Here is a 114098-nt window from a genome sequence, read left to right on the forward strand (position 1 = left end):
GCGGGCAGGGCTCACGTTCGGCGCTTTCAGCCTGACGGCGTTCGGCAAGAACCTCACGGACGAGCGGGGTATTACCGCGGCCAACAACTACGCCCAGCTGAGCGGCGACGTCCTGTCGCTGAAGTTCATCACGCCGCCGCGCGTGGTGGGTCTGGAACTCGGCTACAGCTTCGCGAACTGAATGGCGTGCGGGTCTGGGGGGACGACTGGCACCCCAAGCCGAGTAGCGTGTTGAGGTGGGTCGAGCCGTTTGGGTGCGAACCCTTACCGAAGTCGCGGACGGCTGAGTTCGATATTCAAGCCAACGATAAGAAGAGAAAAGCCCTTTCGCCTGGGCAAGTGAACGGCGCACGAAAGTCTGATTCGAATGCCGCGGGGTCACTATTCAAGTGGCCCCCTACGTTATGCATGGGTCTCTGGAAGGATTAGCGCCGGCACAATCGCTCCTATCGACCTTCTTCCGTTGGAGTTTCGTATGCCCAGTCGCGTCATCGTTGCCGGTGTTGGCATGATCCCCTTTACCAAACCCGGTGCGTGCGAACCCTACGATGTGATGGGTGCGACCGCGGCTGTCAAGGCGCTCGATGACGCCGGCCTGCATCATTCTGATATCCAGCAGGCGATCGTCGGATATGTTTACGGCGACTCGACCTGCGGTCAGGCCGCCGTCTATCGGGTCGGCATGAGCGGCATTCCGATCATCAACGTCAACAACAATTGCTCGACCGGTTCGTCGGCGCTCTTCATGGCACGTCAACTCGTCGAATCGGGTGCGGCGGAATGCGTCCTGGCGCTCGGCTTCGAGCAGATGCGCCCTGGCGCACTCGAGATTTTCTGGAACGATCGGCCATCACCGTTCAGTCGTTTTGACAGCATCGTGGCCGACCTGCTCGGGCAGGACGCACCGCTGGCCCTGAAGTATTTCGGCGGCGCCGGCAAGGAATACATGGACCGGTACGGTGCCAAGCCGGAGCTGTTCGCCAAGGTTCGCGCCAAGGCCAGCCGCCACGCCGCCAATAACCCGCTGGCGCTGTTCCGCAAGGTCGTCACCGATGACGAGGTGATGGCCTCGCCGATGGTCTTCCCGCACGTTGGCATGACCCGGCTGATGGCATGCCCGCCGACCTGCGGCGCAGCCGCTGCGATCCTCGTTTCCGAGGAATTCGCACGCAAGCGCGGGCTCGATCATCGCGTCGCCATTGTCGCCCAGGCGATGACCACCGATCGTGCCGAGGTGGTGGAGCAGCCCAGCCTCATCGGGCTCGTCGGCGCCGGCATGACCCGTGACGCGGCCCGGCAGGTCTATCAGCGTGCCGGCGTCGGCCCGGAAGACATCGATGTCATCGAACTGCACGACTGCTTTGCACAGAACGAAGTCCTCACCTACGAAGCACTCGGTCTGTGCCCGGAAGGCGGCGCCGAGAAGTTTGTTGCCGATGGCGACAACACCTACGGCGGCCGCTACGTCACCAATCCTTCCGGCGGCTTGCTGTCCAAGGGCCATCCGCTCGGCGCCACCGGCCTTGCGCAATGCACCGAGCTGGTCCAGCAGCTGCGCGGGCGAGCGGAGGCGCGCCAAGTCGAAGGCGCGAAGCTTGCGCTTCAGCACAACCTCGGCCTAGGCGGGGCCTGTGTCGTCACGCTCTATCAGCGCGCAGCCTGAGACCTGAGTCCCTTCATGATCGACACGAAATGGATCGGCCACCGCTTTGCGACGCTGCGATGGGAAGTGGAGAAGGGCCGGCTGCGCTTCTTCGCCAAGGCGATCGGCGAGACGCGCCCCGAATACACGGATGAGGAGGCCGCGCGGGCCGCCGGCCATCCGTCGCTGCTGGCGCCGCCGACCATCCTGTTCAGCGGCCCGCTCGACCACGACGACGTGCCGAAGCTGCTCGAGCTGCTGGGCATCAACATGAACAACATCCTGCACGGCGAGCAGGGCTTCGAGTACCACGCGCCGATCCACGCCGGTGACGTGCTCGAGTTCGACGGCCGGATCACCGACATCACGGCGAAGAAGGGCGGGGCGCTGGAGCTGATCACGCGCGAGACCCGGGTGACGAACCAGCGCGGCGAACTCGTCGGCGTGGTTCGCAACGTCATCGCCGTCGTCAATCGCTGATACGCCGGGAATCACGACATGACCAAAGACTTCAAGAACGTACAGGTCGGCGAGCCACTGCCGGAGCTGCGCCTGCCGCCGGTCGATCGCACGATGCTGGCGCTGTTCGCCGGCGCATCGGGCGATCACGTGCCCCTGCACATCGATACCGACTTCGCACGACGCGCCGGCATGCCCGACGTCTTCGCGCACGGCATGCTCGGCATGGCCTGGGTCGGCCGCCTCGTCACCCAGTGGGCGCCGCAGCGTGCGCTGCGCAGTTTCACCGTGCGTTTCGTCGCCATCACGCACCTCGGCAATGCGCCCGTCCTCTCCGGCAAGGTCGTCGAGATCCTCGAACGCAATGGCGAGCGCTGCGCGCGACTGGACGTGCAGATGGCCAACCAGTTCGGACAACTCAAGATCCAGGGCGACGCCATCGTCGCCCTCGATTGAAACCCGCTTCAGTCAACCAAAATGGACACGCACACCATGGGCAAGCTGCAAGGCAAGGTCGCACTCATCACCGGCTCGGGACGCGGCATCGGCCGTGAAGTCGCACTCAAGCTCGCGTCGGAAGGCGCGGCCGTTGTCGTCAACGACCTCGATCCGGCGCCGGCGCAGGAAACCGTCGCGGCCATCGAGACGGCGGGCGGCAAGGCCGTGGCCTGTGTCGGCAGCGTCACGGCGGTCGACTTCGCCGAGCGCTTCGTCAAGACCGCGATCGACCAGTTCCGTGGCCTCGACATCATCGTCAACAACGCCGGCTACACCTGGGACAGCGTCGTCCAGAAGATGACCGACGAGCAGTGGTACGCGATGATCGACGTCCATCTCACGGCGCCGTTCCGCATCCTGCGCGCAGCGGCCGGCTTCATCCGCGAAGCCTCCAAGAAGGAAGCCGAAGCCGGCATCGAGAACTTCCGCAAGGTCGTCAACATCTCGTCGATCGCCGGAACGGGCGGCAATGCCGGGCAGATCAACTACTCGGCCGGCAAGGCCGGCATCCTCGGCATGACCAAGACCATGGCCAAGGAGTGGGGACGCTTCAAGGTCAACGTCAACGCGGTCGCTTTCGGCCTGATCAAGACGCGCCTGACCGAGGCGCAGGCCGGGACCGGCGCTGCGGTCGACATCGAGGGCCGCAAGATCAAGGTCGGCATCGGCGCCGATCTGATGAGGGCACTCGAGACGCAGATCCCGCTCGGCCGCGGCGGTACGCCGACCGAGGCCGCCGGCGCGGTGGCGCTGTTCTGCTACCCGGAATCGAACTACATCAGCGGCGAAACCGTCGTCTGCGGCGGCGGCTTCCGCTAGCAGGGGGAGGTAGACGCCGACGAGCGTGCCCTGCAACGCCCGTCTCGCACTCTGACGCGAGCGTGCCGAGCAAGCCGCAGGCACAGGGTCAATTGGAGGCGACGTTCCAAAGCCCCTGATAGCGCTGACGCAGGAGCTTCTTGTCGATCTTGCCGGTCGCCGTCAGCGGGATCGGTGCGAAGACCACATCGTCCGGCGTCCACCACTTGGCGATGCGGGGGGCGAGGTACGCCAGCACCTCGGCCCTGGTCGGCGTCCGGTCCGGCATCGCCTCGATGACGAGCAGCGGGCGTTCGTCCCACTTCGGGTGCGGCAGGCCGATGACGCCGGCAATCCTGACGCCGGGGCAGCCGGCGGCGATGTTTTCGAGGTCGATGGAGCTGATCCATTCGCCGCCGGACTTGATGACGTCCTTCTTGCGGTCGGTAAGACGCAGAAAGCCGTGCTCGTCGAGCGTCGCGACATCGCCGGTATCGAACCAGCCGTCGCCATCGGTCGCCGACTCGGCGCGCCGATAGTACTGCTGCACGACCCACGGGCCGCGTACCTGCAGCGAGCCGGACGAGACGCCGTCGCGCGGCACCTCGTTGCCGGCATCATCCACGCAGCGTGCTTCGACGCCGAACTGCAGGCGCCCCTGGCGCGTCCACAGCGTGTCCCACATCGGCTCGTCGCCGAGCGCCGCGAGCGCCGGTGTCGGCGTCGCGACGACGCCGAGCGGACAGGTTTCCGTCATTCCCCAGATCTGCAGCACCTGCACGCCGTAGCGTCGGTGGAAGGTTTCGGCCATGACGCGGGGCACGGCCGAGCCGCCGATCATGATGCGCTTCAGGCTGCCCGGCGTGGCGTCGTTCTCCGCCAGCCAGTTCAGATAGCCGGTCCAGACCGTCGGCACGCCGCCGGTGAAGGTCACGCCTTCGTTGCGGATCAGTTCGTGCAGGGTCGCACCATCCATGCGGTCCGCGGACAGCACGAACTTGGCGCCGCAGATCGCCGCGGCAAACGGCAGGCCCCAGGCGGTGGCGTGATACATCGAGGAGCACGGCATGATGACGTCGAACGCCGTGATGCCGAATGCGGACGCCAGGCTCTCGGCCATGGCGTGCAGGACGATGGCGCGATGGCTGTAGAGAACGCCCTTGGGATCGCCGGTAGTACCCGAGGTGTAGCAGAGAACGGCACCTGCGTTTTCATCGAGGCTCGGCCAGCGGTGCTCGCCGGTTTCGGCCGCGATCAGCGTCTCGTAGCACAGCGCGCCGACGCGACCGCTCTCGTGACGCTCGGCGTCGCTGAGCATGACGTAGCGCTTGATGTGGCGCAGCTGCGGGGCAATACGCTCGACCAACGACAACAGATTGCGATCGAACAGCAGGATGCTGCTCTCGGCGTGGTCGAGCGTGTAGATGATCTGTTCGTCGTGCAGCCGCGGATTCGCGGTATGCAGGACCGCGCCGGTGCCCGGCACGGCGTAGAACAGCTCCAGATGCCGATGCGTATTCCAGGCCAGTGTGCTGACCGCACCGCCGGCATTGACGCCCAGACCTTGCAGCGCCTGCGCGGCCTGGCGCGCGCGCTGGGCGAGCCCGGCATAGTCGTAACGCCACAGCGGCTCGTCGATGAGTCGCGAGACGATCTCACGACGCCCATGCGCGCGTGCGGCAAAGTTCAGGATGGACGATATCAGCAGCGGTGCAGGCTGCATCAGGCCGGCTTTCATCGAGGTTCCTCCGCTTTGGTCAGTGCGATTCGCGGCTGACTTGACGCTTTGCGAGCGCCAGGAGTTCCCCGCCGATCCCGGCGATGCCGTCGCCTGCCATCGCGCAGACGCGATACGGGAATTTTGTGAGTGTTGTCAGAATTGCATCGATAAATGCGCCGCAATTCATCGGCACGATGGTTCGGTGACTTCAACCACTCGAGGCGCGTCTCTCCGAGAGACTCTTGAAAGTGACATCACGGTCAACCCGAATGTCCGCCGGCATGCCCAGCACACGCTCGGAAATGATGTTCTTCAGGATCTCGTCGGTTCCGCCGGCAATTCGCATCGCCGCGCCCCAGAAGAAGTTCCACTGGAAACGGCCTGGCAAGGAGTGCGAGCCCATCTCGTTCACCATTCCGTACTGGTCGAGGATGTCGAGGGCTTCGTAGGCAACGACTTGCATCTGCCGCGCGGCGACGACTTTGCCGATCGAATTCTCAGGACCCGGCGTCTGGCCGCGACTCAAGGCCGTAAGGGCACGCAAGCGGGTCAGCCGCAGTCCTTCGGACATGACATAGCCTTCCGCGAGTCTCGCGCGAAATGCGCCGTCGCCGGCAGCGGTGCCCGTCCCGCCAAGTCCTGGCAATCCTTGCGCAAGCTTGAGCAGGTCACGCCAGCCCGCACCCATGGCGCCGCCAACCGTCACACGCTCGTTCATGAGTGTGAACAGCGCCACTTTCCAGCCGCCGTCGATTTCGCCAAGACGTTGACTGTCCGGGATGCGCACGCCGTTGAAGTAGACCTCGTTGAAATCCCGCTGGTCAGATGCCTGACGGATCGGGACCACGGAGATACCTTGGGCCTTCATGTCGACCCAGAACATCGTCAAGCCCTTATGTTTCGGAACGTCCGGGTTGGTTCGCACCAGAACAATTCCGAAGTCGGAATAGTGGGCGCCGGAGGTCCATACCTTCTGGCCATCGACGATCCAATCCCCCGAACCATCGTCGGCCAGCACGGCGCGAGTTCGGACGCCCGCCACATCCGATCCCGCGGAAGGTTCGGAAAACAACTGACACCAGATTTGTTCACCTCGGAGCGCAGGCGCCACCAGGCGTGCCTTGGTTGCCTTGTCGGCGAACGCCATGACGGTCGGGACACACATTCCCAGGCCGATGGTGAACACGCCGGTGTCCAGGCCCAACTTTTCTTCTTCTTCGTCGAAAATCGCTTGCTCGATCAGGCGGCCGCCTCGTCCGCCCCAGGCTTCGGGCCAGGTGATGCAGGCGTATCGCGCATCCGCCTTTTTTGCCTGCCATGCCTTGGAGTACTCCAGCAACGCCGACTCGTTCGTTCTCAAGTCTTCATCGTCACGCCGACGAAGTGCGTTGGCCGCGAGCCACTCGCGGACCTGCTGACGGAACGCCGCATCCTGATCACTATCCTTGAAATCCATCGTTTACGCTCCGCTCTCGATCAGGTCGGCTTGTTCCAGACAGGAAATCAGCTGCTCACGCCAGAGGGGTAATGCACCCAGGCACAGGGCGAGCTGTCGTGATCGCCGAAGATGCAGATGACAGTCCATCTCCCAGGTGAAGCCCATACCGCCATGGGTCTGCAGACTTTCCTGCGCCGCGAATTCATAAGCCATCGTGCCGGCAATGCGGGCCGCGGCGGCGGCACGCGGGAGATCCTCTGCGTTCGTGGACAGAGCCCATGCGCCGAAATACGCGTTCGAGCGCGCGATCTCCTTCTTGATATAGAGGTCAGCGAGCTTGTGCTTGATCGCCTGGTAGCTGTTGATCGTTCTGCCGAATGCGTAACGTTCGGACGAAAACGTCAAGGCTGCTTCCAGGCAGCGCTCGGCGCCACCGACCTGTTCGAAGGCGACCACCACAGCGGCCCGGTTGAGAAGGACTGCCAATCGATCGCCTGCGTTCCGACCTCCGTCGAGCGGCTGACAGGGTGCATCCTCAAAGGCGATCTTCGCCAAGTTGCGCGTCGGATCCAGAGCGTCGAGCGTCGTCCGGCTGACGCCTTCGCCCTCGAGATTCACGACGAACAATCCGGGACCACTTTCGCTGCGTGCAGCAACGATCGCGTGAGTCGCCGTGCCGCCGTCGGTAACCGGAAATTTCGTGCCGGTCATCCTTCCTTTGACGACGCGAGTCTCCGCCTTGCCGGGGGAGAAGTATCCGGGCCCCTCGGCTGTCGCGAGACAGCCGATCAGCTCCCCATGCGCGATCCTGGGCAGCAACTCGCGCTTCTGTGCTTCGCTGCCGAACTGCAGAATCGCCTCAGCAAAAAGATAGACCGTCGATACAAAGGGAATAGGGGCCACCACACGTCCCAGTTCCTCGGCGATCGCACAGAGATCGGTGTGGCCCATACCTGTACCACCGAACTCCTCGGGAATGGCGATGCCCGTCCAACCCAACTCGACGACGTGCTTCCAGAGGCTTTTATCGAATCCGAGATGAGGGGCCTCCAGCACCTTTCGCGTCACGCTACTCGGGCACTCCGCTTCCAGAAGGCGCCGAGCGTGCTCCTTCAGGAGCACCTGTTCCTCAGAGAAATCGAAATTCAAGGTCCAACACTCCCTTGCTGCATATCCTGGAAAAGCCAGGCTTCTAGGACGCCAGTCCCAGCCGCTGGATCGCGGAGTCCCGCACCGCGCTGCGACGGACCTTTCCTGCGTCATCGCGCAGTGCGTAGTCGACGAATTCAACCGAGCGCGGGACTTTGTAGCGCGCCAGCTTTTCGCCCAGATACTTCAGGAGATCCTCGGATTGAAGTCCCGGGTCGGCATGGACAACGGCATGCACACGTTTCCCGAGATCGGCATCCGGCAGGCCGACGACCGCGCACGACCTGACGAGGGGATGCGAATCAATGGCCGCCTCTACCTCTGCCGGGTAAATGTTGGCGCCGCCAACCACGATCATGTCAGTGCGACGATCGCTGATATACAGGAACCCATCCTCGTCCATCCAGCCCAGATCACCGAGGGATTCCCAACCGTCTTTTTCTTTCTTCTCGGCCCCGACGTAGCGATAGCTGGGCGGCGCTCCCTCCGGGCCTCTCATGTAGATTTCGCCCACTTCGCCCGGCTTGGCCACTTCGCCAGCATCGGTGAGGACTTTCATCTGCCCACCTGCGATGGGCTTGCCAACCGAACCACGGTGATCGAGCCACTCGCTGCCGTTGATGGCCGTGACCGAGATGGTTTCGGTTCCGCCATACATCTCCCACACTTTTTCCGGTCCGATGAGATCGATCCAGGCCTGCTTGAGCCATTCAGGGCAGGGCGCCGCCATGTGCCAAAGCACGCGGATCGACGACAGGTCGTATTTTTCGGGCTGCTCCTGGATCACCTTCAGCATGCGGGACAGCATGGTCGGCACGAAATTCACGAAGGTGATCCGGTACCGCTGGATCATTTCCAGTGCCTTGAGCGCGTCGAAGGCCGGCATTACGACAATGTGCTGCCCCTCGAGAAGCCCGTTGACGGAAAGCACGAATGGCGTGTTGTGATAGAGCGGCCCGGGTATGAGCTGGCAGTCGTCCGGCTGCATGCCCATGTTCAGAGGTCCGCTTCCGGCCCCGACCATGTTGACGGCCGGGATGCCGGCAAGGATCAGCTTGGGGCGCCCGGTACTGCCACCCGATGTAGCGGCCTTGAGTATGGGAGAAATACGTTCTTCGAGCGGCTCATCGCTCAGGGATGGATCCGGCAGAAAGCCCAGGGGGAAGCAGCGACGCCCCGGATGAGCCGCCGGATCGACACCGACGATCAGCGCCGGATTGGCCAATTCGACGATGGCCTCTCGCTCGACGTTGGGCAGACGATGAGAGACCGTCTGCGGCACCGCTCCGATCTTCCAGCACGCGAAGAGCGCCACGTAAAAATCGATGGAATTGGGAAGTGCGAGCGTGACGAAGTCACCCAATTTGACCCCAGCTGATTCGAAGGCGCGTGCCATCCGGTTGCTGGCCCGATCCAGTTCATGCCGTGTGACCGTAACGCCCTCGCATGTGATGGCCTTCGCGTCCGGGGCAGCCGCCACGAGATCGCGAATGGTTCGGACAATCGGCTGGAATTTCATTGTGGACACAGGGCTCAAACCTCAGACCTTCGACGAGCGCTTTGCGTCGGCCCGGATCACCTCGAGGCCGGCAGGATCGACGGGGTAGTTGAACTGAACGCGCGCATGCGCGTGTCCGACGTGATGCATGGCCAGCGCCGCATTGATCGCGTGATGTTGCCCCTGCAGGTCCATGCTGTGGTTGATCGCCTGCTTGGCCAGCTTGAGACCGATCGCCGGACGTGTCGCAATGCGACGGGCCAGATCCAGCGTGAACTCTGCGAGCTGATCACGCGGAACGACGTGATTGACCATGCCCAGCTGCTGGCAGTCCTGCGCACTGAGGGTCTCGCCTGTGAAAAGCATCTCCTTTGCTCGACGGGGTCCCAGATCCCAGGCATGCAGGAAATATTCGTGGCCGTTGACGCCAAAGGCGACGACCGGGTCTGAAAACTGCGCATCGTCGGAAGCGATGATGATGTCCATGGGCATGGCGAGCATCATGCCGCCCGCGATCGCCTTGCCTTGAACCTGCGCGATCGTCGGCTTGCCCACGTTGCGCCACTTCCAGTGCAGGCCGACAAAGTATTCCTCTTCGCCAGCGTAGTGCCCTGCCACGCCGGGTTCGTCGAGCCCTGCGGCCTGCACCACAGGCGAAAAGTCCGTCGTGGGCGCCGTCGCCTTCAGATCGTGACCGGACGAGAAATGGGGTCCGTCGGCGGCGAGAATGATCACTTTGACCGCGGGATCCCGGGCCGCAACATCGAAGGCGGCGTTGATCTCGTACAGCATCTGCATGTCTTGAGCGTTACGCGTGTCCGGCCGCGCCAGAACGATTCGCGCAATATTGGGCTCCGGCATCTCGTACCGGATCTGGAGATATTCAGGGTTCGCTTTTTTGTCAGTCATTTGATGCCCTCAGGGGCGTCGCCTAGTCGTGGGGCCAGAATAGCCAAGCCCGTTGACTTGCCCCCCCCTCACATTCGAAGGGGGAAGTCTGTGCTGGTCCGCATCACGATGGAGACATGTCTACAAATCAGATCGATGTACCGATCCAGGCGGCCGCCATCGATTCGGCGATGGCTGCGAACGAGATCAACACGTCCGGCGCGCCTTTGCCGCTGAGGCAAAAGATCGGCTATGCCTTTGGCCAGCTGATCGAAATCACGATCAGCAGCATGCTGACCCTCTTCGCGCTCTACTACACAACGGCAGTGTGCGGGCTTCCCGGCGCGCTCGCCGGTGTCGCCTTGGGTGCGGGTCTGGTCATTGATGCGGTTGCCGACCCCTTGATCGGTTCGCTGTCGGACGCCTGGAAATCCAGATTCGGTCGCAGGGTTCCCTTCATGTTCGTCGGCGTGATTCCCCTGCTTGTGAGCTTCAATCTCCTGTTCGCCCTGCCATCCTCGCTCGGAAACACGGCGCTGTTCCTGTGGGTGATGCTGCTCTCCGTCACCATCCGCGTCTCGACGTCCTTGTTTGCTCTGCCTTATCAGGCGCTCGGCGTCGACTTGAGTGACGATTACGCCGAGCGTTCCTCGATGGCCTCGTGGCGCTGGGGCATCGGCATCATGGGAACTTTCGCGGTAATCGGCCTGGGCTACGGTGTGTTCCTCAAGGGACCCGGTGGCGTCTCTCACCGCGATGGGTACTTGTCCCTGACGCTGGCGCTATCCGTGCTGGTCATCGTGGCCGCCGCCATTTCGATCGCAACAGGCCTGAGCGCCCGGCGCCCGCATCAAGAAGATCCGCAAATCGAGCAGCAGCTTTATCGCCGCCTCGTCGCCGAGCTCCGCGAAGTGTTTCGCAATGCCACCTTTCGAATGCTGTTCGCGGCCATCGTGCTCCTTCAGCTTTCCCAAGGCATCAATCAGGCCTTGGCGATGCACATGAGCCTGTATTTCTGGAAGTTCGATACGACGCAGCTGCAGATGGTTTCATTTGCCGCGGTCCTGGGATTGGTCGTCGCCGCTCCGATCGCGGGTCCGCTGCTAAAACGTTCGGAGAAGCGCACGGTTCTTATCCTGGGCCTGCTCGGAATGGCGGTTTTCACGTCGGTGCCGGTCTTTCTTTCCTTGGCTGGTCTGCTGCCGGACGGCACGAACGTCGCTGCAGGTCTCATTACCGCGAGCGTCTTCGTCAGCGCGGTGGCTTTCGCGCTCTCGACCATCGCATTCATTGCGATCGTGCCCGACGCTGTCGACGAGCATGAGCATTTGTTCAGCACGCGCCGCGAAGGGCTCTTTTTTGCGGGATGGTCATTTGCATCGAAGGCGGCCATGGGCATGGGCCTTCTGGTCGGCGGCGTGGTTTTGCAGGTGATTCATTTTCCGTCTGTATCGGCGGGGCAGACCATTGACGTTGCTTCCATCTCGGAGACAACTCGCATGTGGCTGGGTCTGGCGGCAGGCCCGGGCTCTGCGCTGCTCGCACTGCTCGCGGTCGCATTGACGACGCGCTACAGGATCGACAAGGCAGCCCATGCCCGCATCATGCACGATCTGAATTCCCGCAGACGCGGGTGACGGAGGATGCTTCTGAACGGAGTGAAAGCCGATCGAGCCGGGCAGGCTAGCTGATGATCCGGTGGTGTCTTGCCTTGCTCAGGGCCTCTTCCCGGAAGTTAGCGCCGAGCTTTGCGTAGGCATTCTTTAGATGCCACTTGACCGTCGTCGGTGAGATATCGAGTACTCGACCGATGCTTTTCGCGGAATAGCCCTTTCCAAGTTGTTCCAGAACATCGCGCTCGCGATCGGTGAGGGTTTCGAGCGGTTCTTGAGCGCCGCCGAGCTTCGAAGGAGCGCTCGCGCCGTGCGGGCCGTCGACGGGTACTACGTCCAGGACTGCACGAGCGGCGTCGCTGCGCTCCCGGCTCCCGAGCAGTACGGCGAGGGGGTGAGCGATTTCGCCGAGGTCCGCAAGAACGCGGAGTGCCCCCATTTCTTCGGCGCGGCACAGGAGATCCGACGCCGCATTCAGGGATTGCGCCTGCTTTCCATCGTTGAGCAAAACGATGCATCGCATGTATCCCAGCTGGATCTGCATCGCGCCTCGACCGAGATTGCGGCAATGGTTCTCGGCAATGTCGATTCGTTCGAGGCAGTCGCGGGGAGACGCTTTTTCGTAAAGCAGCTTCTCGGCAGTTGCCAGCGCACAAAGCATGGGAATCTCCGCAATGGCGCAGTGGCTGAAGTCTGCATATTTTTCTGCAAGCTGCACGAGGCGATGATAGATCTCGTCGCGAGAGGTCAGATGATGCGTGCGCAGGGCGAGGCCGAACTGATCGTAGAGGCTCCAGGCGATCAGGCGATCCAACCTGCGCTGAAGTCCGATTTCCTCCAGTCTTTGCAGGGTCTGGAAGGCTGACTGAACTCGCCCTGCGACCGACTCCAGACGAGCACGAATTCGATACCCTGTCAGGATTCCACCGGGCAGTTCCGCGGCATCGACCATTTCGCCGTAGGTTTCGCTCAGCTCTGTCGCTTCATCCAGCAGGTTGAATTGGTAGAGCGCCTCGCAAAGCGACCCGATCAGATTGCCAAGAACGTCGGGCCCGACCTTTCCGCGCAAGACGATGTTGTCCTTGAACGGAATCAGGTGCGCCAGCGCATCCCGGATACGTCCTTCGGCCAGATACGACGATCCAATCATCGCGTCGGCCACATAGTTCCGGTGCTGTGGCTGCTCCTGGGGAAGGTGCTTATGGAAGATCCGGATCGCCTCCCTTCCCAGTGCGAACCGTCCGGAGAACGTGTATCCCGTCAATGCAAGCGAGCTGATCTGCGAGAGCAGAAACGGATCGGCGGGAAGTGCCGCCTGCAGCATGGGCTCGACAATCCCGACAATGCCTGCCGAGTCGTCCAGCGAAGCGCAACCGTAGGCGCGCAATAACTGAATCTCGAACTCGACAAGTGGCGTCTCATGTTCGGGGAGTACGAGAATTCCCTCGATATTTTCCCGAAAGTCATCGAAATGGCCGCAGGAGATCTGCGCCCAGGCCAGGTTCAGGCGGATATTCAAGCGTTCGCGGTAGAGTGCCGCTGGCAACTGCGCGCACCACCTGATCAGCTGGCGAAACTGGCCAGCGGCGGACATGCGCCTGGCTGAGCGATCAATCAGCTCCACCATCAATTCTTCGTCACCTGCTTCACCGGCATAACGCAGCGCTTCGACGATCAAGCGCTGCCCGGCAAACCAGCGGGCCGCGCTCCGACGAAGCGTTCGGATGGCGTCTTCACCTCTGCGTTGCAGCCGGCTGTGCAGGAAGGTCTCGAACAGGCGATGGAATCGGTACCAGGTGTCGACGTCGGGCGTGTCGATGGGCAGCAGGAACAGCTGCTCACCCTCGATCTTCCGGAGAATTTCATGGGCGCTCGGATTGCCGGTCAAGACCTCACACAACTCGGCATTGAACCTTCTGCAGACTGAAATCGAGCAGAGAAAGTCCAGCGCCTCCGCATCCAGGCTGTCTGCCACGTTGGAGTCAAGATAGCTGGCCAGCGCAGCTTCCTGCGACAAGGCCGGCTTGCTTTCGTGTCGCTCGAAAAACCGTTCGACCTGACCTTCCTTTCGCAGCGAAAACAAGAGCAGCTGAAGGCCTGCTGCCCAACCTTCGCTCATTTCGTGCAGGCGACGAATATGGTCCGGCGTCAAGTCGGGCAGGCCTTGCGTCCGTACGAACGTTTGCGTCTCGTCGAGATCGAACCGCAGGTCGCTGAAATCGAGCTCGGCCAGCTGATCTTGCATCTGAAGCTTGCCGAGATTCAGAAGAGGTCGAAGCCGGGTACCGCATACCAGATGCACCTTGGCCGGAAGGACATCGAGCAGGGCATCGAGCAACTGCAGGATGCCGAAAGCGGTGCTGTGATGAAGATCATCGATGATCAGATAGATCTCATCGTCACAGTCGGTCAGGTCGTCAATCAGGGAGGCGAGAAAGCTGTTTCTGGATTTGCCACCTGACCGGTTGAAGAGCACCAGCTCCTCGGTACGGATGTCGAGATCGGCAGAGCGCAGGCTTTCGACGAGATATGCGGCAACCAGCGTCACATCGTCGTCGGATCCGAGGTTGAACCAGGCGACCCTTGCTCCCGCTTCTGCGAGCCGCTTGCGCCACTGCGCAAGCAACATGGTCTTTCCGCTGCCGGCGGGGCCGAGAATCAGCGTCAGCTTTCGATCACGGTGCGCATCAAGGCGCTGCAGCAGCTTGTCCCGATTCACCGGGGCATTGCCTACGCGCGGCGGTGCAAGCCGAGTCCGGATCACCGCCCCTTCCAGAGCTCTTGTTTTGCTCATGGCGCCCATCATAGTCAGTGATGGGGCTCCCGGCAGGAATCCCCTCCGAATATGAGGGGGAGGGTGCATCACCTGCCCGGTACGATGAGGTTCACACTTCCAAGCGTGGGACCAGAATGACCGACGTCGCAGGACGGACTGCGTTCATCACAGGAGGCGCGAACGGAATCGGCCTGGGCATCGCCAGGCGCTTGGCCCGTGCCGGCGCCAGGCTGGCACTCGTCGATATGGACGTGGCGGCTCTGGATCGCGCAAGGCAGGAGCTGAAAGATCTGACGGAAGTCGAGGTCTATCGGCTCGACGTCCGGGATCGGGCCGCGTATGCATCGGTCGCGACCGAGGTAGAGAGTGCGCTCGGACCGGTCTCGCTGCTGTTCAATAATGCCGGTGTCGTCACCACGACGCCCGTCACAAAGCTGAGTTACGCACTTTGGGACTGGTCGACCGGCGTCAATCTCTACGGCGTCATCAACGGCATTCAGATCTTCCTGCGTGGCATGGTCGAGCGCGGCGCCGGCGGACATATCGTCAATACGGCCTCTGGCGCTGGCCTGGCAGCGGTGGGTTCCGGCGTCCTCTACAGCACGGCGAAGTTCGGGGTGGTGGGTATGTCGGAGTCCCTCCACGGGGAGTTGAAGTGCACGGGCATTGGCGTCAGCGTGCTGTGTCCGGGAAGCGTTGCGACGGGAATAATCGAGCGCTCTGCGAACGACGCGCCCCCGCCAGACGCACCCCTGTCGGCCGAGCAGGAGCAGCGGGTGGCGAAGCGCCGCAGGTTGATCGACGAAGTGCTTCAGCAGGGAACGAGCGCAGACAAGGTCGGGGAGCTTGTCTTGCGGGCGGTTCTGGACAACGAGCTGTACATCCATACGGATCGCATGATGGAAGAGCCGATCAAGGCCAGAGCGGCAGCGATTCTCGATGCCATGCCACTCTGTCAGCTGCCATGACCGACATCGCAAATCGCACCGCCTTCATCACGGGCGGAGCCAACGGCATCGGACTGGGAATTGCGCGTGCATTTGCTCGTGCCGGCGCCCGAGTCGCCTTGGCAGATATCGATGGCGCCGCTTTGGAAAAGGCAGGTGCCGAGCTTCGCGACATGACGACGGTTCACTCGGCAGTTCTGGATATTCGCGACCGGAATGCATATGCCAGAGTCGCGGACGAGATCGAGGCCGAACTGGGCCCCGTGTCGATTCTGGTCAACAACGCTGGAGTGGCCGGGGGTGCGCCATCGGATCGAATGACATTCGAGCTCTGGGACTGGGGCATGGGCATCAATCTGGAAGGGGTCATCAATGGCATCCAGACGTTCCTCCCGAGAATGCTCGAACGCCGCGCCGGCGGACACATCATCAATACCGCATCCGGAGCAGGACTCGTTGCCGGGGCGGGGAACACGCTCTACTGCACGGCAAAATTTGCAGTCGTCGGCATGAGCGAATCCCTGAACCTCGAACTCAAACCCCATGACATCGGCGTTTCCCTGCTGTGCCCGGGCCCCGTGGCGACGGGCATTATCGAGCGGACACGCGCTGCTCAACCCAAGGTCACAAGATCGATGTCCGAGCAGCAGCGCAGTGAGGTCTTCGAGGCGTTCGAAAAATCAAAGAAATATCTGTCCAACGGAACCCATCCCGATGATGTCGGCGACATGGTGGTATCTGCTGTACGCGAAAATCGGCTCTACGTGCATACCGATCGATCCATGATCGAAGGCCTCGAGCGGCGCACGAAGGCGCTGCTTGCAGCATTGCCGGATTAGGGAGAACAGATGAACGTTCCGATCTTGCTGGACTGCCACGGCCCGGTTGCCTATCTGACCCTCAACCGGCCAGAAGCCGGCAATGCTGTCGATGCTCCTTTCGCAAGGTGTCTGCTGGAAAGGGTGAAGGCTGTCGCCGAAGACCCAGCGATCGGCTGCGTGGTCATTCGCGGCAATGGCCGCATGTTCTGTGCCGGCGGCGACGTGAAGGCACTGCATGCCGCCGGGGAAGTGCTGCCTGACCTGTTACGCGAGATTCTCGAAGCTCTGCACCCTGCCATCGAATTGCTTTGCGGTATGGACAAACCGCTCATCGCTGCCATTCACGGACCGGCTGCCGGTGTGGGACTTGGGTTGACCGCAGCAGCGGACATCGCACTTGCAGAGCCCAAGGCGCACTTCACGATGGCCTACTCACGTATCGGGCTGACGCCGGACGGCGGCACTTCCTGGCTGATACCGCGCCTCATCGGCCTGCGACGCGCCCAGGAACTTTCCCTTACCAACCGTCGCGTAACGGCCCACGAAGCCGCAGAGATGGGGCTTATCACACGTGTCGTGGCCGAAGGGACGCTACCGCAGGAGACCGAAGCGCTGGCGCAGATGTTGGCCACAAAAGTCCCTGGCGCCCTGGGGCGCACAAAAGAACTGCTTCACTCCAGCAGCACGTTCACATTGGGTCAGCAACTGGAATCCGAAATCCAGGCCATCGAGAAACAGGCGCAATGTGCTGAGGCCAGGGCGGCGATCGCTGATCTGGTCTTGCGCCGATAACGGCAATAACGGCCTCGATCCGGAGCGGGCTCGGCCCCTTCGAATCTGAGGGGGATCACCTGCACATCCGGGACTACGATCGAAGCGTCGGTCGGAAATCGGCAACTTCAGCTGTTGTATCCATGAAATCGGGAGCATTCGCATGACAGATGTACAAGGGCGAACGGCCTTCATCACCGGAGGCGGCAACGGTATCGGCCTTGGCATCGCGCGCGTCTTCGCGCGCGCCGGCGTCAAACTGGCGCTGGCCGATCTGGATGAGGCCGCGCTGGCGCGGGCAAAGGCGGAGCTGCAGGATATTACGGCGGTCGAGACCTATCGGCTCGACGTACGTGATCGAGAAGCCTACGCGGAGACTGCCGAAGCGGTGGAGGGCGCCCTTGGGCCTGTCAGCCTGCTCTTCAACAACGCCGGTGTTGCCGGCAGTGTCCCACTCAGCAAGCTGTCCTATGAGCTCTGGGACTTCAATCTGGGGATCAATCTTCAGGGTGTGATCAACGGAATTCAGACGTTCCTTCCCAGAATGTTGAAGCAAGGTCTCGGTGGTCACGTCGTGAATACGTCATCGGGCGCTGGGCTGGCGGTTACGGCATCGGGGCTTCTGTACACGACTGCCAAGTTTGCGGTCGTCGGACTGTCGGAATCGCTGCGTCAGGAGCTTGTGAAGACTGACATTGGATGCAGTGTTCTGTGCCCCGGAATGGTTGCAACAAACATCGTCCAGCGTTCTGCCGATGCCTCTCCAAAGCCTGCCGGCGCGATGACGAAGGAAGCCGAACAGGCCGTTGCTGACCGGGTCAAGATGGTTGGCCAGGCACTGCTTCAGCAGGGTGTCGGCATCGACACGGTCGGTGAGCTCGTGTTGAAGGGTGTCCAGGAAAACCGCATGTACATCCACACCGACGCCATGATGCGGAGCCTCGTCAAGGCCCGGAGCCAGGCGCTGCTCGAATCATTTCCAAGCTGACACCGGACGACGCGAGGCTGGCATATGTGCGTTGGCATTGCTGGTCTCTTGAAAGAGCCTTCGCTGCCCTGCGTAATCGACGCACTGACACCTGTGTTCCCCCTCTGAATGGAAGGGGGACGCATCGTGACTGAAAGCCTAAGGTCGATAACGGACGCTGCATCTCGGTAGATATCGAAGTGCGGTGTGTTCCCCGAGGCAACGCATCCAAATCAAGTCTGTTCGCACGAGCCTCGAGTGCAACAGAAAAAGGTCTGTCACTACTCGACTATGAAATTCAGTTCGACGATGTCCGTTTTCCTGTTCACCCTCGCAATGTCCGGCATTGCGCTGGGCAATCAGACCGATGGAGAAAACGGCGCTCAACAAGGTTTGGCTGATGACACGACGAAAGTTCAGCCCGATGTGGGTGCGGAATCGCAAGCTTCGGACGGTCAGCCTGCCGCAGCGCCGGATTCGCAAACTTCGGATGCTCAGCCAGCTGTAAGTCCGGACACGCAAGCTTCGGATGATCAGCCCGTCGCGGGTGCGGATGCGCATGCTTCGGTGCCAGTTGCGCCTGGCGAGGCTGAGGTTTTGCCGACAATTGCAGTCAATTCGCCGGACGACGACAGCAAGTTGGACACGGCACCGAGCGAGGAAGGACCGCAGCAGCTCGAAGAGATCATCGTGACCGCAACGAAGACCGAGGCGTCCGCTCGGGATATTCCGGTGAGCATCAACGCGATGAAGGGCGATGACCTGGTCCAGCAAGGCGCCACGACGCTGGAGCAGATGCTGAAGAACCAACCGTCCGTGAACGTCTCGCAGGAGGCCGTGACCATTCGCGGCGTCGGCCTCACGGTCTTCCAGACCAACAGTCAGGGCAAGGAAGCCGGTTTTTTCCTGGGCGAGGCAAACATGATTCCGCCGTCGACGGGCGGCGGAAACATCGATTTCGATCCATATGACCTCAGCACTGTCGAAGTTCTGGAGGGCCCGCAGTCCACGCTGTTCGGCGGCACAGCGCTTTCCGGCGCTATTCGCTACATCCCGAACAAGCCGCGGATGGGCGAATTCGAGGGTGGCTTGCGAATGGGCTACGGAAGCTTGAGCCACGCAGACAAACCCCTGGAGGATGTCTCGGCGATGCTGAACGTCCCCGTCGGCGACCACTTTGCGATGCGCGCGGCCGGCACCTTTCGCCGCAAGCCCAGCGTTGGAACGGATACAAACGGCAAGTTCGACAATCTCGATAACGTAGATACAGGCCAGGCGCGCATTCTGGCCCGGTGGGAGATTACTGACCGCTTCTCTGCCGACCTTCTCTACAGCGACATGCGAAAGGACGGCTTCCTGAACCTGCTCGACAAGCCGGATAGTCGCAATACTTCGATTCACCGAGTCGACCAACCAGACAACGCGCGCGTCCACATCGGCTCACTCAATCTCACCTACGCATTTGACGCATTTTCAATCGTGGGCGTCGTCAACACTCTGAAGAACCATCGATACAGCATTCTGGACGCCGGCCCGATCATCGGTGTCCCAGGTGCACTCATCCAGATGCCCTCCCTCACGGAGGCGGATGCCGATGTGCCCAGCTACGAGCTGCGAATGGTGTCCGCCCATCCGACCGAAAGTGCCTGGTGGATCTTCGACCGCTGGGATTACATCGCGGGCCTGTACTACATGAAGGCGGACCAGGATACGGCCACAACCCTTTCGGTGAGAACGGCCGGAATCGAGACCGATGCCACTGACACCCAGGCGTCGGTGCAAGTCTCGGAAAAAGCCTTCTATCTCAACCTCAATCGACATCTCCTGGACGATCGTCTCGAAGCGAACATCGGTGCGCGACTGGCCGCGACGACCTTGGATGCCGACATTGCGGAACAGGCATCAGGCATCCCGATCATGCATCAGACGTTCAGTGACGACGGTCATCGAGTCAATCCGAAATATGCGCTTACGTGGCACTTTACGGATGACGTGAACGTGCGGGTCAGCATGTCGGAAGGGTTCCGATTCGGTGGCGCCAATTCATCGCCCACCGGAATTGCCGAGGGTATTCCACCCACATTCCATTCCGACTCGTTGAAAAACTATGAATTGGGACTGCGCAGCGACTGGTTCGATAGAACCGTTCGATTCGATCTGACGGGCTATCACATTGCGTGGAGCAATCTGCAGGTGACACAACTTTCGCCGCTTGCTTCCAGCTACACCGACAATATCGGCGCGGCGACCATTGACGGCCTGGAGGCGCAATTCACGTGGCGACTTCCCTACACATGGAAATTCGTCCCGAAAGGGTTGACGCTCAATACCAGCGTATCGCTGCTCAATTCGAAGACCAGCGAATCCTTCGATTCCGCTAACGGCAGCGTCGATAAGGGGACTCGACTGCCGCTCTCCCCAAAAGTGGCCGCAACCTTCGGACTTTCCTGGATCGGAGCGTGGGAAAACTGGGTCTTCAACGCCAACGCGCAAGCATCCTACGCCGGCGAGCGGACCAACGCGCTGATCGAAACAAGCCGGTTCGATCCGTACACGGTTATTGACGCGTCATTCCGGATTCAGAATTCCGTCTGGCTGGGAACGCCGTCGATCACGCTGAGCGGCACCAACCTGACCGACGAGTTCATCTTGAACTTCGCCAATCCTACGACGACGGATCCGCAGGTGAGTGTCTACTCAGCTCAGTCGCCTCGCGCGGTTAAGCTAAGCCTCGAATTTGCATTCTGAGCGGAACCAGGAGATTCAAACGATGCCAGTCGCGAAGACGCAAGATGGTTGCGAGATCCACTTTGAAGTTATGGGTCAATCAAATGCACCAGCAGTGATGGTTGGTTATCCCTGGTGCAATGGGTGGGCAAGAATCCAGAATGCGATGTTCAACGGAAATCAGGCTTCTCTGGACACGATGCTGGAGATGAATCGCCAGTTGGTCGGTACACTGGCCAGCAAGTACCGCGTGGTAAATATCGAGTATCCACGCGGCAGTGCTCCAACTACCGGGCCCTTCGAAGGTGACCTCAAGGCAGAGACCGTCGCCGGCGATTACCTTGCTGTGGCGGATGCAGCCGGCATTCAGAAGTTCGTCGCCATCGGTTATTCGTGGAGTGCGAGCTTCGGAATCCAGGTTGCGAGCCGAACTCCCCGTTGTGCGGGCCTGGCGGTCGGTGCATGGCCTGTTCTCGATGCGCCGCATGAGCAACTGAGGGGCCAGGTGGATGCCTTTGCCAGGATGTCGCCAGCGGGGTCTCCCGCGCAAATCATCATGCAGAGCAACGCGAACTATTACACCTCGATTCTGGAGGGCTGGGATCAGGAGAGTGCGCTGTCCAGTATGGCGGCGCAGGCGGGTCGCCTTTACCTATTCGTCGGCAGCAACGATCAGGGTGTGCCCGGAATGAGCGTGCCGATCGCGCAGGCAATCGTCAGCTCACGCACACGCCTGGAACAACACGGCTGGACCGTTGATGTCATCGACGGTCATGACCACGTATCGCTGGCCACCCAGCAGAACGTCTGGCTTGGTCGTGTCATGAACTTTTTCGAGAACAAAACCTGGTAGGCGGCCGTCATGCAAGATCTCAAAGACCGGGTTGTTCGGGCCGTCGACGAACTTGGTGCGGAACTACTGGACGTGGCACGCCAGATTCATGCGCGTCCGGAACTCGCATTCGAAGAACGATTTGCGTCAGATCTCCTCTGCAGAACGCTTGAGCGACATGGTCTGAGTCCAGAGCGCGCAGCCTACGGTCTCGAGACGAGCTTTCGCTGCGACATTGGAGACGAAGGCCCCGTCGTCGCCATTCTCTCCGAATACGATGCGCTGCCCGAGATGGGACACGCCTGCGGCCACAACCTGATTGCGGCGATGGGGCTCGGTGCGGCACTTGCACTCGCCAAGGTTGGCGGATTTCGCGGCCGGATCCGGTACTTGGGAACGCCTGCAGAGGAATATGGCGCCGGCAAAGCGGTTATGGCCGCCCGGGGTGCTTTTGATGGCCTGGATGCCGCTTTGATGGTGCATCCTGCAAACGTTGATCTCGAGTCCTATCCCACATTCTGTGTGACGGCCGTCAAGGCGACGTTTCGGGGCAAGCCGGCGCACGCATCCTTGTCCCCGGAGCAAGGGATCAACGCCCTTGATGCATGTGTGAGTGCCTACCAAAGCATCGCGCAGCTCCGACAGCACATCGATTCACTCGCACGCGTGCACGGCATCATCACGTACGGGGGCGCGGCGCCAAATATCGTCCCCGAACGTGCCGAAGCGGAATACTTCATTCGAGCGAAGAGCGAATCGGCGCTCGAGAACTTGAAGGCGAGAGTGAGAGCGTGCCTTGAAGCCGGCGCTGCAGGAGCGGGCGCCACGGTCGAACTCAAGTGGTGGGACCATCCGTATCTCGACCTTCGCAGCAATCAAAGCCTCGCGACGTCATACCGCAAGAACGCTGAAGCACTCGGTCGCACGTTCTTTCCCGTGGCGATGATTCCTGCACACATACGGGGCTCAACGGACATGGGCAACGTCAGTCATCTGGTTCCGTCCATTCATCCCACGATCACGGTCGCTCCGCCGGAAACGGGAATTCACACCGCCTGTTTTGCCCATTGCGCTGCGTCGGAGACGGGGGACAAGGGCACTCTGGATGGCGCCAAAGCCATGGCGATGACCGTCATTGATTTCTTCCTGAACGAGGATTTGCGCTCAGCTGTGGCGAAAGATTTCAAAAAGTCAGCCGCCGCCGCGTAGAGCCATCTATTGACTGGCTACTTTTCGAAGAGCGTCGACGACAACTTGCCCTTGTCTGAGTGGGGAATGGCAAAAAGTGCCGCAAACGAATCCAATCTGCCAGCGCCAGCTTTCGGGTAATGAATCTAACAAGCTAGGGAGGGCGACAACTCAGGAGCTTCCTCACATGCTGATGAATGGAATACTTAACATAATATACATTATGCCTACTAGGTCGACACCGAAGGACGAGCGTAAGCTTCCCCGTCAAGGCGACAGTTCAAAACCAGAGTTTCTGGCGAGTTTGACGTAGTCCCCGTTTTCGTAGCGATCAAAAGTGGAGGCCGGCCACTTCTGACGTAGTCCCCGTTTTCGTAGCGATCAAAAGTGGAGGCCGGCCACTTCGGGAACTGGTGACTGACCTCGTTCGGCGAACTCACTCGGGGTCAGATGACCGAGTGCACCATGGGGACGGAATCGATTGTAATCCTGTCGCCAGGCTTCGAGCAGCAGCTGCGCGTGAGCGATTGAAGCGAACTCGTAGACGTTCAGGCACTCGTCTCGCAGGCGACCGTTAAAACTTTCGATAAACGCGTTCTCAACGGGCTTTCCGGGCCGGATGAAGTCGAGCTGGACACCACGCTGATAGGCCCACTCGTCGAGCGCCTTGGACGTAAATTCCGTGCCGTGATCCACCGTGATGGCCTTGGGTAAAGCACGATGCTTTGAGACGGCTTCAAGGGCATCCACGACGCTCTGTCCCGTCAACGAAACATTGGCCTCCAGCAAGACACTCTCGCGACTCCACTGATCGATGACGGTCAGCACGCGAAACGACCGGCTGTTGACGAGCTGATCGTGCACGAAGTCCATGCTCCAATACTGATTACGACCGGTCGCTGGCGGCACGGCACCGCGATGAAGTGACAGCCGCTTCTTGCGGCGATTGCGCATCCGCACCTGCAAGCCTTCAAGACGGTACAGGCGATGGATTCGCTTCTTGTTGTCCTTCCAGCCTTCTCGCCTCAGCATGATCCAGATTCGCAAATAGCCGAATCGAGGTCTTGCCTGTGCGATCTCGCGGATGCGCATCCGAAGCGCCGTAGCATCACGGGCTCTCGGTTTGTAATACCAAGTGTTCGGGCACACGTCGCTCAGCGCGCAGGCACGACGGCAGCTCACGCCGTACTGATCCTGGATCCACTGCGCCAGCTCGCGTCGGCGAGCTGGCTTCAGGCCTTTTTTCGGACCACCTCCGAGAGGATCTGCTTGTCCAGCGTCAGATCCGCCACCACGCGCTTGAGCCGCGCGTTCTCTTCACGGAGCTGCCGGATCTCCCGGACCTCGGCCACGCCCAGGCTGCCGTATCGCTTCTTCCAGTTGTAGAACGTCGCTTCCGCAATGCCCATCTGCCGGCAGACGTCGGAAATCGGCATGCCGCCGTCGGCCTGCCGCAGCGCGTATGCCACTTGCTCTTCGGTGTATCGGGACTTCTTCATCGCTTCTCTCCTGACCCCTACTGGGGTGCCCCGAAGCGACCTTACCTCCACTTATGACCTGTCGAGAAAAATTGGGACTACGTCAGATGCCAGAAAGCTCTGGTTACGAATTGTCGCTCAGGCGGGGAAGCTTACGGGAGCTCATGGACATACCTCTATATTATTCATCGCCTGCTTGCTGCGCTTTAACTTCGTACTCACAGATAGGGGTTGTTTTCCCGTCTCTCCTCAAGAATACCGCCAGCGTGTTAGCGAGGCCGGATGAGAAAGGCGCGTTTTTGTTGTTGCTCTGTCGCGCGCGATTTCCCTCTAGATCACCATGCACCTCTTCTTGGGCGTCATAAAATCCAGCAAAATAGAAAAGCTCTCTGTATTTGAAAATATCAGTTGTCAAAGTAATGGGAACAAAGTCCGTATCGACCTTGCCATTTTTATAATGATAGTTATAAGGCGGACGATAAAAGAGGGACCGTGTCCGTCCTTCATCAACATAGAGTCCATCTCCTCGCATCACAAATGCCTGCTGGCCCACCCTCCAGTAATCACCGATGCCGGTAGAAAGGCGTACGCCGCAAGTGTTTGTCATCGTGCGAGCTGCTTCTTGCCACACTACGATATCGTCGGAATGACCATCGTTATCGATATCCACGGGCGGGTCGTAGCGCCAAGCTGGAGTTGAGTAAAATCCGCCCGCACCTCGATACCTTGTATCAAAGAGGTCATCATCCCTTTTGTCTCCTGGCGTTCCCTGTGATTGAGCGCCTGTGCTAGAGAACCAGTGGATCTGTGAAAACAGCAGACGTGCTTCTTTGAAAGAAAGCATTCTCCTATTCAACTTGAGAAAGCCGGAAACTGAATCATCTTCTGGAATTCCGCAATATGGTGGATATTGAAAATAAGTCTTATTTAGTCTTTTCAGAAAGGCATCGCAAACCGGCGTGCCGCGCCCCCGAGTAAGAGCAAAGTAGTAATTGTTCTGGTCCCTTTGGAGGTCGGGAGATGAGTACAACCCCGAGGAACTTACCCAGCCTGTAGTGCTTTTTTTATCGCCTCTGTATTTTATGTAAGTCCATTTTCCGCAGGTCTTTCCAACAGCGACGGCATTGCCGGAGATAATGTAGGATTTGTGTTCGCATGCGACATCATCGGATGACGCGCACAGCGAAGAGGGCTTTTTGTAGATATAAAGCCGATCGCCTTGAGGTATTTGGACAATGGCGGTTTGGGGTGGCGGAGTCTGGACACCTTCAAAGCCTGTGTGTTGCGCACAAGCAGACAACGCATCTGCAAGCACGGTCGGAGCATGTAGAAGCGCGACCCACCATAGCGCAAAAGGAACGCCAGCTCGGATTTTGAAGAGCCTCACACAGTTGCTCCATATAGGGCGGACGCTTTATCTACCTTCGTTGCAGGCGCGTTGCCATCGTTGCCAATTCTGACAACCTCATCCACCTGCAAACTCTTTGGCAGCGCGTGAGTGATAAACAGCATTGTCACCTTTCCCTTGAATTAATCAGCCCGGCTTGAGAGAACCAGAATCGCGTATTCTCATCTATCGATGTCGGATTTTCTTTTATGATTCCATCGATGTACTTATAGGCTTCCCCAAAAATGTCGGATCGCGGGGCATTCGCGAACTTCGAGTCCGGCGCTGCCATATCGTAAATTTCACTATGATCGACATCCCAAACACCAGCTGACGTCAATAGCGCGACGATATGATCGATCTGTTCTTGAGTAAATGGCAGCTGCAGCGAACCAGACATATAGTGACCCCTCGAGCTTTATGCTGCTATTTATTTCCCGGACCAGAGCGCGATCATTTTATCAATAGCCCTGACCAAATCACCCGTATGCGAAACGGATTCTGAGGAAAAATAAACACGGTATTGCAATTGATATTGACTGTTGTAGACGAAGGCATCGCACTCTATAGACATACAACTCATAAAAAGTTCGTCTGGAAATCTTTTGTTTGCGAAATAAACATTCTTATCTGGATGACGAAGATCCTCTTCAGCTAAGTTTGGATTTTTCTCCGCCCAATCTCTGCTTAACAACGCGTCCAATCCATCGATGCCAGAATCGAAGCGCTCCATTTCGTCGACGCATTTCTTATCGGCAGAAGAGGAACAGCGCACGTAACGGTTTATCTCGACGCGAGCAGGTCGAGGCTCCGGAGCCGGACCATTCGGAGATCTTTCAGGCGAGAGATCGTCCCATTCAGGGTTTGCATAAAACATGGGGAAAACATGAACGCGGAATCGATCTTTTTCCGGAACATATTTTCCATCCTGCTGCTCAAAGAACTTTGTCATTGTTCCCTTCCAGTCGGATGGCGTCATGTCGGGATACCAGAACGAAAACTCCAACTGTTCTGCTTTTATCGCCTTCTGTGGGTCGTTCGGAATAACGGTCAGAGGGAATATGACCCTGGGCAACCGCATCGTCGGGCCGCCATTGCCGAATGTGAATAGCACCGAGTTCTCAGGTGTCGGATGCGCATCAAGCCGGACATGCGAGATATCTTGAATTTTAGCGGACGGGGCTGCCTGCCCATATGCTGCGCTTGCCGCAAACAGCAGAAGACCTCCCACATAACTGCCTTTCATTCCGAGCATGGGCAAATAGCAATTTGAATTGTTGGGATTCATGATGTCTCCTTGATGGCAATCCGTATTTCAGGTGACTGCTTCTCTTGCTGCTGCGCACCTATCCTCACGATTTCATCCACCTGCAAGCTCTTTGGCAGGCCGTGGGCGATGAATAGCATCGTTACCTTGCCCTTGAGTTGATTGATCGTGGCGCAGAAGTGCTCAGCAGTAGCCGGATCGAGGCTGCTAGTGGCTTCGTCGAAGATCAGAATCTTGGGTTGCTTGAGAATTGCGCGGGCGATTGCAATGCGTTGCTTCTGTCCGCCTGAAAGTCCCGCGCCGCGTTCGCCAATCTCGGTTTGGTAGCCGCGCGGCAGCTGTTCGATGACGTCGTGTATTTCCGCTACCTTGCAGGCGTGGACGATCTTTTCGAACGTCGCATGGGGGTTCGCCATCATTAGGTTGTCGTACAGGGTGCCGGAGAACAGGATGGTTTCCTGAGGTACTACGCCAAAAGCGTTGCGCAATTCGTTCGCGGAGAAGTGCCGGATATCGGTTCCGTCGAGATGGATGAGGCCGCCGGTGGGGAGGTAGAAGCCGAGCAGCAACTTGGCCAGGGTGCTCTTGCCGGAGCCAGACGGGCCCATGACGGCGACGATCCTGCCCGGCTCGACACGCAGATCGAAGCCCTGATATAGGTAGGGTAGATTGTCAGCGTAGCGGAAGCTCAGGTCCCGCACTTCGATGAGACCTTTGGCCTGACGCAGGCGGCTTGGCGTGAGTGCGTAATGACGTTGCGCCCCACCAATGCGCTCTGGACTTGAAACAAGGGAACGCTCGCTGCGCCGCCGCCGCCGGCGAGCGCTCCCCGGTACGCCAAGATCAATCCGTGGGCTTAACCTCCCTACCCGCCCGCTTGGTCGTGCGGGGGTGTCGTGCCGCCGGTGTTCGGGCTTGATCCGGACGAGAAGGTGAAGCTGAACATCAAGACGTGGCCAATCTCGTCGTGCTTGCGGTAGTAAGGGACCTCCACGCCGGACGGCAGCGGCTGACCCTCCTCCAGACCATCGCCCAGACGCTTGACCGACGTGCTCACCCAACCGTAGCCGACGTTGAATCCCAGGTTCGTGAACGGGCCAGTCTTGCCCGACCGGTTCATTGCGATCATAAAGCCGCCGGCCACGGAGTCGAAAAGGCCGCCGTTCTGGCCATCGAGCTGGACCGCGAGAAACGGGCCGAACCCGTACGTCTGGTGGCTCCACTGATATATCTGATAGTGCGTTTCCAGCCAGAGTGCGCGCTGGTTCTTCGTCTCGTCAGTGACCCGCACCACGCCGTTTTCGAGGGTGGCGTCGTTGACGTTGGCGTGCTTGAGGAAAGTGACCCCGATACCGGCGGCGAAGCCCAGGGCGCCGAAGTTGGTACCGTCCGCAGAGCTCTTTCCCCCGGGGGGCGGTGTCTGGGCCTGGGCGTCCCCTGTGGCGGCCGCGTCCGTGTGCGCAGGCTCGGCGGCTGGCGTGGCGGCAGCTTCTTGCGCGAATGCGGCAGGAGCGCAGCTTGCCGCGACGAACAACAGTGCGAATCGGTATTTGAACATGGGACATCCTTTCTGGGACGCGTCGTTGAGGGGCGCCGCTACTGGTCTGGTAGCAGCGGGTGCAGCGCGGAAAGCTGGTGGGCTCTGATGTATTTGGCCTTCAGCCCGGCAATGTCGAGCGGGCTGAGCTCGTCGCGGGTGCCGATTTGCGACACCGGCGGCGCCGTGACGCCCGCCTTCACCACCAGAGTCGGTCGGCCGTTGGCGATCGCGAACTCGCTCAAGCGGTAGTGCATGATGGAAAGAAAGTCGTACTGGCCGATGTTTTCGGTCGGCAGCGGGTGGGTTTGGGAGAAGTCCGCCCACTCGTCATGAGGGATGTTGTCCCACTGCACGGTGACCCATTGGTCGCGATCGCTGCGGGTGTGCTCGTGGAGCATGCCCGCAGCGTGCGACAACTCGTGCAGAATGTTGCGAGCGTCGCACGATGGATGCAGCCAGACCCACTGCTCCTTGCCCACAATTCGGCCGACCTGCGCCTGACACACTTCTGCCTGCGTCCATGGGGCAATGCGCACACGCGAACGACTGGAGAGATCGCCGCCAGGGCACACCAGGCGGTCCGCACCGGTTCCATCGGGCTGAAATTTCACGACGTCGCCGACCGCTGCGTTGAAGATCGCGATCTGCGCGAGAATCAGCTGCTGCTGGGTTTCGGAGAAGCCGTTCTGGAAGCAGAACGGAATCGATCCGTCGTACCACACCGAAGTGTCGATCCAGTAGAACTGCGCGAACGGCTGGTTGTACGATCGGCTGATTGTGAAATCTGAGTCCAGCTGGTGACTGGCGGCCTCGGTCACGTCGCCGAGGACCATGTCGCCTTCGAACACGGCGTATCCGTTGCGGTTCTGGTAGGTGACTTCGCGCAGTCCGACTGCCGCGGCGTTGAGGGTCGTGCGCCCGAAGCCACCTTCCGGCGGCGGTACCGGGAACGACTCGGACGGCGCCAACGCTGGTAGCCGCGTGAGCACGACATCCCGCGAGAGCGGTGCCAGGCCGGCGCTGCGATCGAACACGCCTTGGAGGCGATCGAGCCGGACCGATGCCAGGTCGGACTCGGCGGCGAAGGTCGATACTGCGGTGCAGGCAAGGCCCAGCAAGACGAGGACGCGACTCGCCCGATGCAGAACTTCTGCTGCCCCCTGTATCCCCCGACCTTGTGTCGCCCCCATTTGCCATCCCCCGATGGCGCGCCTCCCCAAGCGCTGGCGCTAGATTCGACCCGTCAGAACGCGCCGTCAAGACACGCAATTTCGTCGAGACAGGCGGCGCCGTGACTCAAATCACAACTTTCAGTGATTTGCTCTCTGGTCGAGGGTAGAAGTCGAGTCTATTACCGCAGGCGCCGACACGCCGAGCCGTGCGCCGGCCAGCTGTCGCAGGGCGTCGGACTTGAGCTTGCCGCTGCCGGTGATCGCGAGTTCCTGTTCGTCGAAGAACAGGATGCGGCGCGGCACCTTGAAGCTTGCCAGGCGCTCCTTGAGGAACGCGCGAATCTGTTCGACGTCGAGGCTCGCACCATCCTGCGGCACGACGCAGCCGACGACGATCTCGCCGAGCGTGTCATGCGGCACGCCGACGGTCTGCGTGCGGCGCACGCCGGGATACGTCGACAGCACGGCATCGATCTCCAGCGGCGAAACATTGGCGCCGCCGGTCTTGATGATCTCGGTCAGACGACCTTCCCAGTAGAGACGACCAACCTCGTCGACATAGCCGCCGTCGCCGGTGCAGTAGTAACCCTCGCCGTCGAACACCGCCTCCACGCCCTTGCCGATGTAGCCGAGCATCAGCGTTGGCCCTTTGACGCAGATTTCGCCGCGTGCGCCGCGCGGCACGACCGCACCCGTCTGCGGATCGACGATCTTCAGCGTGTTGCCCGGCAACGGTACGCCCGCGCTACCGGCGTATTGCTCCGGTGACGTGTCGGCCGAATACGAGGTGTTGATCGTCATCGTCTCGGTCGTACCGAACGACATCGGCAGGCGCCAATCGGTCTTCACTGTCGGGTGCGTCAGCATCAGCGCCGAATTGGTGATGTAGCGCAGGCTCGACAGATCGACGCGGCTCCAGTTCTCCGCTTCCTGGAGACGCGCCCACTGATGCGGGCGACCGGACAGGAAGGTGACGCGCTCGCGCTCCATCAGCGTCAGCGCCATTTCCGGCTCGAAAGTCGGCTGCAGCACGACCGCGCCGCCGGTCGACAGCGCAACGCCGACGATCATCGTGATGTTCGCCGACCAGAAAAATCCGTTGCCGGTCCAGCTGCGCACCGCGCCCTCGACGCTCATCACGCGCGGCCAACGCCACCACTGGATCGCAAACGCCTGCTGTGCGTGCAGGATGCCCTTGGGCAAGCTGGTCGTGCCGGACGAGAAGAACAGGCCGCCGGCATCCGACGGCGCGACGGCCGCCGCCCTCGCCTCCACGACCGCAGCGTCGACGTCCACGCCGTGTGCCAGGAACGTCTCCCAGGCTTCGAACGACACTGCGTCGGCGCGCACGGCGTCGCGCGCATCGGCGACGCTCGCCAGCCGCACGAGACGTTGCAGGTACGGAAATTTCGCCGAACGCAGGCAGCCGGGCGCGGCAGTGCGGATCTGCGGCTCGAGATCGGCCAGCATCGCGCCAAAGTCCTTCTTCAGCACCAGTCCGTCGAACAGCACGATCGAAACGCCGGAGACGCCAAGCAGGTACTCGAGCTCGGCAGGGGTCGAGAACGTGCTGAGCGCCACCGACACGCCACCGGCGAGCGCCGTGCCGAACACCGCCGAGAGATATTCGGGACGATTGGCCATCAGGATGCCGACACGGCTGTCCTTGCCGATCCCGCAGGCGACCAGTGCCCTGGCGACCTCGATCGACCTGTCCCACAGCATCCGGTACGACCAGCGCTCGACGCCGTGCTCGCTGTGCATGACCAGCGCTTCACGCTCGCCATGGCGGGACGTGACCTCGCGCAGGTAGGCGGGAATCGTCAGCGGCCCCATGCCGGGCTCGTCGGCGAGCGGCATGCCGTGGACGACGGACACGCTCTGCGAAACGCTGGAAGTATCCATCTGTCTGTCCGCTGCGATGGTGCCCCCGTCAATAAGGGAGCTGGACCTCGGCGATGCCCTTGAGAATCGTCTCGCCGGTCTGCGTCGTCATCTTCACCTGCACCTTGACCACCGGGCAGCCGAACGGCGAATGATCGAGCTTCTCGATGACTTCGCCGTCGATATAGGTGATGTCGCCCTCGAACGCCGGGCTGCGGAACTGCGTCTGCGAGTGCCAGATGAAACCGTTGTGACCGGCCCAGTAGGCGACGTAGTCGACATGCCAGGCGTTCATCGACGCGCCGTAGCCATACATGCCGCCCATGCCGATGTTCGAGGCCTTCTCCAGATTGAGATGGCCGCTAGACGGGCCGTGGTAGAGGCCGTCGCCCTGGCGCGGATCGATGCGGCGCGCATCGTGATCGTAGGTCATGTCGGACGCGAAGCCGGCGTCTTCCTTGGCCGGATCGACGGCACCCTCCGGCACGTTCCAGCGCCAGGTGCCCCAGATGTTCTGGCGGAACGCGCGGTATTCGGTCACGAAGGTGGTGATCGTGTGCGGGCCGATGACGCGGCGCGGCAGCTTGTCGCCGACCTTCACGTCGCCGTAGGCCGGCGATTTGCCCTCGCGATTGGACAGAATCCACTCGTAGCGCAGCTTGTGGATCGCCGCGAGTTCGTCCTTGGTCCACAGCTTGGGCGACGCCTTTTCCTTGCCGTAGACCGCGCGCTTGTTGGCTTCGTCGCGCAGGTAGCGGATCGCCGTTGCACGTTCGCGGGCGACCAGCACGCCGTGCTGGTTGCGATGCTCGGTATCGCCGCGCGTGAACACGGTCGGGCCGGCGAAGCCGGTGTCCTTGACGTCGTAGCCGTCGAAACGGCGCTGCTGGAACAGCTTGTCGCCCGGGCGGATCGGTGCATCGAAGAACCACCATTCCTCGCCGCCGAAGATCAGGTGGCTGCCGGGAATCTTGCCGACGCAGGCCGGATGGCAGCCGTGGCCGTAATCCATCGCCACCGCGAACGACTGCGGCGCGACGATGCCGCCGAACTTCGACTTGCGTGCGAACTCCTCGTCCCAGTGGATCGGGTTCGCGTAGTCCATCGCCATCACCCAGCGACGGATGTCCGTCGCATTGCACGGGTCCCAGAGCTCGGCGAAGATCACCGGCTTGCCGACCCACTTGTCGACATCGCTCATGTCGAGCTGCACGTCGCTCGCCGGCGCTGGATTTGCGGACATCCGGATCTCTCCCCTTGATTCGATATGTCGGGATCTTAGCCCGCAGCGACGGGCCCGATCCCGGCATCCCGTGCCGGTGCATCGACATTTGGCGCATGGCACAGCCGCCCGCCTTCAGTCGCCCCTGAAGCGCGGCGGCCGTTTCTCGGCGAAGGCCTTCGCGCCTTCCCGGAAATCGCCGGTCAGCATGGCCACGGTCTGCACATGATTTTCCAGTTCCAGCGCGGCATCCAGACTCTGCGCCTCGAGATTGGCCCACATCAGCTGCTTGGTGTGCTTGACCGAGTACGGGCTGTTGGCGGTAATCGCGGCGGCGGTCTCCAGCGCCGCGTCGAGCAGCCGGGCATCGTCGACGATGCGCGTTGCCAGCCCGATCGCCATGGCTTCCTCGGCCGCGATCGGACGACCCGTCAGCATGATCTCGAACGCGCGACCGGCGCCGATCAGGCGTGGCAGGTGATAGCTGATCCCGCATTCGCCGGCGCTGAGACCGATTTTGACGGCGCCGATGATGAAGTTCGCGGAATGTCCGGCAATGCGGATGTCGGCGGCCAAGGCGATGCCGAAGCCGGCGCCGACCGCAGCGCCCTGCACTGCCGCAACGATCGGCTGCGGCAACCGGCGCAGTTGCGCGATCGTGCCGGCAAACAGCTCCTGCAGCGCCATCGCCTCGGTCGTGTTGCGCGCCGCCTCGTCGCCGAATACCGCAATCTTGAGATCGAGCCCCGCGCAGAAGCCGCGCCCCTCGCCCGCCAGCACGATGACGCGACAGTCGCGATCGCTGGCGAGTTCGTCGAGCACACCGCGCAGTTCCCGCACCATAGCCAGCGTCAAGGCATTGCGCGCGTCGGGGCGATTCAAGGTCAACAGCGCGATGCCGTCGGCCCGTCGTTCAAGCGAAATGCATGTCATGGGGCCCTCGCTGATCGTGCAGCAGTGCGGCTGTCGTCGTTGCGGGATGGGTGGCGACGAAACAAAACCGGCGACGGTACCGATCCGCACTCAGACCGGAACCGCGACCTCGATCCAGTCGTCGACCACGCGCACGTCGTACACGGCAATCGGCTGCGTCGCCGGCAGACACATCGCCTTGCCGGTTACCAGATCGAAGCGCGCGCCATGCGTCGGACAGGCGATCCAGCCGTTGCCGACGCGCCCGCGTTCCAGCGGCTTCTCGTTGTGCGAACAGACATTGGCGATCGCATGCAGCTTGCCGTTGGCATTGCACAGCAGCAGCGGCCTGCCGTCGATGCTGAGCGGCTTCTTCGCGCCGGCCGGCAGATCGGCCACCGGCAGCACACGCTGGAATGAACTGGACTCCGTCATCTGTTTTCCGTTTCTGTGGCCGCGCAGAAAGACGGGGCGACGATCAAGGGACCGTCGCCCGGCGGTTGGCGATCCGGGCGTTTACGCCACGTATTTGCTGACGGCGTTCTCGAAATGCCGGACGCGGATTTCCTGGTAGTTGCCGAGCGTCAGGCCGGACTTGGCGCTGGCCTCCAGACCCTGCTGCTGCAGGATCAGGTTGTCGGTGTCCTGGTCCAGGATCGCGCCGAAACCCGGGTCCATGCCCTCGGCTTCCTTGAACGACTGGTGATCCTCCAGATGGATCGGCTCGGCCGGCATCGGCCGCGTGCCATCCTTCGGCACCGGCCGCAGGAACAGCACTTCGTACAGGCAGCGACGATGATCCTGCGGGTCCGGCCGGAAGCGGTAGACCATCGGCAGCGAGATGCCCGGGAACAGGAACACGTTCGGGAACACCGTGTACGAGAAGCAGTCGAGTAGCTCCGAATCGGACACCTTGGACAGATCGGTATTGGTCGCCTGCTCGAACATGCCGCGGAACATCTCCGCCATCACGCTGCGCGCCGTTCCGCCGTCCTTGAGCGTGAACTTGGTATCGCCGAGCGCACTGCTGTCGCCGAGCGTGAACTGGTTGAGCACGTCCTGCTCGCTGACCTTGCCGTACAGATGCGGGCTGACCACGCCGAGCGGCGAGATGAAGCGGTTGACGTGCTCGCCGTAGACGTCGTACTGCGTGTTGGCATCACCATTCGACGGCGCGACCTGCGGATGCGTCTCGATGACGTGATACGCCTCGAGGAAGGCGTCGATCGCCAGCTTCCAGTTGCACGGCAGGTGCTTGGCGACGTGCAGGTAGACGTAGCGGTTTTCCAGCTTCCAGGCGTCGATGTGTGCCTTCGCTTCCTTGCCGAAATAGTCGGCCAGCGTCGGCGCCTGCGGGTCCATGTTGATGAACACGAAACCACCCAGTCGCTCCACTTTGGCCTGCGGCAGCGTCAGCTTCTTGAAGTCGACGTGCGGGAAATCCCAGGAGCACAGCGTTTCCTTGTGGCTGCCATCGAGATTCCACGTCCAGCCGTGGAAGCTGCACTTGAATTCTTCGGCGTTGCCCTCGGTGCCGGACGCGCGCAGCTTGGTGCCGCGATGCAGACAGGCGTTGTAGTACGCGCGAATGTCGTCCTGCGCGACGCGCGTGATGATGAACGAGTACGGACCGAGGTCGTAGACGTGATAGTCGCCGACTTCCGGGATGTGCTCCTCGCGGCAGGCGAACTGCCAGGTCTTCTTCCACAGCGTGTCGATTTCACGCTGCGCGTACGCCGCATCGATGTAGCGATCCTTGGAAATGTCCTCGTCGCCGAGAAACCGGTAGGACTCCGAGCGCACCCAGCCCGGCGCCGCGACCTTGTCGGCGGCGATGATTTCCTGCGTGCTCGGGGCTCCCGGGCAACGCGCTTCACCTTTGCTGGCCGCGGCGGCCTGGCGCTGGTCTTCTTTGACTTCCGACATCAGATGTTCTCCAGAAACCTTGCGACGGTGTCGCTCAGGCGGCGACGCGGCGTTCGACCGCGCTGACGCTGTTCTTGTAGATCTCGCCGTTCTTCATGATCAGCGCGAGACGGCCGGCATCAAGCAGCACCGAGAAATCGGTCAGCGGGTCACCGTCGACCAACAGCAGGTCGGCAAGATGGCCTTCCCTGATCTCGCCCATCTGCTCGCCGCTGTCGATCATCATCGCCGCACCGCCGTTGGCAGTCGCGCAGCGCAGAGCCTCGGAGCGTGTGTAGCCGTAGTACTTGACGAAGAAATCGAGGTCGCGCGCATTGGTGCCGTTGGGGCTCCACTTGAAGCCGTAGTCGCCGCCGATCAGATGGCGGATGCCGCGCTTGCGCAGTTCGGTGTGTGTCTTTGCCGAGGCTTCGAGCAGGCCGGGAATGCCCATGTAACCGCCGATCTCCGAGGTCAGGCCGATGCCGGCCGCTTCGTTGTTCTGGATCGTGTGGAACAGGCTCACCGTCGGCGCGACGAACACGCGGTCCTTGTTCGCCTCGAACAGGTCGAGCAGTTCGGTATCCGAATATTCGACGTGATAAATCATGTCGACGCCGGCCTTCAGACAGTCCTTGCTGCCCTTGATCGAGCGCGTGTGTGCATTGACGCGGCGGCCGTACGCGTGCGCCACGTCGACCGCCATCTTGATTTCCTCGAACGACATCGGCGTCGTGTGCGCCGGCGTGTTCGGATAGAACGGATCACCGGACACGTCGAGCTTGATGTTGTCGCAGCCTTCGCGGCAGCTCAGACGTACGGCCTTGCGCATCTCTTCGGGGCCATCGACGATGATCGACGGACCCTTGCGCGGATTGTGTTCGCGGCTTTCGTCGCCCATGCCACCGGTGACGCTGATTTCCAGCGACCCGGCACGGATGCGCGGCCCCGGCAGCTGGCCGGCGTTGACCGCGTCGCGGACGGCGACGCCGAGCCGCAGCTTGGCCTCGGACGCGCCCCAGGCGCTGGTGAAGCCGTGATCGAGCAGCACCTTGGCAACCCGTGCGGTCAGCAGCGTGTGCGCTTCCGGCGACGGCGTGATCAGGTCTTCGGTCGCGGTCACCGCCTCGAACGAGAGGTGCGCATGGCCTTCGGTCATGCCCGGCATCAGGAACAGGCCCTTGGCGTCAATGACCTGGCAGCCGGCCTGCGGCAACTGGCCGCGGCCGCGGGCGACGGTCTTGACCCGGTTGCCCTCGATCAGCACGTCACCGTCGAACGGCACGGCTCCGGACGCATCCCAGATCTTCGCGCCGGCAATGATCGTCTTGTTCATCCAGCTCTCTCCTCGCGGTTCTCGAATCATGCCGCTACCGGCAATTATGCCGGCCGGCTCCGCTGCCTCGAATGACCCTGCACGCAGCGCAACTTGCCTGCGCTCGCCAGCAGCTTCAATGCGCTTGTCCGGCACCGCTACACTCGCCGGCGACCGTCCGCGTCCAGAACAAGCAGCATCGGGAGGAAAACCGCGTGATCAAGGGCATACACCACGTCGCCGTTCATGTGCACGACATGGACCGGATGATCCGGTTCTACAAGGATGCCTTCGGCTTCGAGGTCGTCGGCGAGCCGTTCAGCTGGCAGGAAAGCGAGTTCATCGACCGCATCGTCGACGTGCCGAATTCCGCCGCCAAGGGTGCCATGCTGCGCTGCGGAACCTGCTATCTGGAAATGTTCCAGTACCAGGCACCGGCGCCGACCGTGACGCGTGCCCTGAACCCGTACGACAAGGGCTACACGCATTTCTGCGTCGACGCGACCGATATCGAGTACGAAGTCGAGCGCCTGCGCGGCCTGGGCATGAGCTTCGGCCAGCCCGGCCCGATCGACGTCGGCCACGTCAAATCCATCTACGGCCGCGATCCGGAAGGCAATCTGATCGAGGTCCAGCAGACCGCCGATCACTGCGACTTCCGCCTCGACAAGCTGCCGCCTCGCTGATGCGGTCCGTCGACCGCTCATCAACCACCGATCTCACGCATCGCGCAGAACGTACCCGCTGCTGAATTCGTGAGGTCCGTGGTCAAGTGCTTTCCGTTTTCCTGAAAACCCGATGACCAAGTCCGTCACCACGCTCGACGACAAGTACCTGCAGGACGGCGGACGGGTCTTCATCTCGTCGAACCAGGCGCTGGTGCGCCTGCCGCTCGATCAGATCCGCCGTGATCGCGCGCTGGGGCTGAAGACCGCCGGCTACATCTCCGGCTATCGCGGCTCGCCGCTCGGCGTCTACGACTCGGCGCTGTGGGGCGCACAGAAGCTGCTCGATGCGCACGATATCCGCTTCGTGCCCGGCCTCAACGAGGAGCTGGCGGTCAGCGCCATCCGCGGCACGCAGCAGCTCGACTGGTTCGGCGCCTCGCAGTTCGAAGGTGTGTTCGGACTCTGGTACGGCAAGGGCATCGGCGTCGATCGCGCCTGCGAATCGCTGAAGCTCGGCAACCTCGAAGGCAGTGCCGCCAAGGGCGGCTTCCTGGCGATCGCCGGAGACGATCACGGCGGCAAGTCCTCGGACAGCGCGCACCAGTCCGAGCACACCCTGATCGCGGCGATGCTGCCGGTGCTGTATCCGGCGACGATCGACGAGATCATGGAGTTCGGCCTGTTCGGCATCGCCATGTCGCGCTACAGCGGTTGCTACGTCGGCCTCAAGTGCATCACCGACACCCTGGACCTGTCCGGCACCGCGGAGCTGCCGGATCTGCAGCGCGCCTACCGGCTGCCAAGCGATTTCCCGCTGCCGGCGGACGGCTTGAATCTCAAGCAGAACCAGCCGGCACTGGTCGAGGAAGACCGCCTCGTCAACCAGCGCCTGCCGGCGGCGACCGCGTTCGCGCGCGCCAACGGCATCGACCGCGTCGTCATCGACGGCGAGCGCCGTACGCTCGGCATCGTCAGCGCCGGCAAGGCCTATCTCGATCTGCGCCAGGCACTGGCCGATCTCGGCCTCGACGAAGCCGCCTGCGCACGGCTCGGCATCCGCGTCTACAAGCCGGGCCTGATCTGGCCGATGGACCGCGAGCAGCTCGTCGCCTTCGCGCAGGGTCATCGCGCGCTGCTGGTCGTCGAGGAAAAGCGGCCGGTGATGGAAGACCAGATCGCCCGCCACCTGTACGCCCTCGCCGATCACCGCCCGGCACTGGCCGGCAAGCGCGATCTTCAGGACGCACCGCTGCTGCCGGCGAGCGGCGAGCTGACCGTGCCGCAGGTGCGTCGCGCCGTCGCCGCCGTGCTGGAACAGCTCGGCATCCGCGACGCCCACGTGCAGGCACACGCCGACGGCTGGCGCGAGCTCGAATCGCGACCGCTGGAGACCGGCGGCACGATCCGCCCGGCGTATTTCTGCTCGGGCTGTCCGCACAACACCAGCACCAAGACCCCGGACGGCGCGCTGGCGCTCGGCGGCATCGGCTGTCACGGCCTCGCCGCCGTGGTCATGGATCGCAACACCATGCAGTTCGTGCCGATGGGGCATGAGGGTTCGCCGTTCGTCGGCGTCGGCCCGTTCACGCAGGGCACGCAGCACGTCTTCCAGAACATGGGCGACGGCACCTACTCGCATTCCGGCGTGCTGGCGATCCGCGCCGCCGTCGCCGCCAAGGCCAACATCACCTACAAGGTCCTGTACAACGACGCCGTGGCGATGACGGGCGGCCAGCCGGTCGAGCAGCAGATCACGCCGATCGACATGGTCAATCAGTTGCTCTCGGAAGGCGTGCGGCCGGTGCATCTGGTGTCCGATCATCCCGAGCAGTACGCCGGCCTGACGCTGCCGCCGAACACCGCCCTGCATCATCGCGACGCGCTCGACCGCGTGCAGCGCGAGCTGCAGAAGACACCGGGCGTCACCGGCATCGTCTACGAACAGACCTGCGCCGCCGAGAAGCGCCGCCGCCGCAAGCGCAAGCTGATGGTCGATCCGCCGCAGCGCCTGTTCATCAACCCGGACGTCTGCGAAGGCTGCGGCGACTGCTCGGTGCAGTCCAACTGTATCAGCATCCTGCCGCTCGAAACCGAGTTCGGCCGCAAGCGGCAGATCGACCAGTCGACCTGCAACAAGGACTACAGCTGCGCCAAGGGCTTCTGCCCGTCGTTCGTCACCGTCACCGGTGCGAAAATCGCGGTGCGCGCCAGCGGCGACGCACAACGCCTGCAGCAGCTGATTGCCGCGCTGCCGGCACCGGCACTGGCGCCGCTCGATGCGCGCGGCTGCAACATCCTCGTCGGTGGCATCGGCGGCACCGGCGTGCTGACCGTCGGCGCCCTGCTTGGCATGGCCGCACACCTCGACGGCAAGGGCTGCACGATCCTCGACATGACCGGCATGGCGCAGAAGGGCGGCGCCGTCGCCAGCCATATCCGCATCGGTCCCGATCCGGCCGGCATCTACACCTCGCGCCTGTCGGATGGCATGTGCGATGTGCTGATCGCCTGCGACATGATCGTCGCCTCCGGCGCGCCGATGCTGAAAACCCTGCGTCCCGGTCACAGTGCCGCGATCGTCAACCGCGACGTCGCGCCGACCGGCGAGTTCCAGCGCAACAAGCATTTCGATCTCGGCGAGAAGCGCATGCGCGATGCGATCGCCGCCGCACTCGGCGACGGTGCGCTGTTCGAACTCAACGCCAGCCAGCTCGCCACCGACCTGACCGGCGACAGCATCGCCACCAACATCCTCATGCTCGGCTACGCCGCGCAGAAAGGTCTGCTGCCGGTGACCACCACCGCGCTGGAACAGGCGATCCGCCTCAACGGCACCTTCGTCGAAGGCAACCTGCGCACCTTCGCGCTCGGCCGCCTCGCCGCGCACGACCCGGAGGCGCTGGCCCGCGAACTGGCACCGAAGCCGCAGACCGTCGTGCCGCTCGCCACCGTCGACGACGTGCTCGCCAGCCGCACCCGCCTGCTCGCGGCGTATCAGAACCAAGCCTATGCCGAGCGCTACCGCGACGACATCGCCGATATCCGCACGCGCGTCGCCGCGCTGAAGCTCGACGGCGGCGAGGCCTTCGTGCGCGAGGTCGCACTGACGCTGGCACGACTGATGGCCTACAAGGACGAATACGAGGTCGCGCGCCTGTACGCCGACCCGAAATTCCTGCAGCGCCTGCGCGACCAGTTCAGCGGTGACTACACGCTGCGCTTCAACCTGGCGCCGCCGATGCTGCCGGGTCGCGATGCGTCGGGCCGTCCGAAGAAGCGCAGCTTCGGCGCCTGGATGCTGCCGGCCTTCCGCCTGCTCGCGAAACTCAAGGGCCTGCGCGGCACGGTCTTCGATCCGTTCGGCTACTTCCCGGAACGTCGTCTCGAACGGCGCCTGATCGGCGAGTACCGCACCCTGATCGACGGCCTCATTGACCGCCTCGACACGGCGACGATCGCGACGGGTACCGAGATTGCCTGCGCCGCCAGCGAGATCGGCGGCTACGGCCTGATCAAGGACGCCGCCGTCGCGCAGTACGAGACGCGCCTGAAGGCGCTGCTCGCCAGTTTCGAGCGGGCTTGCGCACAGCAGCGCGACCGCGCTGCATAGCGCCGCGATCGATTCCTTTCCTCTCCCACGCGCGGGGAGGTGGTTCGAGGTAGAGGGCCGCGGCGAACGCCGCGGGACTTCCGCACGTTGAGCACATCACAAAATGAACTCCCTCGCCCCTCGTAGAGGGGAGAGGGTTGGGGAGAGGGGTTGTCGGATCGAGCACCGCGGCGAGTGAGCACCTCCCCTCCCCAACACTCTCCCCATCGCTGCGCGATGAGGAGATGGAATTCATTTTGATAGTCGCTCCTGGAACACCGCGACGCGCCGGCCCAGGCGATCCCGGAACGCTTGGGCCACGCGCCAAGCCCGGTTAACATCAAGGCTTCTATTCAACAGAGTTGTTCATGACCGAATCCAGCGAAAAGCCGGTCCTCGTCTGCGGCGGCAGCGGTTTCGTCGGCAGCCACACCGTGCGCCTGCTCTGCGAGCGCGGCCGCAAGGTGCGCGTGCTGCTGCGCAAGACCAGCAAGACCGCGGCGCTCGCCGGCCTGCCGGTCGAGATCGTCCACGGCGACGTGCTCGAACCCGAATCGCTGCAGGCGGCGATGCGCGGCTGCAGCAGCGTGTTCTACAGCGTCGTCGATCCGCGCTTCTGGCTGACGGACCCGACGCCGATCTACCGCAACAACGTCGAAGGCGTCGTCAATGCGATGGAAGCCGCACTGGCCTGCGGCATCGAGCGCTTCATCTTCACCAGCTCGATGGGCACGCTGGGCCTGAACCCGGACGGCCCGGTCACCGAGGACATCCCGTTCAACTGGCGGGACCGCGCCTCGCCGTACATTCTCGCGCGGCTCGAAGCGGAAACGCAGGTGCTCAAGTACTGCCGCGAACGCGGTCTGCCCGGCATCGCGCTGTGCATCGCCAACACCTACGGCCCCGAGGACTACGGTCCGACGCCGCACGGCAAGGCGCTCTGGGACACCGCGCGCGGTGCCAGCAAGCATGCGCTCGACGCCGGCGCACCGACCGTCGACATCCGCGACGCCGCCGAAGCGGCGCTGCTCGCCGAAACCAGGGGCCGGGTCGGCGAGCGCTACATCATCGCCAACGAGTTCATCAGCAATCGCGACTTCTACACGCTCGCGACCCGCGAATGCGGCAAGCCGCCGCCGAAGCTCATCCCGCTGCGTACGGCGTACGCGATCGCCTGGATCACGGAGCGCGTGTTCAAGCTGCTCGGCCGCAAGGACTTCATCGTCAGCACCGACGCGGTCTTCCTGTCCAATGCCTTCCAGCAGATGGACCACAGCAAGGCCACGCGCGAACTCGGCTGGCAGCCGCGGCCGATCGCCGAGACGGTGCGCGATGCCGTGGCCTGGTACGCGAAGCACGAACAGGAAAGCGCGGCACAGACGTAGGCGCGGCGCGAGCCGCGATCACGCGTTTGTTTACGGCAAAGGCCGCGCGCTCGCGCCTTGCGCCGCGCGTGCAAAACGCCCGTTCTGTCATTGCAAGCAAGCGCAGCCGCGCCTCGATACACCGCGCTGACGCGCGGCACTCGGCATGAACGGTTGCAGACGGAGCCGGTGTCCTTTTCGTCCCCGCTCGCCCCGGGTGTTTCGCGCAGCGATATGTATCGAGGGGCAGCATCTCGATCCGTCATTGCGAGCAACTGCAGCCGCGCCTCGATACACCGCGCTGACGCGCGGCACTCGGCATGAACGGTTGCAGACGGAGCCGGTGTCCTTTTCATCGCCGTTCGCCCCGAGTGTTTCGCGCAGCGAAATGTATCGAGTAGCCGCACCTCGATCCGTCATTGCAAGCAAGCGCAGCCGCGCCTCGATACACCGCGCTGACGCGCGGCACTCGGCATGAACGGTTGCAGACGGAGCCGGTGTCCTTTTCATCGCCGCTCGCCCCGAGTGTTTCGCGCAGCGAAATGTATCGAGGGGCAGCACCTCGATCCGTCAGCCGCCTCGGCGTGCCATCTCGAAACTGCGCTGCAGATGCTCGCCGAAGCCTGAGGGCAAAACCGGCAGCGTCCACTGCCGTGCCGGGTCGCGGATCGCAGCGATCTGCGCGCCGACGTCGTCGATCGTCCAGGACGGACGGTAGACGCCTTCCGTCTCGGCAACGAACGCCCGCGCGATTCGGCCGGCCATCGACACGTACAGCTCGCCGCTGACCGAGCAGGATTCGTGCGCCAGCCAGCCGACGACCGGCGCGACCAGATCCGCGCCCATCGGCGGATACTGTGCCGTGTCCAGGCCTTCGGCCATGCGCGTCACCGCGCCGGGCAGGATGATGTTGCTCTTGATGCCGTGTTCGGCGCCTTCGAGCGCGACGACGTTGTTGAGGCCGATGATCCCGGATTTCGAAACGGCGTACGGCACGCCGTTGGGAATGCTGTAGAGCCCCCCGATCGACGAGGTCAGCACGACGCGGCCGTAGCCCGCCTTGCGCATGTGCGGGAACGCCGGCCGCACGACATGGAACGCGCCCATCAGGTGCACGTCGACCACCGCCTTGAAATCCTCGTAGCTGATCTCGGCCAGCGAGCCGTAGCGCACGTTGCCGGCGTTGTGGATCAGCACGTCGATGCGGCCGAACTGCGCGAGCGCCGTGGCGATGATCGCCTGCCCGCCCTCGCGCGTCGCGACCGAATCGGTCGACGCCACGGCCTCGCCGCCGGCGGCGCGAATCTCGCGCACCACATCCTGCGCCGGACCGTCGTCATGGCCCTCGCCTGCCATGCTGCCGCCGAGATCGTTGACGACGACCTTGGCGCCTTTCGACGCCAGCAGCAGCGCGTACTCGCGCCCGAGCCCGCGGCCGGCACCGGTGATCACGGCGACACGGCCGTCGAATCTGCGTTCTGTCATGGTGGCCATCCTCCAAACGCGACCAAACAATTCATTTCCTCTCCCGCATGAACATCGGGGAGAGCGCCAGGATGAGGGGCGCCGGTCAAAGAGAACATCGATGCCGGATCCGGCTGACGCCCCCTCACCCCAACCCTCCCCCCCCCCGACCTGCGTCGAGGGAGAGGGGGTTCTCCAGATCGCCGGCCGATTCAGACGCTTGCCGATATCGATCACCGATTCCGACTCGCTCCGGTGCCCATCCTTCTTTCTTTCGTCAGCACCACCGTTCCAGACGCGTCGACAAGTTCATTCCCTCTGCCCGATGACCGTGGAGAACAGTTTCAAGGTGAGGGGCGCCGGCCGAAGAGAACATCAATGCCGGATTCGGCCGACGCCCCCTCACCCCAACCCTCTCCCCCGATCGGCGTCGAGGGAGAGGGAGCTCTCCGGATCGCCGGCCGATTTCGACGCGAGTCGGCATGGACCGCTGTTTCCGATTCGCTTCGGCATCCATCCTGCGCTTTCCGTCAGCACCGCTGCTCTGAACGCGCCGCCGAACTCGTTCCCTCTCTCCCATGCATGGGGGAGAGGGTTAGGGAGAGGAGGCACGCCCTTCGCTGAAAGAACCGGCGCCAGATCCAGCCCGCATCCCTGTCTCGCCCTGACCCTCTCCGACTGTCGACAGGGAGATGGAATCCAGTGCCGTTCACCGTTCAACCCGCGGCCGACGGTTTCCGGGGCTTCCGTCGGTTCACCAGGGGCCGCTGATAACTCGGATCGTCCGGACTGCGTGACGACACGCCGTTGGCGGCGATGTCCGGCACATCGGCGAACGGCAGCGGCATCGCCGGCGGCACGCAGCCCCATTCGATGAGGTTCGTGCGCAGCGCGATCTTCCATTCGCCGTCACGGCGTTCGAAGCGATCGACGTAGCGGCCGCCGGCCATCCACAGCGATTCGTCACGGTTGCGCGCGACGAACAGGTAATAGGTTTCGCTGTGCGCGGTATCGCCGTCGATCTCGACCGTGTTGTTCAGCAGGCTGTGATGTGTCAGCCGCTGCCCTGCCTCGTGCATCGGCATCGCCCAGTCGTAGCAGTCGGCGGCGCTGCCGACGAACGGACCGGCCGCCATCACGGCATCGGCATGAAACGCCGACAGGTACAGCGCGCGATCGAAGCGGTCCATGCCGCGCGAGAAGCGCGTCAGGCAGTCGGCGATCTCCAGCTTGTCGGCGGCCTTTTCGAGCCGCGCCAGCCGCGCGCGATCGATGCTCACGCTGTCATTTGCCACGGTAGTCGACCTCCGCAATCGGTTTCCAGATCGGCGAACCGCGCGTCGCGCGCGCCGACGGAATCACCGTGCCATCGACATCGGTGATGCCGTATTCCTGCGCCAGTTCGGCGGTCACGAACTCGCCACCCGAGCGCTTCATGAGGTCCGGATCGACCGCCAGCGCGGCGATCACGCGGCCCGGATGCTCGACGCTGCTGCCGGTCATGTTGGTGATGGACTTCGTCATCCGGCCACCCATCTTCGCGAGATTGTCGCGAGCCTTCTCGGTCAGCGTCAGGCCCTGCCACAAGGTCAGCGAGGCAACGTTGTGCGGCTGCAGTTCGATCGCCATGTCGCGCGCCATGCGGTCGGCCGCCGACTTCGAGGTGCCGAAGATCACGCTGTAGGTGTAGGTCACGGCGGCGAAGCCGGAGATCGCGACGATCAGACCGGATTGTTGCGGCGCCATGATCTTCGCTGCGTGCCAGGCCGCGACGTAGTTGGACTTCACGCCGACGTCCCACATCTCCAGGTTCGACAGCGGCTTTTCCCAGAACGGTTTGCCGTCGAGCAGGTCCTCGGAAATGATGAAGGCGTTGTTGACGAGGATGTCGAGCCGACCCTGTTCGGCGCGAATCCGCTCGAACAGCGCCGCGACCTGCGCATCGTCGGCATGATCGCAGACCGCCGCGATGCCCTTGCCGCCGCTGGCCGCGCCACGCTCGTTGCACTCGGTGGCGGTGCCGCCGACCGTGCCCGGCAGATAGTAGTCGCCGGCATTGACAGTGCGACCGGTGACGTAGACCGTCGCGCCCTGCTCGGCCAGCACCAGCGCGATGCCCTTGCCGATGCCGCGACTGGCGCCGGTGACGAGCGCGACCTTTCCTGAAAGCAGGCCCATCAGCGTGCCTTGCCCTTGGCGAAGAAGCTTTCGCTGTGATCGCCGACCGCACGGCCGCTGAAGTGCGGCGCGCTGAACGGCATGCCCATCACGCCCTGCGACCAGTCGACCGACACGCCGGAATCCTGGAACCAGTCGTACAGCATCGTGCGCGCGGCAATGCGCCACTCGCCGTCGCGCCGCTCGAAGCGATCGAGGTAGCGACCACCGATCGTCGTGTCGCGGTGCTCGACACTGAAGTCGACGCGGTGATACGAGATCACCTGGGTCTCGACGCACGCGCGGTCGCCATCGAGTGCGCCGTCGAATTCAAAGTAGCTCTGGCCCAGCACATGCTGCGTGACCGGGATCGCCGGCGAGCCGGGCACGACCCACGCGAGGTATTCGTCGAAGTTGCCGGCGAACACGCCGTAGTCGCTCGTCGAATCCGGCCAGCAGCTCGCGCGGATCAGCGCGGCGTCGCGGCGGTCCTCGCCGCGCGCCAGACGCGCCAGACAATCGCGGATCTTCTCGCGATCGAGAAACAGCTTGAGTTCGCCGCTGACGGGGTCCATGCCTGCTCGCTCTCCTCTGGTCTTTTCGTGTCGGGTCCGCCGTGCGCCGCGCGGACCAAGACCATGTTTACTCCCGATGGCCGTTCCCTCACTTGACCGATTCGGACAAACGCGCATGATTGGCCGGCTGTCGACATCAGGGACCTCCGAAATCCCCATACGTCATTCCTTGATCGGAATGACGTGCGAGGAGCCGACGGCGACTACGCAATCCAGCGACGCGCTACGCAAGCGGCGCACCTGGATCGCCATGGCCGCCATGCGCCCTCGCGACGACGAACTTGTTCAGACCTTCCTCGGGAGCGGGCGGTGGGCCAGCGGTCATTCACGAAGCGGGAATCCGGCAAGGGCGCGGACTTCGACCTCGTGCACGCGCGGCTGCTGCGTCACTTCCCGGAACTGGTCGCGGAACTGGGCGGCGATCCGGCGGCCCTGATGCGCAAGGCCGGCGTCGATCCCGCCGACGATGCGGACAGCCTGCCGCGCGCCAGCTACCGGCAGGCCGTCGCGCTGCTGGAACACGCCGCCGCCGCGCTGCACTGTCCGGACTTCGGCATGCGCCTGGCAGCGCGCCAGAGCGACGGCATGTTCGGTCCGCTGGGCTCGGTGATGAAAAACTCCGCGACGCTGGGCGATGCGCTGGACTACGTCAGCACCCACAACTACGCGCACAGCCTCGCCGCGCGCGTCTGGCTCAAGCGGCTGCGCAGCGGCAACGCCGTGTTCGTCGGCCACGACATCCTGCTCGACCGCCTGCCCAACCGCAGCCAGGCGATGGAACAGCTGCTGCTCGTCGGTCACCTGTCGACGCTGGAGATCACCGGCGGTCGCGCCCGCGCGCGCCGCGTGCACTTCCGCCATCTCGCGATCTCGCCGCGCCGGACCTACCGCCGCTACTTCGGCTGCGAGGTGCGCTTCGGCCAGAACGAAGACGGCGTCGTCTATTCCGACCGCGATCTCGCCAGCCCCATCGTCCACTCCGACGCGCACGCCTACCGCAGCGCCATCGCCTTCATCGACCGCGAATTCACCGCACAGCGTCCGCCGCTGCATGCGCAGGCGCGCGGCCTGATCATGCAGCTGCTGGGCGGCGGCCAGTGCACGAACGAGAGGATCGCCGGCGAACTGAAGCTGCACCCGCGCACCCTGCACCGCCGCCTCGCGAGCGAGGGCACCAGCTTCCACCGCATCAAGGACGAAGTGCGCCGCGACCTGATGCTCTACTACAGCCAGCAGACCGACCTCGACTTCGCGCGCGTGTCCGAACGCCTCGGCTTCGCCGAACAGGCCGTGCTGAGCCGCAACTGCCAGCGCTGGTTCGGCGCGGCACCGACACGGCTGCGAGCAAGAGCGCCTTCCTAGCCGGAGCCCGGGCGCGGCGAAACCCGGAAGCCCACCCGAGCGAAGTCACGCCGGCACTCCGCGGCTGGCAAAGCCAGCAAGATCGGTCAGGCGCCCGCACCGATGATTCGGCAAAGTGCGTCCCATGAACGACGCGACACCCGATTCCGGCCCGAGCACGCACGCGCAGACCTATGCCCTGCGCTTCCGCCGCGTGCTGGACTTCATCGACGCGCATCTCGATGAAGCGCTGACGGTGCAGCGGCTGAGCCGCATCGCGCACTTCTCGAAGTTCCACTTCCACCGCCAGTTCTCGGACTACGTCGGCATGCCGCCGAGCCGCTACGTCGCCCAGGCACGCCTGCGCCGCGCCTCGTACCGGCTCGCGTTCAACCCGCTGGAGCCGATCACCGAGATCGCGTTGCAGGCCGGCTACGAACGGCCGGAATCGTTTTCCCGCGCGTTCAAGGACGCCTTCGGCCAGTCGCCGACCGCGTTCCGCCAGCAGCCCGACTGGGCAACGTGGAGCGCGCAGTTCCACTGGATATCCCATCAGGAGATCGACCACATGCAGGTCCGCATCATCACCACCGAACCGGCGCTGGTCGCCGCACTCGAACACCGCGACGACCCGGCGCTGCTCAACGCCTCCGTGCAGCGCTTCATCGCCTGGCGCAAGGCAAGCGGCCTGTCGCCCGTCAACAGCAGCGACAGCTACGGCATCGCCTACGACGACCCGAACACCACGCCCGCCGAGGATTTCCGCTTCGACATCTGCGGCGCCGTCGCCGCACCCGTGCCGGAAAACGAATACGGCGTCGTCACCAAGACCATCCCCGGCGGCCGCTGCGCCGTCGTCCGCCACCAGGGCTCACCCGATCACATCGGCGGCAGCGTCTATCACCTCTACCGCAACTGGCTGCCGCACAGCGGCGAGGAACCGCGCGATTTTCCGGTGTACTTCCGATACCTGAACCTGCGGTCGGATACGCCGGAGCATGAGTTGCAGACGGACGTGTGTTTGCCGTTGAGGTGATTGAGCGACTACCCAATCACAACAGTGGCGCTCGCTATTGAATCAGCGCTTGCGCAATTCTAGTTCTCGTTTAACCCATAGGGCTGACGACTGTGCAAGCGCTCCTTCCAAGTATTTTCCAGACGCACCACATCGCTCACCTCCATATCCGGAGAAACGCGCTGCAAGATGGTAAACCTGAAGGTTTTTGGGTCTCGGTCGCGAAGCAATTTGTTTCCGCCGTGGCCCGTTGAGCCATAGCCCATCCAGCGACCCAAAAGGTTGTCGCTTCCTGCAGCCGAGCCTACATATCCTTTTCCATCATGGGTGTCGAAAATGTAGTAGATGCCTCGCCAATGAGATAGCGCGTCCAACCAGCGCGTTGGCAGGACTCGTAGTTCATCCCAGGCAAGGTCAAGCTCATCCCAGGAGGGCATCGACGCGACCAGTGCAGAATCCTCCAGTATCGCTGCGACCGGGATGTCATTCCGTGAAGCCCAGCGATACCAAGATCGGTCGGGTGGCGGCCATACAACTACTAGCTTGCCTTGCCAATGCGCGTAGAAATCCGTAATCGCTAAATCGAACCAAAGAACGGAGGCACGTTCTTTCCGGAAACCCCGCATACCGAATTTCTGCATCTCCTGGTATGCAGGCACCGCCCAGTATTGCTTCGTGGATAGCGACTTAGACGCACCTATGGCATACAAACCGACAAAAAGGGCTTTCCCTGCAGAATGGCGGATGAACGACGCGACATATCCCTTTCCCTGCAGCTTTTGCATGGTCTTCTCCAGCCGTTCCCCCTGGGTCTGCTGGTAGGCGTTGAAGACCTCGGGCCGCTCTGCAGCCAGCCAAGGAAGCACTTTGTTGAGTGCCGGCTCAGAAGGCCGGTGGCGGAGTACGAGAACGTGCGAGGGATCAATCCCCTGTTGGTTTAACAAATCATTTAATTTCATTTGGCCTCATGGAAAGTTTGAAGCGCTAAATAGATTTGCTCAGAGAGGTCATCCGCCTTCAGGAAGTCACTTACATACGCTGCCAACACTGGACTGAAAGCCCCTCACTGAGCCGGCCGCGTCTCCACGCTGCTCGGCCGCGCCAGCAGCCGCTCACGCCATGCCGCCACTGCCGGTCCCGGCGTGATTTCCATTAGCGGCAAAAATTCGATGAACGGGATGTAGGCAATGTCGGCGAGGCTGTAGGTGTTGCCGACGAGGTAGTCGTTGTTGCCGAGCTGCTGTTCGACGATGGCGAGGTGTTTGATGATCGCCTTCTGCGCGGCTTCGATCGCGGCCATGTCCCAGCGTTCCTTCGGCATGAAGCGCTTGGGGAAGATGATGGTGCCGGTCGGTGACGCCATCTGCAGATCGCAGAGACGCAGGTGCATGTCGACCAGGGCGCGGCCCTTGGCATCCGGCGGCGTCAGCGCCGGCTGCGGGTGCGTGGCTTCGAGGTACTGCAGGATGGCGGACGACTCATAGAGGACGAGGCCGTCTTCTTCCAGCGTCGGCACGCGGCCGTAGGGGTTGAGTGCGAGGTATTCCGGGCTGCGGTGCTGGCGCGCGGCCATGTCGATGATGACGGCTTCGTGCTTCAGGCCCTTTTCCAGCAGCGTGATGAGCACGCGGCGCGCGTAGGTGGAAAACGGGTGGTAGTGCAGGCGGATCATGGTCAGCGCTCCTCGCTATGTGGCGCGGCTCCAATCTGCCGGCCGGCTCCTTGGGATCGGCCTATTGTTCCAGATTGGGGGCCGTGTGTGCGGGGTGTGAATGAGGGGCGTGGGCGGCCCCTCGATACGTTTTGCTGCGCAAAACACTCGGGGCGAACGGGGGGACAGAAACATTTGGCTTCCCTGCCCGAGCCGTTCGTGCCCGGTGCCGAGCGAAGTGCGGTTTGTCGAGGCACGAACGGCTGCGCTCTAGAATGCGCGGATGCCGGACCGACTGACGTGGCGATGAAACGAACGATGCGCCGGGTACGGATGCCTTGCCTGATGGCGCTGGCCGTGTGCCTGATGAGCGGCTGCACGCGGCATGTGGAGACGGGCGAGCAGCTGCCGACCAACCCGGAACCGATGCCGAGCCTGCAGCGGCCATCGACCGTGACGCTCAAGGCGTCCATTCCCCTGTCACGCCTGCAGACGCTGCTCAACGACACGACGCCGCAGTCCTGGGACATCAAGGACCGGCTCACCGCGTTCCGCATCAAGCTGCACGGCGCGCTGCAACGCGGCGAGATCGTGCTCAGCCCGGCCGGCCGCAACATCGGCTTCAGTTCCACCGTCACCGGGCACGGCAGCGCGCCCGTGTCCTGGGATGTTCGCGGCGTGCTGGACGGCACGCTGCTGCCGCAGGTGCGCGCCAACTACCGCATCGCGTCCAATCTCGATGCGCATGCGTCCCTGAGCGAGGCCAAGCTCAAGTTGAGCCTGCTGCCGGATATTTCGCTGCGCGGCCTGCTCGAAAAGAAACTCGCCGAACAGGCGCCTTCCGCACGCGAGCGGCTCGATGCCGCCGTGAACCGCGGCGACAAGCTGAAAGCCAAGGCCCAGCGCCTGTGGACGACGGCGTTCACGGTCGCGCCGCTGCACCATCAGGACGATGCCTATCTGGTCTCGCGACCGACGGCGCTGATCGTTTCCAACCCGGTGCTGGACACACGCAGTGCGGCACCGGCGATCACGCTGGGCCTGGGCATCACCGCGGAACTGCAGACGGTCTACAGCAAGACCGCACCGACGCTCGCGGTTGCGAAGCTGCCGCCGGCGACGATCCGCAACATCGACGCCGGCCGGATCGCGATTCATCTGCCGCTGATCGCGGAACCGGCCGTGCTCGCCGCGGTGTTCACCGAGCGGCTGAAAGCCCACAAGTTGAAGTTGCAGGCCAAGGGCGTGCGCATCCTCAAGATCGAGGCCGCGGGCGTGGGCACGCAACTGGTGCTGCGCTGCAAGGTCCGCAGCGAGCACTGGTGGCGCCCGCTGGAGGCGCATCTGTTCGTCACCGGCGAGCCTTACCTGGACGAAACGGACCGCTCCATCCGCCTGCGCAATCTCGATGTGACGGTGCAATCGCGCAACGCGCTGCTCGGCACGGCGGGTTATCTGCTGTCGCCATTGCTGACGCAGTACATCGGCGAGAAGGCGGTGTATCCGCTGGCCAGGCTGGAAGCGAAGGCAAAGCGCGATGTCGATCGCTGGGCGGCGGATCTGGCCGAGAAATCGCATGGCGCCGTGCAGGCGAACGTCACGCAGGTGCGCATCGATTCGGTCGGCATGCAGGCCGGCTACGTGGTCGTGGAAGCGTCGGCGCTGGGAACGGTGGCGAACGATCCGGAGCCTTGGTTGCCGGATCGGTAGGCGTTGTTGGCGGGGAGGCTCTGAAAAAGTCCGTCATCGCGAGGACGCGCAGCTGCTGGCGCTGAGCATGGCGCTGCTGGCGCGCAGCATCGCGCAACTGCACGACGATCAGCTGTGGCCGCTGCGTGTCGAGTTCGCGCTGCCGGCGCCGCGCGACACGCGGTCGTGGCAGCGCACGTTCGGCGTGCGGCCGGTCTTTGGCAGCGCGGCGACCCGACTGGTCTATCCGCTGGCGCAATTGAATCTGCCGGTGCACATCAGCGCCGAGGCGCGCGAACGCCTCGGCACGCAGTGGCGTGGCGACGAACGTCAGGCGCCGATCGCGCTGGAGCGGCAGGTGGAACGCGCGATCGTCGCCTTGCTGCCGACCGGCGACTGCAGCCTGGCGCGCGTCGCCAGCCTCGTCGATCTGCAGCCGCGCACGCTGCAGGCGCAGCTGCAGCAACAGCGCCTGAACTTCAGTCTGCTGCTGCAGCAGGCACGCGAGAAGCTGGCGCGCGAGCATCTGGCGCGCAGCGACATCGATCTGACGACGCTGGCGATGAATCCGGGCTTCGGCGAGCTGGCGTTTTCAGCCGCGCGTTCAAGAGCTGGACGGGAATGTCGCCGCGCAGCTGGCGCCGACGCGAAAACGCCCGGGGTGCCCCGGAGCAAGCGCGTCACCGCGAGATCGCGAAGCGGCCGCGGTGATCCGGATGCACCGCTTGCGCAGGAAGCCAGCGGATTGCGTCGTCACCTTCGGCTCGCCACGACAGCGCGGGTCGTGATTCAGACCGACCCGGGCGCCGGGCCCGTTTCTAGCGCAGTACGTCGTAGGACGGATCGAACTCGTCGCGGCGGCCCACGGCATGCGCCTGCATCGCCTTCACGTCGCGGACTTCATCGAAGTCGCGGATCGAGATGCGCCTGTCCAGGCCCCAGCGACCCTCGCGCCTCGACCATTGATCGACATAGCGGCCCCAGACCGTGATCTGCCGCAGCTGTTCGCCATGCCGCATGCGCAGGTTGGCCGTGACGTAGGCCTCGCTGGCGGCGCGATCACCGTCGAGCTCGATGATGAGATTCGAAACCTGGTGCGAGTGCTGCAGCGTGTGACGATGCTGTGCACAGATGTGGTCGATCACGCCACGGCCGGGGCCCTGGTAGACATCCGCGCCGTAGTCGGCGACACCGTCCTCGTGCCAGATCGAATGGCCAAGCGGAATGTCGAGACGGTCGACCGCACGGCAGTAGCGATGGATCAGATCGGCGATCGCCTGCCGATCGGCCAGCATCTGCAGCGTGTTCCTCTCGCTCATGACGGCTCACCGAAAATCTGTTTGCTGTAGCGGTCGATCATCAGGGTGCGTTCGCGCCGCGCGGCAGCGGAACTCGGCGCGAAGCCGGCACTGTCGTCGGTGACGCCCCAGTTGTGGACCGGCCCGTGCGCGAGCCGTTCCAGACCGACGCGCGCGACCTCGTCGACCGATGCGATGTTGTCTGGCAGCGGCTGGCCCTTGTCGGCGAGCAGCTGGCGGAATGCCGGGGTATCGGTGCGGCCGAGGATCAGGTTGAGCACGTCGACGCCCTGCGGCTGCAGCTCGGCCCACAGGCCTTCGCCGAAGCACAGCGTGAACGCCTTGCTCGCTGCATAGGTCGCCATGAAGCTCGATCCGCCGTAGCACGCGCCGGAGTTGACGAGCAGCAGGCCACCCCGCCCGCGCGCCGTCATCGGCGCGGCAAAGTGATGGCAGCACTGCAGGGTGATCAGGGTGTTGCGCTGCGCGAGCGCGAGCCAGTCGCCGACATCGCGATCGAGGAAGCGCGAGCCGTGCGGATCGGCGCCGGCATTGCTGACGAACAGGCCGACTTCGCGCGCGCCGACCGCGGCCTTGATCTGCGCGAACGCATCCGGCGCGGCGAGATCGACGCAGGCCGTCACGCAGTCGACGCCGCTTTCGGCGCGAATCTCGTCGGCCAGGGCCGCCAGCGGCGCCTGGCGGCGCGCGAGCAGAATGCAGCCCACGCCCAGCGACGCGATCTGCAGCGCGAACGCGCGGCCCGTGCCTTCGGACGCGCCGGCGATCACGGCCCAGGGTCCGTAGCGATCGGCAAAACTCATGCTGGCTCCTTCGCGCCCTTGCGGTGGCGGCGCGACGACAGGCTACGGCAAATGCGCGGTGTTCGGCACGACCGGCAGATCATCAAGCAGGCTGCCGAAGTCCCGGGTCTGCCAGAGATTGAGGAAGTTGGTCAGCATCTGCAATTGCACGCGCGCAACCTCATTGCCGCGCAGGCGCGGATCGAAACGATCGCGGACCTCATCGAGTTCCGGCACCTGAGCGCGGATATAAGGCGGCGCATCGAGCAGCCAGGCCAGACCCATGATCGCCACGTAGCGCAGCAGCTGCTGCCGCAGCCGCGCGACATCGAGCGCCGGTCCGCCGGCCGCACGGAATTCCGAGACGAACAGGGCCAGCAGCGCATCGAGATGATCGTCCCAGAGCTGCGTCCGGGCACCGCTGAGCGCGCCCCAGATCGCCATCGCCACGTTCATCAGGCTGACGCAGCCCCAGTCGAGCAAACCACATTCGAGATGCCCGTCGGCATGACGCCAGAACCAGGCGTTGTCGATATTGGCGTTCCAGTGGCACAGCGCGCTGGATTCCGCGTCGTCTTCCAGTTGCCTGCGGATCGCGGCCTCCTGTGCCGGAAAGCGCGCAACCTCGTCGCGCAGTTGCGCGATGAAGGCCGGCGCGCGGATGTTCGCCGGCAGCAGGCCCGGATGACGTTCGGCGAAGTCGGCATAGCGCGCGACGCGGTTCTGCAGCTGCTGCACCGTGTACGGCGCGCGTTGACCGACCGTGACCAGCGCCGGATCGTAGGCAAAGCGTTCGGCGACATCGGCGCCGAGACGTCCGGCGCGCTGCGCACCGGCCAGTCTCGCGACTGAAGTCAGCAGCGCCTCGTAGTGTGCGAGCGGGTCCGGCAATGCGTCGTCCAGGCACTTGTCGTAATGCGGCTCGATGCGCTCGCGACCGAAGGCGATGCGTTCGGTGATGAGGATGCCGGTGCCGGATTCGCGGTGGTAGTCGGCATACAGACAGACCGGCACGGCGATCGGAAAGCCCGGTGCACTGGCCAGCTGGGCGAAAGCGATCTCGCGCTCCATCTGCGTGCGCGCGCGATCGCGGATCGGGTCGTCGAAATCGCGCGAGAACTTCACGAACAGCTCGCGACGCAGGCCGGCCGCCGGCTGCGCGTAGTCGACGGCGAGCAGCAGCTTGCGCCCGGTACTGCCGCCCGGACATTCGCGGAACTCGGTGATGCGCGTGACGCGGTTGTCCGCCGCCAGCGCACCGAAGACGCGAAACGCTTCGTTCAGAAACGGCAGGCCGGCCGTGCGCAGGGCTTCGATGTCGGCGGGAATCGGCAGGCCGTGGCGGTCACCCATCACGGCGTCACGCCCTTGATGCGCGGCGGTGCCGGGCGCCGCCGGACCGCTCACGTCCGACCCAGCGCGCGCGCCACGCGCCGGTCCGGCGCCACCCAGTCGCTGCTCGGATAGAGCGGCATGATGGCGCTCGCGGCGTCGAGTTCGGCAAGGTCGGCCTCGCTCAGCTGCAGGTCGGCGGCGCCGAGGTTGTCGTCGAGCTGGGCGAGCTTGGTGGCGCCGAGCAGCACGCTGGTGACGCCGCGACGCGCCAGCACCCAGGCGATCGCCAACTGCGGCACGGTCACGCCGCGGCGCGCCGCAATGCCGCGCATCACGTCGAGCAGCGCGAAGCCCTTGTCCTTGTCGAACTGCAGCATGTCGAAGCTCGAGAAGCGGTTGTCCGGGCGCGTCAGGTCTTCCCGCGTGTACGCGCCGCTGAGGAAGCCGAACGCGAGCGGGCTCCAGACCGTCATGCCGAGGCCGTAGCGCTGCATCATCGGCAGCACGTCGCGCTCGACGTCGCGGCCGAGCAGCGAGTAGTACATCTGGCCGTGCGTGAACGGTGCATAGCCGCGCGCCTTCTGGATTTCCATCGCCGCCGCGACGGTCCACGCCGACCAGTTCGAGTAGCCGATGTAGCGCACCTTGCCGGCGCGCACGACGCTGTCGAAGGCTTCCAGGGTTTCTTCCAGCGGCGTGTACGGGTCTTCGCGATGCGCGACGTAGCAGTCGATCCAGTCCGTGCCGAGACGCCGCAGGCTCTGGTCGACCGACCAGAGGATGTGGCGTTTCGACAGGCCGGTGCGCAGCAGCTCGCGGTCGCCGCCGCGATTGCCGACCTTGGTGGTGATGACGACGCGATCGCGGTGCGGCTTCAGCGCCGCGCCGAGCAGGGTCTCCGATTCGCCGTCGGCGTAGACGTCGGCGGTATCGAAGAAATTGATGCCGGCGTCCAGCGCCCGGCCGACCAGCGTGTGCGCCAGCTGCTCGCCGACCTTGTAGACCGCGTCGAGCGAGCGGGCACCCTGGGAAAACGTCAGCGCGCCGAAACCGAGCCGCGAGACGACGAGACCGGTACTGCCGAGCGTGCGGTATTGCATCAGGCGTTCACTTCGTCGGCGATACCGGCGCCGTTCAGGCCGAGTGCCGCGCGGAACGCGCGGTGTATCGAGGCCCGGCGCGCGGTCTCGATACGCCCGCGTTGCGGGCTACTCGACCCGAACGGTTCGGAATTTTTCATCGGAATTTTTCATCGGCCACCGAGCCTGCACCGCCTTACTGCCTGGCCTTGCGGCCGGAGCGGCTGAGGCGGAAGTCCGGCGGATACTGGCTGTCGTTGTCCTTGACGGCGTTGTTGAGCCCCTTGCCGAAGGTCTCCGCGTCGAGCGTCAGCTCGTCGGCGTCGTTCTTCACCAGCGGCAGCATCGACTCCAGCCACGCCGTCATCATGCTGCCCATGTATTCGCCCTGCTGCTGCTTCATCAGCTCGAACATGGTCTTCTGCATGTAGACCACGTCGGTCGGACGCGTGCGGCTGCACGACAGCGCGTACTTCTCGATCTCCGCTTCCAGCCGGTCGCGCGGCACGACGCTGTTGACGAAGTTGCAGTCGTACATTTCCCTGGCGGTGAACGGCCGGCCGGTGAACACCATTTCCTGGAACTTGCGCAGGCCCATGGTCTGCGCCCACTGCCACATGCGCGGACCCCAGCCGACGTAGCGGAACGACGGATGACCGAACAGCGCGTCGTCGGACGAGATCACCAGATCGGCATCGGCGGCCTGGTAGAAGTGCCAGCCGTAGCAGTAGCCCTTCACTTCGAGAATGCTGATCTTCTTGAAGTCCTGCAGGCTGCGGCAGCCGTAGCTGGAATTCGCGTACAGCTGCGTGAGCTGCGCGAGATAGCGGTACGAACCCTTGGGCGGATACTTGACGTCCTCGTCCTCGCCGATGCGGAACTCGTGCAGCAGCGAGTATTCGCCCTCGCCGCTCAGCATCGCTTCCTGCTCGGGCAGGTCCGCACCACCGCCGAGATGGTTGCCGACGCCACGGATCAGCAGCACCTTGACGTCGTCGTCGACATTGGCGCGATGAATCAGGTCCGCGTAACGCAGGCGCGCAGCGATGGTCGGCGCGTTGAGATGATCGGGCCGGTTCAGCGTGATCGTCGCGATCCTGGTCTTCGGGTCCTTCTTGTAGAGGATGATCTCCTCGGGCGACGGCTGGGCCGGCTTCGACGCTTTCGCGGTCTTCTTTGCCGACACCTTCGCGGTTTTCTTCCTGCTCGCGGGCTGCTTTTTCTTGGCTGCCATGACGCTCTCCATTATGTGCAGTGGGTCATTGCGAGTCGCCGAAGGCGACGAAGCCATCCAGGGACGCCGCGCGATCCGGCCGCGCTGCTGGATGGCTTCGCCGCCGTGCGGCTCGCAATGAACGGGTTTTCGAATCAGGCCGCGGCGGCGACGCTCTCCTGGCGCGGCGCGGCGGCCTTGCCGGCGGCGGCGGCGATGTGATTCGCCGCGACGTAGCCGAAAGTCATCGCCGGTCCGATCGTGCCGCCGGCGCCCGGATACAGATTGCCGAACGGGCTCGCCGAGTTGTTGCCGGCGGCGTACAGATTGGGAATCGGCTGATCATGGGCGTCGAGCACGCGCGCCTGCGCGTCGCAGGCGAGACCGCCCTTGGTGCCGAGATCGCCGCAGTTGATCGCGACGGCGTAGTACGGCGCCTTGCCGATCGGCCCGAGGCAGGGATTCGGCTTGACGTTGGCGTCGCCGAACATCTGGTCGTACGGATTGGCGCCGCGGTTGAACTCGGCATCGACGCCGGCGGCCGCGTACTGGTTCATCTGCTCGACGGTCTTCTTCAGCGCGTCCGCCGGCACATGGATCTTGGCGGCCAGCGAATCGAGCGTGTCGGCGCGGAAGATGTACTGGTCCCACCAGTCCGGCGGGATGCGGCGATCCGGCATCAGGATCGTCGGCATGATGCCGCCGGCGGTGAATTTCTGGCGGAACGTCGCGTCGAACACCAGCCAGCACGGCGTGTTGGCACCGGTCTTGAGTTGGTCCTCGACCATCGCCGCACCGAATTCGTCGTAGCTGCAGGCCTCGTTGACGAAGCGCACGCCGTTGCGGTTGACGCAGACGCTGTGCGGACGGCCGACATCGAACGCGGCCTGCACGATGTCCTCGAAGTTGGAGCGGCTTTCCATGGGGATGTGCATGGTCGGAATCCACCAGCCGGCTTCCGTGTGCTCGGTGGCGGCACCGACCTTCATGCCGGCGATCAGGGTCTCGCCGCGGTTGGCATCCTCGGGTGTCGAGCTGTGGCGCGTCAGGCCCGGCACCTGGAAGAAGCGGTCGCGCAGCTCCTGGTTCCATTCGAAGCCGCCGGCGGCGAGCACGACACCGTGCCGCGCGGTGATGTCGTAGCGACGACCGAAGTTGCTGACCTTGACGCCGCCGATCCTGCCGTCGGTGAGGATCAGCTCGTCGAGTTTGGTCGCCAGCCGGACTTCGACGCCGTGATCGAACACGCGTTTGTACAGATGGCCCATCAGCGCCGCGCCCTGGGTGAAGCGCCGATCGCGCCGCGTCAGCAGGCGCGTCGAAAGATCCGACCAGTAGGTCCAGGCCATCTTCAGGAAGGTCTTGATCCAGCCCGGCCCGCGGGTCGAGATGGAGAAGAACTGCAGCACGTCCATCGCGTAGCGGTTGAGGATCTTGAAGCGCGCGTACTGCTCGCGCATCAGCGGGAACTGCGCGCCGAGTTCACGACCGTCGAAGGTCTCGCAGAGGATCGAACGGTCGACCCGCGCGTTCGGGGCGGTCGGAAAGTAGTCCGGATAGTACGGCGCCGGCGCGACCGGCAGACCCAGCGACTTGATGAAGCGCAGCATCTCCGGCGCCTGATCGACGTAGGCTTCGAGGCGATCGCGACGCACCGGCTTCCTGATCAGCGCGTCGAGGTAGGCCAGCGCCTTGTCGCGGCTGTCGTCGTTGGCGGTGAACTGATGGTTCGGCACCCAGATGACACCACCGGACGCGGCCGACGTGCCGCCGTACTTGTGCGCCTTTTCGACGATGAGCACCGACAGGCCGAGTGACCTGGCGCGCAGCGCCGCCGTCGCGCCGGCGGCGCCGGAGCCGACCACGACCACATCATAGATTTCGGTATCGCTCATCTCGTTTCCTCCGGAACCATCGCTTTCCTTGCCGCTGCGTGCCGTGAACGCCAGCGGCGACCGCGCCTCACATGCCGGGCGCGACCCGCATGCGCAAACCGTCCAGCTCGGGCCGCAGCGCGATCTGGCAGCACAGGCGGCTGTTCGGCTTCAGCACGTCGCCGGCCATGTCCAGCGTCGCGGTCTCGACCTCGTCCGGCGCGCCAACCGCCGCCTGCCACTCGGGCTCGATGTAGACGTGGCAGGTTGCACAGGCGCAGCTGCCGCCGCAGTCGCCGAGGATGCCGTCGACGCCGTTGTTCCGGCCGACTTCCATCAGCGACTGTCCGGGCTCCAGGCCTTCGATTGTTTTCTCCACGCCGTCCTGCTGGACGAATGTCACCTTCAATGCCGCCATGAAGCCTCATCTCCTTGCCGAAGAAACTGCCGATACCGGATACGGATCAGCAGCTTGCATTGCATTTCTCGAAAATTTCCGGGTCGGTCAGCCCGCCAGCGCCCGGGCGCGTGCCGCCTGGATCTCGCGCAGGTGATTGACCGGATCGCCGGCCGTGATGCCGCCATCGACCGGCAGCACGACGCCGGTGATCTGCGCGGCGCGATCGCTGGCGAGGAACAGCACCACCTCGGCGACGTCTTCCGGACGGCCGGTGCGCTTGAGCGGCTGATTGACGTCGAACGCGGCACCGACCGCAACGCGAATGCGCTCGGCGACTTCGCTGCTGACGCCCGGCTCGGCATACGCGGTCAGCGGCGTGCGGATGTGACCGGGCGCGAGCACATTGACGCGGATGTTGTATTCGGCGAAGTCGATCGCGGTCGACTTGGTGAACATGATCACGGCCGCCTTGCTGGCGCGATAGCTCATCAGCGCCTGACCCGGCAGCAGGCCGGCGATCGAGGCGTTGTTGATGATCACGCCGCCGCCGTTCTGCGCCATGTGTCGCGCCGCGCACTGGCTGCCGGCCATCACGCCGAACAGGTTGATGCCGATGACGCGCTGGAAGTCCTGCAGGTCGTCGTCGAGAAAACGCGGATGCTGGGCGCCGGAGATGCCGGCGTTGTTGAACATGACGTGCAGGCCGCCGAAGCGGCTGACCGCGAAGTCGACCAGCGCGCGAACCTCGTCCATCTGCGACACGTCGGTACGCTTGAACAACGCCGCCGGGCCGAGCTTTGCCGCCAGCGCATCACCGGCCTCGGTGTCGATATCGGCAATGACCACCCTGGCGCCGTGTTTGACGAACAGCTCCGCCGTCGCGCGGCCGATGCCGCCGGTGCCGCCGGTGACGATCGCAACCTGGCCGGACAAATCCTGATGCACGCGGTTCTCCGTTGATGCCTCGATGCCATATGTCCGCAAGCGCGCGGACCGGCGCATTCTGGTGTCGCTCAGGCGCGTCGCGACAGGATCAGCGGCAGACGCTCGATGGTATGGGTGGCGACCGACTGCAGATACGGAAGCTCCTCGACCGGAATCGCCAGCTTGATCTCGCCGATGCGCCGCACGAATTCGCGCGCCGCGACCTTGATCTCCATGCGCGCCAGCGAGGCGCCGACACAGCGATGCACGCCGACGCCGAACGCGACGTGGCGGCCCAGATTGCCGCGGTTCAGATCGAAGTTGCGCGGGCATTCGAAGTGCTGTTCGTCATCATTGCCGGACGCGTACAGCACCAGCAGATGCGCGTCCTTGGGCAGCTTCTGGCCACCCAGCTCGACCTCGCGCGTGGTCATTTTCGCAAGACCGCGAACCGGCGGCGCGATGCGCAGCAGTTCCTCGACGAAGCGGTTCAGCAGGCGGTCGTCGTCGACCGAATCGCGCAAGGTCTGCGCGACTTCCGGCTGCGTCGCCAGCGTGTACAGCAGATTGCCGATCGCGGTGGCCGTGGTGTCGTTGCCGGCGATGATCATCGCGCGCACCAGCGACACGGCCTCGGCGAAGCTCAGCTTGCTGCCGTCCTCGAGCGTGGCGTGCACCAGATCGGAGAGCATGTCCTCGCTCGGCTGGGCCTCGCGTTCCTTCATCTTGGCGATGATGAAATTCTGCAGCTCGCAGATCTGCGCGGCGTTCTCGAGCATCTGCTCGCGGTTCTGCATGCGGCCGATCTGCGCGGTGACAGCGCCGGACCAGCGCTGGATCTTGTCGGCATTGAACTGGCCGATGCCCATCTGCTCGCAGATGATCGAGATGGTCAGCGGGATCGCGAATTCCTTGACGCCGTCGACGACCTCGCCCTTGGCGGCCTTGTCGGCCAGCTTTTCGATGAAGCCGACGATGACCCGGGTGATGGCCGGTTCGAGGGTCGCGACGCGATGCGCCGTGAAGGCCTTGTCGAGCAGGCGCCGCACGCGGGTGTGGGCCGGCGGATCGTCCTTGATTGCATCGGTGAAGAAGCCGCCACCGTCGCGCTCGAGAATCTGCTTGAACTCCTCGAAGTAGCCGCTCGCGTACTGCGCGGCGTAACCGTGCTTGTCCGAGTAGGTCAGCGGATCGCGCAGCACGGTGACGATGTCGTCGTAACGCGACACCAGATACATCTTCAGCTGCGGGTCGTAGTGCACCGGGTCCTGGCTGCGCATCGCCTGGTAGAAGGCGTTCGGGCGCGCAAGGATCTTCGGATCGGCGAGCGAAACCGTATCGAGCGAGATGCCGTGTCCTGCCACCGGGCAACCGCTTGCCTGCTTTTCCGCGTCACTCGAACCCATCGTCGAACCTCGTCCTGGAAATCACTAGTGTGGCAGTGCAACGCTGCCGGCGGCGCCGATATCGCGCACGGCGGTCGGTGCCGAGCCGCCCGCCATGCGGTACTGGCGCGGGCTGACGCTGAACGCCCGCTTGAACATGCGGCTGAAATGCGCCGAGCTCTTGAAGCCGACGCGGTAGGCAATCTCGCTGATCGACGCTTCGCTCGGCTTCGACGAGCTCAGCCACTGGCCGGCGATCTTCAGGCGGCTTTCCCAGACCAGCGTCGAGAACGGCGTGCCGTGCAGGCTCAGCAGGAACGACAGGTAGCGCGGCGAGATGCCGCAGCCCTTGGCGACCGTGGCGATGCTCAGCTTCGGATCCGACAGGTGAATCTCGATGTAGCGCAGCACGTCCTGCAAACGCTTGTCCGACAGGCTCTGGCGCGCCGGCACGGCGGCGTCGCGGCTCTTGATCGCGTCGCTCAGCACCGACAGCGCGCTGTCGACGAGGATCTGCACGACATGCTCCTTGAGCTCGCCGGCATCCTCGAAGATGTCGGTGAGGATGCGCTCGGCGATCGCGAATTCGCGGCCCTCGGCCGGCGTGCAGAAGCCGGTGCGGACGTCCTGCACGACGAAGCGGCGGAAGATGTGCGAAGGCACGATCACATGCAGCACCTCATGCACCGACTGTTCATCGGGCTGGCACTCGACCGCGAACGGCGTCATCGACTTGGTGATCGCGAAGTCGCCGGCCTTGACCACGCTGTAGCCGGACTGGTGCGAGATGCACAGGCGCCCGCGCTTGACGAACCAGAGCACGACCACGTCGGTCGCGTCTTCGCGAATGTGTTGCCAGGCACGCTTGAAGAACAGTCGCGTCTGCGAACGCAGGCGGATGATCGAGCAGGAGCCGACGGCCTTGCGCTCGGCGCGGACGTCGATCACCGAGCCGGCTTCGATCGAATAGTCGCCGAGATAGTATTCCTGGTTCTTGGCGCCGCGGAACGTGTTCTGGCAATCGCGATAGTTGCGCTTGTCGAATGCAAAAAGTGTTTCGGTCACCTCTTCTCCTCCGACTTGATCGTTACGCCCGGGTCACCGCGCCGCGCCGACTTCTGCCGGCAGTTCGAGCCGTGGCACGCGGCCCGGACGCGGTGGTCCCAAAATCTCAAGCTGCCCGAATCTTAGCGACGGGGTCCGGACACGTCCCCGCATTTTGTGCGGCCCCATATACATTTCGCGCATCGCCGGCGGCCGCTCCGCTTGCCCTGTCGGTCGGCCCCGGACGAAGACGACACCTCAGGGCCTTTTCCACCGATTCCGGACGCGGACTCAACGCGCGATGCTGCGCTCCACCAGCTCGCGCTGCGCGTCTTCGGAAAGCCCGAGAATCTCACCGAACACGTAGGCGTTGTGCTCGCCGAGGCGCGGCGCGCCGTCGCGGATCTCGGCGCCGCGCGTCATCGCCCACGGCGGACCGACGATCGGCCGGCTGCCACCTTCACCGTCGTTCACCTCGCGGAAGAAGCCGCGCGCCCACAGATGCGGGTCCGAGACCAGATCGACCGAACTGGCGCTCTTCGCAGCCGCGACTCCGCATTGCTGCAGCTGTTCGGCCAGGGCCGCGGCGTCGTGGCCGGCGGTCCACGCGGCGAGCATGCGATCGAGTTCGGCCTCGTTTGCCTTGCGCTCGGCGAGCGTCGGGAAGCGCGTCGACAAGTCCGCTTGCTGCATTGCGGCAGCGAGCTGCTGCCATGCGGCGTCCGACGACACGGCGATGCTGATCCACTCGCCGTCGCGGCACGGATAGGCGCCGTGCGGCGCCATGTCGGCGTGGCGGTTGGCATCGCTGCCCGGCACGCTGCCGTCGAGCGCGTGCTGCATCACCGCATCGCCGATCATGCTGGTCATGCACTCGACGGCGGAGACGTCGATGAACTGGCCTTCACCGCTGCGCCGCCGGTGCAGCAGCGCGACGGCGGCCGCGTAGGCGGCGGCGGTGCCGAAGGTCGAATCGGCATAGCGGACGTTCATGCCCGCCGGCGGTTCGCCGTCGCGACCGACCAGGGCGCTGACGCCGCCGAGCGCGGCGAAGCACGGCGCGTAACCGGTCTGGTAACTGAGCGGCCCTTCGCTGCCGTACATGCCCATCGACACGTAGACGATGTCCGGCTTGACGGCTTTCACGGCGTCATAGCCGAGGCCGAGGCGCTTTACCGCGCCCGGCCGCAGGTTCTCGATCAGCACGTCGCAGTGCTTGAGCAGATCGAGAATCAGGGCGATGCCCTCGCCGGTCTTCATGTCGATCTGCACGCTGAGCTTCTGCGGATTGACCGCGCGAAAACCCGGCGCCTTGTTGATGTCGGCGACGCCGAACGAGCGCGTCACGTCGAGCGAGCCTTCGCTCTCGACGCGGATCACCTCGGCGCCGAGAAAGCCCAGCAGCTTGCCGGCATAAGGCCCGGCCCAGACCTTGGTCAGTTCGAGGACGCGCACGCCCTGCAGCGGACCGCCGCGCGATGCGAGATTCATCGTGCCGTCTCCTGCAGCGACGCCAGCACGGCGTCGGTGTGCGCGCCGAGCAGCGGTGCCGCGGCGTCGATCCGTGCCGGCGTCGCAGCGAGCCGGTACGGCACGGTCGGATAGCGCGCGCGGCGCAGCTGCGGATGCTCGACCTCGGTGAAGTAGCCGCGGAACGCGAACTGCGCGGACGCATGCAGGTCGCGTACGTCGTTGACCGGCACCAGGGTCAGGCCCAGCTGCTGCGCTTGCGCGGCGACCTCCTCCTTGTCCTGGGTCTTCAGCCAGGCGGCGATGTGTTCGCGACACTGCGCGACGCGCTCCGGCGTGCAGGCGCGCTCCAGCCAGCGCTCCGGGAAGTCGTTCATCCAGGCGGGATCGCCGAGCAGCTTGCGCAGCGCGTCCCAGTGCGTCGGCGCCGACATCCAGATGTAGGCGTAACCATCGCGGCACGCGAAGATGCCGGCCGGTCCAAACAGGTCGAAGCTCGTGCGGCTGGTGCTGACGTCCATGTCGCCGGCCACCATCTGGCCGAGCACGTAGTCGACGCGCGACGCCAGCACTTCCTGCTTCGAGATGTCGATGAAGCGGCCGCGGCCGGAGGTTTCGCGCTCGTACAGCGCGGCGACGATGCACAGCGCCGCATCGAGCGCGGCTTCGTAACTGGCCATGAAGCGACCGGCCCCTTTCAGTGGCGGCGCATCGGGCGGCGAACCGCTCGGCGTGTGGTAGGCCCAGCCGCTGGCGTGCATGACGTTGAGGTCTTCGGCGTGCCGGCGCTCCGGCGGCGCCGACTGTCCGAACGGCGTGACCGTGCACAAGACCAGCGCCGGATGCCGTGTATCGAGCTGCGCGGGATCGAGACCGATCGCCGCCAGCCAGCCGGCCGGGTGATCATCGATCACGGCATCGACCCGATCGAGCAGCGGCGCCAGCGTCGCGCCGCTCGCGGCGCTGTCGAGATCGAGCGTCACCGAACGCTTGCCGGTATTCAGGTACGCGAACAGGCCGCTGCGCTCCGGGCCGGCGACGCCGGGTGCGAACGGCGCAAGATCGCGCGTCGCGCTGCCGCGGCCGGGTCGCTCGATCTTGATCACTTCGGCGCCGAAGTCGGCGAGCAGCTTGCCGCAGTATTCGCCGCCGACGCCGTCCGCCAGCTCGAGCACCCGGTATCCCTTCAGCGCAGACATGGGCGGTCTCAGCGCGCCTTGCCGGCGTCGGCCAGGCGGTTCAACTCGTAGTCGCCGGCATCGTCGACGACCGCCTTCCAGCCCGGATAGACGACGATGGTCGTGAAGGTTTCCTCGATGATGCCGGGGCCGGTGATTTCGTGTCCCGACTTCAGCTCGGTGCCGCGGTAGATCGGCGTTGCCGCGAAGCCCTGGCCGAGATTGGCGCGGCGCGTACCGGCGACCGGCGCCGGCGCCTTCGTTGCCGTGAAGCCCCTGGCGACGACCGGCGACGGTGTCTCCACCGTGGTCGCGAGGCGCACGCCGGTCACTTCCGGCATCTCGTCGTCGCGGATGTGGTGGTACTCCTCCATGTGCCGCTTGTTGAACAGCTCGATCGCGCGCTGGCCGATGTTGTCGTCGATGAACGACAGATCGCCGATGCCGCGGCCGGCGTGGATGTCGAAGCTCAGCGAGAAGTTCTGGCCGGGATAACGCATGTTCATCTGGTACTTCGCGGTGACGTCGTCCGGCGCGAAGTGCGCGTCCTTGAAGTAGCCCGCGGCGCGCGTGCCGAGATCGGTCCACAGCGCCTTGAGCCTGGCGGTGTCGAGCGTCGCGGCGGCCGAGACGTACGAGCGCTCCTCGTCGATGCTCGGATTGGCGACCAGGGTGCCGAGCGCCGAGAACGTCGGCGAGGCCTTCGGCACCAGCACGCGCGAGATGCCGAGATCGCCGGCCTGGATCGCCGCGAACGCCGGGCCGTTGCCGCCGTAGGCCAGCATCACCATGTCCTGCGGATCGATGCCCTTGCCGGCGGTGATGCGCCGCACGCCTTGGGACATGTTGGCGTTGACGACGCGCCAGCAGTCGAAGGCCGCGGCTTCGGCGTCATAGCCCATCTGCTTGCCGAGCGCGGCGAAGGCTTCGACGACGCCGTCCTTCGTCAGGCGGAAGCTGCCGCCGGCGAACTCGGATTCGGCCGACAGGATGCCGAGCATCAGCAGGGCGTCGGTGATGGTCGGCTGCGTGCCGCCGCGGCCGTAGCAGATCGGCCCCGGCACCGAGCCGGCCGACGCCGGACCGACGCGCACTTCGCCGTTCTCGACGTGGCAGATCGAACCACCGCCGGCACCGAGCGTCTCGACCTGCACCATCGGCACGCCGATCAGGTAGCGGTGATGCATGTTCCAGCCGGCGATCGCCGGCGCCGCACCATTGCGCACGACCGAGATGTCGTAGGACGTGCCGCCCATGTCGACGCAGAGAATGTCCGGGCAGCCTTTCGCGCTGCCGACGTGCGCCGAACCGACGACGCCGCCGGCCGGGCCGGACGCCAGCACGCGAATCGGCGCGCCCTCGATGTACTGCTTGGTCATCACGCCGCCGCTGGCCTGCATGACCATCAGCTGCTTCTTGTAACCGCCGTCGCGAACGCGTGTCACCAGCTTTTCCAGATAATGGTTCACGCGCGGTGCCACGTAGGCGTTGACGACCGTGGTGCTGGTGCGGTCGTACTCCGGCGCACGCGGCAGCACTTCATGCGACAGCGAGATCTCGACGCCCGGCAATTCCTCGCGGGCGATCTCGGCAACGCGCTTCTCGTGCGCCGGATTGACGAACGAGAACAGCAGCGAGATTGCCACCGATTCGACGTTCTGCTTCTTCAGGCGCCGGCAGGCTTCGCGCACGGCGTTCTCGTCGAGTTGCTTGTGCACCGAGCCGTCGTGCAGCACGCGTTCCGGCACCGTCAGGCGACGGCGGCGCGGCGTGATCTGCGCGGGCGGTTCAAGCCGCACGTCCCAGATGTTTTCCTTGTACCCGCGGCGGTATTCCATCTCGTCGCGAAAGCCCTCGGTGGTCAGCAGGCCGGTTAGCGCGCCGTTCATCTCGATCAGCGTGTTGTCGGCAACCGTGGTGCCGTGAACGACGGCGTCGCAGCGGCCGAGAAAATCCTCGAGCGACAGCGACTCCATCTCGGCCAGCTTGGCGAGCCCGCTCATCACGCCGAGCGAGCGGTCCTCCGGCGTGCTGAGGTTCTTGTAGAGCCTGACCTCGCTGCCCGCCGCGCCCTGCTTGAGCATCGCGAAATCGGTGAACGTGCCGCCGATGTCGATCCCTACCCGGTAAGTCATGCTGATTCCTGTTGATTCCCCTCTCCCGCTGGCGGGAGAGGGTGCCCGAAGGGCGGGAGAGGGCGGCGCGCCGCGCCGTCTCTGTTCGGTTCGGAAAGAACGCCCGATGCGCGGGCCCTCTTTCCTGACCCTCTCCCGCGAGCGGGAGAGGGAGAAAACAGCTCAGGCGGCCGCAGCCAGCTTCGCGCTGCGCAGCTTCTCGCGCAGCGCCTGCGTGGCGGCGACATCGACGGCAAGGTCGTAGTCCTCGACCGTGCCGGTGAAGACGACGCCATACTTGTCGCGCGCACGCTCGAGGCTGACGAGCTCGTCGAGCACGTCGTCCCTGACCTGTTCCGGATCGCGCTGCAGCGCCGGACCGAAGCCGCCGCCGCCACCGTGCTGGTAGGCGATCACCGCACCGGCCGGCAGCTGCGCGCGGGCAGTCAGGTCGATCTTGTATTCATTGGGCGTGCCGACCTCGAAGTGGTTGGCATAGGCACCGGCATCGTCGCCGCCGCACAGGCCGCTGAGCGGATGCGCGGACGACACCATCCAGGCCATCGCGAAGGTCGGCTCCAGCACCTGCTTGACGTTGAGGCTGCCCGGCAGGCCGCGCCACTGGCCGGCGCCTTCGGCGTCCTTGGTCATCTCGCGATTGACGTTGATGATCGGGAAACGGCTTTCCGCGTCCTCGGCTTCCGACAGCAGCAGGTTGCCGAGGCCGACACAGGACGAGCCCCAGCCGTCGATACCCTGCACCGCCGACGAGTCCATCGAACGCGCGTCGACACCCTGGTCCATCCACATCTGGCCGGTCTTGCTGAAACCGATGACGGCGTTCGGCATGCCGATCTTGTAGACCTGCGGGGCCGAGCGGTCGGGTGCGACCTGCGACAGGGCAATGCAGACCGCCTCGGTGATCTCGCAGGCCGGATGGAAAGAGCCGAGCGCGGCCGGCTTGTTCGGCGGCGGATGGGCGATCGTGCCTTCCGGGATGATCATCTCGACGCCGTTGAACATGCCCTCGTTCTTGATGATGCCGGGGTCTACCGACGCGGCGATCTGCGTCATGATGTAGCTGCGCGTATTGCCGAAGGTGTTCCACACGCCAACCAGGTTCTGGCGATCGTCGGTGCCGGTCAGGTCGACGGTCAGCTGGTCGCCCTTGACGATGCAGGCTACGTGCACCTTGATGTCCTTGGTGCCGAGCGTGTCGTGATCGATCAGCACGTCGGCCGAGTACGTGCCGTCGCGCCACTTCGCGACTTCCTCGCGCAGGCGCTTCTCGGTGTGCTCGATGTTGTAGTTGATCGCGGCCTTGACGCGATCGGCGCCCCACTTGCGGATCACGTTCTGCAGCAGGCCGACGGCGAGCTGCACGCCGCTGATCATCGCCGCGAGATCGCCGGAGAAGGTCGCGAAGCGGTTGTTGCGCTCGATCATCTTGATGATGTCGCGACGCTTCTCGCCGCGATGCACGAGCTTGACGCAGGGAATCGCCAGGCCTTCGGTGAAGATGTCGGTCGCTTCCAGCGTGAAGCCGCCCGGGTCCTTGCCGCCGGTGTCACCCTGATGCGCCTGCAGCGCCTGGATCAGCACCAGCTCGCCGTGGTCGTCGAACACCGGCGCGTAGACGTTGTAGTCCGGCAGATGGCCGCCGCCGTAATCGGGATCGTTGCCGACGAAGACGTCGCCCGGCCCCCAGTCGAAATCCTTGAACATCGCCAGGCCGTAACGCACGGTCAGCTGCGAGACGAAGGTCAGGTGCGGCGTGCCGATCGAGCAGGCGGCAAGCCGGCCATGCGCGTCGATGATCGCCGCATTGCGCTCGTTCGAAGAGTTGATGATCGGCGACGACGCGGCGCGACCGAGATGCGTCGCCGCCTCGAAGCAGACCGTTTCCATCGCGCCGCGGATGATGCTGGCCGTGACCGGATCGACGGATGCCGGCGTCGGCAGCGGATCGCGCCTGGCGGCGAGCTTCTTGTTCAACTCGAATGACATGTCGGCATCACTCCTGGCATGGAGAGGGTTTCATCCAGCGCACGGCCGGCACGACCGCCCGCGCTGACGCATGTTCGGCCAATCGGCAAGCGGAATCTCGATAAATCCCGCAAAGCTTTCGACAATCGCTGAGCGCCCGGCGCGCCGGAAAGCGGGCCGTCTCGAGCCTCGCGGCGCCGGCCGCCGGTGCGCATGCAGGCCGATCCGGGGCCGGCTTGCCCGCTGCGGCCAGCCTGTCAGCAGTGTTGATTATTGTTGCTGCTGTGCAGCAAAAGCTGCCGCCCCGACGACCCGCTGCGAAACGCCGCGATCCGCGCCCTGACATTTGCCGGCTGCGCCTCTACAATCAATCGCAATTGCCCAGCTCGGCACAGACCGGCGAGCGAGGAGAGGACATGAGCGACACTTTTTTCTACAGCCTGGAAGGACCGCTCGATTCGCTGCCCGTGGATCGGCAGATGCGGACCGCGAATTTCAACGGCTTCACGGACCTCGTCCGCAGCCGGGGCGCAGATCCGCGGCGCATTCTCGAACGCCACGACATCGATCCGCGCGCCGTACAGAACCCGGACTCCTACATCGACTGCAAGGCGCTGGTCGATGTCCTGCAGTACTGCAGCACGTCGTTCAACGACCCGCTGTTCGGCCTGCATCTCGCGCAGTTCCAGGACCCGGATGTCTATGGCTGCGTCGCGGCACTGTGCCGTGCGGCGTCGACCGTGCGCGAAGCGATCGCCGGCTTCGTCGACTACATGCCGGTGATTCATGCGCCGGTGATCATGCTGGAACTGGTCGAAGGTGAAGAGCTGGCCGAGCTGCGCTGGGACGAGCGCACCAATCTCGGCATGAACGACCAGGCCAACTACCAGGCGACGCTGCTCAATCTCAAGCTGCTGCGCCTGATCGGCGGTCGCAACTTCCAGCCGCAGTACGTGAACCTGGCGGTCGACACGCGCTCCCGCGACATCGGCCTGATCGAAGACCAGTTCGGCTGCAAGCTGAACACGCATGCGTCGTCGAACGCGATCGCGTTTCCGGTCGGCATGCTCAACCAGTCGGTCGCCACCTCCAACCGCCTGCTGTTCAAATTGCTCAGCGGCTATCTCGATCGCGTCAAGGCGGCGTCGCGGACCACGGTCGTCGAACGCGTCGAGGATTACGTGCGCGGCGCGCTGTCGCTCGGCAATTGCTCGATCGAACGCTGCGCCAAAAGGCTCGGCACGTCGGTGCGCACCCTGCAGGCCAATCTCAGCGAATCCGGCCTGCGCTTTTCCGACATCCTCGAGAAGCAGCGCATCGAGCTGGCCAAGGTGCATCTGCAGGAAGGTCGCCTGTCGCTCGACGAACTCGCGATTCTGCTCGGCTACTCGGAACAGTCGAGCTTCGGCCGCGCGTTCAAGCGCTGGACCGGTTCGACGCCGCAGCGTTACCGCCGCAACCTCGACAGCCCCCGAGCCGCCTGAGCGCCGCGGCTACGCCGCGAGGCCGGCCCGCCAGCCGTCGGCCGCGGCTGGTCGAACCCCACGCGCTGTATTGGTCTGCCCATGATCGGCGTACTGTCTGCGCCGGCAATCTGCCGCCCGGCTCCCCGAATGCAGGCGTTCGCCGCGGCCCGGCCTCGATAAGATTCGCGGCAATCAACGATCAGGTCGGCACCAGAGCCGGCCAGCACGCGAGGAGCGAACGCCAATGGTGGGAAAAACCGAAAAGCCCGTGGTCCTGATCACCGGTGCCAGCGCCGGCATCGGCGAGGCCGTCGCGCTGCGCTTTGCCGAAGGCGGCTTTCGGATCGTCGCCGTCGCGCGGCGCGCCGAAAAGCTCGCCGAGCTCGCGCAGAAGCTGTCGGCAACGACCGAGGTGGCAACGCTCGCGGTCGATGTCACCGCACGCGATGCCAGTCAACGCGCGGTCGACATGGCAATCAAGACCTTCGGCCGGCTGGACTGCCTGGTGAACAATGCCGGCTCCGGCAAATGGGCGCCGGTGCACGGCACTGACGACGACACCCTCGACGAAGTGATCGAAACCAGCCTGAAGGCGCCGTTCCGCTTCTGCCGCGCCGCGCTCGGCGTGATGAAGTCCGGCGCCTCGATCATCAATGTCGGCTCGACCTTCGGCCTGGTCGGCGGTCTCGACGGCGGCGCGTATTGCGCGGTCAAGGCCGGCCTCGTCGGTCTCACGCAGACGCTCGCGGCGCAGTACGGCGCCAGCGGCATCCGTTCGAATCTGGTGGCGCCGGGCGTGATCAAGACCGACATGACCAGGGACTACTGGGACGCGCCGTTCTTCCAGCGCATCAACCACGAGATGACCCCCTTCCATCGGGAAGGCACGGTGCAGGACGTCGCCAACACGATCTACTTCCTCGCGTCCGACCAGGGCAGCTACATCAATGGCCAGAGCATCGCGCTCGACGGTGGCTGGACCACGACCAAATACCTCGCGGCCGATGCCTTGATGGCCGAACGAGTCCCTGCGAAGTAGGCGGCAGTCACTCGCTGCCGGGCGCTCGCCGGACCTCGCGAGCGACCTTTTCCGGCCGCCGCGGCCGCCCTAGGGCGGCCCTAGGGAAAAATTTATTCGAAAAATGTTGGCATCCGGTCATCACTTACCGCTACGATACAGCGCCCACCGTGGGCGTTCAGTGTGGAGACTGTTAATGGCAAAGGCGAGTGCTAAGAAGGCGGCCAAGAAGGCCCCGGCAAAGAAGGCGGCCAAGAAGGCGCCCGTGAAGAAGGTTGCAGCGAAGAAGGCCGCTCCGAAGAAGGCGGTCAAGAAGGTCGTGAAGAAGGCTGTCAAGAAGAGCGCCCGCAAGCCAAGCGCCGCACTGATGAAGCCGATGACGCCGAGCGCGACGCTCGCGGAGATCGTGGGGACGAAGGCCATTCCGCGCGGCCAGATCACCAAGAACCTCTGGGCCTACATCAAGAAGCACAATCTGCAGGACCAGAAGAACAAGCGCCAGATCAATGCCGACGACAAACTGAAGAAGGTTTTCGGCGGCAAGGCCAGCGTGAACATGTTCGAAATGACCAAGCTGGTCAGCAAGCACATCAGCTGATAGCCGGTCCGACGCAGCGGCGCAGGCCTTGCGGCCCGCGCCGCTCTTTTTTTGCCTGTGTGAAAATCGCCGCCTTTCCAGGTACGCGGGAGCACAGACATGCAAGTGACCGGAGCGATCGATTTCACGATCGTGTCGCAGGATGATCAGGAAGTGCGCGGCGAAATGCCGGTGCAGGACGGCATCCTCAATCCCTTCGGCGTGGCCCATGCCGGCGCCATCCTCTGGTTCGCCGACGTCTGCGCGACCGTGCTCGCCTTCGGCGGCACCCGGATGTCGCCCGGCACCAGCGGCTTTCCGCTCGCGATCAATCTCAGTGCCGCCTTGCTCGGCAATCAGAAGGACGGCGTGTTCTCGGCGCGCTCGGTGTTCGTCAAACGCGGGCGACAGCTCAGCGTGGTGCGGACCATCGTCAGCGGCGAAAACGGACGGCTGATCGCCGATGTCACGACCAGCCATGTACCGGCGCGCTGACGCCCTGCCCTCTGCATACGCCGGCAGCCGGTGCGCGGGATGATCGAAGGGTCGATGCTTGATACATTGCCCGGCCACCCGGCGGGAACGCGCAAGGAGCGATCCGTGAACAAGCTGAAGAAAGTGCTGGCGGCGGTTGTCGAGGCATCGAGCCGGCCGGCCGAGAGTTGGCGCTTCCTGCGTCAGGCCGTCCGCGAACTGCATGTGGTGCTGCAAGGTGTCACCAGCATCGTCGCGGATTTCGAAGCGCGGCTCGATCGTCTGGAGAAAGCTGCAACCAGGGCGCCGCAGCCCGGGCCCCGGCCGAAGGCGAAAAAGCCGCGACGCACGACGGCCGCCAAAGCGCCGCAAGCGGCGCCCAAAAAGACAGCGCGCAAGAAGACGGCACGCAAGCGCAGCAGCAAGGCACGCTGAACTCCGCAGCTGTCGCTCGCGGCGCCAGCGCTGCAGGCTGCGCCCGCACGCAGCCGGCATCGACTGGTCACTTGATCGATCCGCGCGAAAGCGGCTTGCGGCCAGCGTGTCGGCTGCGCCGCCGGCGGATGTCCGTCACGGGCTTCGCCGGTGCCGCGAATATCGCCCGCGCACGAGGGGAAACATCATTGACCCCACTTGGGCAGCAGTGTATAACGCCCCACCTTGCGTCGCGTCGTGATAGATAAAGAGACGATGAAAGCCAAGAAAGCTCCTGCAAAAAAGCTCGTGAAGTCGAAGCCCGTTGCCAAGCCTGCTGCCAAGAAAGTGGTCGCGGGCAAGAAGCCTGCGCCGGCCAAGAGCGGCTTGATCAAGAAGCTGCAGAATGCCCTGAAGGGCAAGCCCGCCAAGGCTGCGCCGGCCGCAAAGAAGAAAACGGCGGCGGCCAAGCCGGCTGCCCGTCCCGCCCCCAAGAAAGTAGCGAAACCGCTCGCTGGAAAAGTCCAAGTGCCAAACAAGGGTAAGCCGCAGAAACCTGCGGCCGTCGCAACCGCCGCTACCGCAGCCGTGAAGACCGTCGCCGCAAAAGCTAAACCGGCCGCGGCGCCGAAACCGGCACGTGCCGCTACCAAGCGCGTCGCGCGTCCGCTGGGCACGCAGCTCAGTGAAGACGACATCCGCGACATGTCCGACGACGAGTACATGGACGATGCGCAGCTCAACTTCTTCCGCGCGCGCCTGATCCAGATGCGCGAAGAGGTCCTGCAGCGCGAGATGGATGTGAAGGAACGCCTGCATGAGCGCGAAGTGTTCGCCGATCCGGCCGACCGCGCCACCGCCGAAGAAGAGCACTGGCTCGACCTGCGTCTGCGCGAGCGCGAGTCCCTGCTGCTGAAGAAGATCGACGAAGCGCTGCGTCGCATCGAGGCCAAGGAATACGGCTACTGCGAAAAGACCGGCGATCCGATCGGCATTCCGCGCCTGCTGGCGCGGCCGACAGCGACCGTCTGCGTCGACGTCAAAGGCCAGGACGAGCGCGTCGAAGCCCAGTTCCGCGATCGCTGAAGCTTGTTGCGACCGCGCAAGAAAATGACCCGCCGTCGGCGGGTCTTTTCATTGGCCGCGGCAAAACGCCGGCTGCCTAGGGCCTGTCAACGCGATGGCAATCGCTGCGGCGGAGGTCGTTTTGGCGCAGGGCAAGGCGCCAGCCGCGCCGCCTGGTCGCGCCAGGCAAGCGGCTGGCAACGCCGCCCCGCGCCAAAACGTCCCCGCCCCATTCGGGTTGCGCCAGCAATCGTCCATGGCGTTGACAGGCCCTAGCCGGGCGCACCCGGCCGGAACAGCCCGACCATGATGCCGGCGATGCGAAAGCCCGGCAGTTCCTGTTCGTCGGCGTCACGTTTCAGATCGATCACCAGCGGCTCGTAGCGTGGATTCTCCGGCAGCAGGCTCACTTCGGAACCGCGCCGGCGATAGCGCTTGAGGGTGATGCTCTCCTCGCCGGTGCGGCGATCGAGCAGGCAGGCGGCAATGATGTCGCCGTTGCGCGCTTCGGCCTGATGATGAATGCCGACCAGATCGCCCTTGAGAATGCCGGCCTCGATCATCGAGTCGCCGTCGACGCGATGCAGGAAATCCGCGCGCGGCCGGAACAGATCGGGATCGATGCGCAGCCATTCCTGCGCGTTCTCCGGCGCCGTGATCGGCGCACCGGCGGCGATGTTGCCGAACAGCGGCAGTTCGAACTGTCGCGGCGCCGAATCCTTCAGCAGACGGATGCCACGCGCGTCGTTCGCCGACAGTTCGATCTCGCCCTTGCGCGCCAGTGCCAGCAGATGTTCGCGCGCCGCGTTGCGGTTGAAGCGGAAGTGTTCGGCAAGATCACCATGCGAAGGCGGAAAGCCGCGCTCGCGTATCCACTCCTGGATGAAGCTGAGAATTTCGAGCTGTCTGGATGTCAGTGACATGGCTTGCAATGATCCTCGGGTTCGATTACTGTGCAATTGCACAGTCCTGAGCGAGTGAACAGTATATGAGCCCGACAAGAACCGCAAGCAAGCGCAGCAAGACCGGCAGCTCCCGCCGTGGCGGTCGCAGCGTGAAAATGGCCGTCGACACCCGCTACGCGCAGGCGCGGCGCCGCGAACTCGCGGTGGCGCAACGCCACGACTGGCATGACTGGCTGATTCCGTCCGGCGTCGTCGGATTCCTCGCGACGATCACGGCCTATCATCACGGCGTCCTGTTCGGCATCGTCCACAGCTGGCTCTGATACGGCGCCAGCCACCGGCAAGGATGCGGTCGCTGCCGGGGCGCGGCATTCGCCGCAAGCCAGGCTTGAATGTCATCAGGCGAGAAGCCCGAGCGTCGACAGATCGCCGCAGGCAAGCCGCTCTCGCTCCGGGTCCGTACGCGCTTCCGGATTCCGCTTTCGCCATGCGACCCGCATCGCTGAAGCTTCCGCTCAAGACGAGGCATTCCGGCATTGACAGCGCAATCGTTATGTAGAACGCTACATAACGATGATCAACTCCCCGCTCTCCAAGACTGCGCCGCGGCTGGCCTGCACGTTCGCGCTGGCGCTGCTGCTCGGCACTACCGCTGCCCGTGCCGGCGAAATCCATGTCTATGCCGCCGCGAGTCTGACCGACGCCGTCGGTGAACTTGCCGACGACTATTCCCGCGCGCACCCCGGCGTCGAGGTCAAGCCGGTATTCGCCTCCTCGTCGACGCTTGCCAAGCAGATCGACGCCGGTGCGCCTGCGTCGATCTTCATTTCGGCCGATCGCAAGTGGATGGACTATCTGGTCCAGCGCAAACGCGTCGCGGCCGACGTGCCACACGACCTGCTCGGCAATGCGCTGGTGATGATTGCGCCGAAGGGCGAATCGTTCGCGCTGCGTTTCGATACCGGCTTCAAACCGGCCGACGCATTCCAGGGACGCCTGTGCATGGGTGATCCGGAAGTGGTTCCGGCCGGCATCTACGGCAAGGAGGCCCTGACGCATCTCGGCTGGTGGCCTGCGCTGCAGGACCGCGTCGTCGGCGCCGATGACGTGCGTGCTGCGCTGGCCTTCGTCGAACGCGGCGAGTGCGCGGCGGGCATCGTCTACAGCAGCGATGCGCAGATCAGCGACAAGGTCGAGATCGTCGGCCGCTTCCCCGAGGACTCCCATACGCCGATCATCTACCCCGCGGCGCTGCTCGACGGCGAATCGGGCGATGCCCGGGACTTCCTGCGCTATCTTCGGACGCCGACGGCGCGCGCCGTCTTCGCGCACTACGGTTTCACCCTGCTCGATCGCTGAACTTCCCGGCTACAGCCAATACTCATGCATCTGAGCGCGGACGAACTGACGGCGCTGTGGCTGTCGGCCAAGATCGCCCTGTGCTGCATGCTGGTCTGTCTGCCGGCGGGTGTCGCGGTTGCTTGGCTGCTCGCGCGCCACGAGTTCCGCGGCAAGCTGCTGATCGAGGCCTTCGTGCAATTGCCGATGGTGCTGCCGCCGGTGGTGCCCGGCTATCTGCTGCTGATCGTGTTCGGCAATCGCGGACTGATCGGCGGCTTTTTGCATCAGCAGTTCGGCCTGCAACTCGCATTCAACTGGAAGGGCGCGGTACTGGCGTCGGCGACGATGGCGTTTCCGCTGATGGTGCAACCGGTGCGCCTGGCGTTCCAGATGATCGACCAGCGTCTGGAACAGGCGGCGGCGACACTGGGCGCGAGTCCCTGGCGAGTGTTCGCGAGCGTGAGTCTGCCGCTGGCGATTCCCGGCATGGTGGCCGGGGCCATCCTCTGCTTCTCCCGTGCGCTCGGGGAATTCGGTGCGACGATGGCCTTCGTCGGCAACATTCCCGGCGAGACGCGCACGGTGCCGCTGGCGATCTACTCGGCCCTGCATCAGCCGGGCGGTGAAGCGGCCGCAGCGCGCCTGGCCATCCTGTCGATCGTGCTCGCCTTCGCCGCGATGCTGCTCAACCACGTGCTGACCCGGCGCAGCCAACGCAAACTCGGATACCGGCTGCGTGCTCAAGCTTGATTTCGAATTCACGCGCGACGCATTCACGCTGCGTGCCCGATGTGCGATCACCGCGCCGGTGACCGGCATCTGCGGACCGTCCGGCGCCGGCAAGAGCACCTTGCTCGCGCATGTCGCCGGCCTGCTGAAGCCGGCGCGCGGCACGATCAGCTTCGGCGAGCGGACGCTGTTCGACAGCCGGACGCGCGTGTTCGTGCCGGCGCATCATCGCCATTTCGGCCTGGTCTTCCAGGACGGCCAGCTGTTTCCGCATCTCAGCGTGCGCGCGAACCTGGTCTACGGACAGAAGCATCTCGCGCCGGCGCAGCAGCGCTTCGATCTGCAAACCGTGCTCGATCTGCTGGAGATCGGTCCATTGCTCGAACGCCGCCCCGGACAGTTGTCCGGCGGCGAACGCCAGCGTGTCGCCCTGGGCCGCGCCCTGCTCTATTCGCCGCGCCTGTTGCTGCTCGACGAACCGCTGTCGGCACTCGATCGCCGGCTCAAGGAACAGATCCTGCCGTTTCTCAGGCGCATCCGCGACGAAACCCGTATTCCCATGCTCTACGTCACGCACGCGCGCGAGGAAATCGTCGCGCTCGATGGCGAAATCGTCGAGATGGAGGCCGGCATGCTGCCGGCGGTCTGAGCCGACACCGCGCTTTTTGCTAGGCGGTCACTGCGAGGATCACGCTCGACGCCTTGAACAGGGCGACCGCGGGACTGCCCTCGCGCAGGCCGAGCGCCTCGGCGCTGGCATTGGTGATGATCGCGGTGACGACATTGCCGCCCTGCAGGCTGATGGCGATTTCGCTGTTGACGGCGCCGGGTCGCAGCGCCGAAACCGTGCCGCGCAACTGATTGCGCGCGGACACGCGCAGCGGCGTTCCGTCGTCGATCGCGACGATGATCGCCGACGCCTTGATCAGGGCGATTGCGTCGGCGCCCTTGCGCAAGCCCAGCGACTCGCTGCTGGTGTGGGTCACGGTTGCCACCAGCAACTCGCCGCCCGACAACGTCAGTTCGATCTCGTCGTTGATGGCGCCGCGCGTCACGCGCGTGACACGGCCGGCGAACTGGTTTCTGGCACTGGTCTGCATCGCCAATCTCCCGAGCACGCGCAGGTCGTCGCCGGCGCGCGCATGTGCTTCGTTCAGGGAATCGAGAAAGCGCCGATGCTCGGCCTCGAGGGCGCGAAAGCTCTGCACCAGATCGACGCCACGTTCAGTCAATCGCGTGCCGCCACCGTGCTTGCCGCCGACGCTGCCTTCGATCAGCGGGCGATCGGCAAGATTGTTCATCGCCGCGACGGCGTCCCAGGCGGCCTTGTAGCTGAGACCGACCGCCTTGGCGGCGGCGGTGATCGAGCCGGTCGCGCCAATCTGTTCGAGCAGCGCGACGCGCGATGCGTTGGCGCTCAGACCCGAGCGCAGCGTGAAGCCGAGATCGGCTTCGAGCTTCAGCGGCGATTTGCGCCGGGCGGCCATGTGCTCAGGGCAAGGCCAGCCACTGCACGACGGCGTGCGCGTCGAGCGCCGCAGCCGCCGGAATCCGCACGAGCGCGCCGGCACTGGCCAGATTGCTGAGCATGTGCGAGTCCTGACGGTCCAGACGCTCGAGCCAGATCCGGCCATCGCCATCGATGCGCACGCTCATGCGCAAGAGCTGCTCGCGGGCGTCGGCGCGCACGGCGGCGGCCAGCCGACCGGTGCGCCAGGCCGGTGCTGCTTCGGCGGCGTTCTGCAGGTGTGCCAGCACCGCCGCGACGTGCACGTGCAGGCCGATCAGCACCGCGCCCGGATTGCCCGGCAAACCGAGCATCAGCGGCCGCGCCTCATCATGGTCGCGCACGCCGAAATACAGGGGCTTGCCCGGCTTCTGCGCGACCTGCCAGAACACCTCGCGCACACCGAGCTCTGCCGCGACCGGCCGCACCAGATCGTGATCGCCGACCGACACCCCGCCCGTGGTCAGCAACAGGTCGCAGTTGCGCAGCGCGTCGTCGACCGCGTCACGCAAGCGGGCGCGATCGTCGATCACGTAATCGATCTGCGGCGCCGGATAGCCGCGCTCGAGAAACCAGCTGCGCAGCAAAGGCCCGTTCGCATCGAACACGCCGGCTTCGCCGGGCGTGCCCTGCGTCACTTCGTCGCCGGTCACCAGCACCCGCACCCGCGGCATGCGCGCGACCTCGACTTCGGCGACGCCGGCCATCGCCAGTGCCGCAATCAATCCGGCATGCAGACGCTGGCCGGCCTGCGCCAGCGGGCTGCCGGCACGCAGTTCCTCGCCCCGCATGCGGACATCGACGCCTGCCGCCAGGGCATGACGCAGCAGCGCATATTCGCCATCACGCTCGACGATCTCCTGACGGGCCACGGTGTCGGCACCGGCCGGTAGCCGGCCACCGGTGAAAATGCGCATGGCATGCCCGGCCGGCAGCGGCGCGTCCGGTGCCACCCCGGCCCGCACTTCGCCGGCGAGCGGCAAGCGCAACGGTGCCGGCTTGCCGGCCGTGGCCAGATCGGCGGAACGCAGGGCGTAACCGTCGACCGCGCTTTGCGTGAACATCGGCAGATCGACTGCCGCCGAGACCGGCGCTGCCAGTACGTGCTGCAAGGCGTCGGCCACCGGCAGGCGCTGCGCCGGCAGGCTGCGCACTTCGCGTGCGTAACACGCCAGCGCCGCGTCGAGCGGCAACAGCACGCCGTGTGCGCAGTCGTGAGCGCTCATGCGATCGCGACCACCGTCATTGATAGCCACCCGGATGCGGCAGGTCGCGACAGACTTCGAAGACGTGAATCAGCGACGGCAGGATCGCCGCCAGCGATTCCGATGCGCCGCCGCGGCTGCCCGGCAAGGTCACCAGCAGGGTGTCGCCGGCAAACCCGGCGACGCCGCGCGACATCGCCGCATACGGCGTGCGCCGCTGGCCGAAGGCGCGTGCCGCTTCCATCAGGCCCGGCAGCTCGCGCGTGATCAAGGGCTTCAGCGTATCGACGGTGATGTCGCGCCTGCCGATGCCGGTGCCGCCGACCGTGGCGATCAGGGCATGCTGCTTGCGCAGCTCGTTGACCGCGTCAAGCAGGGCCTGCGGTTCGTCCGGCAGCACCGCGTAGTGAATCGGCGCGAAGCCGGCGGCCTGCAGCTCACCCTCGACGGCGCGACCGGCGGTGTCGGGCTTGCGACCGGCCGCGACGGTGTCGGACAGCACCAGCACGGCTGCCGCCACCGGTGCCGGCAGCCGGCGCCTGTACTGCGACTTGCCGCCACGCTTCTCGTCGAGCCGGCATTCGCGAATGCACAACTCGGCCGGCTCGCAGTACGGCTTGAGCATGTCGTAAATCGTCAGGGCCGCGATGCTGGCCGCGGTCAGCGCTTCCATTTCGACACCGGTCGGCGCGATGGTCTCGACCTTGGCGATGATCCGGACGCGATCCTCGGCAAGCTCGAACAGCACATCGGCCTGGTAGATCGGCAGCGGGTGGCAGAGCGGGATGAGCTCGTCGGTGCGCTTGGCCGCGAGGATGCCGGCGACGCGGGCCGTCTTCAGCGGGTCGCCCTTCTCGGTGTCACCGCTGCGCAGTCGCGCGATGCAATGCGCCGGCGCCAGCAATTCGGCCGATGCACGCGCGCGGCGCAAGGACTCCGGCTTCATTCCCACGTCTTTCATGTCGTGTCCGTCGGCGCAGCGAATCAGTCGTGCGCGTGATGATGGTGATGGCGGTGATGATGATCAGCGGCTGCCGGCGCGCCGTCGTCGATATCCGGCGCGATGCAGCAGCCTTCGACAAAGGCGCTGCTGCCGTCGGCGTAGAACTCTTCCTTCCAGATCGGCACCTCGTGCTTGACGCGATCGACCGCCTCCTTGCACGCCGCGAACGCTTCGGCCCGGTGCGGTGCCCGCGCCACGCAGTAGATCGCGACCTCGCCGATCGCCAGCGCCCCGACCCGGTGCAGCACGCGCACGTAGGGCGCGCCGTGCCTGGCCGATACCGCGTGCTCGATGTCGCGGATCTGCTTCTCGGCGAGCGGAGCGTATGCGGTGTAGCTCAGGCTGAGCACCGTCTTGTCGTCGTGATGATCGCGCACGGTGCCGGCGAACATCGCCAGTCCGCCGCATTCGGGAAAGGCATGCCAGGCCAGCAGCGGCTCCAGCGCCAGCGGCTGGTCCTGGATGCGCTTCGGATCGTCGGATGAAATCATGTTGTGATCACTGCGGATTCGACGGCCGTCATGATACGCGGATGCGCCGCGCTGCCGGCATCACGATGGAAGTGACAACAGGCCGGCGGCGCCGCCCGGCAATGCGGCGAAGGCGCCCGGCGGCATCAGTCCGCGCATCCGCGCACGACGGACCGCCCGCGGCACACGCAGACCCGGCACGACAAAGCCCACGCCGACCGGCAGCAGCTGACAGCACACCGGATCGCAAATCAGCGCCCGACAGGATCGCGGCGCCGGCCACGGCAGCAGACCGAAGTGGACCGCGATCAGCAACAGTCCGCTGCCGCAAAGCACCAGCATCAGGGCGATGCGCACCGCGGCGCTTCGCAGGCGTCGACTCCATCGGATCGGGCGTCCGCTGCACGGTCCGGGCTGCGATGCCACGCGGCTGCGCGGGACGGCTCGGCGCGCGATCCGGGTGCGCCCGCCTTCGCGGCGGATCGTGGCTGGCAGACGGCGCCGGGCGTCGCCAGCGCGCCAGTTCAACCACCCGCTACCGGCGGCAGCAGCGCGATGCGGGTGTCGGCCTGCAGCAGCTCGCGGCGCAGGATCAGACGATCGCCGATCGCGCAGGCGCAGCGCGCCAATACCGGCGCCAGTTCCGGACGCAACTCGGCCAGCGCCTGCAATGCCGCGTCCAGCGTCAAGGGCGCCGACATTGGCAAGCGCTGTTCCGATGCACCGCCGAGGCGCAGCAGCTGGCCATGGAATTCGAAGGTGAGCGTCAATGCCATCTCTCAGCCGCCGATGGCGTGCATGGTCAGCGGACGTTCGACCGGTCCCTGGCGCGCGGCGTAGCCGCGATCCTTGTGCCAGACGGCATCGCGGATCGCATCGAGCAGATCTTCGTCGGTCACACCGGCGCGCAGGCGTTCGCGCAAGGGCAGCCCGCGTTCCGCAAACAGGCAGGTGTAGAGCTCGCCGGTGGCGGTGATGCGCAGACGATCGCAGCTCGCGCAGAACGGATTGCTGACTGTCGAGATCACGCCAATCTCGTAGCCGCCGTCGAGCCGGTAGCGCGTTGCCGGATCGTGGCTGCGCGGCAGCGCTTCGACCGCGAAGCGCTCACGCAGCGCATCGAGGATTTCCGCTTCACTGACGACCTGCTCACGCTGCCAGCGGCCCGGTGCATCGAGCGGCATGTATTCGATGAAGCGCAGCGGCAGGCCGCGCGCACGCGACCATTCGACGAGCGGCACGATCTGTTCGCCATTGTCCTCGCGCAACAGCACGGCATTGAGCTTGATCGGCAGACCGGCCGCCTGCGCTGCCTCGATGCCGTCGATCACCGGCGCGAGTTCACGACCGGTCATGTGGCGGAACGTGGCCGGCTCGACACTGTCGAGACTGATGTTGAGATCATCGAGCCCGGCCGCCTTCAGGGCCTGCGCCTGCGGTGCCAGCAGCGAAGCATTGCTGGTCATCGAAATGCGCTGCAGACCGAGCGGGCGCAGAGCATCGAGCGCCGCCACGCATTCCAGCAGGCCGCGGCGCAGCAGCGGCTCGCCACCGGTCAGGCGGATATGGGTGATGCCGTCGAGCACCATCACGCGCGCCAGCTGCGCGATCTCCTCGATCGTCAGCACCTGCGCCTTCGGCAGCCACTGCGGATGTTCCGGCATGCAGTAGCGGCAGCGGAAATTGCAGCGATCGGTCAGCGAAATCCGCAGCTTGCGCTTGCGGCGTCCGTGCTGGTCGATCAGGTTGGAGAGTTTGGCTTCCACGATTCGGCAGTATGCGCGTCGGCGAGGCGTTCCGGCGTGTTGAGATTGAGCAGCGGCCCGGGCCAGTTGTCGATCGCGACCGCGACCGCGCCCTGAGCCGCCAGCCAGCGCCCGACGGCATATTGTCCGTGCTCCAGCGCATCCTGCAAGGCGGCGAAGCGGCGGCGATGCAGCAGGCACAGCGGATACAGCGGTTCGCCGGCGATCACGGCGTAGGCGGCATCGGCCCCGGCGGTACGCGCGGCACACCACAGTCGGGCGGCCAGATCGCCCGGCAGGCCGGGTGTATCGCAGGGCGCCGCGAGCAGCCAGTCGTGCGTGACGAGCCGCGTGGCGGCGTGGATGCCCGCCAGCGGCCCGCGAAAGTCCGGCCAGGCGTCGCTGACCAGGGGCGCGTCGAATTGCGCATAGGCCTCGTGATTGCGATTCGCACTGATCATGCAGCTGGCGACCTGCGGCCGCAGCGCCTGCAGCACATGGCGGACCAGCGGGGTTCCGTGCAGCAGGCTCAGGCCCTTGTCGGCCCCCAGCATCCGCAGACCGCGGCCGCCGGCCAGGATGACGCCTTCGATGTCCGCACGCGCGGCGCCTGCCGCTGCATTCAAGGCGCGGCCTCGACCAGCGCACACTCGGCCAGCAGACCGCGGATTTCCGGCAGGCAGGAACCGCAGTTGCCGCCCGCGCGCAGGCAAGCGGTGACATCCTTCGGCGACTTCAGGTCGCGCTCGCGGATCGCCTGGACGATCGTGTTGCGGCCGACGCGAAAGCAGGAGCAGACCAGCGGACCACTGTCCTGCACGGGGCCGAGCGGAGCGCCGGCCAGCAGGCCGACGCGATCGCGTTCGGTCAGGCGCGCGCGGCCGAACAACTCCGCAAGCCAGCCGCGTGCGGGCAGCAGGTCCGGCGGTGCGACATAGAGGCAAGCCTGCAAGCGTCCATCCCGAAAATGCGCGGCGTGGTAGATGCCGCTGGCATCGTCACGATACTCGATCCAGTCGCCAGCCGACACGCCGAGCCTGAGCACGCTGCGGGCCCAGGCGCTGCGATCGTCGAGCTTGCCGCGACCGGAGAACTCGTACCGCTGCACGTCCGGCGCCTGCACCTTGGCCCACCACGCGAAAGGCTGAAGATCGACTTCGCCACGCGCGTAGAGCACGCCCTGCCACTCGGCGCGGAATTCGTCGACGCGCACCGGCGTGTGCTTGAACTCCGGCTCGCCGGACACCGGATCGACGACCGGGTTGACCAGTGCGCCGACACGCGCATCGGAGGCGAACTGGTCGTTCCAGTGAATCGGCACGAACACCTGGCCACGGCGCATCTCGCCGCTGCAGCGTACGCGCGCAACCAGCGTGCCCCAGCGCGAGGTGACCCGCGCCAGACCGCCTTCACGCAGACCGCAGGCCAGCACGTCGGCAGCGTGCAGGTCGACATACGGCTCCGGCAGATGGGCGCCCAGTGTCGGCGCCACGCCGGTGCGCGTCATCGTGTGCCACTGGTCGCGAATGCGTCCCGTGTTGAGGATGAACGGGAATTGCTCGCTGAGCGGATGCGCCGGTGCGACCGGCGTGACCGGCACGAACATCGCGCGACCGTCTTCGGTCGGAAAACGTCCGTCGCCGAACAGGCGCTCGCTGCCGATACCCGGGGCCGGTACCGGCCAGCGGATCGGCGCCAGGGCATCGTATTCGGAGTCCGACATGCCGGCGAGGCCGGCAAGATTGAAGACGCGCTCGCCGCCGTTCTCGAACGCCGACAGGCGCGCGTGCTCGTCGAAGATCTGCTGCGGTCCGGCGTAGTCGAATGCCTGCTCGTGGCCCAGCCGCCGGCCGACTTCCGCGAGTGCCCACCAGTCCGGCCGCGCCTCGCCCGGTGCCGCGCGAAAGGCGCGTTGCCGCGAGATCACGCGTTCGGAATTGGTCACCGTGCCGTCCTTTTCGCCCCAGGACAGCGCCGGCAGCAAGAGATGCGCAAGTTGTGCGGTATCGGTCGACGCGACGACATCGGACACGACCACGAAGTCGCAGCGTCGCAGGGCTTCACGCACGCGATCGGCGTCCGGCAGGCTGACCACCGGATTGGTGGCCATGATCCACAGCGCCTTGATCCGGCCGTCGTGCACGGCCTCGAACAGATCGACCGCCTTCGGACCCGGCGTCTCGGCAACGGTCGGACTGTTCCAGAAACGCTGCACGAGCGCCCGCTGCCGCGGATCGCCAAGTTCCAGATGTGCGGCAAGCGTGTTGGACAGGCCGCCGACCTCGCGACCGCCCATGGCATTGGGCTGGCCAGTCATCGAAAACGGCCCCATGCCGGGCTTGCCGATCCGGCCCGTGTACAGATGACAGTTGATGATCGCGTTGACCTTGTCGGTGCCCTGCCCCGACTGGTTGACGCCCTGCGAGAACAGCGTCACGACCTTGTCGGTCGCAGCGAACAGGTTGAAGAACGTTTCCAGCCTGTCGCGCTGCAGGCCGCAGCTGACCGCCAGCGCATCGAGATCACCCGCCGTTTCCGCGGCCGCGGCGAGCGCGGCATCGGCGTCGCGCGTGTGTGCCGCGATGAAGTCGCGATCGGCCGCGCCATGCGTGGCCAGCCAGGCCAGCAGACCATTGAACAGCGGCACATCGCTGCCCGGCGCCAGCGGCAGATGCAGATCGGCGATGTCGCAGGTCGGCGTGCGGCGCGGATCGACGACGACGACGCGCAGCTCTGGGCGGCGTTCCTTTTCGGCGACGATGCGTTGATACAGCACCGGATGGCACCAGGCCGTATTGGAGCCGACCAGCACGACCAGATCGGCAAGCTCGAAATCCTCGTAGCAGCCGGGCACCAGGTCTTCGCCGAATGCGCGCTTGTGTCCGGCCACCGCCGAGGACATGCACAGGCGCGAGTTGGTGTCGATGTTGGCCGAGCCGAGATAGCCCTTCATCAACTTGTTGGCGACGTAGTAGTCCTCGGTCAGCAGCTGACCGGAAACATAGAACGCGACGCTCTCCGGACCGTGGCGCGCGATCGTCCGTGCGAAGCGTGTCGCGATTTCGGACAGCGCATCGTCCCAGGCCAGCGCCTGCCAGCGTTCCGGGCCGCTTTCGGCGACGCGGCGCTGCGGCCGCAGCAGGCGGCCGTCGAGGCCCAGGGTTTCACCGAGCGCACTGCCTTTCACGCACAGGCGCCCGCCATTGGCAGGATGCTGTACATCGCCGCTGACCGTGAGCTTCCTGGTATCGACCCGTACGCCGCAACCGACGCCGCAATACGGACAGGTCGTGGCGAGGCCGCCGGCTGCCGCAACGGACTGCAGCGAAGCCGCGCTCATGCCACGGCCCCGCGGGACAGACCGGCGCGGACGGCGGCGGGTCGGATCATCGCCGCGCTCAGTTGCGCAGCGCGAATTCCCGGCCGAACAACAGCCGGTTTCGGATCGCGCCGATGTCGCGCTTCTCGCTGATCAGTTCGAAGTACCAGGCGCCATCGCGGGCATCGCCGTACAGCACCGCGCCCAGCACGCGGTTGTCGCGAATCACCAGACGCTTGTAGATCCCACGCTGCGCATCGTGCATGACCAGATCGTCGCTGCCGTCCGACGCATCGAACTCGCCGGCCGAGAACACCTCGATACCGGCGACCTTCAGCTGCGTCGCCAGCAGCGAGCCGCGATAGCGGGTGTGCCCGCGCTCGGCCAGCTGCGTCGCGCAGACGTGTGCCTGTCCCCATAGCGGATCAACGAGTCCATAAGTGCGTCCGCGATGCTGTACGCATTCGCCGACGGCATAGATGCGCGGATCGAAGGTCTGCATCGTGTCGTCGACCAGCACGCCGCGGTCGCAGCGCAGGCCACAAGCCTGCGCGAGTTCGACGTTCGGGCGGATGCCGACCGCCATCACCACCAGGCTGGCATCGATGATCGTGCCGTCCTTGAGGCGGATGCCGCTGACGCGGTCCTCGCCGAGAATTGCCTCGGTCTGAGCGTTCAGGTGCACGGTCATGCCGCGGCTTTCGAGCTTCTGCTTGAGCAGCGCCGCGGCCGGTGCGTCGAGCTGACGTTCCATCAGCCGGTCCATCAGATGCACGACCGTCACCTGCATGCCGCGCCTGGCCAGACCATGCGCCGCCTCCAGACCGAGCAGGCCGCCGCCGATCACGACCGCCTGACCGCGTTGCGCCGACGCGGCAATCATCGCGTCGACGTCGTCGAGATCGCGGAAGGTGGTGACGCCGGCCAGCTCGCGGCCCGGCAGCGGCAGCACCACGGGGTTCGAGCCGGTTGCCAGCAGCAGGCGGTCATAGCCGGTTTCGAGCCCGGACTTCGAACGCACGATACGCCTGGTGCGATTGATCGCGACCGCCGGATCGCCGGCGTGGAAGACGATGCCGCGTTCCGCGTACCAGGCCGGCGGATGCAGCATGATGTCGGCGCTGCGCTTCTCGCCGGCGAGCACCGGCGACAGCAGGATGCGATTGTAGTTGCCGTGCGTCTCCGCGCCGAACACCTCGATCTGGTAGAGATCGGGCGCGGCATCGAGCAGCTCCTCGACGACCCGCATGCCGGCCATGCCGTTGCCGACCACGACCAGCCGCGCTTTGTCCAGGCGCGGCCGCGCACCCGGCAGATAGGTGCGCAGTGGCTGCGCATCGACCCAGACCATGCCGTCCGAAACGCGCGCCGGATAAGCGTCGATGTTGCGTTCCGGATCTTCCAGACAGCGGCCGGTCGCGAGGCTGAAATGCTGCTTGTAGATCGGCGACGCGACGACCCGCTCGCCCTGCAGATCGCCGACCAGACCGCGCGCCAGCACGTTGGCGCCGGAGAACGGATCGCGGTTGGCGATCGCGTACACGCGATCGTCGGCACGCATGCGGAACACCGCGATCTGCCGGCCGTCGAGCAGCGCGGCGACGCCGGTGTCCGGCACGATCTCGTCCAGTGCGCAGATCGGCCGCCAGGTGACAGGCGTGTTCATCACGCTTCCTCCGCAACGACCGGAATCCGCTTGAACGTCGAGCGCTCCTCGTCACGTGCCGGACGGATCTGGCCGCGCTCCTCGACGAACACCACGTTGTCGTCACCCGATTCGCTGTTGACGAAGGTGCGGAAGCGCTTGAGCGTCTGCGGATCGTTGATCGCGGTGTTCCACTCGTCCTGATAGGTCGAGACGATCAGTGCCATCTCCGCTTCGAGTTCGGCGCCGAGACCGAGGCTGTCGTCAATGATGACTTCCTTGAGGTAGTCGAGACCGCCTTCGAGATTGTCGCGCCAGACGCTGGTGCGCTGCAGGCGATCGGCGGTGCGGACATAGAACATCAGGAAGCGGTCGATGTAGCGATACAGGGTTTCGGTGTCGAGATCCGACGCCAGCAGCTCGGCATGCCGCGGCTTCATGCCGCCGTTGCCGCAGACGTAGAGGTTCCAGCCCTTCTCGGTGGCGATGACGCCGACGTCCTTGCCCTGCGCCTCGGCACATTCGCGCGTGCACCCGGACACCGCGAACTTGATCTTGTGCGGCGAGCGCAGGCCCTTGTAGCGGTTCTCGAGGTCGATCGCCAGACCGACCGAATCCTGCACGCCGTAGCGGCACCAGGTGCTGCCGACGCAGGACTTCACCGTGCGCAACGCCTTGCCGTAGGCATGGCCGGACTCGAAACCGGCGTCGATCAGCTCTTTCCAGATCGCCGGCAGTTGATGGACTTCCGCGCCGAACAGGTCGATGCGCTGGCCGCCGGTGATCTTGGTGTAGAGACCGTACTTCTTCGCGACCGTGCCGATCGCGATCAGCTTGTCGGCGGTGATCTCGCCACCCGGCACGCGCGGCACGACCGAATACGTGCCGTTCTTCTGGATGTTGGCGAGGTAGTAGTCGTTCGAATCCTGCAGGCTGGCATGCTCCTTCTGCAGCACGAACGCGTTCCAGCAGCTGGCCAGCACCGACGCGACGGTCGGCTTGCAGATGTCGCAACCGAGGCCGCGTCCGTGTTTGTGCAGCACCTGCTCGAAGCTTTCCAGCTTGCCGACCCGCACCAGGTGATACAGCTCCTGCCGCGAATACGGGAAATGCTCGCAGAGGTGATTGTTGACGGTGACGCCCTGACGCTTGAGCTCGGCCTTCAGCACCTGCGTCACCAGCGGCGCACAACCTCCGCAGCTGGTCGCCGCCTTGGTGCCTTTCTTCAGGGCGGCGAGCGTCGTGCAACCGGCGGCGATCGACTCGCACAAAACCTGTTTGGAGACGTTGTTGCAGGAACAGATCTGTGCGGCCGGCGGCAGCGCGTCGACACCGCTGCCGCTCGACACGACAGCCCCGCCGCCGGCCAGCGGCAGGATCAGCGCTTCCGGCTGCTCGGGCAGCGCGATGCCGTTCAGCATCATCTGCAGCAGATCGCCGTACTCGCTGGCATCGCCGACCAGCACCGCACCCAGCAGTTGCCTGCGATCGGCGGACACCACCAGCTTCTTGTAGACCTCGCGCAACTCGTCGCTGAACAGATAGGCGAGTGCGCCCGGCGAGGCGGCGTGCGCGTCGCCGATCGATGCGACATCGACGCCCATGAGCTTCAGCTTGGTGCTCATGTCGGCGCCCTTGAACTGCAGCGTCGCATCGCCGGCAATGTGATCGGCCGCAACCCGCGCCATTTCGTAGCCCGGTGCGACCAGCCCGTAGATGCGGCCGTTCCACAGCGCGCATTCACCGATCGCGAAGATGTCCGGATCGGAGGTACGGCAGCTGTCGTCGACGACGATGCCGCCGCGCTCGCCGACCGCCAGACCGGCGCCGCGCGCCAGATCGTCGCGCGGACGGATGCCGGCCGAGAACACGATCATGTCGGCTTCCAGCTCGCTGCCGTCGGCGAATTTCATCTTGTGCCGCGCGCGGTCGCCGTCGACGATTTCGGTCGTACTCTTCTGCGTGTGCACGCTGACGCCGAGCGCTTCGATCTTGCGCCGCAGCAGGCGGCCGCCGCCTTCATCGACCTGCACCGCCATCAGGCGCGGTGCGAATTCGACGACATGCGTGGTCAGGCCCAGATCCTTGAGCGCCTTGGCCGCCTCCAGACCTAGCAGGCCGCCACCGACGACGACACCGACCTTGGCACCGCCTTCTGCGGCCGCGCGCATCGCTTCGAGATCCTCGATCGTGCGATAGACGAAGCAGTTCGGACGATCCTTGCCGGGAATCGGCGGCACGAACGGAAACGAACCGGTCGCCAGCACGAGCTGATCGTACGGCACGATTTCGCCGGCCGCGGTCGTCACGGTCCTGGCCTCACGGTCGATCGCGGTTGCCCGCGTGTTGAGCTGCAGACCGATGCCGTAGGCATCCGCGAAGTCCGGCCGGGCGAGCGCCAGATCCTCGGCGGTCCTGCCGGAGAAGAATTCGGTCAGATGGACGCGGTCGTAGGCCGCACGCGGCTCTTCGCAAATCACGCTCAGCTGCAGATCGACACGATCGGCCAGTGCCTCGACCAGCTTGTGCCCGACCATGCCATGGCCGACCACGACAACTTTTCGGTTATTCATCGTTTTAATTTTTATCGGTAAAGAATCGCGGCGCCGCTCAGCCGGCTTCCGGCATCGCGTCCGGCTGCATGCCGGCCGCATTGCGACGCTGTTCCATGGCCTGCTGATAGAGGGCTTCCTCGCGCGACTTGTGCTCGGCGCTGAAGCGCACGGCGATCGCACACAGCGAGGCAACCACGACGAAGCTGCCGAGGTAGGCGAAGGTCTGCTGCACGTCGCCGGTGCCCTTGAGCACGAAGCCGGCAGCGACCGCGCCGACATTGCCGCCGGCACCGATGATGCCGGCCACACCACCCAGCGACTTGCGATCGATGAAGGGCACCAGCGCGTAGGTCGATCCGCAGGCCATGTGCGTGCACAGGCCAAACGAGATCATCGCGATCACCGCCATCGTCACGGTCTGCGTGGTCGAGAACCACAGCAGGCCGATGCCTTCGCCGAGCATCAGCACGAACAGCAGCAGGGTGCGCGCATCGAGCCCCCTTATGCGTGCGACACGATCGGAGACGATGCCGCCGACGGCACGCGCGAACAGCGCCAGCAGGCCGAAGCTGCCGGCCGCGAGTCCGGCCTGTTCGATGTCGAGGTGGAACTTGTCGACGTAGTAACTGGCTGCAACGCCGTGCACGAACAGCTCGATGCCGAAGCAGCAGCCGTAGGTGACGAACAGCATCCACACGCGGTAGTTCGTCGACGCCGCCTTGAACACCGCCCAGCCGCCGTTCTTGCCGCTTTCGATTTCAACGCCCTTGGCGCGCAGATCCTTGTAATTGCCTTCCGGGCAGTCCTGCGTGTACTTCCAGTACAGCCAGGCGACGATCAGCATGGCGATGCCGGGCACCAGCATCGCGATGCGCCAGCCCAGCGCGTTGCCGACGCCGAAACCGAGGATCGCCGTCAGGATGATCGGCATCAGCGTCTGGGTGACGCCGCCACCGGCATTGCCCCAGCCCGCGGTCGCGGCGTTGGCGGTACCGACGACATTCGGCGCGAACATCACCGAGGTGTGGTACTGCGTGATGACGAAGCTCGCACCGATCACGCCGATCGCCAGACGCAACACCAGAAACGCGGCGTAACCGTGAACCAGGCCAATGCCGATCACCGGCACGGCGCCGAAACCGAGCAGGCAGGTGTAGACGATGCGGGGGCCGTATTTGTCGCACAGCGGACCGATCAGGATGCGGCCGAAGATCGTGACGCTGACGGCGGCGATCACGATGTTGGCGAGCTGATCCTTGCTGAGACCGAACTCGCCCTTGATCACCGGCATCAGCGGTGCAACGGCGAACCAGGCGAAGAAACAGATGAAGAACGCGAGCCAGCTGAGGTGAAACGCGCGCATCTGCGGGGTGCGCAGACTGAACAGGTTGATGGCGGTAGCCTTCGACATGCGAGCTCCAGACGAGAATGAACGTCGTGAAAGCGGGCGTCGTTGACCGCGAAAATGCCTGTACCCGATCGACATCGATCTGCAGCAGGCCAGAGTGAAACTGCAAAGCGCATGCCAAGCGCGTCGATCCCGGACACTCGATCGCGCGATATCGGCGCAAGCCTGCTGCAATCGGGCGGATCGGCTCTGCTTCGCGGCACCGATTTGTGACGTTTGAATGAACCAATGCCGCGACAACGCACCGAGGCGAGGCGTCAGGTTCGCGCATGGTGCAGATGCGGCGAACTTTCGGTGCAAGCATGCTCGAACGACAAGAGCCCGCCGATCGGATCGGCGGGCTCCCGGGGCACGACCGACCGTCTTACTTCACGACGATCTTGCCAGTCATCATCGGATGGATCGTGCACACGTACGGGTACTCGCCCGCCGCAGCGAAGGTCCGCGTCCAGGTCGCACCCAGACCCAGACGGCCGCTGTCGGCACCGTCCGCGAAGTGCACGATATGGGTCGAACCATCGTTGTTGACGAAGGTCACCGTCGTGCCGACCGGCACGGTGAGCGTCGCCGGACCGAACGCGAAGTTCTGGATCGACACGGTCGTGCCGCCGCCTGTCGCAGCCGGCGCCGTTCCGGAATCGGCAGGGGCCGGTGCCGCCGGCATCGCCATCGGTTCGGCGGCAGCCGGGGCCACCGGTGCCGGTGCAGCCTCGGGTGCCGGTGCGGCGTCGGTGGCCGGTGCAGGTGCCGCGGGTTCGGCTGCCGGCGCGGCCGGCGGGGCATCGTAGGTCTGCGCCGCACGTCCTTCCTGCTCCACCGTGACCGCGCCTGCCGCGGCTTCGGTGACCTTCAGCTCGACGCGACGGTTGAGCTCGCGGCCCTCGTCGGTCGCGTTGTCGGCAATCGGCATGCTTTCACCGAAGCCCTTCTCGGTCATCCGGTCGGCAGCGATGCCCTTGCTCTTCAGATAGGACATCACGGACGCGGCACGCCGGTCGGACAACTTGAGGTTGTAGGCGTCCGATCCCTTGCTGTCGGTATGGCCGTCGATCTCGACCTTGATGTCGGGACGCTTGTTCAGGGCGTCGACCACCTGGTCGAGCAGCGTCTTGGCGTTGACCGTCAGGTTCGACTTGTCGAATTCGAAGTTCACGCCACGCAACACCACGGTGTCGCCGGTCTTGCAGCCGCTGAAATCGACTGCGCCGTTTTCGCCGCTCATCGTGCACGGCGGCGGCGGCGGTGGAGGCGGCGGCGGCGGCGCGACCGGCGGCACGACCTTCACCGGCTCGGGAATTTCATGAACCACCGGCTCGCGATGCTGACCGAGCGGGATGCGGATGCCGAGGTTGAACACCGGCTCCTTGATGTCCCAATCCGACTTCGCCTGCAGCAGGGCTTCGGCGCGAATCGCGAAACCGTTGTCGCTCAGCGGCAGATCCCAGCCGAGACCCGCGTGATAGTAGGACGAGGACGTCTTCATCACGTCCGCATGAATGAAGGGACCGCCGAAGACCGTCTCGGCCAGGAACATGTTGCCGCCGAAGCCGCCGCCCGACAGGGTGTCGCTGCCGTAATCGCAGCGCGACAGATTCAGAAGGCCGCAGGGATAGTTGCCCTTGCCCTTGTACTTGAGATAAGTGCCGAGCGCTTCGAACTCGAGGCGGTTCGACAGCTTCCAGCCCGCTGCCAGCGTGCCGCCGAGGCCGTCCTTGGTGTGACGGTCGTCATCGGCGAGCGAATACGAGGCCATCGGCGCGATGTAGGTATCGTCTAGCCAGCTGTCGGCGTGGGCGACGCGACTGGTGAATGCCGAGGCCGCCACCAGCGGAATCAGCGCCAGACGAAAAACGCTTCCTGCACTCTTCATGCAAATCCCCTTGTTGCCTTGATCAAGATCAGCACGCATCGATCAGCCGGCACCGGCAGCCCCGGCGCGCGACCTGTCTTGCGCACAAAAAAAAATCCACGCCCCTCCCATCGGAGTTGCGCGGACTTCGTTGTCCTGCCGGCTATCGTGCCGACAAACGCGATATTGCCACGAGTTGGTGAGCAAGGCGTGTGCCATCGACATGATCAAGGTCATGTCGAGGATGAAGGCCCGTGTCTGTCCTCGAACAATTTCACGCCTTAATAAGGAGTACTTGAAGCGAGACGCCGATTCGTCGCGCTGCACCGCCAAGGTCGTTCATGCCTCCGGGCGTGCACGTTTTGCGCTCACCGTTCACGGCAATGGAACATGCTGGCGCGCCAACATGGATCACCGCCACGCTCCTCGCGATATCGACAGGCCTGTCGATCGGCTGATTCCGACGCCGCACTCGCGCACATCATCACGCCGGCTTTTTCGCGCGTGCGTCGTGCGTCTGCGCATACCCGGCAAACCCTTGTGGGACCTGCGATCCGGCTGCGCATGCGCATGCATCTTGCGTGGCGATGCCGAAGTGATCGACGAGCGCGACTCGAGCTTCACCTGTTGCAACGCCGCATAGTTGGCACAGGCTTTGCTCCAGTAATTTCGTGCACCAAGGATTAGTGCACGGACGCGTCAAGGGAGTCGGGCAAAGCCGCTCGAATCCAAAACCACGGACACCGACGTCCACGCAGCTGGCTGATTTCAGCCATTCGCGTGGACGTTTTTTTTGGGCCGATGTCCGGGGTGCGCCTCATCAGGACACGCACCGTGAGGTGCGGACTTCTCTTTCGGGGTTTTGTTGCATTCCATTCAGGTCAAAAGGAGTTGGGGCAGATGAAACGGTTACATAAGAGCGGCTTGCGTACCCTGCAGTGCGCGGCGATTCTCGCAGCCGGACTGGTGAGCAGTAGCGCCTGGGCCGGTATCTACAACGACGGCAAGGTTCTGCTGACGGGCGGTGTGTTCACGGTTGACGGTGCGGGTGGCGGCGGCGCCGTGCCGTGGGCAACCATCAGCGGCTACGAAACCCGTGACGGCATCAACGGCAGCGCCGGCTTTACCTATGTCAACCTTCCTGCCCTTCAGGTCTCGTTCTACGGCGTCAACGTCGGACTGTTCGATCGCGTCGAGCTGTCCTATGTCGACAGCCGCCTGTCGCTGAACCTGCCGAACCTGCAGACGGTCGCGCTGGTGGCCGATGCGGCCGGGCTCGATGTCGGTACCGATGCGTGGAACTCCACGCTCGGCATGCAGACCTACGGCGTCAAGGTCCGTCTGTTCGGCGATGCGGTGTACACGTCCGACAGCTGGATTCCGCAGGTGGCAGTCGGCGGCCTCTACAAGGACAACCGCAATGTCGCGCTGATTCATACCCTGGGTGCGGACAAGACCAAGGACTATGAAATCTACGTGGCGGCGACCAAGGTCCTGTTCCCGATCAGCACCCTGGTCAACGTCACGGCTCGTTACACGAGCGCCAACGAAGACGGCCTGACCGGCTTCGGCTATTGCAACGGCGGATCGCAGACCGATTGCCACAACAAGCGCAAGGTTCGCGCCGAAGTGTCGATCGCGCATCTGGTGGCCAAGAACACGGCGATCGGCGGCGAGTGGCAGCAGCACGGCAGCAATCTTGACGGTCGCAGCGTCAATGTCGCGGGCCTCGACCTCTCGGGTCTGACCGGTCTGCTCGGTTCCGCCGGGCTCGGCGGTCTGTCCGGCGCGCTGACGCAGAAGAAGGAAGGCGACTGGTACGACCTGTTCATGGCCTACGCCCCGAACAAGCACATCTCGTTCGTCGTGGCCTATCTGATGTTCGGCAACATCGCGGTGGCCCCGGCCCAGAACGGCTTCTACTTCGCGACGCACCTGACGTTCTGATCCATCACTACAGGATCAAGGAGACTTTCAATGAAACGCAGCAAGATTTCTCTCGCTCTGGCCACCGGCGTCACGCTGCTGGTTGCCGCCGCCGCGCAACCGGCGTTCGCTGGCGAATCGAAGACCAAGCCGATCATGGGCATTCCGAGCAGCGCCGTCGCCGATTTCGGCGGCGCCTACGGTGTCCACAACTGGGTCGAGTCGCTGTTCTACTACATCATGCTCGACAACCGCATCAACTACATTTTCAAGGAGTTCGGCAACGTCGATCGCCAGATCGCACTCAACACGCAGCTGGAGCAGATGGTCCTTGGTGGTCCCAACAACTACCAGGGCGCGAGCATGAGCGCGGCGCATGCCGACCTCGGGATCACGATGACGCAGTTCAACGCGGTCGTCGAAGCGGCCTACAACGCCTGCGAACGCAACGAGATCAAGTACTACGCCTGCAATGATCTGATCGCTGCGCTCGCCCCGTTCACCCGCGTGATCGTCACCAAGTAAGACGCTGTCTTTCCTCCGGAGTGCGCCTGTATCGGTGCTGGCCGATCGATACAGGCGCACAACGGTGCGGCAGCGGTTCCATTTCCTTGCAGGATTCGTCGTGACAATTAATAAAGCAGATTCCCGCAACGACGCAGGCAGCAATCGCGTCTCTCCTTCCAGCATTCATCTTGTCCCGGGCGATACGCTCGGCTCCCCCGAACGCCGTTCCCTGCTGCGTGGCCTGCTCGCACTGCCACTGATCGCGGTCGTGGCCCGCAAGGCCAATGCGCAGGACGACGTCGAGCTGTCGAAAACCTTCCAGACACCCGAAGCCTTCATCACCGAAGCCTTCGCACCGGCTGCCGCACCGCCGCCATCGATGTTGATGCTCGATGCCGGCAAGCAGTCGCAGATCAGTGCCGTACTCGGTCATCCGTACCCGCAGGCACGCCTGCGTTACTGGAAAGCGGCCGGCCGCAGCGCATGGATCTTCGATGACATCGGCAAGGAAGGCTACGTGCCGACCACTTGCGGATTCATCGTGTCCAACGCATCGATCGAACATGCCCGCGTGCTGATCTATCGCGAGTCGCGCGGCGAACAGATCGGCGATCCGTCGTTCCTGCGCCAGCTGATCGGCGCCAGGGCCGCCGGCAGCGGGCTCGACAAGCATGTCGACAACATCTCCGGCGCGACGCTGTCGGTCAACATGATGCAGCGCATGGCGCGTGCCGCGCTGGTCTTCGATTCGCTGACGGCGTGAGCATCATGCCGCCCGCCTCTTCTGCCGTCCTGCGCGAGAGTGTGACGATGCAACAGAGCAGCCGGCGTCGCTTCCTGCCACGACTGCGTCCCTTGCAGCGCGGCGCCACGGCCAAGCCCCCGAAGCCGAAACGCAACATCATCGCGGTGCTGCGCGAGTGGCACTCGCGCGCCGGCCTGGTGGCATTCGCCTTCCTGATCTGGCTGGCCAGCACCGGCATCCTGCTGACGCGCAGCAACGATCTGGGCCTGGACACCGCACGTGTCGACTGGCCGTGGCTGATGGACCTGTATGGCCTGCATGCGGCGCCGCCACAATCCGGCTTCGCCGCCGGCGGCCACTGGCTGGCATCGACCAACGACTACACGCTGGTCGACGGCAAGCCGCTGGCGACGCAGATCAGCGCGCCGCTCGGCATGGTCGCGGACGACAATCCGCAGATGCCGATGCTGTACATCGCCAGCCCGTCCAGCGTCGTGCTGATCACGCCGGACGGACAGCGCATCGACAATCTGATGCCGCCGATCCTGCCGATCTCGACCGTGCGCCGCATCGGCACGCTGAAGACCGATCCGCACACGGTTGTCGTTCAGGATCTCGATGCCTACCAGAGCCATGACGAGGGCAATACCTGGTCGCCGGTGTCACCAACCGAGGTCGCATGGTCGCGACCCGAAGCCCTGCCGCCGGCACAGAGCGACAAGGCGATGCCGTATTCGAAGCCGCGCGTGATCGTCGAGCAGGTGCTGATCGATCTGCACAGCGGTCGCCTGTTCGGACCGGTCGGAGCCTGGGCGATCACCATCGTCGGCGGCATCGCGATCGTCCTCGCGATCAGCGGCATCTGGATGTGGTGGCGCATCCGCCAGAACCGCAAGCGCATGACCTCACGTTGAGCACGGACGGTCACACAGCGGAGATTTTTTTTGCAGTAGACATCATCAACGCAGTACGGAAATGGGAGATGGGACATGGATAAGTCACGGTTGTTCGCGGTATGCACGCTCGCCTTCTGTGGCGCCGCCTTTGCGCAGACGCCGCTGCCGGGTCACTCGATGGACGCGCCCGGATCGGGCACCGTCGGTGCGCCCGAAGCAACGGCGCCCGCCGACCAGATGTGGGTCGACAAGAACGGCGACGGCATCATCCAGCGCGATGAAGTCACCCCCGGATCGCAGCTGGCAAAGCGCTTCGATACACGCGACGCCAATCATGACGGCCAGCTGACATCGGACGAGTACTACCTGCCGAAATGAGGCTGCAATGCCGGCAACGGGAGTGGCCACGCCACTCCCGTCTCCGCGCCGGCCGCCATTGCCAGGAAAGCCGAACCCCATGGGCTGGTTACGCAGACCGACACCGCTGCAGCGTCGTTTCATGGCGATGGGAACCTTCGTCACGGCGACGCTGATCGTCGAACCGCGAGGTCGTTTTTCCGCCGATCAGGTACTGAGCGAGATCGAGAGCGAACTGCTGGAGTTCGGTCGCGACGCCTGGGCCTGGGGCAATGGCCTGCTCGCGGACTTCAACCGGCGTCTCTCCGCCGGCATGCGCGTCGAAATTCCGGCCTCGCTGCGGCCGTTGTTCGAACAGGCCTGGGCCATTCATCGCGCCAGCGGGGGGCTGTTCGAACCGCGTATCGCTTCGCTGGTCCGACTCTGGGGCTTTGACGATGTCGCCCGCACGCGCAAGGAACCGCCGAGCACGATCGAGATCGACACCCTGTTCGCAGCCCTGCAGAGCGCCGCCGATTTCGACGGGGGCACGCACTACGGTCCGGCCCGCAATGTCGGCTGGGATTTCGGCGGCATCGCCAAAGGCTATATCGTCGACCACGTGCTCGACGGCCTGCGGCGACGCGGCTATCGCAATGTCAGCCTCGACGCCGGCGGCAATCTCGCCGTTCGCGGCCAGCGCAACGACCGCCCGTGGCGGATCGGCATCCGCGATCCGCGCAGCAGTCACACGCCGCGCCTGCTGGCTACACTGGACGCCACCGACGAAGCGATCATCACGCACGGCGATGACCAGCGCTATTTCGAATTCGGCAGCAAACGCTATTCACATCTGCTGGACCCGCGCAGCGGCTGGCCGGCGCAGGGCCTGCGCAGCCTCACCGTCGTGCATCGCAATGCCAGTGTCGCCGACGCCGCGGGCGGTGCCCTGTTTGTTGCCGGTGCGAGCGGCTGGCGTGCACTGGCGGCGAAGATGAAGATCGATCAGGTGCTGGTGCTGACCGATCGCGACGAGTTGGTGGCGACCGAAACCCTGGCCGCACGCCTGCGCGCCAGCGAAGACGGGCCGCGCCTGCGCGCGGTCGCCTGATTCACCCTGCCCTTTATTCCTACTTCGGTTCCAGACGCACGCGACGATACGCGGCATTGGCTTCATCGTCGGCGACACGCGCTGCAAAACGCGCCGGGTCGATGGGCGCATCGGCGACATCGAACTGTCGTGGCGGCAGATCGATGTCGCTCGGGGCTTCTTCTTTCCACGGCAGCAGATACAGCCCCACTGCCGCGTCACGCTGACCGATCAGGGTCGTGCCGGCATCGGCCGCTGCCGTCGGCGCCTTGCCGTCGGCCAAGGCGGCTTGCACGAAGCCGAAGCTCAGCATCAGCATCGTCGCTGCGTGCACGGCTTTCATTGCGACGCTCCCGCCGGCGGTGTCCCGCCGGCCGCGATGGTCTGTCCCTGCAGTTCGTGGATCCAGACCGCGACCATCGGCTGCGCGTCGGCACCGGCGAGCTTTTCGTAGGCCTGGTACTGCACGAGTGCCAGATCGGGCCGATGCATGGCGGCATCGTAGAGAATCGCGAGATTGAAGTGGGCCGGCGCGTAGCCCGCCTGCGCTGCGATCGCGCGCCGGTAGAACTGCTCGGCGTGCGGATAGTCGCCGCGCTCGCGACTGAGCTGACCGAGCCAATTCAGTGCCACGGCGTTGTCCGGCCTGGCCTTGATGGCGGCGTTGAACGCGCTCACGGCGGCGGCGTTCTTCTTCGCCTTCGCGTACAGGATGCCGAGGTCGGTGGACGGGCCTGAGAACTGCGGGAAATCCTGGCTGAGCACGAGCAGGGCGATCTCCGCCTCGTCATTGCGACCGTCGTGCATCAGCGCCAGCGCCGCGGCGAAGCGCGCCTGCGGATCGCCCTTGCCGGTATCGACGACGGCCTTGTGCACCGGCGTCTGACTTGCCATTCGTTGCGGGGCCGGCGGCGGCGGATTGCTCGCGCAGGCGCCGAGCGCAGCGTACACGACCAGGAGTGCGAGCCTATTGCAGCGATTCATAGTGATCATCGTGAATCTCGTTCTTGCCGTAACGGGCCGGCGCGAGCTCGGTCAGCGAATTGGCGCTGCGTCGCGTCCAGTCGTTCCAGATGCCCTGATGCACGCGCGCCAGGTTGACCGCATAGGCCGCAATGGCCTTTTCCTCGAAGGGATCGGCCTGTTCTTCGAGCAGGATCTGGTACTGCTCCAGCGCATCGCCCTGCAGCTTGCCGGGCCGCTCGGAATCCAGCAGCGCGCGCCCGAAATCCTGGTAGACGCTGCCGATTTCGTAGGTCGCGGCCGTGGTGATCTCGGCGTCGTTGCTCTGCGCGGCACGCATCAGGCTGTCGAGCGCCGATTCGACCGCCTGCTTGCGCTTCGGCAGGCTGTGCGCAACCGGCGCCGACAGCGCCAGCAGTCGCGCCGCCTCGGCATCCTGCTGGCCGATCTCCAGGCTCGCCTGCGCCGCCATCTGCTGCGACAGCGCCGATCGCGCACTGCCGGCCTGTGCATCGGCCGCCACGATCGCTTCGAGCCAGTGCCGCGAGGCGGCGGAATCGTGCAGGGTATCGCGCGTCAGATCGGCTAGCCGACGGCGTGCCTGCATGCCGCGATCAAGCGGCTGCGTGACGGCATCGTCGAGGCAGAATTCGTAGGCGCGTACCGCGGCGGCGGCCAATTGCGCACGATCGTATAGCTGTGCGGCCTGCCAGGCGGCGTCGCGGCGAATGTCCGGCGACTGATCGTCGCGCCGCGCGATGCGTGCGTAGACATCGGCGGCGTTGCCCGGCTTGCCGTCCTGTTCGTAGGCATAGGCGAGCTTCTTGTCGACATCGCCGGCCAGCGCGTCGGCCGGATGGCGCGAGCGGAAATCCTCGAGCGCACGTTCCGCCGCCGGCCAGTCTTTCAGGGCCATCAGCGCGGCCGTTGCGTCGTAGTCGGCCTTGCTGCGAATCGTCGCGTCCGGAACCAGCGCGCCGACGCGCTGGAAGGTCTGCGCCGCGCCGCGCAGATCGCCGGCATCACGCGCCTTCTCGCCCTGACGATAGATCGACACGGCGAGATGCTCGCTGGCCTGGGTGCGCGCTGCCGGCTCCGGTGATTGCCGCAGCAAGGCGACGTATGCCGTCTCGGCACCGGCGTAGTCCTCCTGCGCGTAATGCGCGTCGGCGACCACGGTCAGCAATTCGAGGCGCTGACCGGGTGTGATGTCGTTGTCGTGATCGAGCGCATCCTGTGCCAGCGCCATCGCCTGCGCGTCCTGATGCAGTTCGTAGAGATCGCCGGCGGCGCGCGTCTGCACCGCCGTGCGCTGCGCGTGATGCGGAAACTGCGCGGCCAGTCGCTGGCTGGCAGCCACTGATTGCTGCAACGCCGCCGGGCGCGCCGGGGCCGCGACTTCCTGCGCAAGCCGCTGATAGGCCTGCACGGCGGCGTAGGCGGCTTCCGCTGCCTGCGGGCTCGGCCTGTCATAAGCGACGTGCAGATAGGCCTCGGCCGCGTCCGCGGTCCGTCCGCCGTCGTACAGCGCATCGGCGTAGTGCATGGCAGTGACCGGCGACGGCGCGTCGGCGGGATCGAGCGCGAGCCGCTGCCGATACCAGTCGGCGGCGGCGAGGAAGCCGGCCGTGCGCGCCGGATCGCCAACCGCCGCCTGCTGCGCGCGCGACTGCTCGACGCGACCGAGCAGATCGAGATGATCGCGCAGATGCGCAACGACCGTCGCCGGCGGCGCGACGCTGCCCCAGTACGGCGTGCCGGGGCTGTAGCGCTGCACGTAGCGCCGCGTCGCCGCCATCGCCGGCTCGTCGAAGCCGCCGGCATCGAGCGCGGCGATTGCCGCCTGCTGGAAATCCGGATCGTGCGGGTCCTGCGGATGACGGTCGATGAAGGATTCGTAGACCTGCGCCGAATCGGTATAGCGACGCTGTTCCAGCAGCGCCTCGCCCAGCGCGCGGTACAGCAGCGTCGAGAAGCGCGGCTCGCCCTGCGCTTCGAAATAGCGGTTCATCGCCGGCCCGCCGCCGAGCTCGGCGAACGACAGCCCGGTGACGCGCAACGCATCGCCCGCGAATTCCGCGGAACGGCGATTGACCGACGTCAGCGCCAGTTGCGGATCGTCGGCCGTGGCGCCGGGCGGCAAATCGGCATCGAGAATGGCAATGAACACCTTGGCGGCATCCGCGTATTGCGCCTGCAGGTACAGCGTCCAGCCCAGCTTGTACTGCGCCGGCGCGAAGTACGGACCGTCCTTGCCCTGGGCAAGCACTGCTTCGTACAGCGGCTCGGCCTCGGCGTAGCGGCTGCGCGCATACAGAAGCTCGGCGGCGCGGAAGCGTGCGTCGCCGACCAGCGTCGAATCCGGATAGCGCTGACCGAGTTCGCGCAGGCTGGCGATCGCGGCGTCGTTGTCGCCGAGCAGCTGCTGGGCGCGCGCCAGCTGGTAGACCGCCAGATCGTTGGCCGGATCATCCGCCTGCTCGCGCAGCAGGCGCTGATAGATCGCGACGGCTTCGCGCAGCGCCGCGGTATCGGGGCCACCGGCATCGGCGTCGCGATCGGCGAGCTTGATGCGCAGATACGCGGCGCGACGCATCGCTTCGGCGCGAATCTGCGGGTCGGCGGCGTCGAGCGCGATGACCTGATCGTAGTGACGGATCGCGCGCTGCAGATCCGGCGTCACCGGCGGCGATATTTCGACGCGCAGGATGTCCGGCGTCTTGACGATCAGATAGCCGTTCTTCTGCATGCCGTTGTTGCGGGTCACCGAGCCAACGGTCGGCACATCATCGGCATGCGCCAACGGCAGCGCCATCGACAACGCGAGCAGCAAGGCGACGGCAAAACGGCGATTCATGGCGCGGACACTCCATGCGGCACACGGTCGTCGATCCGGGCCAGCGCAAATTCGGCTTCGGCCAGATAGCGGCTGGCGTCGCGGTCGCGCGCCTGCAGGCTGGCGTCGAGTGCCTGACGCGCGTCGGCGGCGACGGTGCCACGCGCAAGCGCGATGCGCGCACGCAGGGCATCGATCGCCGTCAGCAGCGACTCATCGTGATCGGCCAGGTGCGCGCGATCGGCGGCCAGCGCACGATCGATTGCCTGCAGTTGCCGGTAGTCGTGCAGCGGTGCCGCGACCTGCGGATCTTCGATCAGCACGCGCAGCGGCACCGCCGCACTGTCGCCATGCCGCTCGACCAGCAGGCGCGGCCAGCCGCTGCCGGTATCGGCGTCGCGGGCATCGAGTTCGGCCAGCATGCGTCCATCGTCGACTTCCTGGCGCGCGGCTGCCAGCGTCTGACGCGCGCCATGCAGGCGATCGACCGCGCGCTGGTAGTAGTCCTGCGCCTGCGCGTGGGCACCGAGATGATCGAGGGCATACGGAATCACCAGCATGCCCTCCTCGACCGCCGGATCGAGCGGGTCGCGGCCGATCAGTTCCGACCACGGCACCAGGGCGCGACGCAGATCGTCCGCGCGCTTGCCGTCGACGACCGCCTGCAGATAACGAAACGGCGTCTGCCGCCGCGTGACGGCCATTGCATCGGCCGACGCCGGGCGCAGCGAGACCGGGATCGGCGCAGCCTTGTCGGCCTGCGGCAGGAGACAGGACCAGCCGAGTCCGAGCATCGCCGCGCTCGAATACGGGCCGGGGCTGCGCACCTGTCTGAAACGGTCGGCGGCGAGATCGACCTGGCCGTCCTGCAGGGCGCGATAGCCCAGCGTCAGATTGCTCAGGTCGCGCACTGCCAGACCTTGCGCATCCGCAGCGCTGGCGTCGGCCAGTTGCTGCAGGGCGCTGTCCTGCGCTGCATCGACCTTGGCAACCGCGGCGTTGTAGTGCGACAGCACCGGCGCTGTCTCGCCGCTCTCCGCCAGACCCAGGGCCGCGCGCGCGGCCTGCACCCGCACGGGATCGCTGCGATTCGACGCCGAAAACAGCACCAGCGCTTCGAACGGCCGGCCGCCGGCCAGCAGCACCTCGGCTTCGTTCGGCAAGGGATCACTGCCGCCTGCCTGCAGGTCCATGGAGGCGCTGCTGACGAGACTGCCGGACTGCGCGGTGAGCACCAGCACGGCAGTCGCGGCGGCAGTGTTGAACGACCGATCGAGCTGTGCCGTCACCAGCGTCGCGTGCGGCTTGCCGGTATCGGCGCGCGCGCGAAACTCGGCGCGCAGGCGGTGAGCGCCCGCAGCCTCGGGCGGCAAGCTGCTCAGATACTTGAATCCGCCGCCATTGAGCGCGTGCGCTTCGTCTTCGCTGAATTGATACGTGATCGGCGCGTCGTCGTCGATCTGCACGCTGATGTCGCGCAACACGGCGTCATGCAGCGCCGAGCCCAGGACGAGCGTGGTGCCGCGGTCGGGGTTGGCCTGCCGCACCCGCAGCGACAGGTCCAGTGCCGAAGCGCTCAACTCGGCAAGCGAGGCGGTTTGCGCCCATGCCGATGACGTCAGCAGACATCCGGCCAGCAGCAGAACGCGCGTGGCGGCGTTCCGAACCGGCGTGCGCTGCCGCTCAGGGGCTGGAGCTGACGGCAATGCGTTCATGGTCCCCGGTACGACGCGCAAGCGTGCGAACGCGCACGGCGTCGCTCAGCGTAGAAAGAAAAAAAAGGAGGATGAATGCAGCGGCACAGATCGCGATGATCTGCATGGCCGGATCGACGAAGGCGAAAAGCACGGGATCAGACATGGCGACGACTCCTGGCAATTAGGCTGGGACAGTCGCGGACGTCATTGGCCGCTTTGCAAACCGAATCTTCAGCGATCCGGCCGTTCGCGCTTCATCACGAACGACGATGAAAATTTCGCAAGCGCCGTGCCAGATTATCCGGTGACGGCGCTGCGCGCGGCCTCGGGATTCCAGCCGCGTGCGGCCAGATACGCCGCCGGATTGGCAGGGTCGAGTTCGGAGCCATCGATGAAGCGCGATTCGATCGCGGCGCCGTCGGCCCCCAGTGCCACGACGCCCGCCCCTTCGCGCACCGAATCGACCGCCGGCCGCGGAAAGCCGAGCGCGGCCGCTGCGTCGCAATAGGCCGAGACATCGCAGACCGAGGCGGTCAGCGACGACAGACTGATCGGACCGTTCCACTGCCGACAACGCAGCATCTGCAAGGCGCACCACATCAGTTGCGAGCGACGCGGGAACGCGTGCAGGCCGCTGGCGAAGCGCGGCGGGATGCCGCTGCCCTGCCCGCGCAGCACCGCCTCGATCCAGGACTCGGGCACCGCCAGCACCTTCGCGCGGTGCAGCAGCATCGTCAGCTCGGCCGTCACGTCGCGACTGTCGAGTTCGTCGAGCGCGGCCATGACCGCCGACAGCAGGGCGCGATGCGTGTTCGGAAACTGCTGGGCCCATTCGCGCGTGACGCCGAGCACCTTGTCGGCACCGCCGTCCCAGATCGCGCTGGTCGGCGTCACGACAAAGCCAAGCCCTCCCTTCACGGCGGCCGTATTCCAGGGCTCGCCGACGCAGAAGCCGTCGACCGCACCGGTTTCGAGCAGGCGCACCATCTGCGGCGGCGGCGCGACCAGGAATTCGATGCTGCCGCTGTCGCTGCCCATGACATCGAGGCCGCCGCGTTCCAGCCACTCGCGCAGCAGGTAGTGATGCATGGAAAACGGAAACACGTGCGCAAGACGCAGGCGACCGCCGCCACGAACGTACTGGGCGACGGCGGTCGCGCTTTCGGTCGCCGTCATGCCGCTCGTCATGCCGAGGCGGTCGGCCATGGTCCGCGACAGGGTGATCGCCGAACCGCCGCGCGACAGGCACAGCCCGGTCATCATCGGCACGCCGACATGATCGGCGCCGAGTGTCGCCGCCACCGGCATCGGCGCCAGACACTGGGCGGCATCGAGCGCGCCATAGGCGAGCCGGTCGCGCAGGCTCGCCCACGACACTTCGCCGACCAGTTCGACATCGAGTCCGGCCGCACGGAAGTAGCCGCGATGTGCTGCCCACAACAGCGGCGCCGAATCGAGCAGCGGCATGTAACCGACGGTGAGATGGGCGATCTCCGGGCGAAACGGCAGTACCAGATTCATGAGCTTTCTCCACCAACATCGGCAGCGCCGGGGTCGAACAGCTCGGCGGCGGCCAGCACCGTGCGCGCGGCCTCGCCGATCGTGATCCGGCGCGCCATCGCACTGCGGCGGAGCAAGGCGTAGGCCTGGGCTTCGTCGAGCCGACGCACGCGGGCAAGCATCGACTTGGCGCGTTCGACATCGCGGCGATCGGCGAGCCGGGTGCGCATGTCGTCCAGTTCATTGCGCAGTTTCTGGTGCTCGCGGAAGCGCGCGATCGCGACATCGAGGATCGGCTTGATGCGATGCGCCGCCAGGCCGTCGACGATGTACGCGGAGACGCCGGCGCGCACGGCACGCGAGATCGTGTCCGGATCGGAGTCGCGTGCAAAGAAAATGATCGGCCGCGGTACTTGTTGGGTCACGGCCGCACAGTTATCGAGCACGTCGCGCGCCGGATTGTCCATGTCGACGAGGATCACGTCGGGCCGCAGGCGGCGTACCGCCGAGAGCAGGTCCTCGTTCGCCGACAGGCGGGCGACGACATCGTGACCGGCGACGCGCAATGCCTGGGTCACGAACGCGGCGCGATCGGCGTCGTCGTCCACCAGCACCATGCGCAGACTGGCTGCGGGACGTTCGGCAGCCGCATCGCGTCTGCTGCTTGAGTATTCCACTTCGTCCAAGGTCCGCATCCGCCATTCCCCGCTGGTCGTGTCGATGTTCCGAGTACGGTCAGCGTCCAAACCGGAGACGCCGACTGCCTGCGCAGCGGACGTCGTTGCCCTGCGATCATGCCGATGAGTCCGCGGGATCTGGGCCGGCCAACCGGCGCGGCAGCACTGCCGCAATCCCGCTGGATATGCACAGCCAGTTTCGTGCCACTTCGGGCGGGCACCCGGCAGCTAGGGCCTGTTAACGCTATGGACGATCGCTGCGTTGCTGCCAGCAATCACGCCAGGCAAGGCAGGAGCCGCAGGGCTTGGTGGCGCCAAGCGCAAGGCTCGTAACGCCGCATGGCGCGATTGCTGGCGCAACCCGAATGGGGCGGGGCCGTTTTGGCGCAGGGCGGCGTTGCCAGCCGCTTGCCTGGCGCCACCAGGCGGCGCGGCTGGCGCCTTGCCCTGCGCCAAAACGACCTCCGCCGCAGCGATTGCCATAGCGTCAACAGGCCCTAGGTGTAAAGGTTCGATAGGTTGTTCATCCGGCTGTGGAGATGGGAATCTGAGGTTGTCGAGACTTCAGATCATCGGCAGGGAGCCGGATGAACAGTCATGAGAATGCCCGACTGACGGCCAGAGGACGAGCGCGGCTGGTCGCTCGCATGGGTGAGATCGGCGTGAATGCGGCGGCCGCGGAGAGCGGAGTGTCGGTGCGCACGGCGTACAAGTGGCGTGCCCGATTCGAGCAGGAAGGTGACGCCGGGCTGGGCGATCGCTCCAGCCGGCCGCATCGGGTCCGCAGTGCCCTGTCGGCGGCGCAGCAGGATCGGGTCCTGGCGCTACGCCAGGATCGCCGGCCGATCCGCGAGATTGCCGAAGCACTGGGGTGTCCCTACGCGACGGTGCGTCGGTGCATCGTCCGGCACGGCTTGAGCCGCTTGCCGTCCGTCGAGGTCCGGCCACCGGTAGTGCGCTACGAGCATGAGCGGCCCGGGGAGATGCTGCACCTGGACACCAAGAAGCTCGGCCGGATCGAGAAGCTCGGACACCGTGTCACCGGCAATCCGCGGGACCACACGCGTGGCGCCGGCTGGGAAGTCCTGCATCTGGCCGTAGACGATCACAGCCGTCTGGCCTATACCGAAGTCCTCGCCGACGAGCGCAAAGACACCACGACGGGCTTTCTGAAGCGTGCCCTGGCCTGGTTCGCCGAGCACAGCGTCACGACGCGCCGCATCATGACCGACAACGGCATGGCCTATCGCTCCCAACCCTTCGCGGACGCCCTGCGGCAGCAAGGCATCCGCCACATCTTCACCAAGCCCTACACCCCGAGAACCAACGGCAAGGCCGAGCGCTTTGTGCAGACTGCGCTACGCGAATGGGCTTACGCCTACGCCTACCGCCACTCCAGCGAGCGAACCGAGCATCTCGCACGCTGGCAGCACCACTACAATCACCACCGACGACACTCAGCGCTCGGCTATCAACCGCCCATCAGCCGCATCCCGCTGAATAACGTATCGAACCTCAACACCTAGGCCGAATCGACATTCAATTGATCCAGAGAGGAATGGCGGCGAGGTAAAGGAAGGCAAGGAAGTGTTGGGGTTTGCGATCGAAACGCGTGGCGATGCGGCGGAACTGTTTGAGTCTGGCAAAGCATCGTTCGATCCGATTACGGAGCCGATAGCGCACCTTGTCGTAGGTTCGCGGCTGCTGGCAGCTGCGCGGCGGGATCACCGCTTTGCAGCCCTGACGCTGAATCAGATCGACCAGTTCCCGGCTGTCGTAGCCCTTGTCGGCCAGCACGTACTTGGCCTTCAGGTTCGCCAGCAGCGCCGGCGCTTGCGTGATGTCGTTGCGATGCCCGCCGGTCAGCAGAAAGCGAATCGGACGACCGTGACCATCGACCGCCAGATGAATCTTGGTGCTCAGACCGCCTCGGGATCGCCCCAAAGCCGCGTCCGGCGCCCCCCTTTTCCGGTCGCCGCCTGTGCGTGCGCCCGGACGATGCTGCTGTCGATCATCAGGTACTCATTGTCCCGGTCCCGGATCAAGGTCTGAAAGACGCGCTCCCAGACGCCGTTGGCGGCCCAGCGGGTAAAGCGCTTGTGCACGCTTTTGTAGGCACCGTAACGCGGCGGCAAATCACTCCAGCGTGCACCAGAGCGCAACACCCAGAGCACCGCATTGACGAAGGTCCGGTTATCCGCCGCCGTGCGCCCCGGATCACTGGCCTTGCCTGGAAGCAAGTCCTCGATCCGCGCCCATTGCGTATGGCTCAGCTCGTAGCGGCTTGGCCGCAGTGAACACTTCTTTTCGTTCGACATCCAGCAAGATTAAAAGCTGAATGTCGATTCGGCCTAGGGCACTACTCCTGATCGAGCAGCTTGTACTTGCGCAGCAGACCGCGGAACTGGTGGTAGGTCAGATGCAGCAGTTCGGCCGCCTTGCGCTGATTGTAGCGGCCGTCTTCCAGCGCCTGCCGCACCAGCCGCGTCTCGAATGCCGCTACCGCCTCCTCGAACACCAGGGGCAGGGCCGGCGCCGCATCAACAACCGATGGCGTCGGTTCCGGCATCGGTGCCGCCACGCTCGCGCCCGCCGCCGGCATCAGCTGCGACGCCATCGCCTTCGGACGATACGGGGACGCGAACGGATCGAGTTCGAGCGACTCGACCGTGCTGCGCTCGTGTTCGATGCGATAGACCGCGCGCTCGACGACATTGCGCAGCTCGCGGATGTTGCCGGGCCAGTCATGCGCCAGCAGCGCACGCTCGGCTGACGGCGAAAACCCGGCGAAGTACTCGCGCCCGAGTTCCTGCGCCATGCCTTCGGCAAATTTCTGCGCGAGCAGCAGGATGTCGTCGCGCCGCTCGCGCAGCGGCGGCACCGTGATGACATCGAACGACAGACGATCGAGCAGGTCTTCCCGGAACTTGCCGGCGCGCGCCATCGCCGGCAGATCGACGTTGGCGGCGCCGATCAGGCGGATGTTGACCTTGATCGTCTCGCTGGAGCCGACCCGCTCGAACTCGCCGTACTCGACGACGCGCAGCAGCTTTTCCTGCAGGCGCAGCGACATCGATGCCAGCTCGTCGAGAAAGATCGAGCCGTTGTTGGCGAGTTCGAAGCGTCCGATGCGCGCCTTGGCGGCGCCGGTGTAGGCGCCGGCGACGTGACCGAACAGTTCGGATTCCAGCAGCTCCTCGTTGAGCGCCGCACAGTTGAATTTCACGTAGGGCCGCGCCCAGCGTTCGGACAGATAGTGCACCCGCGCCGCGATCAATTCCTTGCCGGAGCCGCGCTCGCCGATAATGAGGACGGGCTTGGACAGCGGCGCGACGCGCGAGACCCGTTCCAGGACAGCAAGGAAATTATCGGCCTGGCCGAGTATGGGATCGGGGCTGTCGCGCAGTTCCATTGCGGCATTGTGCTAGAACTTGGTAAATATCACCATATGTCGGCGCATTGCCTCATCGCACTTTTGACCGGAGTCACATCGTCAGGATTTAAATTAAATACTTTCAATAAGTTACATGGCATGGCCGGCTTGGCACGGAGCTGGCAATAACAGACCCACACACCAGCAACAACGGGGAAACCGCCATGTTCTACCAGCATCTCGCCAGCGCCACTGTCGCCATCGCCATGACCGCCGCCACCGTCGGTGGCCTCAATGGCTACGCCGGCACGCTCGTGCAGGACAACCAGAATGTCGTCGCGCTGCAGACCGCCGCGACGGCACAGATCGACACCCAGCTGCAGGTCGCGTTGCAGCAGTCGCAACGCGAACTGCAGGACAATGTTGCCGGCACGGTGCTGGCGATGATGCCGGCCATGAACGTCGATGCGCCGACGACGATGGTCGCGCAGCGCTAGCAGCAAAGGCCGGACTGCAGTTTTCGAGGAACGATTGATGGGAATTTTTTCCAGAACGCGCGATGTCATCGATTCGAATCTGGGCGCCTTGCTCAACAAGGCCGAGGATCCGGAAAAGATGGCTCGCCTGATCATCCAGGAGATGGAGGACACGCTCGTGGAAGTACGCTCGATGGCGGTCCGCTTTCTCGCCCGCAAGAAAGAACTGCAGCGCGCGATCGACACGCTCGGCGTCGAAGCTGCGGACTGGGAAGCCAAGGCCGAGCTGGCCGTCAGCAAGGATCGTGACGATCTGGCGCGGGGCGCCCTGGCCGCCAAGCGGCGTGCCGGCGACCGCATCGACGACGCCCGGCGCGAGCTCAGGCAGGTCGATACGGAAGTCGGCAAGCTCGACGAGGACATCGCCAAGCTGCGCGCGAAGCTGTCGGAAGCCCGTCAGCGCCAGAAAACGATCAACCTGCGCAGCCAGTCGGCGGGCTCGCGCATCAAGCTGCGCGAACAGATGGATGACAAACGCTCGGCGGCAACGCAGGCCGCGCTGGATCATGCCGAACGCGCGGCCGACGAACTCGAATCGCGGGTCGATGCCTTCGACCTCGGCGCCGACCGTTTGCGTGATGAATTCGCCCGTCTGGCCGACGACAAGGTCGAAGCCGAACTGGCAAGATTGCGCGCCAAGGCAGGCAAGCCGGCAGCGGCCGCCGACAAAGACAAAGCGCAGGAGTAACGGGTGGAAAATTTTTTCGACAATCTGATTCCGCTGGTCGTCGTCACGGGAATTTTCGTCGTGTTCCCGGTGCTGCTGTTCCGCCACTTTGCACAGCGCAACGCCGGCAAATCGCAGACATCGAACGGCGACGCGGTCGGCAAGGATCTGATCGACCTGGCGGACCGCATGGAAAAACGCATCGATACGCTCGAGCGTCTGCTCGACGTGGAAGCCCCCGGCTGGAGAGAACGGCATCATGAGCAACACTAAAGCCCCACGCGACGACAGCGGCAGCCTGTCTTCGATGCGCCGCTACCCGGAAGACGGCTGGATCGCCGGCGTCTGTGCCGGCATCGCCGACTACTTCGGCTGGAGCGTCAAGCTGATCCGCGTGCTGGTGATCATCGCATTCGTGTTCAGCGGCTTCTTCCCGCTCGGCGTCGTCTACATCGCACTCTGGTACCTGATGGATCCGGCCGACGCCGGCATGACGATGTCGGCCACGCCGACGCGGCGCGCCGGCAGCAGCCCGGGTCACAGCCGCATGGAGCCCGGCGTCACCCCCGATGCTGCCAGGGCGCGCTTTGATCGCCTGGAGCGCCGCCTGCGCCAGATCGAAGCCTGCGTCACGCAGGAAGAACTGGAACTGCGCCGCGAGTTCAAGAACCTCGAAGCCTGAGGACCGGAGTCTCTTCACCGTGAAAACGCTGACCTTCCTGACCGCCTGGCTGTTGCTGCTGGTGCTGTGCTGGCCGCTCGCCCTGATGGCCCTGTTGCTGGCACCACTGGTCTGGCTGATCTGCCTGCCGCTGCGCCTGCTCGGCATCGCGATCGACGGCATGTTCGCGCTGGTCGCGGCGCTGTTCATGCTGCCGGCACGCCTGCTCGGATATCGCGGCGCGCATTGAACGCGGGCGCGGCTGCGGCTTCTGCATGAGTGCGTGACGATGTCGTTGCTGGCAAGCGGCGGCGACATCGTCGAGAATTCGCGCTCATCGCCGAAAGACCGCCATGCCGCGCAAGCCCGCTCACGAACAATTCGACACGATCAAGGCAATCGCCGATCAGGCTTTCGAACTGTTCGGTCGCTACGGCTACGAAGGCGTTTCGATCGGCGACATCGCCAAGGCCGCAAAGCTTTCCAAGGGCGCTCTCTACTGGCATTTCGACGGCAAGGAAGCGCTGTATCTCCAGTGCCTGCGGTGCCTGCACGCGATCTTC

106 protein-coding genes and 2 pseudogenes (2 of these 108 running past the window's edge) are annotated in these 114098 nt (G+C 64.7%); 44 read left to right on the forward strand and 64 right to left on the reverse strand.

Annotated elements, in window-relative coordinates; genetic code table 11:
- The 5 genes from G7Y85_RS00955 to G7Y85_RS00975 all read left to right on the forward strand — a co-directional run.
- On the forward strand, positions 1–181 hold the 3' end of the coding sequence (locus G7Y85_RS00955) for a TonB-dependent receptor (protein ID WP_166250743.1). Its footprint begins 2210 nt before the window's first position; the window shows 181 of its 2391 coding nt (coding positions 2211–2391); its start codon lies off the left edge, out of view; the stop codon is at positions 179–181.
- A 294-nt stretch (positions 182–475) separates the two neighbouring features.
- Positions 476–1663, forward strand: coding sequence for a lipid-transfer protein (locus tag G7Y85_RS00960; RefSeq protein ID WP_166251777.1), 1188 nt, complete (start codon positions 476–478; stop codon positions 1661–1663).
- A 15-nt stretch (positions 1664–1678) separates the two neighbouring features.
- The gene (locus tag G7Y85_RS00965) at positions 1679–2122 is read left to right on the forward strand and encodes a MaoC family dehydratase N-terminal domain-containing protein (RefSeq protein WP_166250744.1); all 444 of its coding nucleotides are present in this window, start codon (positions 1679–1681) and stop codon (positions 2120–2122) included.
- 18 nt (positions 2123–2140) lie between these two features.
- Positions 2141–2557: a MaoC/PaaZ C-terminal domain-containing protein gene (locus G7Y85_RS00970; protein ID WP_166250745.1), complete on the forward strand. Its 417-nt coding sequence runs from the start codon at positions 2141–2143 to the stop codon at positions 2555–2557.
- A 36-nt stretch (positions 2558–2593) separates the two neighbouring features.
- Complete coding sequence (locus tag G7Y85_RS00975) at positions 2594–3418, forward strand: SDR family NAD(P)-dependent oxidoreductase (RefSeq protein WP_174839725.1); 825 nt, start codon at positions 2594–2596, stop codon at positions 3416–3418.
- Between the two features lie 88 nt (positions 3419–3506).
- Here the strand turns inward: G7Y85_RS00975 and G7Y85_RS00980 are convergent, their stop codons facing one another.
- The 5 genes from G7Y85_RS00980 to G7Y85_RS01000 all read right to left on the reverse strand — a co-directional run bounded on the left by G7Y85_RS00980 (position 3507) and on the right by G7Y85_RS01000 (position 10111).
- Positions 3507–5135: a long-chain fatty acid--CoA ligase gene (locus tag G7Y85_RS00980; RefSeq protein ID WP_166250747.1), complete on the reverse strand. Its 1629-nt coding sequence runs from the start codon at positions 5133–5135 to the stop codon at positions 3507–3509.
- 190 nt (positions 5136–5325) lie between these two features.
- Entirely contained in the window at positions 5326–6573 is a 1248-nt protein-coding gene (locus tag G7Y85_RS00985; RefSeq protein WP_166250748.1) for an acyl-CoA dehydrogenase family protein, read from the reverse strand.
- Positions 6574–6576: 3 nt separating this feature from the next.
- The gene (locus tag G7Y85_RS00990; RefSeq protein ID WP_166250749.1) at positions 6577–7704 is read right to left on the reverse strand and encodes an acyl-CoA dehydrogenase family protein; all 1128 of its coding nucleotides are present in this window, start codon (positions 7702–7704) and stop codon (positions 6577–6579) included.
- A 43-nt stretch (positions 7705–7747) separates the two neighbouring features.
- Entirely contained in the window at positions 7748–9223 is a 1476-nt protein-coding gene (locus tag G7Y85_RS00995) for an AMP-binding protein (protein ID WP_166250750.1), read from the reverse strand.
- A 21-nt stretch (positions 9224–9244) separates the two neighbouring features.
- The gene (locus G7Y85_RS01000) at positions 9245–10111 is read right to left on the reverse strand and encodes an enoyl-CoA hydratase (protein WP_166250751.1); all 867 of its coding nucleotides are present in this window, start codon (positions 10109–10111) and stop codon (positions 9245–9247) included.
- Positions 10112–10227: 116 nt separating this feature from the next.
- On the opposite strand from G7Y85_RS01000, the gene G7Y85_RS01005 reads away from it, so the two are divergent.
- A complete protein-coding gene (locus G7Y85_RS01005; RefSeq protein ID WP_166250752.1) occupies positions 10228–11727 on the forward strand; it encodes an MFS transporter in 1500 nt (499 codons plus the stop codon).
- Between the two features lie 46 nt (positions 11728–11773).
- On the opposite strand, the gene G7Y85_RS01010 is transcribed toward G7Y85_RS01005, so the two are convergent.
- Positions 11774–14497, reverse strand: coding sequence for a winged helix-turn-helix domain-containing protein (locus tag G7Y85_RS01010; protein WP_166250753.1), 2724 nt, complete (start codon positions 14495–14497; stop codon positions 11774–11776).
- Between the two features lie 116 nt (positions 14498–14613).
- Here G7Y85_RS01010 and G7Y85_RS01015 point away from each other — a divergent pair, with 116 nt between their 5' ends.
- From G7Y85_RS01015 to G7Y85_RS01045, 7 genes are all read left to right on the forward strand, one after another.
- Positions 14614–15447 carry an SDR family NAD(P)-dependent oxidoreductase gene (locus G7Y85_RS01015; RefSeq protein WP_166250754.1) on the forward strand — a complete coding sequence of 278 codons (834 nt, stop codon included), beginning with the start codon at positions 14614–14616 and terminating at the stop codon, positions 15445–15447.
- Positions 15444–16265 carry an SDR family oxidoreductase gene (locus tag G7Y85_RS01020; protein WP_166250755.1) on the forward strand — a complete coding sequence of 274 codons (822 nt, stop codon included), beginning with the start codon at positions 15444–15446 and terminating at the stop codon, positions 16263–16265. The genes G7Y85_RS01015 and G7Y85_RS01020 overlap by 4 nt, the downstream gene beginning before the upstream one ends.
- A 9-nt stretch (positions 16266–16274) precedes the next feature.
- Positions 16275–17039: an enoyl-CoA hydratase/isomerase family protein gene (locus tag G7Y85_RS01025; protein ID WP_166250756.1), complete on the forward strand. Its 765-nt coding sequence runs from the start codon at positions 16275–16277 to the stop codon at positions 17037–17039.
- 142 nt (positions 17040–17181) lie between these two features.
- Complete coding sequence (locus G7Y85_RS01030) at positions 17182–18006, forward strand: SDR family oxidoreductase (RefSeq protein WP_166250757.1); 825 nt, start codon at positions 17182–17184, stop codon at positions 18004–18006.
- Between the two features lie 237 nt (positions 18007–18243).
- Positions 18244–20733, forward strand: a complete 2490-nt coding sequence (locus G7Y85_RS01035) for a TonB-dependent receptor domain-containing protein (RefSeq protein WP_166250758.1) — start codon at positions 18244–18246, stop codon at positions 20731–20733.
- A gap of 22 nt (positions 20734–20755) precedes the next feature.
- Complete coding sequence (locus tag G7Y85_RS01040) at positions 20756–21565, forward strand: alpha/beta fold hydrolase (RefSeq protein WP_166250759.1); 810 nt, start codon at positions 20756–20758, stop codon at positions 21563–21565.
- A 9-nt stretch (positions 21566–21574) separates the two neighbouring features.
- Entirely contained in the window at positions 21575–22753 is a 1179-nt protein-coding gene (locus tag G7Y85_RS01045) for a M20 family metallopeptidase (RefSeq protein ID WP_166250760.1), read from the forward strand.
- A 360-nt stretch (positions 22754–23113) separates the two neighbouring features.
- Here the strand turns inward: G7Y85_RS01045 and G7Y85_RS01050 are convergent.
- From G7Y85_RS01050 to G7Y85_RS01105, 13 genes and pseudogenes are all read right to left on the reverse strand, one after another.
- A protein-coding gene (locus tag G7Y85_RS01050) for an IS3 family transposase (RefSeq protein WP_166250761.1) occupies positions 23114–24231 on the reverse strand; the annotation gives its coding sequence in 2 pieces (ribosomal slippage) (positions 23114–23970 and positions 23970–24231; 1119 coding nt in all).
- Between the two features lie 160 nt (positions 24232–24391).
- Positions 24392–25597, reverse strand: coding sequence for a hypothetical protein (locus G7Y85_RS01055; RefSeq protein WP_166250762.1), 1206 nt, complete (start codon positions 25595–25597; stop codon positions 24392–24394).
- 127 nt (positions 25598–25724) lie between these two features.
- A complete protein-coding gene (locus G7Y85_RS01060) occupies positions 25725–25997 on the reverse strand; it encodes a hypothetical protein (RefSeq protein ID WP_166250763.1) in 273 nt (90 codons plus the stop codon).
- Positions 25998–26027: 30 nt separating this feature from the next.
- Positions 26028–26885: a hypothetical protein gene (locus tag G7Y85_RS01065; protein WP_166250764.1), complete on the reverse strand. Its 858-nt coding sequence runs from the start codon at positions 26883–26885 to the stop codon at positions 26028–26030.
- Positions 26882–27613: pseudogene (locus tag G7Y85_RS20135) on the reverse strand (ATP-binding cassette domain-containing protein); the annotation flags it as partial. The pseudogene G7Y85_RS20135 and the gene G7Y85_RS01065, both read right to left, overlap by 4 nt.
- A gap of 116 nt (positions 27614–27729) precedes the next feature.
- Positions 27730–28422, reverse strand: a complete 693-nt coding sequence (locus G7Y85_RS20140; protein WP_206675458.1) for a hypothetical protein — start codon at positions 28420–28422, stop codon at positions 27730–27732.
- A 38-nt stretch (positions 28423–28460) separates the two neighbouring features.
- A complete protein-coding gene (locus G7Y85_RS01075) occupies positions 28461–29522 on the reverse strand; it encodes a M12 family metallopeptidase (protein ID WP_166250765.1) in 1062 nt (353 codons plus the stop codon).
- A 192-nt stretch (positions 29523–29714) separates the two neighbouring features.
- Positions 29715–31481: a class I adenylate-forming enzyme family protein gene (locus tag G7Y85_RS01080; RefSeq protein ID WP_166250766.1), complete on the reverse strand. Its 1767-nt coding sequence runs from the start codon at positions 31479–31481 to the stop codon at positions 29715–29717.
- A 28-nt stretch (positions 31482–31509) separates the two neighbouring features.
- Entirely contained in the window at positions 31510–32703 is a 1194-nt protein-coding gene (locus tag G7Y85_RS01085; protein ID WP_166250767.1) for an FAS1-like dehydratase domain-containing protein, read from the reverse strand.
- A gap of 114 nt (positions 32704–32817) precedes the next feature.
- Positions 32818–33615 carry an enoyl-CoA hydratase/isomerase family protein gene (locus tag G7Y85_RS01090; RefSeq protein ID WP_166250768.1) on the reverse strand — a complete coding sequence of 266 codons (798 nt, stop codon included), beginning with the start codon at positions 33613–33615 and terminating at the stop codon, positions 32818–32820.
- A 90-nt stretch (positions 33616–33705) separates the two neighbouring features.
- Positions 33706–34029, reverse strand: a complete 324-nt coding sequence (locus G7Y85_RS01095; protein WP_166250769.1) for a Rieske (2Fe-2S) protein — start codon at positions 34027–34029, stop codon at positions 33706–33708.
- 81 nt (positions 34030–34110) lie between these two features.
- Positions 34111–35520: an aromatic ring-hydroxylating oxygenase subunit alpha gene (locus G7Y85_RS01100; RefSeq protein WP_166250770.1), complete on the reverse strand. Its 1410-nt coding sequence runs from the start codon at positions 35518–35520 to the stop codon at positions 34111–34113.
- A 34-nt stretch (positions 35521–35554) separates the two neighbouring features.
- Positions 35555–36835 (reverse strand): metal-dependent hydrolase family protein, encoded by a 1281-nt coding sequence (locus G7Y85_RS01105; RefSeq protein WP_166250771.1) that lies wholly within the window; start codon positions 36833–36835, stop codon positions 35555–35557.
- A 194-nt stretch (positions 36836–37029) separates the two neighbouring features.
- On the opposite strand from G7Y85_RS01105, the gene G7Y85_RS01110 reads away from it, so the two are divergent.
- The 3 genes from G7Y85_RS01110 to G7Y85_RS01120 all read left to right on the forward strand — a co-directional run bounded on the left by G7Y85_RS01110 (position 37030) and on the right by G7Y85_RS01120 (position 42456).
- The gene (locus G7Y85_RS01110) at positions 37030–37500 is read left to right on the forward strand and encodes a VOC family protein (RefSeq protein ID WP_166250772.1); all 471 of its coding nucleotides are present in this window, start codon (positions 37030–37032) and stop codon (positions 37498–37500) included.
- Between the two features lie 112 nt (positions 37501–37612).
- On the forward strand, positions 37613–41092 hold the full coding sequence (locus G7Y85_RS01115; protein ID WP_166250773.1) for an indolepyruvate ferredoxin oxidoreductase family protein: 3480 nt from the start codon (positions 37613–37615) through the stop codon (positions 41090–41092).
- Positions 41093–41439: 347 nt separating this feature from the next.
- Positions 41440–42456 (forward strand): NAD-dependent epimerase/dehydratase family protein, encoded by a 1017-nt coding sequence (locus G7Y85_RS01120; RefSeq protein ID WP_166250774.1) that lies wholly within the window; start codon positions 41440–41442, stop codon positions 42454–42456.
- 549 nt (positions 42457–43005) lie between these two features.
- Here G7Y85_RS01120 and G7Y85_RS01125 read toward each other — a convergent pair.
- The 4 genes from G7Y85_RS01125 to G7Y85_RS01140 form a co-directional block, all read right to left on the reverse strand.
- Complete coding sequence (locus tag G7Y85_RS01125) at positions 43006–43920, reverse strand: SDR family NAD(P)-dependent oxidoreductase (protein ID WP_166250775.1); 915 nt, start codon at positions 43918–43920, stop codon at positions 43006–43008.
- A 695-nt stretch (positions 43921–44615) separates the two neighbouring features.
- Complete coding sequence (locus G7Y85_RS01130) at positions 44616–45173, reverse strand: nuclear transport factor 2 family protein (protein ID WP_166251783.1); 558 nt, start codon at positions 45171–45173, stop codon at positions 44616–44618.
- Between the two features lie 10 nt (positions 45174–45183).
- The gene (locus tag G7Y85_RS01135; RefSeq protein ID WP_166250776.1) at positions 45184–46077 is read right to left on the reverse strand and encodes an SDR family NAD(P)-dependent oxidoreductase; all 894 of its coding nucleotides are present in this window, start codon (positions 46075–46077) and stop codon (positions 45184–45186) included.
- Entirely contained in the window at positions 46077–46631 is a 555-nt protein-coding gene (locus G7Y85_RS01140) for a nuclear transport factor 2 family protein (protein ID WP_166250777.1), read from the reverse strand. The genes G7Y85_RS01135 and G7Y85_RS01140 overlap by 1 nt, the downstream gene beginning before the upstream one ends.
- Before the next feature lie 309 nt (positions 46632–46940).
- Between G7Y85_RS01140 and G7Y85_RS01145 the strand changes: the two genes are divergently transcribed.
- Positions 46941–47993 (forward strand): AraC family transcriptional regulator, encoded by a 1053-nt coding sequence (locus G7Y85_RS01145; protein ID WP_206675460.1) that lies wholly within the window; start codon positions 46941–46943, stop codon positions 47991–47993.
- A 124-nt stretch (positions 47994–48117) separates the two neighbouring features.
- The gene (locus G7Y85_RS01150; RefSeq protein WP_166250778.1) at positions 48118–49008 is read left to right on the forward strand and encodes an AraC family transcriptional regulator; all 891 of its coding nucleotides are present in this window, start codon (positions 48118–48120) and stop codon (positions 49006–49008) included.
- Between the two features lie 59 nt (positions 49009–49067).
- Here G7Y85_RS01150 and G7Y85_RS01155 read toward each other — a convergent pair whose 3' ends face one another.
- Both G7Y85_RS01155 and G7Y85_RS01160 read right to left on the reverse strand, forming a co-directional pair.
- A complete protein-coding gene (locus G7Y85_RS01155; protein ID WP_166250779.1) occupies positions 49068–49946 on the reverse strand; it encodes a GIY-YIG nuclease family protein in 879 nt (292 codons plus the stop codon).
- A gap of 104 nt (positions 49947–50050) precedes the next feature.
- A complete protein-coding gene (locus G7Y85_RS01160) occupies positions 50051–50659 on the reverse strand; it encodes a glutathione S-transferase family protein (RefSeq protein WP_166250780.1) in 609 nt (202 codons plus the stop codon).
- A gap of 324 nt (positions 50660–50983) precedes the next feature.
- Here G7Y85_RS01160 and G7Y85_RS01165 point away from each other — a divergent pair, with 324 nt between their 5' ends.
- Both G7Y85_RS01165 and G7Y85_RS20560 read left to right on the forward strand, forming a co-directional pair.
- Positions 50984–52348: a DUF4403 family protein gene (locus G7Y85_RS01165; protein ID WP_166250781.1), complete on the forward strand. Its 1365-nt coding sequence runs from the start codon at positions 50984–50986 to the stop codon at positions 52346–52348.
- A gap of 67 nt (positions 52349–52415) precedes the next feature.
- Positions 52416–52541: pseudogene (locus G7Y85_RS20560) on the forward strand (hypothetical protein); the annotation flags it as partial.
- A 604-nt stretch (positions 52542–53145) separates the two neighbouring features.
- On the opposite strand, the gene G7Y85_RS01175 reads toward G7Y85_RS20560, so the two are convergent.
- The 15 genes from G7Y85_RS01175 to G7Y85_RS01245 all read right to left on the reverse strand — a co-directional run bounded on the left by G7Y85_RS01175 (position 53146) and on the right by G7Y85_RS01245 (position 70451).
- Positions 53146–53646 carry a nuclear transport factor 2 family protein gene (locus G7Y85_RS01175; protein WP_166250783.1) on the reverse strand — a complete coding sequence of 167 codons (501 nt, stop codon included), beginning with the start codon at positions 53644–53646 and terminating at the stop codon, positions 53146–53148.
- The gene (locus tag G7Y85_RS01180) at positions 53643–54449 is read right to left on the reverse strand and encodes an SDR family NAD(P)-dependent oxidoreductase (RefSeq protein WP_166250784.1); all 807 of its coding nucleotides are present in this window, start codon (positions 54447–54449) and stop codon (positions 53643–53645) included. Before G7Y85_RS01180 ends, G7Y85_RS01175 begins: the two co-directional genes overlap by 4 nt.
- 42 nt (positions 54450–54491) lie before the next feature.
- Complete coding sequence (locus tag G7Y85_RS01185; RefSeq protein ID WP_166251789.1) at positions 54492–55781, reverse strand: hypothetical protein; 1290 nt, start codon at positions 55779–55781, stop codon at positions 54492–54494.
- A gap of 50 nt (positions 55782–55831) precedes the next feature.
- A complete protein-coding gene (locus tag G7Y85_RS01190) occupies positions 55832–56863 on the reverse strand; it encodes an aldo/keto reductase (protein ID WP_166250785.1) in 1032 nt (343 codons plus the stop codon).
- Positions 56863–57003, reverse strand: coding sequence for a hypothetical protein (locus tag G7Y85_RS01195; protein WP_166250786.1), 141 nt, complete (start codon positions 57001–57003; stop codon positions 56863–56865). Before G7Y85_RS01195 ends, G7Y85_RS01190 begins: the two co-directional genes overlap by 1 nt.
- Positions 57004–57038: 35 nt before the next feature.
- Entirely contained in the window at positions 57039–58076 is a 1038-nt protein-coding gene (locus tag G7Y85_RS01200; protein ID WP_166250787.1) for an enoyl-CoA hydratase/isomerase family protein, read from the reverse strand.
- Positions 58077–58210: 134 nt separating this feature from the next.
- Complete coding sequence (locus tag G7Y85_RS01205; protein ID WP_166250788.1) at positions 58211–59950, reverse strand: FAD-dependent oxidoreductase; 1740 nt, start codon at positions 59948–59950, stop codon at positions 58211–58213.
- 67 nt (positions 59951–60017) lie between these two features.
- Positions 60018–60347 (reverse strand): 2Fe-2S iron-sulfur cluster-binding protein, encoded by a 330-nt coding sequence (locus tag G7Y85_RS01210; protein ID WP_166250789.1) that lies wholly within the window; start codon positions 60345–60347, stop codon positions 60018–60020.
- An 87-nt stretch (positions 60348–60434) separates the two neighbouring features.
- A complete protein-coding gene (locus G7Y85_RS01215) occupies positions 60435–61274 on the reverse strand; it encodes an SDR family NAD(P)-dependent oxidoreductase (protein ID WP_166250790.1) in 840 nt (279 codons plus the stop codon).
- Between the two features lie 68 nt (positions 61275–61342).
- Entirely contained in the window at positions 61343–62659 is a 1317-nt protein-coding gene (locus G7Y85_RS01220) for a cytochrome P450 (protein WP_166250791.1), read from the reverse strand.
- Between the two features lie 24 nt (positions 62660–62683).
- Positions 62684–63703, reverse strand: a complete 1020-nt coding sequence (locus tag G7Y85_RS01225; RefSeq protein ID WP_166250792.1) for a helix-turn-helix domain-containing protein — start codon at positions 63701–63703, stop codon at positions 62684–62686.
- Between the two features lie 270 nt (positions 63704–63973).
- A complete protein-coding gene (locus tag G7Y85_RS20145; protein ID WP_166250793.1) occupies positions 63974–65173 on the reverse strand; it encodes a CaiB/BaiF CoA transferase family protein in 1200 nt (399 codons plus the stop codon).
- Complete coding sequence (locus G7Y85_RS20150; RefSeq protein ID WP_166250794.1) at positions 65170–66351, reverse strand: CaiB/BaiF CoA transferase family protein; 1182 nt, start codon at positions 66349–66351, stop codon at positions 65170–65172. Before G7Y85_RS20150 ends, G7Y85_RS20145 begins: the two co-directional genes overlap by 4 nt.
- Before the next feature lie 8 nt (positions 66352–66359).
- Positions 66360–68465, reverse strand: coding sequence for a hydantoinase/oxoprolinase family protein (locus tag G7Y85_RS01240; RefSeq protein ID WP_166250795.1), 2106 nt, complete (start codon positions 68463–68465; stop codon positions 66360–66362).
- Positions 68466–68627: 162 nt separating this feature from the next.
- The gene (locus tag G7Y85_RS01245) at positions 68628–70451 is read right to left on the reverse strand and encodes a hydantoinase B/oxoprolinase family protein (protein ID WP_166250796.1); all 1824 of its coding nucleotides are present in this window, start codon (positions 70449–70451) and stop codon (positions 68628–68630) included.
- A 395-nt stretch (positions 70452–70846) separates the two neighbouring features.
- On the opposite strand from G7Y85_RS01245, the gene G7Y85_RS01250 reads away from it, so the two are divergent.
- The 5 genes from G7Y85_RS01250 (at position 70847) to G7Y85_RS01270 (ending at position 74400) form a co-directional block, all read left to right on the forward strand.
- Positions 70847–71914 carry an AraC family transcriptional regulator gene (locus G7Y85_RS01250; protein WP_166250797.1) on the forward strand — a complete coding sequence of 356 codons (1068 nt, stop codon included), beginning with the start codon at positions 70847–70849 and terminating at the stop codon, positions 71912–71914.
- A gap of 226 nt (positions 71915–72140) precedes the next feature.
- Positions 72141–72935: an SDR family NAD(P)-dependent oxidoreductase gene (locus G7Y85_RS01255; protein ID WP_166250798.1), complete on the forward strand. Its 795-nt coding sequence runs from the start codon at positions 72141–72143 to the stop codon at positions 72933–72935.
- 175 nt (positions 72936–73110) lie between these two features.
- Entirely contained in the window at positions 73111–73512 is a 402-nt protein-coding gene (locus G7Y85_RS01260; protein ID WP_166250799.1) for an SWIB/MDM2 domain-containing protein, read from the forward strand.
- Between the two features lie 99 nt (positions 73513–73611).
- Positions 73612–73986 (forward strand): PaaI family thioesterase, encoded by a 375-nt coding sequence (locus G7Y85_RS01265; RefSeq protein WP_166250800.1) that lies wholly within the window; start codon positions 73612–73614, stop codon positions 73984–73986.
- Between the two features lie 105 nt (positions 73987–74091).
- Entirely contained in the window at positions 74092–74400 is a 309-nt protein-coding gene (locus tag G7Y85_RS01270) for a hypothetical protein (RefSeq protein WP_166250801.1), read from the forward strand.
- Positions 74401–74585: 185 nt separating this feature from the next.
- Here the strand turns inward: G7Y85_RS01270 and G7Y85_RS01275 are convergent, their stop codons facing one another.
- Entirely contained in the window at positions 74586–74849 is a 264-nt protein-coding gene (locus G7Y85_RS01275) for a hypothetical protein (protein ID WP_166250802.1), read from the reverse strand.
- Between the two features lie 58 nt (positions 74850–74907).
- On the opposite strand from G7Y85_RS01275, the gene dksA reads away from it, so the two are divergent.
- Positions 74908–75465: an RNA polymerase-binding protein DksA gene (gene dksA, locus G7Y85_RS01280; protein WP_366514894.1), complete on the forward strand. Its 558-nt coding sequence runs from the start codon at positions 74908–74910 to the stop codon at positions 75463–75465.
- Positions 75466–75716: 251 nt separating this feature from the next.
- Here the strand turns inward: dksA and lexA are convergent, their stop codons facing one another.
- A complete protein-coding gene (gene lexA, locus G7Y85_RS01285) occupies positions 75717–76367 on the reverse strand; it encodes a transcriptional repressor LexA (protein WP_166250803.1) in 651 nt (216 codons plus the stop codon).
- Positions 76368–76432: 65 nt separating this feature from the next.
- On the opposite strand from lexA, the gene G7Y85_RS01290 reads away from it, so the two are divergent.
- From G7Y85_RS01290 to G7Y85_RS01305, 4 genes are all read left to right on the forward strand, one after another.
- A complete protein-coding gene (locus G7Y85_RS01290; protein WP_166250804.1) occupies positions 76433–76672 on the forward strand; it encodes a hypothetical protein in 240 nt (79 codons plus the stop codon).
- Between the two features lie 250 nt (positions 76673–76922).
- Positions 76923–77708: a molybdate ABC transporter substrate-binding protein gene (modA, locus tag G7Y85_RS01295; RefSeq protein ID WP_166250805.1), complete on the forward strand. Its 786-nt coding sequence runs from the start codon at positions 76923–76925 to the stop codon at positions 77706–77708.
- A gap of 24 nt (positions 77709–77732) precedes the next feature.
- The gene (gene modB, locus G7Y85_RS01300) at positions 77733–78440 is read left to right on the forward strand and encodes a molybdate ABC transporter permease subunit (RefSeq protein ID WP_166250806.1); all 708 of its coding nucleotides are present in this window, start codon (positions 77733–77735) and stop codon (positions 78438–78440) included.
- Positions 78427–79068: an ATP-binding cassette domain-containing protein gene (locus G7Y85_RS01305; RefSeq protein WP_166250807.1), complete on the forward strand. Its 642-nt coding sequence runs from the start codon at positions 78427–78429 to the stop codon at positions 79066–79068. Before modB ends, G7Y85_RS01305 begins: the two co-directional genes overlap by 14 nt.
- Positions 79069–79087: 19 nt before the next feature.
- On the opposite strand, the gene G7Y85_RS01310 is transcribed toward G7Y85_RS01305, so the two are convergent.
- The 13 genes from G7Y85_RS01310 to G7Y85_RS01370 form a co-directional block, all read right to left on the reverse strand.
- Positions 79088–79906 carry a TOBE domain-containing protein gene (locus tag G7Y85_RS01310; protein ID WP_166250808.1) on the reverse strand — a complete coding sequence of 273 codons (819 nt, stop codon included), beginning with the start codon at positions 79904–79906 and terminating at the stop codon, positions 79088–79090.
- Between the two features lie 4 nt (positions 79907–79910).
- The gene (locus tag G7Y85_RS01315) at positions 79911–81152 is read right to left on the reverse strand and encodes a molybdopterin molybdotransferase MoeA (RefSeq protein WP_166250809.1); all 1242 of its coding nucleotides are present in this window, start codon (positions 81150–81152) and stop codon (positions 79911–79913) included.
- Positions 81153–81168: 16 nt separating this feature from the next.
- Complete coding sequence (moaCB, locus tag G7Y85_RS01320) at positions 81169–82092, reverse strand: bifunctional molybdenum cofactor biosynthesis protein MoaC/MoaB (protein ID WP_166250810.1); 924 nt, start codon at positions 82090–82092, stop codon at positions 81169–81171.
- Positions 82093–82115: 23 nt separating this feature from the next.
- A complete protein-coding gene (locus G7Y85_RS01325; RefSeq protein ID WP_166250811.1) occupies positions 82116–82625 on the reverse strand; it encodes a molybdenum cofactor biosynthesis protein MoaE in 510 nt (169 codons plus the stop codon).
- A 60-nt stretch (positions 82626–82685) separates the two neighbouring features.
- Positions 82686–82961, reverse strand: coding sequence for a hypothetical protein (locus tag G7Y85_RS01330; RefSeq protein ID WP_166250812.1), 276 nt, complete (start codon positions 82959–82961; stop codon positions 82686–82688).
- Positions 82962–83128: 167 nt separating this feature from the next.
- Entirely contained in the window at positions 83129–83380 is a 252-nt protein-coding gene (locus G7Y85_RS01335) for a MoaD/ThiS family protein (protein WP_166250813.1), read from the reverse strand.
- Between the two features lie 3 nt (positions 83381–83383).
- Positions 83384–84370 carry a GTP 3',8-cyclase MoaA gene (gene moaA / locus G7Y85_RS01340; protein WP_366514895.1) on the reverse strand — a complete coding sequence of 329 codons (987 nt, stop codon included), beginning with the start codon at positions 84368–84370 and terminating at the stop codon, positions 83384–83386.
- Positions 84346–84975: a molybdenum cofactor guanylyltransferase MobA gene (gene mobA, locus G7Y85_RS01345; RefSeq protein WP_166250814.1), complete on the reverse strand. Its 630-nt coding sequence runs from the start codon at positions 84973–84975 to the stop codon at positions 84346–84348. The genes moaA and mobA overlap by 25 nt, the downstream gene beginning before the upstream one ends.
- The gene (locus tag G7Y85_RS01350; RefSeq protein WP_166250815.1) at positions 84972–87689 is read right to left on the reverse strand and encodes a nitrate reductase; all 2718 of its coding nucleotides are present in this window, start codon (positions 87687–87689) and stop codon (positions 84972–84974) included. Before G7Y85_RS01350 ends, mobA begins: the two co-directional genes overlap by 4 nt.
- A 58-nt stretch (positions 87690–87747) precedes the next feature.
- Positions 87748–89334, reverse strand: a complete 1587-nt coding sequence (gene nirD, locus G7Y85_RS01355; RefSeq protein ID WP_166250816.1) for a nitrite reductase small subunit NirD — start codon at positions 89332–89334, stop codon at positions 87748–87750.
- Entirely contained in the window at positions 89334–91886 is a 2553-nt protein-coding gene (gene nirB / locus G7Y85_RS01360; RefSeq protein WP_166250817.1) for a nitrite reductase large subunit NirB, read from the reverse strand. The genes nirD and nirB overlap by 1 nt, the downstream gene beginning before the upstream one ends.
- 37 nt (positions 91887–91923) lie before the next feature.
- Positions 91924–93279 (reverse strand): MFS transporter, encoded by a 1356-nt coding sequence (locus G7Y85_RS01365; protein ID WP_174839726.1) that lies wholly within the window; start codon positions 93277–93279, stop codon positions 91924–91926.
- 361 nt (positions 93280–93640) lie between these two features.
- Entirely contained in the window at positions 93641–95146 is a 1506-nt protein-coding gene (locus G7Y85_RS01370; protein ID WP_166250818.1) for an OmpA family protein, read from the reverse strand.
- Positions 95147–95348: 202 nt separating this feature from the next.
- Here G7Y85_RS01370 and G7Y85_RS01375 point away from each other — a divergent pair, with 202 nt between their 5' ends.
- The 7 genes from G7Y85_RS01375 (at position 95349) to G7Y85_RS01405 (ending at position 100646) form a co-directional block, all read left to right on the forward strand.
- Complete coding sequence (locus tag G7Y85_RS01375; protein ID WP_166250819.1) at positions 95349–95768, forward strand: hypothetical protein; 420 nt, start codon at positions 95349–95351, stop codon at positions 95766–95768.
- Positions 95769–96025: 257 nt separating this feature from the next.
- Positions 96026–97072, forward strand: coding sequence for a DUF3034 family protein (locus tag G7Y85_RS01380; protein WP_166250820.1), 1047 nt, complete (start codon positions 96026–96028; stop codon positions 97070–97072).
- Between the two features lie 30 nt (positions 97073–97102).
- Positions 97103–97576: a group I truncated hemoglobin gene (locus G7Y85_RS01385; protein ID WP_166250821.1), complete on the forward strand. Its 474-nt coding sequence runs from the start codon at positions 97103–97105 to the stop codon at positions 97574–97576.
- 100 nt (positions 97577–97676) lie between these two features.
- The gene (locus G7Y85_RS20565) at positions 97677–98321 is read left to right on the forward strand and encodes an FMN-binding protein (protein ID WP_366514896.1); all 645 of its coding nucleotides are present in this window, start codon (positions 97677–97679) and stop codon (positions 98319–98321) included.
- Between the two features lie 47 nt (positions 98322–98368).
- The gene (locus G7Y85_RS01395) at positions 98369–99217 is read left to right on the forward strand and encodes a PepSY-associated TM helix domain-containing protein (RefSeq protein WP_166250822.1); all 849 of its coding nucleotides are present in this window, start codon (positions 98369–98371) and stop codon (positions 99215–99217) included.
- 75 nt (positions 99218–99292) lie between these two features.
- A complete protein-coding gene (locus G7Y85_RS01400) occupies positions 99293–99577 on the forward strand; it encodes an EF-hand domain-containing protein (protein ID WP_166250823.1) in 285 nt (94 codons plus the stop codon).
- A gap of 79 nt (positions 99578–99656) precedes the next feature.
- Positions 99657–100646, forward strand: a complete 990-nt coding sequence (locus G7Y85_RS01405) for an FAD:protein FMN transferase (protein ID WP_166250824.1) — start codon at positions 99657–99659, stop codon at positions 100644–100646.
- Between the two features lie 19 nt (positions 100647–100665).
- On the opposite strand, the gene G7Y85_RS01410 is transcribed toward G7Y85_RS01405, so the two are convergent.
- The 7 genes from G7Y85_RS01410 to G7Y85_RS01440 form a co-directional block, all read right to left on the reverse strand.
- Positions 100666–100968, reverse strand: a complete 303-nt coding sequence (locus tag G7Y85_RS01410; RefSeq protein WP_166250825.1) for a hypothetical protein — start codon at positions 100966–100968, stop codon at positions 100666–100668.
- Complete coding sequence (locus G7Y85_RS01415; RefSeq protein ID WP_166250826.1) at positions 100965–101618, reverse strand: tetratricopeptide repeat protein; 654 nt, start codon at positions 101616–101618, stop codon at positions 100965–100967. Before G7Y85_RS01415 ends, G7Y85_RS01410 begins: the two co-directional genes overlap by 4 nt.
- Entirely contained in the window at positions 101593–104445 is a 2853-nt protein-coding gene (locus G7Y85_RS01420) for a tetratricopeptide repeat protein (protein WP_166250827.1), read from the reverse strand. The genes G7Y85_RS01415 and G7Y85_RS01420 overlap by 26 nt, the downstream gene beginning before the upstream one ends.
- Positions 104442–106004 carry a hypothetical protein gene (locus G7Y85_RS01425; protein WP_166250828.1) on the reverse strand — a complete coding sequence of 521 codons (1563 nt, stop codon included), beginning with the start codon at positions 106002–106004 and terminating at the stop codon, positions 104442–104444. Before G7Y85_RS01425 ends, G7Y85_RS01420 begins: the two co-directional genes overlap by 4 nt.
- Positions 106005–106107: 103 nt before the next feature.
- Positions 106108–106284 (reverse strand): hypothetical protein, encoded by a 177-nt coding sequence (locus G7Y85_RS01430; protein ID WP_166250829.1) that lies wholly within the window; start codon positions 106282–106284, stop codon positions 106108–106110.
- Between the two features lie 134 nt (positions 106285–106418).
- Positions 106419–107642: an ABC transporter substrate-binding protein gene (locus tag G7Y85_RS01435; protein WP_166250830.1), complete on the reverse strand. Its 1224-nt coding sequence runs from the start codon at positions 107640–107642 to the stop codon at positions 106419–106421.
- Positions 107639–108316: an ANTAR domain-containing response regulator gene (locus tag G7Y85_RS01440; protein WP_166250831.1), complete on the reverse strand. Its 678-nt coding sequence runs from the start codon at positions 108314–108316 to the stop codon at positions 107639–107641. The genes G7Y85_RS01435 and G7Y85_RS01440 overlap by 4 nt, the downstream gene beginning before the upstream one ends.
- Before the next feature lie 569 nt (positions 108317–108885).
- On the opposite strand from G7Y85_RS01440, the gene G7Y85_RS01445 reads away from it, so the two are divergent.
- Positions 108886–109824, forward strand: coding sequence for an IS481 family transposase (locus G7Y85_RS01445; protein WP_166250832.1), 939 nt, complete (start codon positions 108886–108888; stop codon positions 109822–109824).
- A gap of 13 nt (positions 109825–109837) precedes the next feature.
- Here G7Y85_RS01445 and G7Y85_RS01450 read toward each other — a convergent pair.
- Positions 109838–110616, reverse strand: a protein-coding gene (locus tag G7Y85_RS01450) for an IS5 family transposase (RefSeq protein ID WP_166250833.1) whose coding sequence is annotated in 2 segments (ribosomal slippage) — positions 109838–110250 and positions 110250–110616 — 780 coding nt in all. Because the reading frame shifts where the segments join, the coding sequence is not laid out codon by codon here.
- Between the two features lie 41 nt (positions 110617–110657).
- The gene (gene pspF / locus G7Y85_RS01455) at positions 110658–111710 is read right to left on the reverse strand and encodes a phage shock protein operon transcriptional activator (RefSeq protein WP_166250834.1); all 1053 of its coding nucleotides are present in this window, start codon (positions 111708–111710) and stop codon (positions 110658–110660) included.
- 185 nt (positions 111711–111895) lie between these two features.
- Here pspF and G7Y85_RS01460 point away from each other — a divergent pair, with 185 nt between their 5' ends.
- From G7Y85_RS01460 to G7Y85_RS01485, 6 genes are all read left to right on the forward strand, one after another.
- Entirely contained in the window at positions 111896–112168 is a 273-nt protein-coding gene (locus tag G7Y85_RS01460; protein ID WP_166250835.1) for a hypothetical protein, read from the forward strand.
- A gap of 37 nt (positions 112169–112205) precedes the next feature.
- Positions 112206–112895: a PspA/IM30 family protein gene (locus G7Y85_RS01465; protein WP_166250836.1), complete on the forward strand. Its 690-nt coding sequence runs from the start codon at positions 112206–112208 to the stop codon at positions 112893–112895.
- A gap of 3 nt (positions 112896–112898) precedes the next feature.
- A complete protein-coding gene (pspB, locus tag G7Y85_RS01470; protein WP_174839727.1) occupies positions 112899–113147 on the forward strand; it encodes an envelope stress response membrane protein PspB in 249 nt (82 codons plus the stop codon).
- Entirely contained in the window at positions 113134–113556 is a 423-nt protein-coding gene (gene pspC / locus G7Y85_RS01475; protein WP_166250837.1) for an envelope stress response membrane protein PspC, read from the forward strand. The genes pspB and pspC overlap by 14 nt, the downstream gene beginning before the upstream one ends.
- A 19-nt stretch (positions 113557–113575) precedes the next feature.
- Positions 113576–113785 (forward strand): hypothetical protein, encoded by a 210-nt coding sequence (locus G7Y85_RS01480; RefSeq protein ID WP_166250572.1) that lies wholly within the window; start codon positions 113576–113578, stop codon positions 113783–113785.
- A 103-nt stretch (positions 113786–113888) separates the two neighbouring features.
- Positions 113889–114098, forward strand: the start of a protein-coding gene (locus G7Y85_RS01485; RefSeq protein ID WP_166250838.1) for a TetR/AcrR family transcriptional regulator. 426 nt of this gene lie beyond the right edge of the window; the window shows 210 of its 636 coding nt (coding positions 1–210); the start codon lies at positions 113889–113891; its stop codon lies beyond the right edge, outside the window.

The organism is Solimonas terrae (genome assembly GCF_011067135.1).
Classification (GTDB): Bacteria; Pseudomonadota; Gammaproteobacteria; order Nevskiales; family Nevskiaceae; genus Solimonas; species Solimonas terrae.

Excerpts from the sequence above, each read along its gene's own strand:
- G7Y85_RS01445 (WP_166250832.1), top strand. The coding sequence starts at position 108,886 with ATGAACAGTCATGAGAATGCCCGACTGACGGCCAGAGGACGAGCGCGG.
- G7Y85_RS01415 (WP_166250826.1), bottom strand. The coding sequence starts at position 101,618 with ATGATCACTATGAATCGCTGCAATAGGCTCGCACTCCTGGTCGTGTAC.
- G7Y85_RS01010 (WP_166250753.1), bottom strand. The coding sequence starts at position 14,497 with ATGAGCAAAACAAGAGCTCTGGAAGGGGCGGTGATCCGGACTCGGCTT.
- G7Y85_RS01120 (WP_166250774.1), top strand. The coding sequence starts at position 41,440 with ATGACCGAATCCAGCGAAAAGCCGGTCCTCGTCTGCGGCGGCAGCGGT.
- G7Y85_RS01040 (WP_166250759.1), top strand. The coding sequence starts at position 20,756 with ATGCCAGTCGCGAAGACGCAAGATGGTTGCGAGATCCACTTTGAAGTT.
- G7Y85_RS20140 (WP_206675458.1), bottom strand. The coding sequence starts at position 28,422 with ATGTTCAAATACCGATTCGCACTGTTGTTCGTCGCGGCAAGCTGCGCT.
- G7Y85_RS01115 (WP_166250773.1), top strand. The coding sequence starts at position 37,613 with ATGACCAAGTCCGTCACCACGCTCGACGACAAGTACCTGCAGGACGGC.
- G7Y85_RS01210 (WP_166250789.1), bottom strand. The coding sequence starts at position 60,347 with ATGGCGGCATTGAAGGTGACATTCGTCCAGCAGGACGGCGTGGAGAAA.
- G7Y85_RS00980 (WP_166250747.1), bottom strand. The coding sequence starts at position 5,135 with ATGAAAGCCGGCCTGATGCAGCCTGCACCGCTGCTGATATCGTCCATC.
- G7Y85_RS01090 (WP_166250768.1), bottom strand. The coding sequence starts at position 33,615 with ATGACATGCATTTCGCTTGAACGACGGGCCGACGGCATCGCGCTGTTG.
- G7Y85_RS00970 (WP_166250745.1), top strand. The coding sequence starts at position 2,141 with ATGACCAAAGACTTCAAGAACGTACAGGTCGGCGAGCCACTGCCGGAG.
- G7Y85_RS01085 (WP_166250767.1), bottom strand. The coding sequence starts at position 32,703 with ATGTCCGCAAATCCAGCGCCGGCGAGCGACGTGCAGCTCGACATGAGC.
- G7Y85_RS01095 (WP_166250769.1), bottom strand. The coding sequence starts at position 34,029 with ATGACGGAGTCCAGTTCATTCCAGCGTGTGCTGCCGGTGGCCGATCTG.
- G7Y85_RS01000 (WP_166250751.1), bottom strand. The coding sequence starts at position 10,111 with ATGACTGACAAAAAAGCGAACCCTGAATATCTCCAGATCCGGTACGAG.
- G7Y85_RS01410 (WP_166250825.1), bottom strand. The coding sequence starts at position 100,968 with ATGAAAGCCGTGCACGCAGCGACGATGCTGATGCTGAGCTTCGGCTTC.
- G7Y85_RS01335 (WP_166250813.1), bottom strand. The coding sequence starts at position 83,380 with ATGGCATTGACGCTCACCTTCGAATTCCATGGCCAGCTGCTGCGCCTC.
- modB (WP_166250806.1), top strand. The coding sequence starts at position 77,733 with ATGCATCTGAGCGCGGACGAACTGACGGCGCTGTGGCTGTCGGCCAAG.
- G7Y85_RS01245 (WP_166250796.1), bottom strand. The coding sequence starts at position 70,451 with ATGTCATTCGAGTTGAACAAGAAGCTCGCCGCCAGGCGCGATCCGCTG.
- G7Y85_RS01465 (WP_166250836.1), top strand. The coding sequence starts at position 112,206 with ATGGGAATTTTTTCCAGAACGCGCGATGTCATCGATTCGAATCTGGGC.
- G7Y85_RS01155 (WP_166250779.1), bottom strand. The coding sequence starts at position 49,946 with ATGAAATTAAATGATTTGTTAAACCAACAGGGGATTGATCCCTCGCAC.
- G7Y85_RS00975 (WP_174839725.1), top strand. The coding sequence starts at position 2,594 with ATGGGCAAGCTGCAAGGCAAGGTCGCACTCATCACCGGCTCGGGACGC.
- nirD (WP_166250816.1), bottom strand. The coding sequence starts at position 89,334 with ATGAACACGCCTGTCACCTGGCGGCCGATCTGCGCACTGGACGAGATC.
- pspC (WP_166250837.1), top strand. The coding sequence starts at position 113,134 with ATGAGCAACACTAAAGCCCCACGCGACGACAGCGGCAGCCTGTCTTCG.
- G7Y85_RS01220 (WP_166250791.1), bottom strand. The coding sequence starts at position 62,659 with ATGGGTTCGAGTGACGCGGAAAAGCAGGCAAGCGGTTGCCCGGTGGCA.
- G7Y85_RS01255 (WP_166250798.1), top strand. The coding sequence starts at position 72,141 with ATGGTGGGAAAAACCGAAAAGCCCGTGGTCCTGATCACCGGTGCCAGC.
- G7Y85_RS01375 (WP_166250819.1), top strand. The coding sequence starts at position 95,349 with ATGATCAAGGTCATGTCGAGGATGAAGGCCCGTGTCTGTCCTCGAACA.
- G7Y85_RS01065 (WP_166250764.1), bottom strand. The coding sequence starts at position 26,885 with ATGAATCCCAACAATTCAAATTGCTATTTGCCCATGCTCGGAATGAAA.
- G7Y85_RS01260 (WP_166250799.1), top strand. The coding sequence starts at position 73,111 with ATGGCAAAGGCGAGTGCTAAGAAGGCGGCCAAGAAGGCCCCGGCAAAG.
- G7Y85_RS01015 (WP_166250754.1), top strand. The coding sequence starts at position 14,614 with ATGACCGACGTCGCAGGACGGACTGCGTTCATCACAGGAGGCGCGAAC.
- G7Y85_RS01250 (WP_166250797.1), top strand. The coding sequence starts at position 70,847 with ATGAGCGACACTTTTTTCTACAGCCTGGAAGGACCGCTCGATTCGCTG.
- G7Y85_RS01190 (WP_166250785.1), bottom strand. The coding sequence starts at position 56,863 with ATGCAATACCGCACGCTCGGCAGTACCGGTCTCGTCGTCTCGCGGCTC.
- G7Y85_RS01310 (WP_166250808.1), bottom strand. The coding sequence starts at position 79,906 with ATGGCCGCCCGGCGCAAATCGCCGCTGAAGCTCGAAGCCGATCTCGGC.
- G7Y85_RS00995 (WP_166250750.1), bottom strand. The coding sequence starts at position 9,223 with ATGAAATTCCAGCCGATTGTCCGAACCATTCGCGATCTCGTGGCGGCT.
- G7Y85_RS01430 (WP_166250829.1), bottom strand. The coding sequence starts at position 106,284 with ATGTCTGATCCCGTGCTTTTCGCCTTCGTCGATCCGGCCATGCAGATC.
- G7Y85_RS01080 (WP_166250766.1), bottom strand. The coding sequence starts at position 31,481 with ATGGATACTTCCAGCGTTTCGCAGAGCGTGTCCGTCGTCCACGGCATG.
- G7Y85_RS01400 (WP_166250823.1), top strand. The coding sequence starts at position 99,293 with ATGGATAAGTCACGGTTGTTCGCGGTATGCACGCTCGCCTTCTGTGGC.
- G7Y85_RS01370 (WP_166250818.1), bottom strand. The coding sequence starts at position 95,146 with ATGAAGAGTGCAGGAAGCGTTTTTCGTCTGGCGCTGATTCCGCTGGTG.
- G7Y85_RS01180 (WP_166250784.1), bottom strand. The coding sequence starts at position 54,449 with ATGAGTTTTGCCGATCGCTACGGACCCTGGGCCGTGATCGCCGGCGCG.
- moaCB (WP_166250810.1), bottom strand. The coding sequence starts at position 82,092 with ATGAAAGACGTGGGAATGAAGCCGGAGTCCTTGCGCCGCGCGCGTGCA.
- G7Y85_RS01165 (WP_166250781.1), top strand. The coding sequence starts at position 50,984 with ATGGCGCTGGCCGTGTGCCTGATGAGCGGCTGCACGCGGCATGTGGAG.
- pspF (WP_166250834.1), bottom strand. The coding sequence starts at position 111,710 with ATGGAACTGCGCGACAGCCCCGATCCCATACTCGGCCAGGCCGATAAT.
- G7Y85_RS20145 (WP_166250793.1), bottom strand. The coding sequence starts at position 65,173 with ATGAATCTCGCATCGCGCGGCGGTCCGCTGCAGGGCGTGCGCGTCCTC.
- G7Y85_RS01175 (WP_166250783.1), bottom strand. The coding sequence starts at position 53,646 with ATGAGCGAGAGGAACACGCTGCAGATGCTGGCCGATCGGCAGGCGATC.
- modA (WP_166250805.1), top strand. The coding sequence starts at position 76,923 with ATGATCAACTCCCCGCTCTCCAAGACTGCGCCGCGGCTGGCCTGCACG.
- G7Y85_RS01315 (WP_166250809.1), bottom strand. The coding sequence starts at position 81,152 with ATGAGCGCTCACGACTGCGCACACGGCGTGCTGTTGCCGCTCGACGCG.
- G7Y85_RS00960 (WP_166251777.1), top strand. The coding sequence starts at position 476 with ATGCCCAGTCGCGTCATCGTTGCCGGTGTTGGCATGATCCCCTTTACC.
- G7Y85_RS01105 (WP_166250771.1), bottom strand. The coding sequence starts at position 36,835 with ATGAACAAGACGATCATTGCCGGCGCGAAGATCTGGGATGCGTCCGGA.
- G7Y85_RS00985 (WP_166250748.1), bottom strand. The coding sequence starts at position 6,573 with ATGGATTTCAAGGATAGTGATCAGGATGCGGCGTTCCGTCAGCAGGTC.
- G7Y85_RS00965 (WP_166250744.1), top strand. The coding sequence starts at position 1,679 with ATGATCGACACGAAATGGATCGGCCACCGCTTTGCGACGCTGCGATGG.
- G7Y85_RS01200 (WP_166250787.1), bottom strand. The coding sequence starts at position 58,076 with ATGGCAGCCAAGAAAAAGCAGCCCGCGAGCAGGAAGAAAACCGCGAAG.
- G7Y85_RS01140 (WP_166250777.1), bottom strand. The coding sequence starts at position 46,631 with ATGGACCCCGTCAGCGGCGAACTCAAGCTGTTTCTCGATCGCGAGAAG.
- lexA (WP_166250803.1), bottom strand. The coding sequence starts at position 76,367 with ATGTCACTGACATCCAGACAGCTCGAAATTCTCAGCTTCATCCAGGAG.
- G7Y85_RS01030 (WP_166250757.1), top strand. The coding sequence starts at position 17,182 with ATGACAGATGTACAAGGGCGAACGGCCTTCATCACCGGAGGCGGCAAC.
- G7Y85_RS01045 (WP_166250760.1), top strand. The coding sequence starts at position 21,575 with ATGCAAGATCTCAAAGACCGGGTTGTTCGGGCCGTCGACGAACTTGGT.
- G7Y85_RS01405 (WP_166250824.1), top strand. The coding sequence starts at position 99,657 with ATGGGCTGGTTACGCAGACCGACACCGCTGCAGCGTCGTTTCATGGCG.
- G7Y85_RS01395 (WP_166250822.1), top strand. The coding sequence starts at position 98,369 with ATGCAACAGAGCAGCCGGCGTCGCTTCCTGCCACGACTGCGTCCCTTG.
- G7Y85_RS01150 (WP_166250778.1), top strand. The coding sequence starts at position 48,118 with ATGAACGACGCGACACCCGATTCCGGCCCGAGCACGCACGCGCAGACC.
- G7Y85_RS01460 (WP_166250835.1), top strand. The coding sequence starts at position 111,896 with ATGTTCTACCAGCATCTCGCCAGCGCCACTGTCGCCATCGCCATGACC.
- nirB (WP_166250817.1), bottom strand. The coding sequence starts at position 91,886 with ATGAATAACCGAAAAGTTGTCGTGGTCGGCCATGGCATGGTCGGGCAC.
- G7Y85_RS01185 (WP_166251789.1), bottom strand. The coding sequence starts at position 55,781 with ATGGGTGACCGCCACGGCCTGCCGATTCCCGCCGACATCGAAGCCCTG.
- G7Y85_RS01420 (WP_166250827.1), bottom strand. The coding sequence starts at position 104,445 with ATGAATCGCCGTTTTGCCGTCGCCTTGCTGCTCGCGTTGTCGATGGCG.
- G7Y85_RS01005 (WP_166250752.1), top strand. The coding sequence starts at position 10,228 with ATGTCTACAAATCAGATCGATGTACCGATCCAGGCGGCCGCCATCGAT.
- G7Y85_RS01265 (WP_166250800.1), top strand. The coding sequence starts at position 73,612 with ATGCAAGTGACCGGAGCGATCGATTTCACGATCGTGTCGCAGGATGAT.
- G7Y85_RS01240 (WP_166250795.1), bottom strand. The coding sequence starts at position 68,465 with ATGACTTACCGGGTAGGGATCGACATCGGCGGCACGTTCACCGATTTC.
- G7Y85_RS01385 (WP_166250821.1), top strand. The coding sequence starts at position 97,103 with ATGAAACGCAGCAAGATTTCTCTCGCTCTGGCCACCGGCGTCACGCTG.
- G7Y85_RS01135 (WP_166250776.1), bottom strand. The coding sequence starts at position 46,077 with ATGGGCCTGCTTTCAGGAAAGGTCGCGCTCGTCACCGGCGCCAGTCGC.
- G7Y85_RS01125 (WP_166250775.1), bottom strand. The coding sequence starts at position 43,920 with ATGACAGAACGCAGATTCGACGGCCGTGTCGCCGTGATCACCGGTGCC.
- G7Y85_RS01205 (WP_166250788.1), bottom strand. The coding sequence starts at position 59,950 with ATGAGCGATACCGAAATCTATGATGTGGTCGTGGTCGGCTCCGGCGCC.
- G7Y85_RS01435 (WP_166250830.1), bottom strand. The coding sequence starts at position 107,642 with ATGAATCTGGTACTGCCGTTTCGCCCGGAGATCGCCCATCTCACCGTC.
- G7Y85_RS01380 (WP_166250820.1), top strand. The coding sequence starts at position 96,026 with ATGAAACGGTTACATAAGAGCGGCTTGCGTACCCTGCAGTGCGCGGCG.
- G7Y85_RS01440 (WP_166250831.1), bottom strand. The coding sequence starts at position 108,316 with ATGCGGACCTTGGACGAAGTGGAATACTCAAGCAGCAGACGCGATGCG.
- G7Y85_RS01290 (WP_166250804.1), top strand. The coding sequence starts at position 76,433 with ATGAGCCCGACAAGAACCGCAAGCAAGCGCAGCAAGACCGGCAGCTCC.
- G7Y85_RS01365 (WP_174839726.1), bottom strand. The coding sequence starts at position 93,279 with ATGTCGAAGGCTACCGCCATCAACCTGTTCAGTCTGCGCACCCCGCAG.
- G7Y85_RS01325 (WP_166250811.1), bottom strand. The coding sequence starts at position 82,625 with ATGATTTCATCCGACGATCCGAAGCGCATCCAGGACCAGCCGCTGGCG.
- G7Y85_RS01195 (WP_166250786.1), bottom strand. The coding sequence starts at position 57,003 with ATGAAAAATTCCGAACCGTTCGGGTCGAGTAGCCCGCAACGCGGGCGT.
- G7Y85_RS20150 (WP_166250794.1), bottom strand. The coding sequence starts at position 66,351 with ATGTCTGCGCTGAAGGGATACCGGGTGCTCGAGCTGGCGGACGGCGTC.
- G7Y85_RS01060 (WP_166250763.1), bottom strand. The coding sequence starts at position 25,997 with ATGTCTGGTTCGCTGCAGCTGCCATTTACTCAAGAACAGATCGATCAT.
- G7Y85_RS01350 (WP_166250815.1), bottom strand. The coding sequence starts at position 87,689 with ATGAGCGCGGCTTCGCTGCAGTCCGTTGCGGCAGCCGGCGGCCTCGCC.
- G7Y85_RS01160 (WP_166250780.1), bottom strand. The coding sequence starts at position 50,659 with ATGATCCGCCTGCACTACCACCCGTTTTCCACCTACGCGCGCCGCGTG.
- G7Y85_RS01100 (WP_166250770.1), bottom strand. The coding sequence starts at position 35,520 with ATGTCGGAAGTCAAAGAAGACCAGCGCCAGGCCGCCGCGGCCAGCAAA.
- G7Y85_RS01020 (WP_166250755.1), top strand. The coding sequence starts at position 15,444 with ATGACCGACATCGCAAATCGCACCGCCTTCATCACGGGCGGAGCCAAC.
- G7Y85_RS01025 (WP_166250756.1), top strand. The coding sequence starts at position 16,275 with ATGAACGTTCCGATCTTGCTGGACTGCCACGGCCCGGTTGCCTATCTG.